102 protein-coding genes, 2 tRNA genes and 3 pseudogenes (1 of these 107 cut by a window edge) are annotated in these 112,474 nt (G+C 71.1%); 48 read left to right on the forward strand and 59 right to left on the reverse strand.

Annotation, left to right across the window (positions count from 1 at the left end; all coding sequences use genetic code 11):
• Window positions 1-106: 106 nt before the first annotated feature.
• Complete coding sequence (locus ABZ910_RS16755) at window positions 107-454, reverse strand: SsgA family sporulation/cell division regulator (RefSeq protein WP_361364852.1); 348 nt, start codon at window positions 452-454, stop codon at window positions 107-109.
• A 194-nt stretch (window positions 455-648) separates the two neighbouring features.
• Between ABZ910_RS16755 and ABZ910_RS16760 the strand changes: the two genes are divergently transcribed.
• From ABZ910_RS16760 to ABZ910_RS16770, 3 genes are all read left to right on the forward strand, one after another.
• Window positions 649-1,119: a MarR family transcriptional regulator gene (locus ABZ910_RS16760; protein WP_361364855.1), complete on the forward strand. Its 471-nt coding sequence runs from the start codon at window positions 649-651 to the stop codon at window positions 1,117-1,119.
• 187 nt (window positions 1,120-1,306) lie between these two features.
• Window positions 1,307-1,711 carry an organic hydroperoxide resistance protein gene (locus ABZ910_RS16765; protein WP_361365312.1) on the forward strand — a complete coding sequence of 135 codons (405 nt, stop codon included), beginning with the start codon at window positions 1,307-1,309 and terminating at the stop codon, window positions 1,709-1,711.
• 74 nt (window positions 1,712-1,785) lie between these two features.
• Entirely contained in the window at window positions 1,786-2,964 is a 1,179-nt protein-coding gene (locus ABZ910_RS16770) for a serine hydrolase domain-containing protein (protein ID WP_361364858.1), read from the forward strand.
• Between the two features lie 47 nt (window positions 2,965-3,011).
• On the opposite strand, the gene ABZ910_RS16775 is transcribed toward ABZ910_RS16770, so the two are convergent.
• The 3 genes from ABZ910_RS16775 to ABZ910_RS16785 form a co-directional block, all read right to left on the reverse strand.
• Window positions 3,012-3,287, reverse strand: a complete 276-nt coding sequence (locus tag ABZ910_RS16775; RefSeq protein WP_361364861.1) for a DUF1876 domain-containing protein — start codon at window positions 3,285-3,287, stop codon at window positions 3,012-3,014.
• A 67-nt stretch (window positions 3,288-3,354) separates the two neighbouring features.
• Window positions 3,355-4,245 (reverse strand): NAD(P)-dependent oxidoreductase, encoded by an 891-nt coding sequence (locus ABZ910_RS16780; protein ID WP_361364864.1) that lies wholly within the window; start codon window positions 4,243-4,245, stop codon window positions 3,355-3,357.
• 73 nt (window positions 4,246-4,318) lie between these two features.
• On the reverse strand, window positions 4,319-5,164 hold the full coding sequence (locus tag ABZ910_RS16785) for an EamA family transporter (RefSeq protein WP_361364866.1): 846 nt from the start codon (window positions 5,162-5,164) through the stop codon (window positions 4,319-4,321).
• Window positions 5,165-5,334: 170 nt separating this feature from the next.
• Here ABZ910_RS16785 and ABZ910_RS16790 point away from each other — a divergent pair, with 170 nt between their 5' ends.
• On the forward strand, window positions 5,335-8,577 hold the full coding sequence (locus ABZ910_RS16790; RefSeq protein ID WP_361364869.1) for a S41 family peptidase: 3,243 nt from the start codon (window positions 5,335-5,337) through the stop codon (window positions 8,575-8,577).
• Window positions 8,578-8,639: 62 nt separating this feature from the next.
• On the opposite strand, the gene ABZ910_RS16795 is transcribed toward ABZ910_RS16790, so the two are convergent.
• The 4 genes from ABZ910_RS16795 to ABZ910_RS16810 all read right to left on the reverse strand — a co-directional run bounded on the left by ABZ910_RS16795 (window position 8,640) and on the right by ABZ910_RS16810 (window position 12,301).
• Entirely contained in the window at window positions 8,640-8,852 is a 213-nt protein-coding gene (locus ABZ910_RS16795) for a hypothetical protein (RefSeq protein WP_361364872.1), read from the reverse strand.
• 109 nt (window positions 8,853-8,961) lie between these two features.
• Window positions 8,962-9,846, reverse strand: a complete 885-nt coding sequence (locus ABZ910_RS16800; protein WP_361364875.1) for an SDR family oxidoreductase — start codon at window positions 9,844-9,846, stop codon at window positions 8,962-8,964.
• A complete protein-coding gene (locus ABZ910_RS16805; protein ID WP_361364878.1) occupies window positions 9,843-10,778 on the reverse strand; it encodes an alpha/beta hydrolase in 936 nt (311 codons plus the stop codon). The genes ABZ910_RS16800 and ABZ910_RS16805 overlap by 4 nt, the downstream gene beginning before the upstream one ends.
• Entirely contained in the window at window positions 10,775-12,301 is a 1,527-nt protein-coding gene (locus ABZ910_RS16810; RefSeq protein ID WP_361364881.1) for an NAD(P)/FAD-dependent oxidoreductase, read from the reverse strand. The genes ABZ910_RS16805 and ABZ910_RS16810 overlap by 4 nt, the downstream gene beginning before the upstream one ends.
• Before the next feature lie 225 nt (window positions 12,302-12,526).
• Between ABZ910_RS16810 and ABZ910_RS16815 the strand changes: the two genes are divergently transcribed.
• Window positions 12,527-13,147, forward strand: coding sequence for a MerR family transcriptional regulator (locus ABZ910_RS16815; protein ID WP_361365315.1), 621 nt, complete (start codon window positions 12,527-12,529; stop codon window positions 13,145-13,147).
• Window positions 13,148-13,172: 25 nt separating this feature from the next.
• Here the strand turns inward: ABZ910_RS16815 and ABZ910_RS16820 are convergent, their stop codons facing one another.
• On the reverse strand, window positions 13,173-13,976 hold the full coding sequence (locus tag ABZ910_RS16820; protein ID WP_361364884.1) for an exodeoxyribonuclease III: 804 nt from the start codon (window positions 13,974-13,976) through the stop codon (window positions 13,173-13,175).
• A 69-nt stretch (window positions 13,977-14,045) separates the two neighbouring features.
• On the opposite strand from ABZ910_RS16820, the gene ABZ910_RS16825 reads away from it, so the two are divergent.
• Window positions 14,046-14,540 carry a GNAT family N-acetyltransferase gene (locus ABZ910_RS16825; RefSeq protein WP_361364887.1) on the forward strand — a complete coding sequence of 165 codons (495 nt, stop codon included), beginning with the start codon at window positions 14,046-14,048 and terminating at the stop codon, window positions 14,538-14,540.
• A gap of 124 nt (window positions 14,541-14,664) precedes the next feature.
• Here the strand turns inward: ABZ910_RS16825 and ABZ910_RS16830 are convergent.
• The 7 genes from ABZ910_RS16830 to galU all read right to left on the reverse strand — a co-directional run bounded on the left by ABZ910_RS16830 (window position 14,665) and on the right by galU (window position 20,442).
• Window positions 14,665-14,738: transfer RNA gene (locus ABZ910_RS16830), tRNA-Ala, on the reverse strand.
• Between the two features lie 108 nt (window positions 14,739-14,846).
• Window positions 14,847-16,067: a gephyrin-like molybdotransferase receptor GlpR gene (glpR, locus tag ABZ910_RS16835; RefSeq protein ID WP_361364890.1), complete on the reverse strand. Its 1,221-nt coding sequence runs from the start codon at window positions 16,065-16,067 to the stop codon at window positions 14,847-14,849.
• A 178-nt stretch (window positions 16,068-16,245) separates the two neighbouring features.
• Window positions 16,246-16,953: a GNAT family protein gene (locus ABZ910_RS16840; protein ID WP_361364893.1), complete on the reverse strand. Its 708-nt coding sequence runs from the start codon at window positions 16,951-16,953 to the stop codon at window positions 16,246-16,248.
• A 20-nt stretch (window positions 16,954-16,973) separates the two neighbouring features.
• Complete coding sequence (locus ABZ910_RS16845; RefSeq protein WP_361364896.1) at window positions 16,974-17,570, reverse strand: MogA/MoaB family molybdenum cofactor biosynthesis protein; 597 nt, start codon at window positions 17,568-17,570, stop codon at window positions 16,974-16,976.
• Window positions 17,567-18,046: a cyclic pyranopterin monophosphate synthase MoaC gene (moaC, locus tag ABZ910_RS16850; RefSeq protein ID WP_361364899.1), complete on the reverse strand. Its 480-nt coding sequence runs from the start codon at window positions 18,044-18,046 to the stop codon at window positions 17,567-17,569. The genes ABZ910_RS16845 and moaC overlap by 4 nt, the downstream gene beginning before the upstream one ends.
• Before the next feature lie 162 nt (window positions 18,047-18,208).
• Window positions 18,209-19,534, reverse strand: a complete 1,326-nt coding sequence (gene glp / locus ABZ910_RS16855; RefSeq protein ID WP_361364902.1) for a gephyrin-like molybdotransferase Glp — start codon at window positions 19,532-19,534, stop codon at window positions 18,209-18,211.
• Window positions 19,535-19,539: 5 nt separating this feature from the next.
• Complete coding sequence (gene galU, locus ABZ910_RS16860) at window positions 19,540-20,442, reverse strand: UTP--glucose-1-phosphate uridylyltransferase GalU (protein ID WP_361364904.1); 903 nt, start codon at window positions 20,440-20,442, stop codon at window positions 19,540-19,542.
• A gap of 132 nt (window positions 20,443-20,574) precedes the next feature.
• Between galU and ABZ910_RS16865 the strand changes: the two genes are divergently transcribed.
• Window positions 20,575-21,156, forward strand: a complete 582-nt coding sequence (locus tag ABZ910_RS16865) for a 5-formyltetrahydrofolate cyclo-ligase (protein WP_361364907.1) — start codon at window positions 20,575-20,577, stop codon at window positions 21,154-21,156.
• A gap of 105 nt (window positions 21,157-21,261) precedes the next feature.
• Here ABZ910_RS16865 and ABZ910_RS16870 read toward each other — a convergent pair whose 3' ends face one another.
• Window positions 21,262-24,066: a penicillin acylase family protein gene (locus tag ABZ910_RS16870; protein WP_361364910.1), complete on the reverse strand. Its 2,805-nt coding sequence runs from the start codon at window positions 24,064-24,066 to the stop codon at window positions 21,262-21,264.
• A 282-nt stretch (window positions 24,067-24,348) separates the two neighbouring features.
• Between ABZ910_RS16870 and ABZ910_RS16875 the strand changes: the two genes are divergently transcribed.
• From ABZ910_RS16875 to mscL, 6 genes are all read left to right on the forward strand, one after another.
• On the forward strand, window positions 24,349-25,857 hold the full coding sequence (locus tag ABZ910_RS16875; RefSeq protein WP_361365318.1) for a potassium/proton antiporter: 1,509 nt from the start codon (window positions 24,349-24,351) through the stop codon (window positions 25,855-25,857).
• Window positions 25,858-26,106: 249 nt separating this feature from the next.
• Entirely contained in the window at window positions 26,107-27,402 is a 1,296-nt protein-coding gene (locus tag ABZ910_RS16880) for an MFS transporter (protein ID WP_361364913.1), read from the forward strand.
• 67 nt (window positions 27,403-27,469) lie between these two features.
• On the forward strand, window positions 27,470-27,790 hold the full coding sequence (locus ABZ910_RS16885; protein WP_361364915.1) for an FmdB family zinc ribbon protein: 321 nt from the start codon (window positions 27,470-27,472) through the stop codon (window positions 27,788-27,790).
• A 100-nt stretch (window positions 27,791-27,890) separates the two neighbouring features.
• Window positions 27,891-28,724, forward strand: a complete 834-nt coding sequence (locus ABZ910_RS16890) for an S-methyl-5'-thioadenosine phosphorylase (protein WP_361364918.1) — start codon at window positions 27,891-27,893, stop codon at window positions 28,722-28,724.
• Between the two features lie 167 nt (window positions 28,725-28,891).
• The gene (locus ABZ910_RS16895; RefSeq protein ID WP_361364921.1) at window positions 28,892-29,509 is read left to right on the forward strand and encodes a hypothetical protein; all 618 of its coding nucleotides are present in this window, start codon (window positions 28,892-28,894) and stop codon (window positions 29,507-29,509) included.
• A 138-nt stretch (window positions 29,510-29,647) separates the two neighbouring features.
• Window positions 29,648-30,115 carry a large conductance mechanosensitive channel protein MscL gene (gene mscL / locus ABZ910_RS16900; RefSeq protein ID WP_361364924.1) on the forward strand — a complete coding sequence of 156 codons (468 nt, stop codon included), beginning with the start codon at window positions 29,648-29,650 and terminating at the stop codon, window positions 30,113-30,115.
• Between the two features lie 112 nt (window positions 30,116-30,227).
• Here the strand turns inward: mscL and ABZ910_RS16905 are convergent, their stop codons facing one another.
• The gene (locus ABZ910_RS16905; protein WP_361364927.1) at window positions 30,228-30,404 is read right to left on the reverse strand and encodes a hypothetical protein; all 177 of its coding nucleotides are present in this window, start codon (window positions 30,402-30,404) and stop codon (window positions 30,228-30,230) included.
• An 88-nt stretch (window positions 30,405-30,492) separates the two neighbouring features.
• Here ABZ910_RS16905 and ABZ910_RS16910 point away from each other — a divergent pair, with 88 nt between their 5' ends.
• The 3 genes from ABZ910_RS16910 (at window position 30,493) to ABZ910_RS16920 (ending at window position 33,762) form a co-directional block, all read left to right on the forward strand.
• Complete coding sequence (locus tag ABZ910_RS16910; protein WP_361364930.1) at window positions 30,493-31,725, forward strand: low temperature requirement protein A; 1,233 nt, start codon at window positions 30,493-30,495, stop codon at window positions 31,723-31,725.
• Between the two features lie 74 nt (window positions 31,726-31,799).
• On the forward strand, window positions 31,800-32,828 hold the full coding sequence (locus ABZ910_RS16915; protein WP_361364933.1) for a P1 family peptidase: 1,029 nt from the start codon (window positions 31,800-31,802) through the stop codon (window positions 32,826-32,828).
• 187 nt (window positions 32,829-33,015) lie between these two features.
• Window positions 33,016-33,762, forward strand: a complete 747-nt coding sequence (locus tag ABZ910_RS16920) for a DUF6227 family protein (RefSeq protein WP_361364936.1) — start codon at window positions 33,016-33,018, stop codon at window positions 33,760-33,762.
• A 106-nt stretch (window positions 33,763-33,868) separates the two neighbouring features.
• Here the strand turns inward: ABZ910_RS16920 and ABZ910_RS16925 are convergent, their stop codons facing one another.
• The 5 genes from ABZ910_RS16925 to ABZ910_RS16945 form a co-directional block, all read right to left on the reverse strand.
• Entirely contained in the window at window positions 33,869-36,037 is a 2,169-nt protein-coding gene (locus tag ABZ910_RS16925; RefSeq protein WP_361364939.1) for a fructose-specific PTS transporter subunit EIIC, read from the reverse strand.
• 94 nt (window positions 36,038-36,131) lie between these two features.
• Window positions 36,132-37,079: a 1-phosphofructokinase gene (gene pfkB / locus ABZ910_RS16930; RefSeq protein ID WP_361364942.1), complete on the reverse strand. Its 948-nt coding sequence runs from the start codon at window positions 37,077-37,079 to the stop codon at window positions 36,132-36,134.
• Window positions 37,076-37,837: a DeoR/GlpR family DNA-binding transcription regulator gene (locus ABZ910_RS16935; protein WP_361364944.1), complete on the reverse strand. Its 762-nt coding sequence runs from the start codon at window positions 37,835-37,837 to the stop codon at window positions 37,076-37,078. Before ABZ910_RS16935 ends, pfkB begins: the two co-directional genes overlap by 4 nt.
• Window positions 37,838-37,949: 112 nt before the next feature.
• Entirely contained in the window at window positions 37,950-38,642 is a 693-nt protein-coding gene (locus ABZ910_RS16940) for a TetR family transcriptional regulator (RefSeq protein WP_361365321.1), read from the reverse strand.
• A gap of 461 nt (window positions 38,643-39,103) precedes the next feature.
• Window positions 39,104-40,132: a sigma-70 family RNA polymerase sigma factor gene (locus ABZ910_RS16945; RefSeq protein WP_361364946.1), complete on the reverse strand. Its 1,029-nt coding sequence runs from the start codon at window positions 40,130-40,132 to the stop codon at window positions 39,104-39,106.
• Between the two features lie 250 nt (window positions 40,133-40,382).
• Between ABZ910_RS16945 and ABZ910_RS16950 the strand changes: the two genes are divergently transcribed.
• Window positions 40,383-40,901 carry an N-acetyltransferase family protein gene (locus ABZ910_RS16950; protein ID WP_361364949.1) on the forward strand — a complete coding sequence of 173 codons (519 nt, stop codon included), beginning with the start codon at window positions 40,383-40,385 and terminating at the stop codon, window positions 40,899-40,901.
• Between the two features lie 99 nt (window positions 40,902-41,000).
• On the opposite strand, the gene ABZ910_RS16955 is transcribed toward ABZ910_RS16950, so the two are convergent.
• Window positions 41,001-41,792: a class III extradiol ring-cleavage dioxygenase gene (locus tag ABZ910_RS16955; RefSeq protein WP_361364952.1), complete on the reverse strand. Its 792-nt coding sequence runs from the start codon at window positions 41,790-41,792 to the stop codon at window positions 41,001-41,003.
• Window positions 41,793-41,995: 203 nt separating this feature from the next.
• Between ABZ910_RS16955 and ABZ910_RS16960 the strand changes: the two genes are divergently transcribed.
• Window positions 41,996-42,508 carry a MarR family transcriptional regulator gene (locus ABZ910_RS16960; protein WP_361364955.1) on the forward strand — a complete coding sequence of 171 codons (513 nt, stop codon included), beginning with the start codon at window positions 41,996-41,998 and terminating at the stop codon, window positions 42,506-42,508.
• Between the two features lie 19 nt (window positions 42,509-42,527).
• On the opposite strand, the gene ABZ910_RS16965 is transcribed toward ABZ910_RS16960, so the two are convergent.
• Complete coding sequence (locus ABZ910_RS16965; protein ID WP_361365324.1) at window positions 42,528-43,988, reverse strand: MFS transporter; 1,461 nt, start codon at window positions 43,986-43,988, stop codon at window positions 42,528-42,530.
• A gap of 244 nt (window positions 43,989-44,232) precedes the next feature.
• Complete coding sequence (locus ABZ910_RS16970) at window positions 44,233-44,874, reverse strand: TetR/AcrR family transcriptional regulator (protein WP_361364958.1); 642 nt, start codon at window positions 44,872-44,874, stop codon at window positions 44,233-44,235.
• A gap of 401 nt (window positions 44,875-45,275) precedes the next feature.
• On the opposite strand from ABZ910_RS16970, the gene ABZ910_RS16975 reads away from it, so the two are divergent.
• Both ABZ910_RS16975 and ABZ910_RS16980 read left to right on the forward strand, forming a co-directional pair.
• Window positions 45,276-46,583, forward strand: a complete 1,308-nt coding sequence (locus tag ABZ910_RS16975; protein ID WP_361364960.1) for a M6 family metalloprotease domain-containing protein — start codon at window positions 45,276-45,278, stop codon at window positions 46,581-46,583.
• 62 nt (window positions 46,584-46,645) lie between these two features.
• A tRNA-Arg gene (locus ABZ910_RS16980) sits at window positions 46,646-46,721 on the forward strand.
• A gap of 68 nt (window positions 46,722-46,789) precedes the next feature.
• Here ABZ910_RS16980 and ABZ910_RS16985 read toward each other — a convergent pair.
• From ABZ910_RS16985 to ABZ910_RS17020, 8 genes are all read right to left on the reverse strand, one after another.
• Window positions 46,790-47,941 carry a tyrosine-type recombinase/integrase gene (locus ABZ910_RS16985; protein WP_361364963.1) on the reverse strand — a complete coding sequence of 384 codons (1,152 nt, stop codon included), beginning with the start codon at window positions 47,939-47,941 and terminating at the stop codon, window positions 46,790-46,792.
• Complete coding sequence (locus tag ABZ910_RS16990) at window positions 47,941-48,123, reverse strand: helix-turn-helix domain-containing protein (RefSeq protein WP_361364966.1); 183 nt, start codon at window positions 48,121-48,123, stop codon at window positions 47,941-47,943. Before ABZ910_RS16990 ends, ABZ910_RS16985 begins: the two co-directional genes overlap by 1 nt.
• On the reverse strand, window positions 48,116-49,417 hold the full coding sequence (locus tag ABZ910_RS16995) for a replication initiator (protein ID WP_361364968.1): 1,302 nt from the start codon (window positions 49,415-49,417) through the stop codon (window positions 48,116-48,118). The genes ABZ910_RS16990 and ABZ910_RS16995 overlap by 8 nt, the downstream gene beginning before the upstream one ends.
• 140 nt (window positions 49,418-49,557) lie before the next feature.
• Complete coding sequence (locus ABZ910_RS17000; protein WP_361364971.1) at window positions 49,558-49,803, reverse strand: SpdD protein; 246 nt, start codon at window positions 49,801-49,803, stop codon at window positions 49,558-49,560.
• A 25-nt stretch (window positions 49,804-49,828) separates the two neighbouring features.
• Window positions 49,829-50,023: a hypothetical protein gene (locus ABZ910_RS17005; RefSeq protein WP_361364974.1), complete on the reverse strand. Its 195-nt coding sequence runs from the start codon at window positions 50,021-50,023 to the stop codon at window positions 49,829-49,831.
• Between the two features lie 15 nt (window positions 50,024-50,038).
• Window positions 50,039-50,230, reverse strand: a complete 192-nt coding sequence (locus ABZ910_RS17010; protein ID WP_361364977.1) for a mobile element transfer protein — start codon at window positions 50,228-50,230, stop codon at window positions 50,039-50,041.
• 12 nt (window positions 50,231-50,242) lie between these two features.
• A complete protein-coding gene (locus tag ABZ910_RS17015) occupies window positions 50,243-50,869 on the reverse strand; it encodes a DUF2637 domain-containing protein (protein WP_361364979.1) in 627 nt (208 codons plus the stop codon).
• Between the two features lie 83 nt (window positions 50,870-50,952).
• Entirely contained in the window at window positions 50,953-52,056 is a 1,104-nt protein-coding gene (locus ABZ910_RS17020; protein ID WP_361364982.1) for an FtsK/SpoIIIE domain-containing protein, read from the reverse strand.
• A 469-nt stretch (window positions 52,057-52,525) separates the two neighbouring features.
• Between ABZ910_RS17020 and ABZ910_RS17025 the strand changes: the two genes are divergently transcribed.
• The 3 genes from ABZ910_RS17025 (at window position 52,526) to ABZ910_RS17035 (ending at window position 55,824) form a co-directional block, all read left to right on the forward strand.
• A complete protein-coding gene (locus tag ABZ910_RS17025; protein ID WP_361364985.1) occupies window positions 52,526-53,719 on the forward strand; it encodes an alcohol dehydrogenase catalytic domain-containing protein in 1,194 nt (397 codons plus the stop codon).
• Window positions 53,720-54,173: 454 nt separating this feature from the next.
• Window positions 54,174-54,896 (forward strand): hypothetical protein, encoded by a 723-nt coding sequence (locus tag ABZ910_RS17030; protein WP_361364988.1) that lies wholly within the window; start codon window positions 54,174-54,176, stop codon window positions 54,894-54,896.
• Window positions 54,897-55,482: 586 nt separating this feature from the next.
• A complete protein-coding gene (locus tag ABZ910_RS17035; protein WP_361364990.1) occupies window positions 55,483-55,824 on the forward strand; it encodes a hypothetical protein in 342 nt (113 codons plus the stop codon).
• Between the two features lie 179 nt (window positions 55,825-56,003).
• Here ABZ910_RS17035 and ABZ910_RS17040 read toward each other — a convergent pair whose 3' ends face one another.
• Window positions 56,004-56,801, reverse strand: coding sequence for a hypothetical protein (locus ABZ910_RS17040; protein ID WP_361364992.1), 798 nt, complete (start codon window positions 56,799-56,801; stop codon window positions 56,004-56,006).
• 463 nt (window positions 56,802-57,264) lie between these two features.
• Between ABZ910_RS17040 and ABZ910_RS17045 the strand changes: the two genes are divergently transcribed.
• Entirely contained in the window at window positions 57,265-57,618 is a 354-nt protein-coding gene (locus ABZ910_RS17045) for a VOC family protein (protein ID WP_361364994.1), read from the forward strand.
• Window positions 57,619-57,738: 120 nt separating this feature from the next.
• Here ABZ910_RS17045 and ABZ910_RS17050 read toward each other — a convergent pair whose 3' ends face one another.
• Window positions 57,739-58,554, reverse strand: a complete 816-nt coding sequence (locus ABZ910_RS17050) for a maleylpyruvate isomerase family mycothiol-dependent enzyme (RefSeq protein WP_361364997.1) — start codon at window positions 58,552-58,554, stop codon at window positions 57,739-57,741.
• Between the two features lie 186 nt (window positions 58,555-58,740).
• Here ABZ910_RS17050 and ABZ910_RS17055 point away from each other — a divergent pair.
• From ABZ910_RS17055 to ABZ910_RS17065, 3 genes and pseudogenes are all read left to right on the forward strand, one after another.
• Window positions 58,741-58,884: pseudogene (locus ABZ910_RS17055) on the forward strand (TetR family transcriptional regulator); the annotation flags it as partial.
• Window positions 58,885-58,951: 67 nt separating this feature from the next.
• Window positions 58,952-59,257 carry a hypothetical protein gene (locus tag ABZ910_RS17060; RefSeq protein ID WP_361365342.1) on the forward strand — a complete coding sequence of 102 codons (306 nt, stop codon included), beginning with the start codon at window positions 58,952-58,954 and terminating at the stop codon, window positions 59,255-59,257.
• Between the two features lie 88 nt (window positions 59,258-59,345).
• The gene (locus ABZ910_RS17065; RefSeq protein WP_361365000.1) at window positions 59,346-59,705 is read left to right on the forward strand and encodes a DoxX family protein; all 360 of its coding nucleotides are present in this window, start codon (window positions 59,346-59,348) and stop codon (window positions 59,703-59,705) included.
• 64 nt (window positions 59,706-59,769) lie between these two features.
• Here the strand turns inward: ABZ910_RS17065 and ABZ910_RS17070 are convergent, their stop codons facing one another.
• Window positions 59,770-60,165 carry a TraR/DksA C4-type zinc finger protein gene (locus ABZ910_RS17070; protein WP_361365003.1) on the reverse strand — a complete coding sequence of 132 codons (396 nt, stop codon included), beginning with the start codon at window positions 60,163-60,165 and terminating at the stop codon, window positions 59,770-59,772.
• Window positions 60,166-60,266: 101 nt separating this feature from the next.
• Between ABZ910_RS17070 and ABZ910_RS17075 the strand changes: the two genes are divergently transcribed.
• The 3 genes from ABZ910_RS17075 (at window position 60,267) to ABZ910_RS17085 (ending at window position 62,337) form a co-directional block, all read left to right on the forward strand.
• Window positions 60,267-60,725, forward strand: a complete 459-nt coding sequence (locus tag ABZ910_RS17075; protein WP_361365006.1) for an SRPBCC family protein — start codon at window positions 60,267-60,269, stop codon at window positions 60,723-60,725.
• Window positions 60,726-60,915: 190 nt separating this feature from the next.
• Entirely contained in the window at window positions 60,916-61,806 is an 891-nt protein-coding gene (locus tag ABZ910_RS17080) for a slipin family protein (RefSeq protein WP_361365008.1), read from the forward strand.
• A gap of 9 nt (window positions 61,807-61,815) precedes the next feature.
• A complete protein-coding gene (locus ABZ910_RS17085) occupies window positions 61,816-62,337 on the forward strand; it encodes a glutathione peroxidase (RefSeq protein WP_361365011.1) in 522 nt (173 codons plus the stop codon).
• A gap of 203 nt (window positions 62,338-62,540) precedes the next feature.
• On the opposite strand, the gene ABZ910_RS17090 is transcribed toward ABZ910_RS17085, so the two are convergent.
• The 3 genes from ABZ910_RS17090 to ABZ910_RS17100 all read right to left on the reverse strand — a co-directional run bounded on the left by ABZ910_RS17090 (window position 62,541) and on the right by ABZ910_RS17100 (window position 64,881).
• Entirely contained in the window at window positions 62,541-62,732 is a 192-nt protein-coding gene (locus ABZ910_RS17090) for a DUF397 domain-containing protein (protein WP_361365013.1), read from the reverse strand.
• A gap of 197 nt (window positions 62,733-62,929) precedes the next feature.
• Entirely contained in the window at window positions 62,930-63,787 is an 858-nt protein-coding gene (locus ABZ910_RS17095; RefSeq protein WP_361365016.1) for a helix-turn-helix transcriptional regulator, read from the reverse strand.
• Window positions 63,788-64,125: 338 nt separating this feature from the next.
• Complete coding sequence (locus ABZ910_RS17100) at window positions 64,126-64,881, reverse strand: GPP34 family phosphoprotein (RefSeq protein WP_361365018.1); 756 nt, start codon at window positions 64,879-64,881, stop codon at window positions 64,126-64,128.
• 249 nt (window positions 64,882-65,130) lie between these two features.
• Here ABZ910_RS17100 and ABZ910_RS17105 point away from each other — a divergent pair, with 249 nt between their 5' ends.
• On the forward strand, window positions 65,131-67,608 hold the full coding sequence (locus tag ABZ910_RS17105; protein WP_361365327.1) for a D-alanyl-D-alanine carboxypeptidase: 2,478 nt from the start codon (window positions 65,131-65,133) through the stop codon (window positions 67,606-67,608).
• A 316-nt stretch (window positions 67,609-67,924) separates the two neighbouring features.
• On the forward strand, window positions 67,925-69,814 hold the full coding sequence (locus ABZ910_RS17110; RefSeq protein ID WP_361365021.1) for an MFS transporter: 1,890 nt from the start codon (window positions 67,925-67,927) through the stop codon (window positions 69,812-69,814).
• Between the two features lie 47 nt (window positions 69,815-69,861).
• Here the strand turns inward: ABZ910_RS17110 and ABZ910_RS17115 are convergent, their stop codons facing one another.
• The 6 genes and pseudogenes from ABZ910_RS17115 to ABZ910_RS17140 form a co-directional block, all read right to left on the reverse strand.
• Window positions 69,862-70,977 carry an ADP-ribosylglycohydrolase family protein gene (locus ABZ910_RS17115; protein WP_361365024.1) on the reverse strand — a complete coding sequence of 372 codons (1,116 nt, stop codon included), beginning with the start codon at window positions 70,975-70,977 and terminating at the stop codon, window positions 69,862-69,864.
• Window positions 70,978-71,204: 227 nt separating this feature from the next.
• Entirely contained in the window at window positions 71,205-71,450 is a 246-nt protein-coding gene (locus ABZ910_RS17120; protein ID WP_361365027.1) for a hypothetical protein, read from the reverse strand.
• Between the two features lie 238 nt (window positions 71,451-71,688).
• A complete protein-coding gene (locus ABZ910_RS17125) occupies window positions 71,689-72,045 on the reverse strand; it encodes a hypothetical protein (protein WP_361365029.1) in 357 nt (118 codons plus the stop codon).
• Between the two features lie 707 nt (window positions 72,046-72,752).
• A pseudogene (locus tag ABZ910_RS17130) lies at window positions 72,753-73,445 on the reverse strand (AAA family ATPase); the annotation flags it as partial.
• Between the two features lie 448 nt (window positions 73,446-73,893).
• Entirely contained in the window at window positions 73,894-74,466 is a 573-nt protein-coding gene (locus ABZ910_RS17135) for a hypothetical protein (RefSeq protein WP_361365032.1), read from the reverse strand.
• Window positions 74,467-74,570: 104 nt separating this feature from the next.
• Window positions 74,571-77,156 carry a bifunctional FO biosynthesis protein CofGH gene (locus tag ABZ910_RS17140; protein WP_361365035.1) on the reverse strand — a complete coding sequence of 862 codons (2,586 nt, stop codon included), beginning with the start codon at window positions 77,154-77,156 and terminating at the stop codon, window positions 74,571-74,573.
• A 191-nt stretch (window positions 77,157-77,347) separates the two neighbouring features.
• Between ABZ910_RS17140 and ABZ910_RS17145 the strand changes: the two are divergent.
• The 4 genes and pseudogenes from ABZ910_RS17145 (at window position 77,348) to ABZ910_RS17160 (ending at window position 82,496) form a co-directional block, all read left to right on the forward strand.
• A pseudogene (locus ABZ910_RS17145) lies at window positions 77,348-78,575 on the forward strand (CehA/McbA family metallohydrolase).
• Between the two features lie 188 nt (window positions 78,576-78,763).
• A complete protein-coding gene (locus ABZ910_RS17150; protein ID WP_361365037.1) occupies window positions 78,764-81,715 on the forward strand; it encodes a BTAD domain-containing putative transcriptional regulator in 2,952 nt (983 codons plus the stop codon).
• Window positions 81,716-81,922: 207 nt separating this feature from the next.
• Entirely contained in the window at window positions 81,923-82,132 is a 210-nt protein-coding gene (locus ABZ910_RS17155) for a hypothetical protein (RefSeq protein WP_361365039.1), read from the forward strand.
• A 184-nt stretch (window positions 82,133-82,316) separates the two neighbouring features.
• Window positions 82,317-82,496: a hypothetical protein gene (locus tag ABZ910_RS17160; RefSeq protein ID WP_361365042.1), complete on the forward strand. Its 180-nt coding sequence runs from the start codon at window positions 82,317-82,319 to the stop codon at window positions 82,494-82,496.
• Window positions 82,497-82,586: 90 nt separating this feature from the next.
• On the opposite strand, the gene ABZ910_RS17165 is transcribed toward ABZ910_RS17160, so the two are convergent.
• Window positions 82,587-84,944, reverse strand: coding sequence for a serine/threonine-protein kinase (locus ABZ910_RS17165; RefSeq protein WP_361365045.1), 2,358 nt, complete (start codon window positions 84,942-84,944; stop codon window positions 82,587-82,589).
• A gap of 179 nt (window positions 84,945-85,123) precedes the next feature.
• Entirely contained in the window at window positions 85,124-85,918 is a 795-nt protein-coding gene (locus ABZ910_RS17170) for a VOC family protein (protein ID WP_361365048.1), read from the reverse strand.
• Between the two features lie 122 nt (window positions 85,919-86,040).
• On the opposite strand from ABZ910_RS17170, the gene ABZ910_RS17175 reads away from it, so the two are divergent.
• The 3 genes from ABZ910_RS17175 (at window position 86,041) to ABZ910_RS17185 (ending at window position 88,961) form a co-directional block, all read left to right on the forward strand.
• Window positions 86,041-86,688: a TetR family transcriptional regulator gene (locus tag ABZ910_RS17175; protein ID WP_361365050.1), complete on the forward strand. Its 648-nt coding sequence runs from the start codon at window positions 86,041-86,043 to the stop codon at window positions 86,686-86,688.
• A gap of 182 nt (window positions 86,689-86,870) precedes the next feature.
• Window positions 86,871-87,545: a pyridoxal 5'-phosphate synthase gene (locus tag ABZ910_RS17180; RefSeq protein ID WP_361365053.1), complete on the forward strand. Its 675-nt coding sequence runs from the start codon at window positions 86,871-86,873 to the stop codon at window positions 87,543-87,545.
• A gap of 204 nt (window positions 87,546-87,749) precedes the next feature.
• Window positions 87,750-88,961, forward strand: a complete 1,212-nt coding sequence (locus tag ABZ910_RS17185; protein WP_361365056.1) for an NAD(P)/FAD-dependent oxidoreductase — start codon at window positions 87,750-87,752, stop codon at window positions 88,959-88,961.
• 15 nt (window positions 88,962-88,976) lie between these two features.
• On the opposite strand, the gene ABZ910_RS17190 is transcribed toward ABZ910_RS17185, so the two are convergent.
• Entirely contained in the window at window positions 88,977-90,296 is a 1,320-nt protein-coding gene (locus ABZ910_RS17190) for an MFS transporter (RefSeq protein ID WP_361365058.1), read from the reverse strand.
• A gap of 71 nt (window positions 90,297-90,367) precedes the next feature.
• On the opposite strand from ABZ910_RS17190, the gene ABZ910_RS17195 reads away from it, so the two are divergent.
• Entirely contained in the window at window positions 90,368-91,372 is a 1,005-nt protein-coding gene (locus ABZ910_RS17195; RefSeq protein ID WP_361365061.1) for a helix-turn-helix domain-containing protein, read from the forward strand.
• A gap of 253 nt (window positions 91,373-91,625) precedes the next feature.
• Here ABZ910_RS17195 and ABZ910_RS17200 read toward each other — a convergent pair whose 3' ends face one another.
• Window positions 91,626-92,090, reverse strand: a complete 465-nt coding sequence (locus ABZ910_RS17200; RefSeq protein ID WP_361365330.1) for an ATP-binding protein — start codon at window positions 92,088-92,090, stop codon at window positions 91,626-91,628.
• Between the two features lie 616 nt (window positions 92,091-92,706).
• Window positions 92,707-93,087 (reverse strand): STAS domain-containing protein, encoded by a 381-nt coding sequence (locus ABZ910_RS17205; RefSeq protein WP_361365064.1) that lies wholly within the window; start codon window positions 93,085-93,087, stop codon window positions 92,707-92,709.
• Between the two features lie 314 nt (window positions 93,088-93,401).
• Here ABZ910_RS17205 and ABZ910_RS17210 point away from each other — a divergent pair, with 314 nt between their 5' ends.
• A complete protein-coding gene (locus ABZ910_RS17210; protein ID WP_361365066.1) occupies window positions 93,402-93,995 on the forward strand; it encodes a sigma-70 family RNA polymerase sigma factor in 594 nt (197 codons plus the stop codon).
• A complete protein-coding gene (locus tag ABZ910_RS17215) occupies window positions 93,992-95,362 on the forward strand; it encodes a zf-HC2 domain-containing protein (RefSeq protein ID WP_361365069.1) in 1,371 nt (456 codons plus the stop codon). Before ABZ910_RS17210 ends, ABZ910_RS17215 begins: the two co-directional genes overlap by 4 nt.
• 265 nt (window positions 95,363-95,627) lie before the next feature.
• On the opposite strand, the gene purU is transcribed toward ABZ910_RS17215, so the two are convergent.
• Window positions 95,628-96,509, reverse strand: coding sequence for a formyltetrahydrofolate deformylase (gene purU / locus ABZ910_RS17220; protein WP_361365072.1), 882 nt, complete (start codon window positions 96,507-96,509; stop codon window positions 95,628-95,630).
• A 47-nt stretch (window positions 96,510-96,556) separates the two neighbouring features.
• Window positions 96,557-97,057, reverse strand: a complete 501-nt coding sequence (locus ABZ910_RS17225; RefSeq protein ID WP_361365074.1) for a hypothetical protein — start codon at window positions 97,055-97,057, stop codon at window positions 96,557-96,559.
• A gap of 117 nt (window positions 97,058-97,174) precedes the next feature.
• Between ABZ910_RS17225 and ABZ910_RS17230 the strand changes: the two genes are divergently transcribed.
• Window positions 97,175-98,485 (forward strand): ABC transporter substrate-binding protein, encoded by a 1,311-nt coding sequence (locus ABZ910_RS17230; RefSeq protein WP_361365077.1) that lies wholly within the window; start codon window positions 97,175-97,177, stop codon window positions 98,483-98,485.
• 36 nt (window positions 98,486-98,521) lie between these two features.
• Here the strand turns inward: ABZ910_RS17230 and ABZ910_RS17235 are convergent, their stop codons facing one another.
• Together ABZ910_RS17235 and ABZ910_RS17240 are read right to left on the reverse strand one after the other, a co-directional pair.
• Window positions 98,522-100,123, reverse strand: coding sequence for a hypothetical protein (locus ABZ910_RS17235; RefSeq protein WP_361365080.1), 1,602 nt, complete (start codon window positions 100,121-100,123; stop codon window positions 98,522-98,524).
• Window positions 100,124-100,358: 235 nt separating this feature from the next.
• Window positions 100,359-101,744, reverse strand: a complete 1,386-nt coding sequence (locus tag ABZ910_RS17240; RefSeq protein WP_361365083.1) for a transcriptional regulator — start codon at window positions 101,742-101,744, stop codon at window positions 100,359-100,361.
• Window positions 101,745-102,086: 342 nt separating this feature from the next.
• Between ABZ910_RS17240 and ABZ910_RS17245 the strand changes: the two genes are divergently transcribed.
• The 3 genes from ABZ910_RS17245 to ABZ910_RS17255 all read left to right on the forward strand — a co-directional run bounded on the left by ABZ910_RS17245 (window position 102,087) and on the right by ABZ910_RS17255 (window position 105,239).
• On the forward strand, window positions 102,087-102,740 hold the full coding sequence (locus ABZ910_RS17245) for a bifunctional DNA primase/polymerase (protein ID WP_361365086.1): 654 nt from the start codon (window positions 102,087-102,089) through the stop codon (window positions 102,738-102,740).
• A gap of 64 nt (window positions 102,741-102,804) precedes the next feature.
• Window positions 102,805-103,596 (forward strand): ABC transporter ATP-binding protein, encoded by a 792-nt coding sequence (locus tag ABZ910_RS17250; RefSeq protein ID WP_361365089.1) that lies wholly within the window; start codon window positions 102,805-102,807, stop codon window positions 103,594-103,596.
• Complete coding sequence (locus tag ABZ910_RS17255) at window positions 103,593-105,239, forward strand: transporter (protein WP_361365092.1); 1,647 nt, start codon at window positions 103,593-103,595, stop codon at window positions 105,237-105,239. The genes ABZ910_RS17250 and ABZ910_RS17255 overlap by 4 nt, the downstream gene beginning before the upstream one ends.
• Window positions 105,240-105,377: 138 nt before the next feature.
• Here ABZ910_RS17255 and ABZ910_RS17260 read toward each other — a convergent pair whose 3' ends face one another.
• Both ABZ910_RS17260 and ABZ910_RS17265 read right to left on the reverse strand, forming a co-directional pair.
• Window positions 105,378-106,226: an alpha/beta hydrolase gene (locus tag ABZ910_RS17260; protein WP_361365094.1), complete on the reverse strand. Its 849-nt coding sequence runs from the start codon at window positions 106,224-106,226 to the stop codon at window positions 105,378-105,380.
• A gap of 606 nt (window positions 106,227-106,832) precedes the next feature.
• The gene (locus ABZ910_RS17265) at window positions 106,833-107,525 is read right to left on the reverse strand and encodes a metal-dependent transcriptional regulator (protein ID WP_361365097.1); all 693 of its coding nucleotides are present in this window, start codon (window positions 107,523-107,525) and stop codon (window positions 106,833-106,835) included.
• Window positions 107,526-107,759: 234 nt separating this feature from the next.
• Here ABZ910_RS17265 and ABZ910_RS17270 point away from each other — a divergent pair, with 234 nt between their 5' ends.
• Window positions 107,760-108,515, forward strand: a complete 756-nt coding sequence (locus tag ABZ910_RS17270) for an SIS domain-containing protein (protein ID WP_361365100.1) — start codon at window positions 107,760-107,762, stop codon at window positions 108,513-108,515.
• Window positions 108,516-108,534: 19 nt separating this feature from the next.
• On the opposite strand, the gene ABZ910_RS17275 is transcribed toward ABZ910_RS17270, so the two are convergent.
• A complete protein-coding gene (locus ABZ910_RS17275) occupies window positions 108,535-109,956 on the reverse strand; it encodes a PAS domain-containing protein (RefSeq protein WP_361365102.1) in 1,422 nt (473 codons plus the stop codon).
• Window positions 109,957-110,493: 537 nt separating this feature from the next.
• On the reverse strand, window positions 110,494-111,180 hold the full coding sequence (gene pdxH / locus ABZ910_RS17280) for a pyridoxamine 5'-phosphate oxidase (protein WP_361365105.1): 687 nt from the start codon (window positions 111,178-111,180) through the stop codon (window positions 110,494-110,496).
• A 233-nt stretch (window positions 111,181-111,413) separates the two neighbouring features.
• On the opposite strand from pdxH, the gene ABZ910_RS17285 reads away from it, so the two are divergent.
• Window positions 111,414-112,474 carry the 5' portion of a citrate synthase 2 gene (locus tag ABZ910_RS17285; protein WP_361365108.1) on the forward strand. The gene runs 40 nt beyond the window's last position, so 1,061 of the gene's 1,101 nt are visible here — the first part of the coding sequence; the start codon lies at window positions 111,414-111,416; its stop codon lies off the right edge, out of view.

The following is a 112,474-nucleotide window of genomic DNA, read 5'->3' on the forward strand; positions in this document are numbered from 1 at the left end:
TAGATAAACACTTCTATGACCACACTCTTCCCCCCCACCACGCTCTCCCGTGGGGGTCCTCGATCGATCGAGGACCCCCACCGGCCGTTGAGCTCGTCCGGTGACCTCAGTGGGTCACCAGCTCCGAGGCCATGTACGTCGTCCTCAGGAACCGCAGCAGCGTCTTCGTGTCGAACTGCACGACGGAGACGCCCTCCGGGGAGTGGAACTCCACGACGGACTGGACCCGGCCACACGGCCACACCCGTACCGCCCCACTCTCCGCGGGCGCCCGCAGCCCCTGTTCCAGCAGCGCGCGAGAGAACGTCCACTCGTCCGCCCCGGGGAGGACGACCTGCACCGACTGCGGATCGGTGTCGGGGTCGTAGCTCAGGATGACGGGCACGGCACCGGGATCCTCCGCGTCCTCGTCCGTGACGATGTGGGCGCGCGCGTACTGCTCGACTACGGACATCGGACCTGCCCCTAACGCTGCGTGACCTGTGCGAGTTTCGTACAACCGCCTTCACCCCAATGTCCCATATTTCCTGAATTGTGCATATTGGTCCGTTTCCGCCGTCCGTGATCCACCGACGCCGGTCCGTAGCAGCGCGTCGCCATGACACGTTTCCGTGACGACCGTCCTGGCGCGTCCGTGACAATGGGCGCGTGACGCGTCAAGACGAGAACGAAGCCGCCGGTGCGCCGCTGCTGGACGACCAGCTGTGCTTCGCGCTGTACGCCGCGCAGCGCGCCGTGACCGCCGCCTACCGTCCGCTCCTCGACGACCTCGGGATCACCTACCCCCAGTACCTCGTCCTCATGGTTCTCTGGGAGCGCGGCGAGACCACGGTGAAGGAGCTGGCCGCCGCCCTGCACCTCGACTACGGCACGGTGTCGCCCCTTCTCAAGCGGCTGGAGTCGGCGGGCCTGGTGCGCCGGGAGCGCTCGGCCCGGGACGAGCGCTCGGTGCTCGTCGCCTGCACCGGACGCGGCGAGGAGCTGCGGGAACGCGCGGCCCGCGTGCCCGGCGCCCTGCTTACGACGACGGGCCTCGACGAGCCGGAGGCCGAGCGCTTGCGCACCGAGCTGTGGCGCCTCGCGGAACGCGCGGAGCGGGCCGCGGCCGACCGGCGCTGACACCACCGCACTCCTCCCCCGGCGTTACCCACAGTTGCGCCCCCCTGACGACATCCCGTCGTTACCGGCCAGTATCTTGTGCACGATGTACTTGCGCACTCCTGTGTTACTCAACGCTGTTTCTCCCCCTGGAGGAGGTCCCGCCGTGATCGAAGACGCCGCCACCGACACCCGTCCGACGAAGATCATGTACGTCGCCGAGGCCACCGCCCACGGCGGCAGGGACGGGTACGTCACCAGTCGTGACGGCCGGGTCGACCTGCAGGTCGCGATGCCGCCGGAGCTGGGCGGCGACGGCAGCGGCACCAACCCGGAGCAGCTGTTCGCCGCCGGCTACAGCTCCTGCTTCCACAACGCGCTGATCCTCGTCGGCAACCGCGCGGGCTACGACCTGACCGGCTCCACCGTCGCCGCGAAGGTCGGCATCGGCCCCAACCGGCACCGCGGCTACGGCCTCGCGGTCGCCCTCAGCGTCTCCCTGCCGGTGCTCGACGCGAACGTCGCAGCACAGCTGGTGGACGACGCCCACGCCATCTGCCCGTACTCGAACGCGACGCGAGGCAACATCGACGTAACGATCGTCCTCGGCTAGCGGCACGAAGGAATCGCAGGCCGACAGCCGCTGTTGCACCCGCTGTCGAAGGCAACGCGGAGGAAAGGGCGAACGTGAACGGCGCTGACGTGCACGGCATTGTGGCCGAGGGCTTCGAACCGGTCAGGGAGGCGTTCGCAGGAAACTTCGCGCTGCTGGGCGAGCGGGGCGCGGCGGTCACCGTGTACCGGCACGGGCACCGGGTCGTCGATCTGTGGGGCGGGACCAAGGACGTCGACGACGCGGCCGGCACGGTTCCCTGGGAGCACGGCACCGCGCAGATCGTGCGCTCCGCGACGAAGGGCGTCGCCGCAGCCGCGCTGCTGCTCCTGCACCAGCGCGGGGAGCTGGACCTGGACGCGCCGGTGGGCACGTACTGGCCGGAGTTCAAGGCCGCGGGCAAGGAGCGGACACTGGTCCGGCATCTGCTCGCGCACCGCGCCGGCGTCCCGGTCCTCGACCGTCCGCTGACCCCCGACCAGGCCGCCGACCCCGACCTCGGTGCCGAGGCCGTCGCCGCCCAGGCACCGGTCTGGGAGCCGGGCACGGCCCACGGCTACCACGCGCAGACGTACGGCTGGCTCACCGGCGAGCTGGTGCGGCGCATCACGGGCCGCCCGGTCGGCGAGTGGATCGCGGCCGAGATGGCGGCGCCGGTGGGTGCGGACCTCTGGCTCGGCCTGCCGGAGTCGGAGCAGGCGCGCGTGGGACGCGTGGGCCCGGTGGACGCCCCCGAAACGGCCGGCCGGCTGAAGACGCGTCCGAAGCGGTCCGTCGCCGAGGCCTACGCCGACCCCGACTCCCTGACCCGCCGCGCCTTCGCCGCGATCAGCCCGGCCCCGGACGAGAACTCCCCCGCCTACCGCGCGGCCGAACTTCCCGCCTCCAACGGCATCGCCACCGCCGACGGCCTGGCCCGCTTCTACGCGTCGCTCATCGGCGAAGTGGACGGCGGCGCCCGCCTGTTCACCCCGCGAACCATGGAACTGGCCCGCACCGAGCAGTCCGCCGGGCCCGACCGCGTACTCGTGGTGGGCACCCGCTTCGGCCTCGGCTACATGCTGCACGGCCCGGCGTCGCCGCTGCTGTCCCCCGCCTCCTTCGGCCACCCGGGCCGCGGTGGCGCGCTCGCCTTCGCCGACCCCGCCGCGGGGATCGCCTTCGGCTATGTGACCAACGGCTTCAGGAAGAGCGTGACGGCGGACCCGCGCGCGCAGGCGCTGGTGAAGGCGGTGCGGACGGCCCTCGCGTAGGGAAGGCCGTCCGCACCGGCACGGCAGAGCGCTCACCCGCCGGGCGCTCACATGTGGATCGGGTGCGAGATCCGCCCGGAGCTCACGTCGATCTCCTCGTGAGCCTTGGTCAGCAGCTCCATCGCGAGTTCGTTGAGGGCACGCGCGCCCGCGATCTCCTCGCCGACGCGCGGCTGGTTGTTGTCGGTGTGATATCTGCTCGCGGTCCCGTGCGCCCGCACCTCCGTGCCGTCGGGCAGGCGGAGCAGGGCCGCGGCACGCGTGTGCTGATCGTCCTCCATGAACTCCATCTCGACATGCCATCCCACTGCGGGGTGCATCATGACGACCACCTCCGGAATCACTGATTCCAGGGTGCTCCTCCCCACCGGAGACGTCACGTCAGCGTTCTCAGGAGGCCGGCGTCTCCTCGAAGCTCGCGAAGTACGCGGCGGCCATGTCCTCGGCGGCGTGGCCCTGCGCGGCGGCCCGGGCGAAGCGTTCGGCGGCGGCCTCGGCGACGTCCAGCCGTACGCCGTGCCGCTCGCCCGCGGCGACGATCAGCCGCGCGTCCTTCTCGGCGGTGCCCACCGCGAACTGGGCGGGCGTCAGCGCGCCGTCGAGGATGAGACCGGCCTTGGCCCGCAGATAGCCCATGTCCAGCGGGCCCTCGTCGATCAGCTCGAAGAAGCCCTGCGGGTCGACGCCGAGGCCCTCGGCCAGGGCCAGCACCTCGCCGGTCGCCGCGGTGACCGCGAGTACCCAGCTGTTGGCGACCAGCTTCAGCCGACTGGCACTGCCCGCGCCGCCGTCCTCACCGGTCCACACGGTACGGGCGCCCACGGCGTCGAAGACGGGCGTGACCTTCTCACGGCCCGCCTCGGGCCCGGCGGCCAGGACCGTGAGCTGCCCGGTCTCGGCGGGCTGCCGGGTGCCGAGCACGGGGGCGTCGTAGAAGACCAGGCCCTGCTCGTCGGCGAAGGCGGCGAGGTCGCCGATCGAATCGACCCCGGCCGTGGTCGACTGCATCCACACCATGCCGGGGCGCAGCGCGGGAGCGGCCTCGCGCATCACCTCCAGGGTGGCCGGACCGTCGTACAGCATGGTCAGGACGACGTCGGCGCCCTGCACGGCCTCGGCCGGGGTGTCGACGACTTCGATTCCGTCGGCGGTCAGCGGCTCGGCCTTGGCGCGGGTGCGGTTCCAGGCGCGGACGGTGTGCCCGGCGCGGGCCAGACTGCGCGCCATCGCGGCGCCCATGATGCCGGTGCCCAGGACGGTCACGGTCGGCTTGTCGCTCATGCGTGAATTCCTGTTCTCGTACGGGTGTTGACCCAGCCTCTCGCACGCCGCGGCCGCCCGGCATCCCGCCGCGCTAACCGGCGTGCAGCATCAGGCCGATCCCGGCGACCAGCAGTCCGGCCGCCGCGATCCTCGGCACGCCGAACCGCTCCTTGAAGAACACCGCCCCGATGGCCGCCCCGACGATGATCGAGGACTCGCGCAAGGCCGCGATCGGCGCGAGGTCGGCCCGGGTCTGCGCCCACAGCACCAGGCCGTACGCGGCGACGGAGAGGGCGGCGCCCAGCAGCCCGAGCGCGGCGACGGGGCGCAACAGGGCGACCGTCTCGCCCCGCCAGCGGTGGACGGCGTACGCCGGGATCGCGACCCCCTGGAGCACCATCAGCCAGGCGGTGTACCCGACCGCGGTGCCGGAGGCGCGCACGCCGATCCCGTCGACCACGGTGTACGAGGCGATGCACAGCCCCGTCGCGCACGCCGCAGCGATCGCCGCCCAGTTCGGCCGGCGCCCGCGCAGCCCCCACAGCGCGACCCCGGTGAGCCCGGCGCAGGACAGCCCGATCCCGGCGGCGGCCCAGCCGTCCGGCGTCTCGTGCGCGAAGAGGGCCGCGAGCAGGGTGACGATCAGCGGGGCGGTGCCGCGCGCGAGCGGGTAGGCCTGCCCGAAGTCGCCGAGCCGGAACGACGTCATCAGCAGCACGACGTATCCGAGGTGGAGGACGGTCGAGGCGATCAGGTACGGCCACGCCCCGGCCGCCGGGAACGCCGTGAAGGGCGCCAGCACCAGCCCGATGAGCACGCCGCCGAGCAGGATCAGCGTGAACCCCACCAGCTTGTCGGTGATCTTGTGGGCGATGGCGTTCCAGCTGGCGTGCATGACCGCGGCGAGCAGAACGGCCGCGGTGACCAGCGGCGTCACGAGGTGTGCTCCGAGGGAGCGCCGAAGGCGGGGGCGGCTGTTGTGCTCATGGTCATGGCGGGCACGCTAGCGGTCCATGTACCGGGCGGGCGACGGGTTTCCGGACCTGCGTGCCCCGGGACGATCCGCCACGAGTTGCCTCGCTCCATCCCCCGGCGAAGCATGAGGAGGTGAGCTATCTGCGCATGCCCCACATCAACGACGACCAGCTGTGCTTCGTCGCGGAGGACGACCTGTGGCTGGCCCCCCTCGACTCCCCGGGCCGCGCCTGGCGGCTCACCGCCGACCGCACCAAGGTCGGCCACCCCCGCTTCTCGCCCGACGGCAGCCAGATCGCCTACACGAGCTGGCACAGCCTCTCGCCCGAGATCCATCTGGCGCCCGTCGACGGCGGCCCCGGCAAGCGCCTCACCTACTGGGGCAACGACGACACCCAGGTCTGCAGCTGGACCCCCGACGGCGACATCCTCGCCGTCGCCTCGCACGGCGAGCCCTTCTCGCACTTCACGTTCCCCTACAAGGTCCCCACCACGGGCGACCCCGGCGGCAAGCTGCCCTGGGGTCCCGCCTCCTCCATCCAGGTCGCCGACATCGACGGCGAACGCAAGACCCTGCTGCTCACCGGCACCCCACCGCACGACCCGGCCGCCTGGAAGCGCTACCGGGGCGGCGCCATGGGCCGGCTGTGGATGCACGGCGAGCGGCTGCTGCCCGACCTCGACGGGCATCTGAGCTCCCCCATGTTCGTCGACGGCCGCATCGCCTTCCTCTCCGACCACGAGGGCATCGGGAACCTGTACTCGTGCGCGTACGACGGCACCGACCTGCACCGCCACACCGACCACGACGCCTTCTACGCCCGCAACGCCTCCACGGACGGCAACCGGGTCGTCTACCAGTGCGCGGGCGACCTGTGGATCGTCGACGACCTCTCCCCCGACTCGATCCCGCGCCGCCTCGACGTACAACTCGGTGGATCGAGCGCGGGACGCCGTCGATACCACATCCCGGCGGCGCAGAACGTGGACGGGATCTCCGTGGACGAGACGGGCCGGGCGAGCGCCGTCGTCGTCCGCGGCAGCCTGTACTGGCTCACGCACCGCGACGGCCCCGCCCGCACCCTCACGGACACTCCGGGCGTACGGGTCCGGCTCCCCGCGATGCTCGGCTCCAGCGGCCAGGTCGCCTACGTCACGGACGAGGGCGGCGCCGACGCCATCGAGATCGACCCCCTGCCGCGCTCCTCCGGCGACCCCGCACCGCGCCGCCTCGCCTCCGGCGAGCTGGGCCATGTCAGGGAGCTGGTGTCCGACCCCGAGGGCGAGCGCCTCGCGATCGCCTCGAACGACGGGCGGCTGCTGCTGCTCGGCACGTCGGCGGAGGCGGGCGGGGAGGTCACCGAGCTGATCCGGTCGGACAACGGGCCGGTGCGCGACCTCGCGTTCTCCCCGGACGGGATGTGGCTGACCTGGTCGCACCCCGGCATCGGCCGCTCGCTGCGCCAGATCAAGCTGGCGCGACTGAAGGACGGCCTGATCGTCGACGTCACCAACGGCCGCTTCGAGGACGAGAACCCGGTGTTCACGAGCGACGGCCGCTATCTCGCCTTCCTGTCCTGGCGCGGCTTCGACCCCGTGTACGACGTGCACACCGGGGACCTGTCCTTCCCGCTGGGCTGCCGCCCGTACCTGGTGCCGCTGTCGTCGGCGACCCCCTCCCCCTTCGCCCTGAACCCGGACGGGCGCCCGGCCGCCGGGGGCCTGGACCCCATCAAGAGCGAGGCCCAGGGCGAGGAGGGCGCCGGCACGGTGACCGTCGAGATCGAGGGGCTGGAGAGCCGGGTGACCCCCTTCCCGGTCACCGCCTCCAAGTACTCCTCGCTGAAACCGGTCGCGGGCGGCGGTCTGGTCTGGCTGCGCTGGCCGATCTCGGGGGCGCTCGGCGAGACCTTCGTCAACCCCAATGACACGAGCGGCCGTCCGGGCCTCGAGCACTTCAACATCGCCAAGGCGAAGAAGTCCGAACTCGTCGGCCATCTCGACGGGTTCGAGGTGAGCGGCGACGGGACCCGGCTGGTGGTCATGGACGAGGGCGACCTGCGTGCCGTACCCGCCACCGAGCCCGGCGACAGCGACACCACGGTCTGGATCGACCTGCGTCGCATCCGGCACGTGGTGGACCCGCCCGCCGAGTGGCGCCAGGCGTACGCGGAGGCGGGCCGCATCACCCGCGCCTACTTCTGGGACCCGAACATGTCCGGCATCGACTGGGACGCGGTGCTGGAGCAGTACCGCCCGCTCGTCGAACGGGTCGCGTCCCCGGACGAGTTCGCGGATCTGCTGCGCGAGGTCCTCGGCGAGCTGGGCACCTCGCACGCGTACGTCGCCGCCGCCCGCCGCAACGAGGGACCGCCCCACTACCAGCGCCGGCAGGGCCTGCTGGGCGCCAACTTCATCCGCCGCGACGACCGTTGGGTCGTCAGGCGCATCCTGCCCGGCGAGTCCTCCGACTCCCGGGCCCGCTCCCCGCTCGCCGGCACGGGCATCCGCGAGGGCGCCGCGCTCACCCACGTCGACGGCCGCCCGGTCGACCCGGTCACCGGCCCGTATCCGCTGCTGGCGGGCTCGGGCGGTACGACGGTGGAGCTGACGTTCGCACCGCCCGAGGGCGACGACGAGCCACCGCGGCGGGTGGCCGTGGTGCCCCTGATCGACGAGCGGCCCCTGCGGTACCAGGACTGGGTGGCCAAACGCCGCGAGGTCGTACGGGAGTTGAGCGGCGGCAAGTGCGGCTATCTGCACATCCCCGACATGGGCGGCTCCGGCTGGGCCCAGTTCAACCGCGATCTGCGCATGGAGGTCTTCCGCCCGGCGCTCATCGTCGACGTGCGCGGCAACGCGGGCGGCCACATCAGCGAACTCGTCGTCGAGAAGCTGACCCGCACCATCCTGGGCTGGGACCTGACCCGCAACGCCCAGCCCATCTCGTACGCCTCGAACGCACCCCGGGGCCCGGTGGTCGCGCTCGCCGACGAGGCGACGGCGTCGGACGGCGACATGATCACGGCCGCCTTCAAACTGCTCGATCTGGGACCGGTGGTGGGCCAGCGCACCTGGGGCGGCGTCGTCGGCATGACCGGCCGCCACCGCCTGGGCGACGGCACGGTGATCACGGTGCCGATGAACGCGGCCTGGTTCGACGAGTACGGCTGGGGCGTCGAGAACCACGGCGTCAGCCCGGACGTGGAGGCCCTGCGCACCCCGCTCGACTGGGCCGAGGGCCGCTACGTCCAGGTGGACGACGCGGTTCGGCTGGCCCTGGACCTGCTCGAAACCCACCCCCCGGCCCGCCCACCGGACTACAGCGACGTACCGGACCGCTCCCGCCCGAAACTGCCCCCGCGGAACACGTGAGGCCCGCCACGGGAGAAGGGGTGCCCCCCGTCGAGGGCACCCCTTCCAGTTGACCGTCAACGTCAGGCGTCGTAGTCCTGGTTGAAGCGGTCCTGCTCGTCGCGGTGCATGCGCTCGGCCTGCTCGTCACGCTGCTTGCGGCCCGGCTGCGCCTGCTGACCCTGTCGACCGGCCTGCTGACCCTGTCGACCGGCCTGCTGACCCTGTCGACCGGCCTGCTGCGCCTTCTCCTTGGCCTGGTGCGCCTTCTGCTGCATCTGGTCCTTCATACCCATGTGGGTTCACTCCCGTAAGGGTGAGGGGAACGGCCCGATCGGGCCTCGACCAGATTCACACGGGCGGACACCCTCCGCATGTCGATCATTGACAGAGCGTAATCCCAGGTCAGTTCGGTCGTACGGCCCGCTCCTGCTCGTCCGCCGCGCCGCCCGCGCCGACCAGACCCGTCCGCATGCCCTGGAGCCGGTCCGCGAACCGCCGCATCTCGCGCTGCCCGACGGTGCCGATGAGCCCCGGCAGGTAGCCGCGCACGCCCTGCATGCCGCGCAGCCACCACTGCCCGTACACATGGCTCGACCGGCTCTCTATCCCGGCCACGATGCGGTCCACCGCCGGACCCAGCGGATAGGTCTTGTTGGACGGCCACGGCAGCCGCTGCCGCAGCTCCCGCATCACGTCGTCCTGGTCCGCGCCGCGCACCATGTCCGTGTCGGTCCACGACAGATACCCGACGCCGACGCGCACGCCCTGGTAGCCGACCTCGGCACGCAGACTGTGCGCGTACGCCTCCACGCCCGACTTGGACGCGCAGTACGCCGTCATCATCGGCGCCGGCGTGATCGCGGCGAGCGAGGCGATCTGGAGCAGGTAACCGCGGCTCTCCGCGAGCACCGGCAGGAAGGCGCGGGCCGTCACCGCCGAGCCGATCAGGTTGACCTCGATCACACGCCGCCAGGCCTCCGGGTCCGAGTCGACGAACGGACCGCCGGTCGCGACACCGGCGTTGGCGACGACGATGTCGACCTTGCCGAACCGCTCCTTGACCTCGCGGGCGACGCGGGCCATCGTCTCGTGATCGGTGACGTCGGCGTACCAGTAGTCGCTGTCGCTGTGCAGCCGCCCGGAGACGTCCTTGAGCGCCTCCTCCTCCAGTCCGACCAGCGCGACCTTGGCGCCGCGCGCGGACAGCTTGCGCGCGAGCAGTTCACCGACGCCCCGCGCGGCCCCCGTGACCACCGCGACCTGCCCCTCGAGGCTGATCCTGCTCATGCGCCCTCCTTGGTGTGTGCGTCCGTCGTGGACGTCAGGTACTTCTCGACGAGTTCCCGGATCTTCCCGGTGACCAGCTCGGGCGCCTCCACCGGAGTCATGTGACCGAGGCCGGGCAGCTCGGTCGTGCCGACGCACTCGGGCAGCGCGCCGGCCAGGGCCCGCGCGTGCACCGGCGGCGTGAGCCGGTCGTCGGTGCCGACGACCACCGCCGTCGGGACCCTCAACTGCCGTACGCCGTGGTCGAGATCGAGCCGATCGAGCACCCGCGACCAGGCGTGGCGCACGGCGCGCGGGCAGGCGTGCACGATCCGTGCGCACGCCTCCACCATGTGCGGGGCCGAACCGGGGCCCATCGTGGCGTACTTGAGGATGCGCTTGGCGATCGGCGTGACCGGACCGAGCGGGGCGCGCGAGCCCAGGATGTGCCCGGTCAGCCAGCTGCGCAGGCGCCCCGCGCGCATCGGCACCACGCGTGCCTCGGCGACGAGCCGCGAACTGCCCGTGCTGCACAGCACAACGGCGGCGGCGTGCTCCCGGAATCCGGGCCGCTCGGCCGCGGCCATGACCGTCATCCCGCCCATCGAGTGGCCCACGATCACGGCCTTCTCGCCGGGCGCGAGCGTGTCGGCGAGCACCGCCTCCAGGTCGTCCGCCAGCGCGTCGGCGGTGCAGGCGGAGCTCGCCGGGCTGCGCCCGTGCCCCCGCTGGTCGTACGCGATGACCCGGTGGTCGACGGCCAGGTCCCGGATCTGCGCCGCCCAGAAGGCGGTCGAGCAGGTCCATCCGTGGGCGAGGACGACGGGGGCCGCGTGCTCGGGGCCGTGCACCTCGACATGCAGCCGCGCGCCGTCGGCGGAGACCGCGGTGAGTTCGTGCGCGGGGGCGGGCGGGGCGTAGGGCCCGGAGGCCATGTGGGTGAGCCGGCTCATGCTGCGACCTCCGCGGTCTCGGTGGGGTCCGCGTCCTGGGGCGTGCCCTGCGCGGGGGGACGGACGACCGCGTACTCCGCGAGGTCGACGTGCCGTGTGGCCTGCCGGAACTCCGTCGTCGTACCGGGCCAGACGGTGGTGTTGCGCCCGCTCGCGTCCAGGTACCAGCTGGTGCAGCCGCCGGTGTTCCACACCGTGCGCTTCATGCGCTCCTGCACCCGGTGGTTCCAGGCCCGTACGGCGCTGGGGCGCGCGTCGAGGGCGGCGCGGCCGCCGAGGACGTCGAGCTGCCGTACGAAGTCGGCCAGGTAGTTCAGCTGGGACTCGATCATCAGGATCATCGAGGAGTTCCCGAGGCCCGTGTTGGGCCCGATGATCGTCATGAAGTTGGGGAAGCCGGCCGCGGAGGTCCCGCGCAGGGCCTGCATCCCGTCCTTCCAGCTCTCGGCGAGGGTCCTGCCCTCCGCCCCCACCACCCGCTCGGCGATCGGCATGTCGGTGACATGGAAGCCGGTGCCGAAGACGATGGCGTCCACCTCGGCCTCGCTGCCGTCGGCGGCGACGACGGTCGAGCCGCGGATCTCGCTGAGGCCACTGGCGACCACGTCCACGTTGGGCCGGGCGAGCGCCGGGTAGTACGAGCTGGACAGCAGGATCCGCTTGCAGCCGATCCGGTAGTCCGGGGTGAGCTTGGCGCGCAGGGCCGGGTCCTTGATGGCGCGGCCCAGGTTGCGCTTGGCGAGCTGCTCGACGAGCCCGAGCTCGTTCGGACGCTTGGTGAAGGCCTGGACCTGCAACTCCCGTATGCCCCACAGCAGTCCGCGCCGGGCCTGGGACGTGAAGGGCAGCCGGCGGTGGATCCACCGCTCGACACCGCTGATGGCCCGGTCGACGCGCGGCATCACCCACGGCGGGGTGCGCTGGAAGAGGGTGAGCTTCGAGACGAGGGGCTGGACGGCCGGCACGATCTGGATGGCGGAGGCCCCCGTGCCGACCATGGCGACCCGCTTGCCGCGCAGGTCGTAGTCGTGGTCCCAGCGGGCCGAGTGGAACACCTTGCCGGGGAAGGTGTCCAGCCCCGGGATCCGCGGGATCTTCGGATCGGACAGCGGCCCGGTGGCGGAGACGACCATGTCCGCGAAGAGCGACCCGCTGCTGGTCTCGATCTCCCAGCGCAGCTCCTTGGCGTCCCAGGTCATCGTCTTCACTTCGGAGCCGAAGCGCAGGTGCGGTCGCAGGTGGAAGACGTCGGCGACGTGCTCCAGGTAGGCGCGGATGTGCTCCTGCCCGGAGAAGGTGCGCGGCCAGTCGGGGTTCGGCGCGAAGGAGAAGGAGTAGAGGTGGGACGGTACGTCGCAGGCGCACCCGGGGTAGCTGTTGTCCCGCCAGGTGCCGCCGACGCTGTCCGCCCGCTCCAGGACGACGAAGTCGGTGACCCCTTCGCGGCGCAGCCGTACGGCGGCCCCCAGACCGCCGAACCCGGACCCGATCACCGCCACCCGTACATGCTCGTGCTCGGTCATCCCGAAGCCTCCAGCCGTTCCCTAGGACCCAACGGACCACGCCAGTGAATACTGGCGCAATGGGAGGAGGGTAGAGCAGCTCCGTACCGATGGGTAGGGGTCGGGAGAGGGAAAGTTACCGGCGGTACGCCATAGGCTGCGAACGTGGCAGACGACGGTGGACGAGGCGACGGACGATCCGGGGAGCGCGGCGAGGACCGACGCAGCGCACCCCGCGAGTACCGCATGGAGGAACTGGCCCGCCTGGCCGGCATCACCGTGCGTACCCTGCGCTTCTACCGCGAACGCAAACTGATACCGCCGCCCCGCCGTGAGGGCCGCATCGCCTGGTACGACGAGCACCACCTGGCCCGCCTGCGCACCATCACGGCACTCCTGGAGCGCGGCCACACCCTGAACGGCATCGCGGAGCTCGCGGAGGCCTTCGACCACGGCCGCGACGTCGCCGAGCTCCTCGGCGTCGACGCCCCCACCGAGGAGGAACCGGTCCGCCTCACCCCTGAGGACCTCGCCGACCACTTCGGAGCCGACGCCACCCCCGAGAACCTCGCCGCCGCCATGGACCTGGGCTACCTGGGCACCGACGGCGACGAGATCGTCCACATCAGCCGCAGCCTGCTGGAGGTCTCGGTCACCCTGGTCCGCGAGGGCATCCCCCTCGCGGAGGTCCTGACGGCAGGCAAACGCGTACGCGAACACGCGGACGCCCTGGCCGACCTCTACGCCGACCTGATCCTGCGCCACTCCCCCGAGGAAGACCTCCAACGCCTCCGCCCCCTGGCCCGCAGCGTGGTCCAGGCGGAACTGTCGCTGGCGCTGGACCGGCGGTTGCGGAAGCGGGACTGAGCCTCCGGACTACGCCGCGGCCGTTCTAGCGGTCGTAGACGACGGTCACCGGCGCATGGTCGGACCAGCGCTCGGCATGCGTGGCCGCCCGCTCCACGAAGCCCTTGACCGCCTTGGCCGCGAGCCCGGGCGTCGAGACGTGGTAGTCGATGCGCCATCCGCTGTCATGGTCGAAAGCCCGTCCCCGGTACGACCACCACGAGTACGGCCCCTCGGTCTGCGGATGCAGAGCCCGCACCACATCGACGTATCCGCCGTCCGCCGGGTCGAGGACCTGGCTCAGCCACTCACGCTCCTCCGGCAGGAAGCCGGAGTTCTTGCGGTTGCCGCGCCAGTTCTTGAGGTCGGCCTCCTGGTGGGCGATGTTCCAGTCGCCGCAGACGACGACCTCCCGGCCGTCGGCGGCGGCCCGCTCGCGCAGGACCTTCAGGTAGGCGAGGAACTCGCCCATGAAGCGGACCTTCTCGTCCTGCCGCTCGGTGCCCACCTCGCCGGAGGGCAGGTAGAGGGAGGCGACCGTGACGCCGGGCAGGTCGGCCTCGACGTACCGTCCGCTCCCGTCGAACTCGGCCGAGCCGAAGCCGACCTGGACGCGGTCGGGCTCGCGCCGGGTGTACAGGGAGACGCCCGCGCGTCCCTTGGCGGCGGCCGGGGCGTGGACGACGTGCCAGCCGTCGGGCTGCCGTACGCCCTCGGGAAGCTGCTGCGGCTCGGCGCGCACCTCCTGCAGGCAGAGCACGTCCGCGGAGGTCTCCGCGAGCCACTCGACGAAGCCCTTCTTCGCGGCGGCCCGCAGCCCGTTCACATTCACCGAGGTCACAGTCAGCATCAGGGCACGATACCGGCACACGGGACAGAGCCCCGCTTCCACCGTCCGCACAGAAGTACGATGCCCGGCGTGAACATACGTCGCGTTCCCTTCGACCACCCCGACGCCGTCAAGCTCAACGACGCGGTCCAGGACGAGTACCACGTGCGCTACGGCGACGGCGGCGACGCCACCGAACTGGACACGTCGGACTTCGAGCCGCCGAGGGGCGTGTACCTGATCGCGTACGACGAGCAGGACCGCCCGGTCGCCACCGGCGGCTGGCGCAGCCAGGACGAGAACGGCGAGGGCAACGAGAACGGCGACGCCGAGCTCAAGCGCATGTACGTGATCGAGGAGATGCGCGGCCGCGGCCTGGCCCGCCGCGTGCTGGCGGCCCTGGAGGACGACGCCCGCGCCGCCGGCCGCATCCGCATGGTCCTGGAGACGGGCGACAAGCAGCCGGAGGCCATCGCCCTCTACGCGTCCAGCGGCTACGAACCGTGCGTCAAGTTCGGCTACTACCGCCATTACGAGTCGAGCCGGTGCCTCGCGAAGCCGCTGAAGAACGGAAGCCCTCTGTAAGAGGGATCACAGTCAGCCCTGTTGGGGTCGGCCGCCGGTGCCGTACGCGTGTCACGCGCGCCGTTCGCGCCGCACATACGATGAAGCCCCTGTCGACTACTGCCGACAGGGGCTTCATGCTGCGTGGACCTGAGGGGATTTGAACCCCTGGCCCCCTCGATGCGAACGAGGTGCGCTACCGGACTGCGCCACAGGCCCTTGCAACGAGTGAAACTCTAGCATCCCCGTCAGGGTGCTTGGAAATCCGTTCCCCGACTGGTCAGGGGCCGGGTTCCGGCGGGTGGGGTTCCGGTCCGCCCGCGTCTGTCACTCGTTCGCCGCGCGCGGGCGGTCGCCGTCCGCGTACTGGTCGAAGAGCGGGGTGCGGCCGCGCTCGCGCGCCCGGCGGGCCGAGGCGGCGCGGCGGGCGTCACTGCGTCCGTCCGCCGCCGGCTTGTCCTCCGCGGCGGGCCCCGGCTCGGCCGCGTCGGCGCCCCGCGCGGCCGCGGCCGCCTCCTGCTCCGGCGCCACGGAGCTGGACCGCGCCGAGCTCCACGCGTCGGGCGCGCCCAGATCCACGTCGGACGTGGCGCGCGGGGCGACCGGAGCGGTGACGTACGTCGGCAGGGGCACCGGCACCGGGTCCCAGCTGTCGCCGTTCCCGGGGCGCCGCTGACGCTCGCGCTGTTGGTCGACCCACTCCGCGTGGTCGGTCTGCTCGACGAGTGCGCGGCGGTCCGCGGCGAGCGTCGCGGACAGGCCGGGGTCGGACTCCGCTTCTCGTCCTTCGTCCGCTTCGTCGGCCGTGGCACCCGCGGTCATGGACGCACGCCGGCGCGGCTGGCGCTCCCGCAGTCGCTGCGCCGCGACTTCGGCCCGGCGCCGGTCCATCTGGTAGGCGAAGCGGCGGCGTTCCTGGGTGCGCAGGTACGCGATGTACACGCTGAGCAGTACGGCGGGCACGCCGGGCGCCCACAGGAACGCGAGGCCGCCGACGGCCGCGACGATCGCGCCGAGCGTGAAGGCGAGGAAGAGCATCACGGTCGTGCGCCGGCGGCGCGCGAGCACCTTCGAGCGTTGGGCGCGTGCCGCGGCCGTCTGCTCCGCGGGCGTACGCCGCGCGTTCGGCACGCGCTTGCGCGCGGGCTCGGACGGCCGACCGGACGGGGGATCCGAAGGGAGTTCGGACGAGGGCTTGGGCGCGGAGCCCGGTACGGAAGCGGGGACGGGTGCCGGCGTCTCCGGCTCTGCCTCCGCGCGCACCTGACGGCGGGTCGGAGGCATGGCGAAGGCACGGACGTCCACCGAATCGGTGACGGCGTCCGGATCACTGGCGTCGGACTCCCCCTCCTCGGTGGAGCGCGCCCGCAGGTCCTTGGCGTACCGGCGCTCCATCCCCGCCCGTCCGGACAGCAGCCGGATGGCGGTGCTGAAGCGTTCCGTCGGACGGGCCTCGTTCAGCTCGTCCTGCCTACGGAGCCACATCGGCACCAAGTAGGCGGCCCAGGCCCCGACAATGACTGCGTAGATGAGGCCGCTGCTGCTCACGCCTCACACGGTAGAGGGGTTTGCATGAGGCCATCCGCCAATTGAGCCGGTGTGTCGCACGATCTGGCTGATATTTCGAGCTTTTTTTGCGACCGATCCGATCAGCAGGGCGTCGGGGGCGGGAATTCATTGCCCTGAGACGGTCACCGGTCGATCAATTTCGAACATATATTCAATTTCACGGGCTAGGCGGGATTCCCGGCGTGTTCTGCGGAGCGTTCCGGGGCGTGGCCTGCGGTGGAGTGCCCTGCGGCGCGCTCTGCGCATTTCGGGGGGTGCTCTCGGTGCCCGCCGACCGGCGAGGACGTGCCCGGCGCCAGCGGTCGAGCAGTCCGTCGAGGGCCTCTTCCGCGGTGAGCGCGTAGACCAGATGATCGCGCCAGGCGCCGTCGATGTGAAGATACCGTGGCCGCAGCCCCTCCTCGCGGAATCCGAGTTTCTCCACGACCCGGCGGCTCGGCTGGTTCTCGGGGCGAATGCAGACCTCGATGCGGTGCAGACCGACGGTGCGGAAACAGTGGTCCACCACGAGCGCGACCGCCGTCGGCATCACCCCGCGGCCGGCCACCGCCTCGTCCACCCAGTAGCCGACGTGCCCCGAGCACATCGATCCCCAGGTGATCCCGGCGACCGTCAACTGCCCGACCAGGCGGCCCTGGTACTCGATGACGAAGGGAAGCATCCGGCCCGCGTGCGCCTCGGAGCGCAGGTACCGCACCATCTGGCGGTAGGTCGGCCGGTGCGTGATCGGCCCGCTGGGCGTGGGCGGCGGGATGGTCGCCTCCCAGGGGCGCAGCCAGTCCCGGTTGCGCCGGTTCACCTCGCGCCAGGCACGCTGGTCGCGCAGCCTTATCGGCCGGAGGACGACATCGCCGTCCGCCAGCACGACGGGCCAGGACGAACTGGTCAGTGCGCACCCCCGGTGCGTCTGTGGTGGCCGCCGCCCGCGTGCTCGCCGCCGGCTGCCGTTGCCTGCGTGTCCGGCCGCGGGTGGTCGCCGCCGCGGATCTGGTCGACCGCGTGGATCAGCAGGGGTTCGAGGACGGCCAGCCCGTCCCGCACTCCGCCGGTGGACCCGGGCAGGTTGACGATGAGCGTCCGGCCCGCGACGCCGGCCAGGCCCCGGGAGAGCACCGCGGTCGGCACCTTCTCCCGTCCGAACGCCCGGATGGCCTCGGCGATGCCCGGCACCTCGTAGTCGATCACCTTGCGGGTCGCCTCGGGCGTGCGGTCGCTGGGCGAGATGCCGGTGCCTCCGGTGGTGACGACGACGTCGTACCCGGCCGCGGCGGCGGCGCGCAGGGCGGCCTCCACCGGGTCCCCGTCGGGGACGACCTGCGGCCCCTCGACGGCGAACCCGAAGCCCGTCAGGCCCTCGGCGACCAGCGGGCCGCCCTTGTCCTCGTACACGCCCGCGGCAGCCCGGTTGGAGGCGGTCACGACCAGCGCGCGGTACCGGGCGGGCGCGCCCGTGGTGTCGGACGGTCCTGCAGCCTCGGTCACGCCCGGCTCCAGTGGCCCGACTTGCCGCCCGCCTTCTCCTCCACCCGTACGTCCGTGATGACCGCTCCCTTGTCGACCGCCTTGATCATGTCGACCACGGTGAGCGCGGCGACCGACACCGCGGTGAGGGCCTCCATCTCGACGCCCGTACGGTCCGTGGTCTTCACGGTGGCCTGGATCTCCACGGCGTCGTCCGCGACCGACAGGTCCAGTTTCACACCGGAGACGGCCAGCGGGTGGCACAGCGGGATGAGGTCCGGGGTGCGCTTGGCACCCATGATGCCCGCGATGCGCGCGGTGGCCAGGGCGTCTCCCTTGGGCACGCCCTCACCGCGCAGCAACTCGATCACGCGGGGTGAGACGAGGACGCGGCCACTCGCGCGGGCGGTGCGCGCGGTCACGTCCTTCTCGGATACGTCCACCATGCGGGCTGCGCCCGCCTCGTCGATGTGCGTCAGTCGGTCGTGCGTACTCATGCTGTGTGGTGCTCCTGGTCCTGGCCCGGCGCAGTGCGGCGCGCGGGCCTGCTGTGCGCGCCACGGTACCGCCAAGTCGGAGCGCGCGCCGGACCAGGACCCCCGCGGGCCTCCGCGAACGGGCGCGGAAGGCGGGCGGGCGCCCGGCCCGGCGGGGCCCGGTCAGCCCCCGAGCAGGACCACTTCGACCTCGGCGCCGGGCTCGACCGAGTCGACGTCCTCGGGGAGGACGATCAGTGCGTCGGCGTGCGCCAGCGCTGCGATCAGGTGGGATCCGGTGCCGCCCACGGGCGTCACCTCGCCGTCGGCGTACGCCCCGCGCAGGAACTGCCTGCGCCCCTTGGGGGAGCCCAGGGCCTCGTCCGTCTTCAGGATCGCCGTGGTCCGGGGCCTGTGCACGTCCTCGAGCCCCATCAGGGTGCGGATCGCGGGGCGGACGAACAGCTCGAAGGACACGTACGACGACACCGGGTTGCCGGGGAGGGCCAGCAGGGGGGTGTGGTCGGGGCCGACGGAGCCGAAGCCCTGCGGCTTGCCGGGCTGCATGGCGAGCTTGCGGAAATCGACGCCGGCGCCGGGCTCGTCCTCGTCGCCGACGTGCGACAGCGCCTCCTTGACGACGTCGTACGCCCCGACGCTCACGCCGCCGGTGGTGACGAGCAGGTCGGCGCGGACGAGCTGGTCCTCGATGGTGGAGCGGAGGGTGTCGGCGTCGTCGTCGACGCCGCCCACCCGGTAGGCGATGGCGCCGGCGGCCCGGGCGGCGGCGGTGAGGGCGAAGCTGTTGGAGTCGTAGATCTGGCCGCTGCCCAACTCCCCCTCGGGCTGGATGAGTTCGCTGCCGGTGGACATGACGACCACGCGCGGGCGCGGGCGCACGCGTACCGTGCCGCGGCCGATCGAGGCGAGCAGGGCGATCTGCGGCGGGCCGAGGATCGTGCCGGCCGCCAGGGCGCGCTCGCCGGCCCGCACGTCGCTGCCCTTCGCGCGCACGTGGGCGCGCTCCTCGACCGGCCGGTACACGCTGACGTGCCCGGTGGCGCCCTCGGGGGCCAGGCTGCGGGCGCGCATGCCGGTGGCCTGCCCCTCGCCCAGGCCGCCGTCGGTCCACTCGACGGGGACGACGGCCTCGGCGCCGGGCGGCAGCGGGGCGCCGGTCATGATGCGGGCCGCCTGACCCGGGCCCACGTGGACCGGGTCGGCGGCGCCCGCCGCGACGTCCCCGACGACCTCCAGGGCGGCCGGGAACTCCTCGCTCGCGCCCGCGACATCCGCGACCCGGACCGCGTACCCGTCCATCGAGCTGTTGTCGAAGGGCGGCAGCGAGACCGGCACCATGACGTCGTCGACCAGGACGCAGCCCTGGGCGTCGAGCAGTTGCAGATCGATGGGGTCGAGCGGGCGGATCGTGGTGAGGATGTCCTCCAGGTGCTCGTCCACCGACCACAGGTGGTCCGGACCGGCGGCCCGGGGCGCGGCGCTACTCAACGTGACTACATCTCCTCGGCTACGTAACTGCGAAGCCAGGTCCGGAAGTCCGGTCCCAGGTCTTCACGTTCGCACGCAAGTCTGACAATGGCACGCAGGTAGTCGCCACGGTCGCCGGTGTCATAGCGACGGCCCTTGAAGACGACGCCGTGCACCGGGCCGCCGACCTTCTCGTCCTGGGCGAGCTGCTGGAGGGCGTCCGTGAGTTGGATCTCGCCGCCGCGGCCCGGCTCGGTCTTGCGCAGTATGTCGAAAATGTGGGGGTCGAGGACATAGCGGCCGATGATCGCGTAGCTGGACGGGGCGTCCGCCGCGTCCGGCTTCTCGACCAGGTCGCTCACCTTGACGACGTCGCCGTCCTCGGTGGCCTCCACGGCCGCGCAGCCGTAGAGGTGGATCTGCTCGGGCTCGACCTCCATGAGCGCGACGACACTGCCGCCGTGCCGCTCCTGGACCTCGATCATGCGGGCGAGGAGGGGGTCGCGCGGGTCGATCAGGTCGTCGCCGAGCAGGACGGCGAAGGGCTCGTGGCCGACGTGCGGGGCCGCGCACAGGACGGCGTGACCGAGGCCCCGGGGGTCGCCCTGGCGCACATAGTGCATGGTCGCGAGGTCGCTGGACTCCTGGACCTTGCCGAGGCGTTCGGCGTCACCCTTCTTCTGCAGCGCCGACTCGAGCTCGTAGTTGCGGTCGAAGTGGTCCTCCAGGGGGCGCTTGTTGCGCCCGGTGATCATGAGGACGTCGTCGAGCCCCGCGGACACGGCCTCTTCGACCACGTACTGGATCGCGGGCTTGTCCACGACCGGCAGCATCTCCTTGGGAGTGGCTTTGGTGGCCGGCAGGAAGCGGGTACCGAGACCTGCTGCGGGAATGACAGCCTTGGTGATCCTGGGTTGCGCCTGAGTCATGCCGCAACCCTATCCGGTGCCTTTGAATGGAATCTCCGGCTCCGGTTAATTCGATCTCAAATGACCGGATTAAGAAGGGTACGAGAAAAACCTGTGAATCACGTAGGACCTGAGGCCGAGCCTGACAAGCGAATGTGGCGGCGAGAGTTCCTCGCGGTGAGGAGCAGATTGACGGCGGGTGTCGTCGAGGAGGCGGGCGCGGCGCTGGCCGAGCGCGCGCTCGAACTGCCCGAACTGACCGGTGCGCACACGGTGGCGGCGTACGTCTCCGTCGGCAGCGAGCCCGGCACGCGCGCGCTGCTGGACGCACTGCGCGCGCGGGGCGTACGCGTCCTGCTGCCCGCGCTTCTGCCGGACAACGACCTGGACTGGGGCTCCTACACCGGGGAGGACTCCCTCGTGCGCGTCCAACACGGCGGAAAGATGGCGCTCTTCGAGCCCGCGGGCGAGCGCCTCGGCCCCGACGCCGTGACCTCCGCCGACGTCGTCCTGCTGCCCGGGCTCGCGGTGGACGCGCACGGTATGCGCCTGGGGCGTGGCGGAGGGTCGTACGACCGTGTGCTGGCCCGTCTGGAGCGCGCGGGCGCCCGCCCCGCCCTGGTGGTGCTCCTGTACGACACGGAGGTCGTCGCGCGCGTTCCCGCCGAGGCGCACGACCGGCCGGTGGACGCGGTGGTGACGCCGTCGGGCGTGCGCCGGTTCGGGGCGGCCTGACACGCGCGCGGGCCGGCCCGAAGCCCGAAAGGGCCCTCCACGCGCGCGTGGAGGGCCCTTTCACAGGTCTGCCGGTCACCGGTTCACCGGTGTGCCGTCAGCGGGTCACGGCTTGAGCACCAGCGTGTCGCTCGTCGCCCCGCCGACCGCCTTCTCGGAGTACGCCCACGGCAGCAGACCGCCGTTGACCCACTTGCCGGTCTGGTCGACGTAGTGCGCGCTGTAGGCGTGCCCGGAGGCTCCGGTGAGGTTGATCCACCGGGACTTGTCGAAGTCGCCGAGGTTGACCACCATCCGCATCGACGGCACCCACACGACGCCGTAGCCGCCGGCGGCGTTCCAGCCGGTCGCGTCGACCGTCGCCTCGCCGCCGCTGAGCTTCCAGGGGCCGCGGTTGAGGACGTACTGGAGCATGCCGGAACCGTCGTTGCCCAGCGTCTGGTTCTTCAGGAACAGGCGGTGCAGCCGGCCCCAGCTCCAGGTGTCGATGTCCTTGCCGAGCTTCGCGGTCAGCTCCCAGCGGGCGTCGATCATGGCGCGGGCGAACAGCTGGTCGCGGTTGTCGGCCTTCGGACGGGTGCCCGACGCCGGCGTCTTCCACCAGTCGCTGTCCGGCTTGTCCATGAGCGTGCGCACGACCTCGAACCAGCGGTCGCCGCCGTCCGGCTGCGCCTGGTCGGCATCGCGCTCGCCGCACTCGCGCACCTTGGCGTCGTCGTCCACCGGTCCGGTGTTGTCGGTCTTGTCGACCCACAGGCACTGGCCCTTGACCCGCAGCTCCTTGGGCAGCTTGTTGCCGAAGCCGAGCTTGAGGATGTTGCGCCAGACCGCGTTGAAGTAGGCGGCCGCCGCGGAGTCGGAGTCCTGGGTGTAGTCCCAGCCCTCGAGCAGCTTCTGCGCCTGACGGACGTCCTTGTCCGCAAGGTTGATCTTCAGCAGCTTGGGCACGAGCAGCTTGGCGATCTCGCTGCTGTCGTCCAGCTGCATCTGGCGCATGTCGTCGGTCGAGATCTTGCCGCCGCCCCTGATCTTCGAGTCGATCAGGTCGGCGATGCGCTGGCTGCGGGTGCCGTAGCCCCAGTCCGTGGTGAGGGTGTAGGGGTACTTGTCCTTGTCGACCACGGCCTGGTTGGCGGTGACGATGTACCCGCGCGCGGGGTTGTACTCGTAGGGCAGCGCGGCCTGCTTGATGAAGCCGGTCCAGGCGTACCGGGAGTCCCAGCCCGGCGCCGGGACGGACCCGTCGTCGCCGTTGGCGCGCATGGGGATGCGGCCGGGCAGCGTGTAGCCGATGTTGTTCTTGGTGTCGGCGTAGATCAGGTTCTGCGAGGGCGCGTCGAGCTGCGCGGCCGCCGAACGGAATTCGCTCCAGTCGGCCGCCTTGTCCACGGCGAAGATGGCATCCATGGAGGTGCCCGGCTGCAGGGCGGTCCACTTCAGGCCGATGCCGTAGCCGTCGCCGCGGTCGGGCGCGGCAGTGTCGACGGCGGCCTTCCTGCCGACCTTGACGAGTTCGCCGTCACGGTCGGACAGCAGGGGCATCCCGTCGCTGGTCTGCCGGACCACGATCTTCTTGGGCGCGCCCCCGGCGACCTTGATGGTCTCCTCGCGGCTGGTGAAGGGCCTGACCTTGCCGTCGTAGAGGTAGCCGTCGCCGCTGATCTTCTCCAGGTAGAGGTCGGTGGCGTCGACACCGGAGTTGGTCATGCCCCAGGCGATGTTCGCGTTGTGGCCGATGACCACGCCGGGCATGCCGGCGAAGGTGTAGCCGGAAACGTCGTACCGGCACGCGGCGGAGATGCTGCGACAGTGCAGGCCCATCTGGTACCAGACGGAGGGCAGCGAGGCCGACAGGTGCGGGTCGTTGGCCAGCAGCGGCTTGCCGGTGATCGTGTGCGCGCCGCCCACGACCCAGGAGTTGGAGCCGATGCCCTGGCCGTTGACGCCGACGGCCGTGGGGACGCCGTCGAGAACTCTGCGGAGGCCGGACAGCTGGCTCGTGAGGGTCGCCCGCGTCGCGGACGACGAGGACGAGGAGGAGCCGGTCGAGGCGGTCGAGGCGTGCGTGCTCGCCGAGCCCGTGGCACCGGTGCCGCCACCCGCCGAGCCCGTCGCGGCGCCCGTCTGCTGGAACGTCTTGCTGAGCGCGTTGTACTGGCCCTGCTGGACGATCGCCTTGTTGCGGCCGTAGGGGTAGTCCGGGTACAGGTCCTTGATCTGCTGCGGACCGAGGCGGCTCGTCATCAGGGCGCGGTCGATCTCGTCGCGCATGTTGCCGCGCAGGTCCCAGGCCATCGCCTTGAGCCAGGAGACCGAGTCGACCGGGGTCCACTTCCGCGGCTTGTAGTCGCTGGTGAAGCCGAGGGCCGCGTACTCCAGGGAGATGTCCTTGCCCTCCTTGCCCTGGAGATAGGAGTTGACTCCCTTGGCGTACGCCTGGAGGTACTTCTTCGTGGCGGGCGACAGCGTCTTGTCGTACTCCTGCTTGGCGACCCGGTCCCAGCCCAGGGTGCGCAGGAACTCGTCGTTCTTGACCTGGTCCTTGCCGAACATCTCCGACAGGCGCCCCGACGTCATGTGCCGGCGGACGTCCATCTCGTAGAACCGGTCCTGCGCCTGGACGTAGCCCTGCGCCATGAACAGGTCCGCGTCGGAGGAGGCGTAGATCTGCGGGATGCCGTGGCCGTCCCGCTTCACGTCGACGGGCCCCGAGAGGCCGTGGAGCGTGATCGAGCCCTTCGTCTGCGGGAAAGAGGAACGGACGGTACTGACCGACCAGTACGCGCCGCCGGTGACGCCTCCGACGATCGCCAGGACCAGTACCAGCACGATCAGACGGGCTCTGCGCCCCTTCTTCCTGCCGGACTTGCCGGGCTTGTCACCCGATGGGGCGGTGGTATTCGGGGGCATCGCTGTCCTTGCTGTCCTAACGCGAGCGGCAGGCGGTCCGGGAGTGCTGGAGCAACCATAGGCGCAGGGGCCCGGACGCCTTGACGCGGAGTCGGGAACCGGCGCGGACGGATGTTCGACCCTGCCCCGGCGAGCATCAAGAAAGCGTCAAGAGTTAGGTAAGGTAACGAAGTACCTGGGTGCGAAACCGCCCCATCCTCGGATCTTGTGTACGTGAGCGTCACGAGATCTCGTGTCCGTGAGCGTCGCGCCGACCGCGCGAGCCAGTGAAGGGAACCGCCGCTGACTGTCCACCACCTCAACCAGCTCCTGCTCGCCTGCTCCGTCGTCCTGCTCGTCGCCGTCGCGGCGGTCCGGATCTCCTCACGCAGCGGACTCCCCAGCCTGCTCATCTACCTGGGGATCGGCATCCTCATGGGCACGGACGGCATCGGTGGTGTCCGCTTCAGCAATGCCGAGCTGACCCAGGTCATCGGCTACGCGGCCCTGGTCGTGATCCTGGCCGAGGGCGGTCTGAGCACGAAGTGGAAGGAGATCGGTCCGGCCCTGCCGGCCGCCTCGACCATGGCACTGCTCGGCGTGGCGGTGAGCGTCGGGGTCACGGCGGCGGGCGCGCACTACCTGATCGGGCTGGAGTGGCGGCAGGCGCTCATCATCGGGGCGGTGGTGTCCTCGACGGACGCGGCGGCGGTGTTCTCCGTCCTGCGCAGAATTCCCCTCCCCGCGCGCGTGATGGGCACGTTGGAGGCGGAGTCGGGCTTCAACGACGCCCCGGTCGTCATCCTGGTCGTCGCCTTCTCGACGGCGGGACCGGTCGAGCACTGGTACGTGCTGCTGGGCGAGATCCTCCTGGAGCTGGCCATCGGCGCCGCCACCGGACTCGCGGTGGGCTGGCTGGGCGCCTGGGGACTACGGCGCGTGGCGCTGCCCGCCTCCGGCCTCTACCCGATCGCCGTGCTGGCGATCGCGGTCACGGCGTACGCGGCCGGCGCGCTGGCACACGGCAGCGGCTTCCTCGCCGTCTACCTCGCCTCCATGGTGCTCGGCAACGCCAAGCTGCCGCACTGGCCCGCCACGCGCGGCTTCGCCGAAGGGCTCGGCTGGATCGCCCAGATCGGCATGTTCGTCCTGCTCGGCCTGCTCGTCACGCCGCACGACATGGGCGCGGACATCTGGCCCGCCCTGGTCATCGGGCTCGTTCTGACCTTGGTGGCGCGGCCGCTGAGCGTGGTGCTCAGCCTGGCGCCGTTCCGGGTGCCGTGGCGCGAGCAGGGGCTGATGTCCTGGGCCGGGCTGCGTGGAGCCGTGCCCATCATCCTGGCGACGATCCCCATGGTGAACCACGTCGCGGGCAGCCGCCACGTCTTCAACATCGTCTTCGTCCTGGTCGTCGTCTTCACCCTCGTCCAGGGCCCGACGCTCCCCTGGCTGGCCGGCAAGCTGCGGCTCGGCCAGGAGGGCGAGGCCGCCGACCTGGGCATCGAGTCGGCGCCCCTGGAGCGGCTGCGCGGGCATCTGCTGTCGGTCGTGATCCCCGAGGACTCGCGCATGCACGGCGTCGAGGTGAACGAGCTGCGCCTGCCGCCCGGGGCCGCCGTCACGCTCGTCGTACGCGACGGAAAATCGTTCGTCCCGCTGCCCACGACCGTCCTGCGCCACGGGGACGAACTGCTCGTGGTCGCCACCGACCCCGTCCGGGACGACGCGGAACGCCGCCTGCGCGCGGTCGGCCGCGGCGGCAAGCTGGCCGACTGGCTGGGCACGGACGGCGGCGGAAGCACAGGGCGTTGAAGGGGGCGAGGGGCGTCGAGCGCGGCTTCCGGTGGCTTCGCGTACGGCTTCCGGAGTGCCCGTACGATGAAGGGACCTGATCGGACCAACTCTGCCTGACGCAGAGCTGGCGCGACCGTATGGCGGCCGGTACGCCCCCTTCCGTGGGCGCCGGTATCTACCGCAGTTCCGCGCAAGAGGACAGCTCTCGGCGCTCCCCGCCAAACAAGAAATGGGGCCGCGCTACCAGGCGGCAGAAAGGCACGGGCCGTGGTAGCCACGGTCACCACCGAGCCGTCGAAGAACACGGCGGCGCCGTCTCGCCCCGGATACGGACAACTGCTGCGCACCCGCGGCGCCTGGACGTTCCTGCTCCCCGGCTTCGCGGCGCGCCAGCCGTTCGCGATGCTCACCCTCTCCATCGTGCTGCTCGTACGGCACACCACCGGCTCGTACGGCGTCGCGGGCGCCGCGGCCGCGGTCACCGGGACCTCCATGGCGCTGTTCGCGCCGTACAGCGGACGTCTCGCCGACCGCTACGGCCAGCGCGCCGTGCTGATCCCCGGCGTCCTCGTCCACACGCTGTCGGCACTGGCCCTGACGGCGCTCGCGCTCTCGCACGCACCCCTGTGGGCGCTGTTCGCGGCGGCCGTGCCGACCGGCGCCTCGGTACCGCAGATCGGCCCCATGGTGCGCGCCCGCTGGGGCGTCAGGCTCCAGGACTCGCCCCTGATGGCCACGGCGGCGGCCTTCGAGTCCGTCACGGACGAACTGACCTTCGTCGTCGGCCCGCTGCTGGCGACGGCCCTGTGCACCACCGTGGCCCCGGCCGCCGGCCTGGTCGCGGAGGCCGCGCTGACGCTCGTCGGCGGTCTGCTGTTCGCCGCGCGGAAGAGCACGCAGCCACCGGTGACCGGCGGCAGCGGGCAGGCGCGCGTGGAGCACGTCTCCGCTCTGCGCGTCCCCGGGGTACGCGTCCTGGTGGTCACCTTCCTGGGCATCGGCTCCGTGTTCGGCGGCATGCAGGTCTCGCTCGCCGCGTTCAGCCAGTCCATCGGCGAACCCGGCATGAACGGCGCCCTGTACGGGACCTTCGCCGCGGGCAACATGCTCTCCGGCGTCGCGTGCGGCGCGATCGCCTGGAAGGCGGCCCCACAGCGGCGCCTCGTCCTCGGGTACGCGGCGCTCGCGCTCGCCGCGTCCGCCCTGTGGACCGCCCACTCGGCACTCGTCCTGGCCGGTCTCGGCCTGCTGGTCGGCATGTGCATCGCGCCCGCCCTGATCACCGGCTACACGCTGGTCGAGGGCCTGGTCCCGGGCGGGGCCCGCACCGAGGCCTTCACCTGGCTGACCGGGGCGGTCGCGCTCGGCCAGGCGGCCGCGGTCACCGTCGCCGGGCAGTTGGAGGACCGCCTGTGGAACGGCGCCGGGTTCCTGGTGCCGATGGCGGGCACCGTGCTCGCCCTCGCCACTCTGCTGGCGCTGCGGTCGATGCTGATCACGCGGGTTCCGACCCGTACCGTCACGCGTGGCGTGGGTCACCGCGTCGTCGTCCCGGTGGACTGATCCACGGGAATACGCCAAGATGGATCGTCGTTAGCACTCATCGAGTAAGAGTGCCAGGAGGAAGACAGTGCCCACCTACCAGTACCAGTGCACCGAGTGCGGCGAGGGCCTCGAGGCGGTGCAGAAGTTCACCGACGACGCCCTGACCGAGTGCCCCAGCTGCGCTGGCCGCCTGAAGAAGGTGTTCTCCGCGGTCGGCATCGTCTTCAAGGGCTCCGGCTTCTACCGCAACGACAGTCGCGGCTCCTCGTCGAGCAGCAGCCCGGCCTCGAAGTCGTCGAGCTCCTCGTCCGGCTCCTCCTCGTCTTCGTCGGACTCGAAGTCGTCGTCTTCGTCGTCTTCGTCTTCTTCGTCGTCGTCGAGCTCGGCCAGCAGCTCCGCCGCCTGAGACACCTCCCGCAGGCCCGGTCGTCGTCCCGACGGTCGGGTCTGCGGCGTTCCCGGGCAACGGCTCCCCCGCGTTTTCGCGGCCAGCTAATGTGCTGGTCATGGCGAACGCAGAGATCGGCGTAATCGGTGGCTCGGGCTTCTACTCGTTCCTCGAGGACGTGACCGAGGTCCAGGTGGACACTCCCTACGGAGCGCCCAGCGACTCACTCTTCCTCGGCGAGATCGCCGGCCGGCGGGTCGCCTTCCTGCCCCGGCACGGGCGCGGCCATCACCTGCCGCCGCACCGCATCAACTACCGGGCCAACCTCTGGGCACTGCGGTCCCTGGGCGCCCGCCAGGTCCTCGGCCCCTGCGCGGTGGGCGGCCTGCGCCCCGAGTACGGGCCCGGCACGCTGCTGGTCCCGGACCAGATGGTGGACCGTACGAAGTCCCGGTCACAGACGTACTTCGACGGGCTGCCGCTGCCCGACGGCACCGTGCCGAACGTGGTGCACGTGTCCCTGGCCGACCCCTACTGCCCCACCGGCCGGGCCGCCGCGCTGAAGGCGGCTCGCGGCCGGAACTGGGAGCCGGTGGACGGCGGCACGCTGGTCGTGGTCGAGGGCCCGCGCTTCTCCACTCGCGCCGAGTCCCTGTGGCACCAGGCGCAGGGCTGGTCGGTGGTGGGCATGACCGGTCACCCCGAGGCGGCTCTCGCCCGTGAACTGGAGCTCTGCTACACGTCGTTGACCCTGGTCACCGATCTCGACGCGGGAGCGGAGACCGGCGAGGGCGTCTCGCACGACGAGGTACTGCAGGTGTTCGCCGCCAACGTGGACCGGCTGCGGGGCGTGCTGTTCGACGCGGTCGCAGCGCTGCCGGACAACGCGGAGCGGGACTGCCTGTGCACGAAGGCGCTCGGCGGGATGGATCCGGGCTTCGAGCTGCCGTAGCGCTTCTGAGCTGCCATAGCGCTTCGGAACTCCTCGTTCCGGTGAGGGAGTTGTCCACAACCGGCCAGTAGCCCACGGGCTCCGGCGGGCTTCGGCGCGATGCCTCATCGTGGCATCGCAAGCCGATTCCTCGTCTCGTGGTCTTCTCGTCGCAGGTGGTGGCCGTGATGTCTCCCTCTCCCCTTGTCTCTCCTTCTTCGTCCCCCTCTTCTTCGTCCTCTCCGCTCCCCTCCCCGCTCCCGCTCGGCACCGACGCTCCCCCCACGCGCGAGGTCCCGCACTTCACGCCGGTACGGGTGCGCGGCGGGCGGTATCCGCTGCAACGGCTCGTACGTCACCGGAGGCGTGCCGTGGCCGCCGGTCTCGCCGTCACCGCTGCCGCGCTCGTCGCGGCCGGTCCGCGCGTCACGACGGACCCGCACCACAGCGAGGGGGGCCGTAGCGAGGGGGTCCGCGGTGAGGGGGCCCGCGGTCATCCCACGGCGGTTCCGGTACGGCGGCACGGAGCGGCCGACATGGTCACGGCACCGGTGCGCATCGCCGACGCCGCCACGGTCCGGCTGCTGCGGCCGGGCGACCGGGTCGACGTCATCGCCGCGGAGGATCCGGCGGCGGGCGGCGATGCCCGTGTGATCGCGCGCGGGGTGCGGGTGACGAAGCTGCCGGAGCCCCTGGACGGCGCCGCGGAGCAGGGTGCGCTGGTCGTGCTCGCGGTGCCCCGCTCCACCGCGGCCCGCCTCGTCGGCGCGAGCGCGACGGCACGGCTGGCGGTGACGCTGTGCTGAACACTCCGTGTCCCAATCTCGGCGAAACGTCGTCAAGTCGCTCGATCCAGCTAGCGAATTGGACAGGATGGCCTAGTGGTGCCGTAGGTTGCGGAGCGTTTTGTTCCACACCCTGTGCGTGCATGGAAAGGCCTCGAGGTGACCGAAGAGAAGGAACCGACTGTCTGGGAAGGCTTCAAAGCCTTCCTGATGCGTGGCAACGTCGTCGACCTGGCAGTCGCCGTGGTCATCGGCGCCGCCTTCACGAACATCGTCAACGCGGTCGTGAAGGGCATCATCAGCCCGGTGGTCGGTGCGATCGGAACGCAGAACCTCGACCACTACAGCTCGTGCCTGAGCTCGTCGTGCAAGGGCGGGGACGGCATCCAGCTGATGTGGGGTTCGGTCCTCGGCGCCGCACTCCAGTTCCTGATCACCGCCGCGGTGGTGTACTTCCTGATGGTCCTGCCGATGGCCAAGTACCTGGCCCGGGTGGAGGCCCGCAAGAAGGCGAAGGAGGGCACGCCCGAGGTCATCCCGATCCCCGAGCAGACCGAGGTCGACGTGCTCAAGGAGATCCGCGACGCACTGGTCGCCCAGCGCGGTTCGGGCCACGACGGAAGGTAGCGGCACTCCGGGCGAGCCCTGACCGGAAGGCACGGCCGGGCCAGAAGGAGCGACCGGCCCAGAAGCGATGGCCGGACCAGAAGGGATGGCCGGACCGGCGGCGGCGCCCGGGTCAGATGTGGTGGGGCGGCTTCTCGTCGAGGAAGCGCTTCAGGTCGGCGGCGCTGTCGCCGTCGCTCCGCTCGCCCCACCCGCGGTCCGTGTCGTCGGAGGACTGCTGGTTCAGCGGATCGTCGAAGATCAGCGCGGCCTTCGGGTCGCGCGGCTCGGGGGCGGGGGCGGTGCTCATGCGACAAGGGTACGGCCCGCCGCACCGAACCCGCCCCGGCCCGTCGCCGCACAGGATTTCGCCGCGGTTATCTGCTGTGCTGAGGGGCATGATGTCGAGTTCCGCCCAGGCCCCCGCCTCTCCTGGCGAGCACCACCCGTCCCGCCCTCTGCGCCGTCTCACCGCACGCGGGCGCAAGGAGGCACACCGGGTCTCCTCACCGCTCGAGCTCTTCTTCGACCTGTGCTTCGTCGTGGCCATCGCGCAGGCGGGCATCGCCCTGGTGCACGCGGTGGCCACGGGCCACGCGGGCGAGGGCGTCCTGAACTACGCGATGCTCTTCTTCGCCGTCTGGTGGGCCTGGATGAACTTCACGTGGTTCGCCTCGGCCTACGACAACGACGACGTGCTCTACCGCGTCGTCACCCTGATCCAGGTCGCCGGCGCCCTCGTTCTGGCCGCCGGTGTCTCCGAGGCGTTCGACCAGCACAACTACGTGGCGATCTGGCTCGGGTACGCGATCATGCGGCTGGCGATGGCCGCGCAGTGGCTGCGGGCCGCGAGATCGGCCGAGGGCACGGAGAGAACGATGGCCCTGCGGTACGCGGGTGGCGTGCTGCTGTGCCAGGTCGGCTGGCTGGGTCTCGTGGTCCTCCCGGAACCCGCCCGCGCCTGGGTGTTCCTGGTGATGGCGATCGCCGAGCTGTGCGTGCCCGCGTACGCGGAGAGGGCGTGCCCCAGCTCCTGGCATCCGCACCACATCGCCGAACGGTACGGGCTGTTCACGATCATCGTGCTCGGCGAGACGGTCGCCGCGGCCACCACCGCCGTGAAATCCGCCATGGCCGCACACGGCGCGCTCGGCGAACTGCTGCCGATCGCGGCGGGCGCCCTGCTGATCGTCTTCTCCGCCTGGTGGATCTACTTCGTGGCGCCCATCCACGGGCATCTGCGCTCCAACAGACAGGCGTTCCTGTGGGGCTACGGCCACTACGTGATCTTCGCGTCGGCCGCCGCGATCGGCGCCGGTCTCGAAGTGGCGGTCGAGCAGGTGGCCGGTCAGGCTCACCTCTCCACCCTGGCGGCCTCGGCGGCCGTGACCATCCCGACGGCGCTCTACCTGGTGACCCTCTGGGCGCTGCACTCGCGGCACTTCAAGGCGGGTGTCGTCCAGCAACTGCTGCAGCCGGTCACGGCGGCGCTCGTGCTCTGCTGCACCTTCCTGGGCGACTCGGCGGTGCTCGCGGCGGGCCTCGTGTCCGCGCTGTCGGTGGCGGCCGGCGTGAAGCTGACGGCACGCAACGCCGCGCGCGAGCACAGAGCGAGAGCGGCCGCCGCCTGACCGACCCCCGCCCGGACACCCCCGCCCGACCGCTCACCGCCCGACTGCCCCGGCGCTGGGACAGACTGACTGCCATGACAGTTGACGCGTTGACGGATGTCGCCGGAGTGCGCGTGGGGCACGCGACCCGCACCGGCGACGGCTGGCTCACCGGTACGACGGTCGTCCTCGCTCCCGAGGGCGGGGCGGTTGCCGCCGTGGACGTGCGTGGCGGCGGCCCCGGCACCAAGGAGACCGACGCACTCGACCCGCGCAACCTCGTGCGGAAGGTCGACGCGATCGTGCTCACCGGCGGTAGTGCGTACGGGCTCGACGCGGCGTCCGGCGTGATGGCGTGGCTGGAGGAACGGGGGCGCGGGGTACGGGTCGGGGCGGACCCCGCGCACGTCGTCCCTGTGGTGCCCGCAGCCTGCGTCTTCGATCTCGGACGCGGCGGCGGCTTCCGGGCCCGCCCCGGCGCGGACACCGGGCGGGCGGCGGTCGAGGCGGCCGCGGCGAGCGCTCCGGGCGCGCCGGTGCGGGAAGGCTGCGTGGGGGCCGGCACCGGCGCCGTGGTGGGCGGTCTCAAGGGCGGGATCGGCACCGCGAGCACGGTCCTCGGCTCGGGGATCACGGTGGCCGCGCTGGTGGTCGCCAACGCCGTGGGATCGGCGTTGGATCACGAAACGGGGGTGCTGTACGGGGAGTTGTTCCAGGGGCGCGTGGAGTACCCGGAGGCGGAGGTCCACCAGGCCGCGCGCGGGCGTCTCGCCGAGGCCGCCGCCCGGAACGCCCCGCCTCCCCTCAACACCACGCTCGCGGTGGTCGCCACCGACGCGGAGCTCTCGAAGGCGCAGGCGCAGAAGCTGGCCGGCACGGCACACGACGGCATCGCACGCGCTGTGCGCCCGGTGCACCTGATGAACGACGGGGACACCGTGTTCGCGCTGGCCACCGGTGCGCGCCCGCTCGACGCCGGGAACCCCCTCGCCCTCAACGACATCCTCGCGGCCGGCGCGGACCTCGTGACGCGCGCGATCGTACGGGCCGTACGCGCGGCCGAGCCGGTGGACGGGCCGGGCGGGAGCTGGCCGTCGTACGAGGAGTTGTACGGGGGGCGCTAGGCAAGAGTCGGGAAGGCAACATCCGGGACGACAAGGGTTTCTGACGGAACGTCGGAGCGTGTGGGAACTCCTGGTGCGGCCCGCGCGTTTTCGCAGCGTACGTTTTCTCGGTTCCCGGACATGATGTCCGACCGAGGGGCTACGGTATGCACCCACAAGGTGACATGCAGCAACGCCGGGAGAAGCCTTGAGCGTTCCGTACGAGACGGCTGCGTACGAACCAGCCGAGTCGCCCGAGTCTCCGGAGGAGCACCTCGCGCGGCTCCTCGGCCGTGCCCTGAACTCCTTCGAGCTGCCCGACGAGGCGATACGACAGCTCGACTGCGCGCTGGCGTACGACAGTTCGCTGCACTCCGCCCACCACAGTGCGGGGCTGCACCGCGAGACGTACCGGCACACCTGGCTGCTCGCCGACGGCTCGGCGATCACGCTCTGGGAGCTCGTCCACAACACGGCGCGCGGCAGCGACCCGCAGCACGAGGTGTACGTCGACGAGGAGGAGCTGCGCGCCGCGACCGCACGCCTGCCGCTGCCGCCGGAGACGCCGGACTTCGAACTGCCGGTGCTGGTCGAGCTGTCGTCCGTCCCCGAGTCGCGGCACGTGTACGTTCCGGACGACTCGGCGGACCACGCGCGCCGGCTGCTGCGCCGCGCGGAGAACCCCGACCGGCCGGACGCGGAGACGGCCGCGCTGCTGACGAAGGCGTTCGCGCACCAGATCACGCAGGCCTTCGGCCGCCCGGGCCGGGCGGGCCGGACGGGACTGCCGTTCTCGCTCTACGAGCACGCGTTCCTGCTGCGCGACGGCAGGGAGGTGTCGCTCTGGGAGGTCGAGCACACGGCGACGCCCGACGGGCGGCACATGTGCGAGGTGTACGTGACGGAGGACGCGGCCCGCGACGCCATGGAGCGGCGGGCCGCACGGCAGGCATGACGCGCGTAAGCCCTGAAGCTCTGAAGCCCTGAGGGGCGAGAGCCTCAGGGCTTCAGAGCTTCAGGACATCGGCACGCGTAGTGACGCGCGTGTCGGCGGGGTGCGCCTACGCCGCAACCGGCTGCTTCGCTCCCGTCCCCGGCGTCGCCTGGCCGGCCGTCGCCTCGGCGGTGGCGGTCTCCGGGGCCGGCTTGCGCATGCCCTTGAGGATGACGACGAGTGCCGTGGTGACGCACACACCGGCCGCGACGGCGAGCAGGTAGAGGAACGGGTTGCCGATCAGCGGGACCACGAAGATGCCGCCGTGCGGGGCGCGCAGGGTGGCGCCGAAGAGCATCGACAGGGCGCCGGTGACCGCGCCGCCGACCATCGAGGCCGGGATGACGCGCAGCGGGTCGGCCGCCGCGAACGGGATCGCACCCTCCGAGATGAAGGAGGCGCCCAGGACCCAGGCGGCCTTGCCGTTCTCGCGCTCGGCGTGCGTGAAGAGCCTGCCGCGCACGGTCGTGGCCAGGGCCATCGCCAGCGGCGGGACCATGCCGGCCGCCATGACCGCGGCCATGATCTTCATCGCCGAGTCACTGGGGCTGGCGACCGCGATGCCCGCCGTGGCGAAGGTGTACGCGACCTTGTTGACCGGGCCGCCGAGGTCGAAGCACATCATCAGGCCGAGCAGGGCGCCGAGCAGGATGGCGTTGCTGCCCGTGAGGCCGTTCAGCCAGTCGGTCATGCCCCGCTGGGCGGCGGCGATGGGCTTGCCGATCACGACGAACATCAGGAACCCGACGATCGCCGAGGAGATCAGCGGGATCACCACCACCGGCATGATGCCGCGCAACACCCCCGGGATGTTCACCTTCTGGATCGCCATCACCACGCCACCGGCGATCAGACCGGCCGCCAGGCCCCCGAGGAAGCCCGCGTTGATGGTGAGCGCGATCGAGCCGCCGACGAAGCCGGGCACGAGACCGGGCCGGTCCGCCATGCCGTACGCGATGTAGCCGGCCAGGACCGGGACGAGGAAGTTGAAGGCGACGAGGCCGATCTGGAAGAACAGCGCGCCCCAGCTGCCGGACTGGGTCCACACGAAGTGGTCCATGACCGACGGCACCTTGTCGACCCGGTAGCCGCCGATCGCGAAGCCGATGGCGATCAGCAGACCGCCCGCCGCGACGAACGGGACCATGTAACTGACGCCCGACATCAGCCACTTGCGCAGCTTGGTGCCGTACCCCTCGGTGGAGTCGCCCGCCCGCTCGACCGGTGTGCCGCCGGGTGCGGCCGGCGCGGTCACCTCGCCGCGTGCCGCCTTCTCCCGGACCTCGGAGATCAGCGCGCCCGCGCGGTTGATGCCCGCCTTCACGCCGACGTCGACGGTGGGCTTCCCGGCGAAGCGGTCCTTGTCGCGCACGGGGACGTCGTGCGCGAAGACCACGCCGTCCGCCGCCGCGATCACGGCCGGGTCCAGCCGGGTGAAGCCGGCGGAGCCCTGCGTCTCGACGGCGACCTCGACGCCCGCGTCACGGCCGGCGTTCTCCAGCGACTCGGCGGCCATGTACGTGTGCGCGATGCCGGTCGGGCAGGAGGTGACGGCGACGATACGGAACGGGCGCTCGCCCGCGTCATCGTGGGTGCCGTCCCGGTCGGACACGGCCGGGGCCGCCGCCGTACCGTCTCCGGCGTTGCCGCTGCTGCCGGCACCACCGCTCCCGGCACTGCCCGTTGCGGCGCCGGCGGAGGCCGCCCCCGGCGCCGCAACGGTGTCTTCGCCTTCGTCCTCGGCGACACCGTCGCCCCCGGCCGCGCTCTCCGCCACGCCCTCGGCCGAAGGCGTCTCGTCGCCGCGGATCAGCGCGGCCGCTGTCCGCCCGTCGGCCGCCGACCGCAGCGCGTCGGTGAACTCGGTGTTCATCAACTGCCGTGCCAGCGACGACAGGATCGCCAGGTGGGCGTCGTCGGCGCCGGCGGGAGCCGCGATCAGGAAGACGAGGTCGGCGGGGCCGTCCGCCGCGCCGAAGTCGATTCCGGCGGCGCTGCGTCCGAAGGCGAGCGTCGGCTCGGTGACATGAGCGCTGCGGCAGTGCGGGATGCCGATGCCGCCGTCGAGGCCGGTCGGCATCTGCGCCTCACGGGCGGCCACGTCGGCGAGGAAACCCTCCAGGTCGGTCACCCGGCCCGAGGTCACCATGCGCGTGGCGAGGGCGCGCGCCGCCGCCTCCTTGGTGTCGGCGGACAGGTCGAGGTCGACCAGGTCCGCGGTGATCATGTCGCTCATCGCGGGCTCCTTCGCACGCGTATCGCCCCGGGGGCGGGGTGGGCGGGAATGGGGACGGAGGTGCTGTGAGTGAGTGGCGGGGCCGGACGCACGTTCATGACACCGGCTCCGTCAGTTCGCGGTTCACCGGGACCGTTGCCGTGATCGTCACCGCGGCCGGGTACAGGTCGGCCGGGGTGGGCATCACGCTGCCGGGCAGCCGCACGGCGGCCGCACCGTGCGCGACGGCGGAGGCGAGCGCCTCCGGGCCGCTGCCGCCGGCGATAAGGAAGCCGGCCAGGGACGCGTCGCCGGCGCCGACATTGCTGCGTACGGCGTCGACGCGCGCGTTGCCGTACCAGGTGCCCTCGCCGTCCACGAGCAGCTGCCCGTCGGAGCCCAGGCTCGCGAGCACGGCGCGCGCGCCCATCTCGCGCAGCTCCTCGGCCGCCTTCACCGCGTCGCCCACCGTCATCAGGGGGCGCCCGACGGCCTCCGCGAGCTCCTCGGCGTTCGGCTTCACCACCTCCGGGCGCTCCCGCAACGCCGCCAGCAGCGCGGGCCCGGAGGTGTCCAGCGCGATGCGCGCACCGGCGGCGTGCGCCCGCGCGACCAGGTCGGCGTACCAGGCGGGCGCGAGCCCCCTCGGCAGGCTCCCGCAGCAGGCGATCCAGTCGGCGTCGCGCGACTGCGTGCGGACCGTCTCGAGGAGCAACTCCTGCTCGGTGTCCGACAGTTCCGGACCCGGCGCGTTGATCTTCGTCAGTACGCCGTTCGCCTCCGCGAGCGCGATGTTCGAGCGGGTGGCACCGGCGACCGGCACCGGCGCGACCTCGATGCCCTGCGCGTCGAGCAGCTCCGCGACGAGCGCTCCCGGCGCGCCGCCCAGGGGCAGGACGGCGACCGTGCGCCGACCGGCGGCCGCGACGGCGCGCGAGACGTTGACTCCCTTGCCGCCCGGGTCCATGCGCTCGGCGGTGGCACGGTTGACCTCTCCGTGCTCCAGCGACGGAACCTCGTACGTGCGGTCGAGGGACGGGTTGGGGGTGACGGTGAGGATCATGCGCGTACTACTTCCGTGCCGCCCCGCTCGATGGCGGCGGCGTCTTCGGGGCTCAACCCGCTGTCGGTGATCAGCAGGTCCACGTCGCCCAGGTCGGCGAAGCGGGCGAAGTGCTCCTGGCCGTGCTTGGCGGAGTCGGCGAGGAGGACCACGCGGCGGGCCGCGGCGACCGCCGCCCGCTTGACCGCCGCCTCGGCGAGGTCGGGGGTGGTCAGACCGTGCTCGGCGGAGAAACCGTTGGCGGCGACGAACAGCACGTCGGCCCGGATCTCGCCGTACGCGCGCAGGGCCCAGGCGTCCACGGCGGCGCGCGTACGGTGCCGTACCCGACCGCCGACCAGGTGGAGCTGGATGCCCGGATGGTCGGCGAGGCGGGCCGCGATCGGGAGGCTGTGCGTGACGACGGTGAGCGACGCCTCCAGCGGGACGGCCCCGGCGAGGCGGGCGACCGTCGTACCGGCGTCGAGGATCATCGTGCCGTCGGTGGGCACCTCGGCGAGGGCCGCCTTGGCGATGCGGTCCTTCTCGTCGGCGGCCGTGGACTCGCGTTCGGTGAGGTCCGGCTCGAAGTCGAGGCGGCCGGCCGGTATGGCACCGCCGTGCACCCGGCGGACGAGGCCGGCGCGGTCGAGGGCCTTCAGATCCCGGCGGATCGTCTCCGCCGTGACCTGGAACTCCTCGGCCAGCGAGAGCACGTCCACCCGGCCTCCGTCACGGGCGAGCCGGAGGATCTCCTGCTGCCGCTCGGGTGCGTACATGTCCGTTTGCCTCCGACTGATGCCCGAACCTGTGGTTTCACTCAGAGGCTACGCCTGGATTTCCGCGAAGTAAACAGGTTCGGACTCACTTCGGGCATGAACAGACTTCGGGCTAAGGCTGATGCACCTCCCGTCCCTCTTGCGCCTCTCGCGCCTTGCCCGCCCCTGCCACCCCTTCGGCATCTCCGGCGTCCCCCACCTCTCCCGCAGCGCCCCAGGAGAACCCTTGCAGCGCCCCGAGGTTGCGCAACGCCAGTGCCGTAGGCCCCTCCGGGCCGCAGGCTGCGGCGTCGGTCATGGACCAGGATTCGACGGCGACCCGTACCGCGGCGCCGGCCACCGCGGCGGTGAAGCGGAGTTCCGGGGTGACCCCCTGATCCCGCGCCGGGTCCATGGCAACGTTGTCGCGAGCGCGAGCCGCCAGGATCTCCGCCAGGTCCTGTTCCGACGCCTGGCACACCTCGGCCCACACCTTGCGCAGTCCGGGACTCGTGTGGGCCAGGCGTACGAGGGTGCGGACCCACTCCCACAAGGAGGCTGAGACGCCGACGGACGGCGTGAGGGTGTGACGGACGGCGTACTCCAGGGCCTCCGGCGGCGAGAAGGTCGCGGGAGCCTCGCGGAGCGCCTCCGCCCAGCGCCGGGCTCCCGCCGCGTAGAGCGGGGCCACCGCCTCCTCCTTCGTGGCGAAGTAGCGGTAGAAGGTACGCGGTGCGACGCCGGCGGCCCGGGCGATGTCCTCGGCCCGGGTGGCCTTCAGGCCCTGGCCGGCGAAGAGGCCGGCCGCGGCCCGGGCGATCTCCATCCGGGTCTCGGACTTGCGCCGCTCGGTCAGTGACACGGCGGGAAGTTGCTGGTCGGAGGCATGGCCGGGGGGTTGGGCGGCAGGCTATGCAAATGTGACAGAATCTGCCATCCGGTGGGCCACCCCGGAGTTCAGGTACGGGGTGGCCCACCGTCCCTTTCCTTCGCGTCTCGCGTTCCCTCGCGAAAAGGACGCCGGGCGCAAAGAAGCCGGGCTCCGGCGCCCGGGGGGGGTGAGGCGCCGGAACCCGGCTCTGGGAAGGTCCCGGCGCCGGGGGGGAGTGCGACGGGACGTGGCTCAGGGGTGTGGCGGGGCCGGTAGGAGTGCCGTCCCGGACCCCGAACTCCTGGGCCCTGAAGGGTTGTTCCCGGGGGCCCACGAGTTGAAGCGGCGGTACCGCGCCATGTTTGCGCCGTCTTCCGCCACCCGGCGTACGCGGGAGACGGAAGACGTGGACCGCCTTACGCCGCCGCGTCGAATCCGGTGTCGCGCGCGAGCTTCTTCAGTTCGAGCAGCGCGTGCTTCTCGATCTGGCGGATGCGCTCGCGCGTCAGGCCGTGCTCCTTGCCGACCTCGGTCAGCGTGCGCTCGCGGCCGTCCTCGATGCCGTACCGCATCTTGATGATGGAGGCCGTGCGCTCGTCGAGGCGCCCGATCAGGTCGTCGAGTTCCTCGCTGCGCAGCAGCGTCAGCACCGACTGCTCCGGAGAGACCGCGGAGGTGTCTTCCAGCAGGTCGCCGAACTGGGTCTCGCCCTCGTCGTCCACCGACATGTTCAGCGAGACCGGGTCACGCGCCCAGTCGAGCACGTCGACGACGCGCTCCGGCGTGGAGCCGAGCTCGGTCGCGATCTCCGCGGGCTCCGGCTCACGGCCGTGCTCCCGGTTGAACTCGCGCTGCACGCGCCGGATCCGGCCGAGCTCCTCGACCAGGTGGACGGGCAGCCGGATCGTGCGGGACTGGTCCGCGATCGACCGCGTGATCGCCTGACGGATCCACCAGGTGGCGTACGTCGAGAACTTGAAGCCCTTGCGGTAGTCGAACTTCTCGACCGCGCGCACCAGGCCGGCGTTGCCCTCCTGGATCAGGTCGAGCAGGGGCAGGCCGCTACGGGGGTAACGCCGCGCCACCGCCACGACCAGGCGGAGGTTGGAGCGGATGAAGACGTCCTTGGCCCGCTCACCCTCGGCGACCAGGGCCTCCAGCTCGGCGTGAGTGGCGTCCGTCCCGGACTCCACCTCGCCGTCGAGGACCTGCCGCGCGAACACACCCGCCTCGATGGTCTGGGACAGCTCGACTTCCTTGGCGGCGTCGAGCAGCGGCGTACGCGCGATCTCGTCGAGGTACATGCCGACCAGGTCGCGGTCCGCGATCTCGCCGGCATGGGCGCGAACGGTGCTTGCCGAGTCGGCCGTCTCTCGCCCAGAACCGAGAGCCTGGGAGGTTCCCCCACGGGCGGACTTACGACGGGCGACGGCACGGGTTGCCATGCGTACTCCCTTGCAATGGTGGACTAGCGGGTGGCTCCAGCGGACGCTCAGCACTCCGGGAACTCACATCGAGTACCCCGTTCGGAGAACTCACGTCGAGAACTCCGGAACCACTCCGAGAACCCTCGAAACGCTCCACGGGTGCCCTGCATCCGATGGAAACAACGACTGGAATCCGGACAGAATTCCCAACCCGCCCCCCGTTTTTTCTGATCATGCAGTACCCTGTCGGACCACTTGGGGAGGCGCGATGCCGTCGGAACATGCAGAGGTGCAGGTCAGGCCGGGGGTCGAGGACGACCTCGAAGCCCTCACGAACATCTACAACCACTACGTGCGTGAGACGCCGATCACGTTCGACACCGCCGTCTTCACGCCGGAAGAGCGCCGCCCTTGGCTGCTCTCCCACCCGGAAGACGGACCGTACCGCCTGATGGTTGCCTCGGACACGGCCTCCGGGGAGATCCTGGGCTACGCCACGTCCAGCCCGCACCGCCCGAAGGCCGCATACGGCACCTCCGTGGAGACGACGGTGTACGTCGCCCCGCACGCCGGCCGGCGCGGCATCGGCACGCTCCTGTACAAGGCGCTCTTCGAGGCCCTGTCGGGCGAGGACCTGCATCGCGCCTTCGCGGGCATCACCCAGCCCAACGAGGCGTCGACGCGGCTGCACGCAGGGTTCGGCTTCCGGTACGTCGGCACGTACAGCGAGATCGGCCGCAAGTTCGGCCGGTACTGGGACGTGGCCTGGTACGAGAAGGAGCTCTGACCCTCGGGAAGGGCATCGCCTGAACTACAGCGACGCCAACCGACCGATCAGTGCCGACGTCAGCCGAACTGCACCGACGTCAGCTGAAGCGCACCGGCATCAGCCGAACTGCACCGATCGCTTCGCGAGGCCCATCCAGAACCCGTCGATCATCGACCTCTGCGCATCCAGCTCGCCGCCGGCCTCCGCCGCGCCCATGGCCACGAAGAGCGGGGCGAAATGCTCGGTGCGCGGGTGGGCGTACCGGCCGGCCGGGGACTTGTCGAGGAAGTCCAGCAGGGCGTCCCAGTCGCGGTTCTCGAGCGCGCGCCGCCCCCAGTCATCGAACTCGGCCGACCAGCCCGGCACACCGGGGCCCGTGTATCGCAGCGCGGCCAGGTTGTGCGTGAAGAAGCCCGAGCCCATGATCAGCACTCCCTCGTCGCGCAGCGGGGCGAGCTTTCGGCCGATCTCCATCAGCCGGACCGGGTCGAGGGTCGGCAGGGAGATCTGCAGGACGGGGATGTCGGCGCCGGGGAACATCTCGACGAGCGGGACGTACGCGCCGTGGTCGAGGCCGCGGTCCGGGATGTCCTGCACGGGCATGCCGGGGGCGCGCAGCAACTTGCGGACGGATTCGGCGAGTTCGGGGGCGCCGGGAGCCTCGTACGTCACCTGGCGGTAGCGCTCGGGGAAGCCCCAGAAGTCGTACACCAGGGGGACGGTCCGGGTGGCGCCGAGGGCGAGCGGAGCCTCCTCCCAGTGGGCGGAGACGACGAGGATCGCCGTGGGGCGGTGCAGACCGGCGGACCAGGCGGCGAGCTGGCCGGGCCAGACCGGATCGTCGGCCAGTGGCGGGGCGCCGTGGCTGAGATAGAGGGCGGGCATGCGCTCCTGAGCGGTGGCGGACATGGCGGTGACTCCCTCCGGCGGGTCTGGCCGAGCGGTCGATGCGAGCGGCTGGTGCCGGCGGCCCACGCAAGCGGCCGATGCGAGCGTGTGACGCGAACCGCCACTGCTTCAACCTCATGCTTTAACTCTCAAGCGTATTGCTATCGCAGACCCTACGCCCTACTTGTTCAACTTTCAAGGAGCACACTCGTAGAGTGGGACACATGAACCCGGCATCCGACTCGGCCGCGCAGCCGCACCGCTGGCTCAGCGCCGAGGAGCAGCGCGTCTGGCGCTCGTATCTGCACGCCACCACCCTGCTCGAGGACCACCTCGACCGTCAGCTGCAGCGCGACGCGGGTATGCCGCACATCTACTACGGCCTTCTCGTCCAGCTCGCCGAGGCCCCGGGCCGCAGGCTGCGCATGACCGAGCTGGCCATGAAGGCGAAGATCACCCGCTCCCGCCTCTCGCACGCCATCGCGCGCCTGGAGAAGAACGGCTGGGTACGCCGCGAGGAGTGCCCCTCCGACAAGCGGGGCCAGTTCGCCGTGCTGACCGACGAGGGCGTCGAGGTGCTGCGGCACACCGCTCCGGGCCATGTGAACGCCGTACGCCAGGCACTGTTCGAGCGCCTGACCCCCGAACAGCAGAGGACCCTCGGCGAGATCATGGAGATCGTCGCCGAGGGCCTTCAGCCGAACGAAGCGGGTGCGGATCTGCCCTGGCTGCGCTGAGCCGGGGCAGCGCGTCGGGTCAGTGGGCGACGACCGGCACCGCCACCTCGTCCTCGGCACCCTCGGTCTTCTCGGCGCCGCCGCCGGAGGCCACGGTGCTGCCGCCCGGGCGCCCGGCGTTGACGAGGGTGAACACCACACCCGCGGCGACGACCAGCATGCCCACGGCGAACCAGATCGCGTTGCTGTAGCCGTGCACCATGCCTTGGAGCTGGACGAGTCGCTGCTGCGGCACGGTGGTCGCGGTCGCGATGTGGTCCTTGATGTACGCGGCGGTCGCGGAGGCGGCGATCGTGTTCAGCAGGGCCGTGCCGATCGCGCCGCCCACCTGCTGCGAGGTGTTGACCATCGCGGAGGCGACACCGGCGTCCCGGGGCTGCACGCCCTGGGTGGCCAGGGACATGGCCGGCATGAACGCCGTACCCATCCCGAGGCCGAGCATCACCATCGCGGGCAGCACCAGCGAGGCGTACGCCGAGGTGACCTCCAGCCGGGCCAGCAGGAACATGCCGACCGCGGCGGTCAGGAAGCCGGGGCCCATCAGCAGCCGGGGCGCGACCCGGGTCATCAGGCGCGCGCCGATCTGCGTCGAGCCGGTGATCATGCCGGCGACCATCGGGAGGAAGGCGAAGCCGGTCTGGATCGGCGAGAAGCCCTTCACGACCTGGAGGTAGTAGGTCAGGAACAGGAACGTGCCGAACATCGCGATGATCGCGAGACCGAGCGAGAGGTAGACGCCGCCGCGGTTGCGGTCGGTGACCACGCGCAGGGGCAGCAGCGGGGCCTTGACCTTGGCCTCGGTGACCACGAAGGCGAGCAGCAGGACCGCCGACGCGACGAACAGCGAGACGGTCACGGTGTCGCCCCAACTGGTGGACGCGGCATGCGTGAAGCCGTAGACGAGGGAGACCAGTCCGAGGGTGGACAGGATCACGCCCGGGATGTCGAGCGGGGAACGGTTGCGGCCGCCCTCCGGCTCACGGATGACGAGGAACGCGCCCGTGGCCGCGACGATCGCGAACGGGATGTTGACGAAGAAGGTCCAGCGCCAGTCCAGGTACTCGGTCAGCACACCGCCGAGGATGAAGCCCACGGCGCCACCGCCACCGGCGATCGCACCGTAGATGCCGAACGCCTTGGCGCGCTCCTTGGCGTCCGTGAACATCACGGCGAGCAGCGACAGCGCGGCCGGGGCGAGAAGGGCACCGAAGACGCCCTGGAGCGCACGGGCGCCGAACATCATGGCGCCGCTGGTGGCCACGCCGCCGAGCGCGGAGGCGACGGCGAAACCGATCAGGCCGATGACGAAGGCCCGCTTACGGCCCCACAGGTCGGCGATCCGGCCGCCGAACAGGAGCAGACCGCCGAAGGCGAGGGCGTAGGCCGTGACGACCCACTGCCGGTTGCCGTCGGTGATGCCCAGGTCGTGCTGGGCGGAGGGCAGGGCGATGTTCACGATGGTCGAGTCGAGGACGACCATCAGCTGGGCCAGCGCGATGAAGACGAGCGCCTTCCAGCGGCTGGCGTGAGCGTCGGGCACGCTTCGGGCTGTTTCGGACATGGGGGTACCCACTTCGGGACTCCGTTACGGAAAAAGGGCGTGAAAAGGACGGGGAGGGGGCGAGGGGAGAGGGGCCGACCACGGAAGTCAGCGGGGAAACGACGGGAGATGACGGCTCGTCAACGTCGACGGCCGGACTACGGTCCTGAACTGATCGGTCGGGTCAGCCTTGGCGCAGATCCTCCATGGTCACGGCCGTCCCCGGCAGGGCGGATCGGGCCGGGGCCCGCAGTCCGTCCAGGAACAGCTGCAGATGACGGTGTACGAAGCGGTCGACATCGCAGGCCGTACCGGCCGGGGGCCGGCTGAGCTGGGCCACGGCGACCAGCAGATCGCCGACACCGACGTCGGCACGGAGCAGCCCCGCCTCCTTGGCGCGGCACATGAGCTCCCCGACGAGCCGCTCCACACGTTCGCGGGCGGCCTCCAGGTCGGGATGGTGCTCGTCGAAGGTGCTGGAGATCATCGGACACAGGGCGCTGATCCGCTCGTCGGCGGCGACGTGCGCGAAGTGCTCCAGCGCCTCGAAGGCGTCGCCGCTCTCCGCCAGCGCCCGCTCGGCCGCCCGCACCGTACGGTCCATGACCGAGCAGACGACCTCACGGATGAGGGCGTCGCGGTCCGGGAAGTTCCGGTACAGCGTGGCATTGCCGACGCCGGCCCGACGGGCGATCTCGTCGAGCGGCCCGTCGGTGCCGTGCTCGACGAACATCTCCCGGGCGGCGGTGACGATCCGCTCCCGGTTGCGCAGGGCGTCGGCACGGGGCCGGGGCGCCTTGCGCTGCACGGGTCGGGGGGACGTCACGGTGGACACGGTGCACTCCTCAAGATGCTGATGCCTGCTGCCTGATGACTGCCGGCGGACGACGAACGACGGGAGGGACGACAGACGGCTATTGACTGATGACGACCGCCTGGCGACGGAGCGCGATCCGGGGAACGACTCCCCGTTTCGCGCGAACACAGGCATAAACGGGGAAGCAATCCCCGGTTATTTCCCACCGCCAGAAAGATTCCTCGTGACCTGAGTCACACACCTGAGCCGCGCCACCCCGCTCACACCTCTACCGGCCGGAAACCCACGCCCCACCTACGCAAACACCACGATCGGCCTCCTCCAGCGCGCGCCCCGCGCCCCGTCGACACAGGGTGATCGCAAGGGTGCAGTCGGAGACCGGCGGCTGCCATGGAGCGAGAGGTTCCCGCATGCAGCCGCAGCCGACCAGCTGCCGCCATGCGCCGGGCGCGCGGCGGATACGCCCGCGCCGCGTGGCAGCCCTCGCGTCCGTGACCGCCCTGACCTTCGCGGTCAGCACCTCGGCCGGAACGGGGCACCTCGCGGCCGGCCCCAGCAGCGCCGGAGCGGGTTCCGTCGCCCTGGCCCGCATCCCCGCCCTCAGCCCGTGCCTGATCAGCGGCGGCCACGAGGTCCAGATGACGGAGGGCATCCCCACCCCCCACGGCTACTCCCGCTCCACCGGCACCGTCCACGCCCTGACCCTGATGGTCGACTTCTCCGACGCGCCGGGCGACGGCAAAGCCCTCGACCGCTTCCGCGAGTTCTTCCCGAAGACCCGGAACTGGTTCCGCACCGCCTCCTACGGTCACCTCGACTACCGCCCCGAGACCCCGATCGACGGCTGGCTGCGGATGCCGAAACCGTTCAAGGAGTACGGCATAGAACGCGGCGCTCCCTTCGACCCCGGCTACCGCCGCCTCGTCCAGGACATAGTGGCCGCCGCCGACCCGAAGGTGGACTTCCGCGACTACGACCTCCTGAACGTGCTGATCACCCCGAACGCCGGCCCCTCCGCCCTCGACACGGTCCTCTCCGTGACCTTCGCCGGCAACGCCGAGGCACCCGTCGCCGACGGTGTCTCCGTCGCGAACGCTTCATTCATCTACTCCCGCCAGGACGACGGCTCCGGCTCCTACGACCAGACCGGCTACCGCGTCCTCCCCCACGAGAACGGCCACGTCTTCGGGCTGCCCGACCTCTACACCCAGGACGGCGGGGGCACCGTCGGCCACTGGGACATCATGAGCGAGGACTGGGGCGCCAACAACGACCTGCTCGCCTGGCACAAGTGGAAGCTGGGCTGGCTGGAGCCGTCCCAGGTGAGCTGCGCGGCGGCCCGGGGCAGCAAGGAGTACTCGCTGACGCCGATGTCCCGGGCCGGCGGCCGCAAACTCGTCTTCGTCCCGATCGACGACCGCACCGGCTACGCCCTCGAACTGCGCGCCCAGGGCGGCAACGACGAGACCGTGTGCCAACCCGGCGTACTGATCTACAAGGTGGACGCGAACATCGACACCGGCCGCGGCCCCATCACGGTGTACGACTCCCACCGCAACTCGGGCGGCTGCACCCGCAGCCCCAACGTCCAGGCAGAACTCTCCGACGCCCCCTTCGCCCCGGGCGCGACCTTCAAAGACCCGCACAAGGGCATCACGATCAAGGTGGCGAAGGCGGACCGGGCTGGGAACTACAAGGTACGGATCACACGCAAGTGACCCCCACACCCCCGCCGACAGATCCGGTACGCTGACGCCTGTGACCCACGCGGCCACGCTCCGCCTTCGTAGCTCAGGGGATAGAGCACCGCTCTCCTAAAGCGGGTGTCGCAGGTTCGAATCCTGCCGGGGGCACCAGCCAAAAGGCCCCGGACCGATCATGGTCCGGGGCCTTTGACATCCAGTTCTGACATCAACGAGGACGGTCACCGACGACCGGGACGCCTCCGCAGCAGGCGGTCCATGTGGCTCATGGCCTCTCGCTGGGTGTCCTGGACGACGTGGGTGTAGACGTCCATGGTGATGCTGATCTGAGAGTGCCCGAGGATCTCCATCACGACGCGAGGCGCAACTCCAGCCGCCGTGAGGAGAGTCGCGGTGCCGTGGCGGGCGTCGTGCAGCCGGATGACGCGGAGGCCGGCCGACTGGGCGATGCGGGTGAAGGAGCGGTAGACGTTCCGCGGCTCGACCGGGCGGCCGGTGCGGGTGGTGAAGACGTACTCGGACTCCCGCCACCTCTCCCCCGCCTTCGCGCGGGCAGCTGCCTGCCGCAGGCGGTGCCAGCGCAGGGGCGCGATGCAGAGGGCAGGGAGCGGGACGGCACGGCGACGGCGGCTCTTCGGGTCGTCGTCGTAGAGGACGCCACGGCGCCGCTGGGTCTGCTGACGGACGTAGAGGACACGGTTGTCGAGATCAAGGTCAGACCAGCGAAGGCCAACGATCTCTCCCCGGCGTAGGCCCATGGCGATGGCGAGCACGAAAGCCGCGTAGAGCGGGTCCTTACGGGAGGCGGCGAGGAAGTCGAGCGTCTCGTCGAGGGTCCAGGGCTTCAGCTCCTTGGTGTCGGTGCGGGGCGGCTCAACGAGCTTGGCGACGTTGCGCGTGATCAGTTCCTCACGGCAGGCAGAGGACAGCGCGGAGCGCAGAACTCGGTGCGATTCCTTGGCGGTTGCAGCGGTGGTCTCCTTCTCCAGGCGGACGAGAAAGCGGCGAACGTCGGCGACGCCGAGAGACTCCAGCCGCTTCGCGCCGAGCATGGGCACCAGGTAGAGCCGGACGTGCGCGTCGTACTTGTCGTAAGTGCTCAGCTTCCGTCGGGGCTTGATGACGTTGTCCAGCCAATACGGCAGCCACTCAGAGAGCTTGGCCGAGCGGGTGGGCACGGGTACGCCCTGATCCACCTTGTCGAGCAACTCGCGGCGTTTGGCGTCGCACTCGGCCCAGGTCTTGCCGTAGGCGAACTTGCGGGCGCGAGTGCCGTCCGGCTGGAGCACGTACACAGCACAGTGGAAGCGGCCGTCTTTGCGCTTCGTGATGGTGCCAGCGCCATTGGGGTTCCGCTTGCGTTGCTGGGCCATCAGGCAGCCGCCTCCAGTTCGTTGGTGATGTAGTCGCGGATGGCCCGTGCCGGGATACGGCGGCACCGGCCGATGGTGATCGAGGGCAGCCGACGGGAGCGGATCAGGTCGTAGACCGTGGAGCGACCGAGCTTGAGCCGCCGCATCACGTCCGGCACCGTCAGCAGCTCGTCGTCATGCATGAGTGGGTTCTCCTTCCGTTCCGGGGGCTGGCTCGAGGGATGCGGCTAGCCAGGCTTCGGTGTCGGAGAGGCCAGTTCCGGCGAAGACCCAGTGCGCGAGGACGTACGTCGTCTCGGGCTCGGGCCCGTTCGCTGGCGTGGCTTGGGCTCGGCGCCATTCGACGCGGGCGTTGCGGAGGGCGCCGAGGGTGGTGGAGTAGCGGCGGGACTTGGTGGAGAAGTGGCCGCGGAATCCGAGCATGTGGGCCCAGGCGCGGAGCCGGAGGTGTTCGAGGTCCTTGCGGGCGCCGAGGGTCCAAGCGGTGCGGATGAGTCGGCGGGCGTGGTCGCTGATGTCGAGCTGGGCCAGTTCGGCAGCGAACTTGAGCGGGCGGTCGAGGGCGCCTGTCGCAGTTTCGGCGCCCTTGGTGGCGTACTTGGCGATGTACGCGGCGACGGCTCGTTCGGTGAGCTCCTGGCCGTCGTTGAAGTCGGCGGATCGGATGGTGCGGACGTCGAGTTGGCGGCCGAAGGTGAAGGTGTGGCCGCGGCCGTCGATGACCGGGCCGTCCACGCGAACCCTGCTCGCGGCGGCACTGATGGCGTCGGTGAGCAGCTCGGCAGTGGCCCAGGCCGGGGGCGAGGTGTCTCCGCCGCCGGGGCCGTCCAGGCGGATGACCGCGTGGAAGTGGACGGCACCCCGCTTCTGGTACTCGGCGACCTTGGCGAAGGAGACGCGGGCGTGCTCGCGGAGGCGGCGCTGTGACAGTCCTGCCCGCTTGGCGACCTCACGGCGCAGGTACGTCGAGAAGCGCCGCCAGAGCTGACCGGCGTGGGCATTCCAGAGGACGGCCGCTTCGTAGTCGTAGGTGTCCGGGTTGAGCGGGGTGCCGAGTGCGTCGTCGTCCTGGTCGTGGAGGGCGCCGCACCGGCAGGGGCGTCCGTCCGTGCGGCGGTTATGGACCGGACCGAAGCCGGGGGCGGTGAAGGTGGCGAAGACGCGCGGGTGCGCGGCGACTTGCTCCGGGGTGCCCTTGCCGCCGCGTAGTCCGGCAGTGATCAGGTGGAAGGTGTCTCGGCGGTAGACCTCAGCGCAGGCCGGGCAACGGGTCGTACGGCGGTTGTTGCAGCGGACGAGGAGTTGGCCGGCCGGAAGGTCCGACGAGTCGAGATGGCGGAGGACGCGGCCGATCTCTCCGGTCGTGGTGTCGAGGTTGTACTCGGTGCGGTGGCCGTCGAGGCGGATCGGGTGGGTGCAGCCGCCCAGGCCGGAGAGCTGGCGGAGGATACCGGGCAGGGTTCCGCCCATCGCCATGTTCGCGAGTTCCGGCAGCGGGGGCGGGGTGGTGCGCGTGAAGATGGCGTTCTCCTTCTGGCTGGCTTGGTCAGGGAGGACAGGCCCCGGGGCGGCGGATGCTTGGTGGTGTCGCGCCGCCCCGGAGGTCAGGTGCCGTGTCAGCGCCGGGTCTGTTCGCGGAACAGGGAGCGCAGGACCAGGGCGGCGATGGCGACGGAGATGGCCGTGACGGCGACGGTTGCCAGGAGCGAGGTGAGGACTACGCCGCCGACGAGCACGGTCACGACGGCTTTTTTGTCGATGGAGATCGACGGGAGCGGGCGCCGTACGGGCGCCTGGTCGGTCGGGGTGTGGGTGTGCGCGGGCGGCGGGGTGGGGTTGTCGGGGTACTTGGGCAGGAACACGGCGAACCCTCTCTCATCTACTCGTCTAGTTGTGTGAGCCGTTTATGACGCCCACGCCGGAACGCGTGCCGGATTCGATGGCCGGGGCCATGAAGGTGTGGGAGAGCCAGAAGCCGAAGAGGGCGATCAGGACGACGATCCATGTCCGGACGCCGAGGAACTTGACCGCTCCCCAGGCGAAGAAGCCGAGGACGACGACGAGCGGCAGGCTGACAGTCACGGTGTGCGGGTCCTTTCAGCGGACGGGGCAACGGTGTGTGCGGGCAGCCAGCTCGGCGGCGGCGCGGCTGTCGTAGTCGGCGGAGAAGCCGCAGCGCGGGGCGGTGCAGGCGGCGGTGTGCTTCTCCTGGCCCCGGTTGTCGTAGGCGGTGCCGATCTGAACGGGGCCGATGCGGGTGACGTCTCGGAAGCGTCGGTTCGCGGTCACGCGGTTCTCCTCTCAGAGGCGGGTGACGATCGCCTCGGCCATGGGCGCGGGAACGCCCAGGCGAGCGCGGAGAGTTGGGGTGTCGATGGGGGCGCCGGTGCGGGTGTGGTGTTCGGCGGCGACCTTGCGGGCGTGGTCGACCAGGGCGGCCGGGACGGGAACAGCGGGGCGTTCGGGCGGGGCCTTGATGGCGGGTTGTGCAGGCGCCGGGGGTGAAGGTTCGGGCGCGTCCTCCTGGTCCTCGATGACCTCGACGGCGCTGTCTGCGTGCGGCTTCGGCGCTGTGTGGGCCAGGAGCGTTCCGCCGAGGAAGGCGACCGCGGGCCAGCCCGCGACGAGGATGCGCAGCCATGCCGGCACCTGGTGGATGTCGAGGAGTCCGGCGGTGGCGACGTTGGCGCCGAGAGATGCGGTGAGTGCGATGACGAACCAGCACCACCCGGCTGCCTTGTCGGTACCGGAGCGCAGTCGACGCCAGGCGGCGACGAGCAGCAGGTCGACGCTGATCGGGTAGGCCCAGGCTTTCCAGCCGTCCTGTCCGGCCGCAGAGGCGATGTCGTGCAGGTGGGCGAAGGACAGCGCGGCGGCGATGACCGCTTGGACGAGTACCGCGTCGACGCGGGCCAGGTGGGCGCGCATGATGCGGCTCCTTCCGGATTCGGGCATGGGAGGGGTAGGGGCGTGGCGCGAGGCGGTCACGCCAACCGGGTTGCGGGGAAAGATCAGTCGGTCACGGGGTGCGGCTTCACGACGGAGACGGGTGCCTCGACCGGTCGTGCAGGCACGTCGGGACGGAAGGGCTTGAGCGAGGGCAGCTCGGGGACCAGGTGCGCCGACTCGCGGCAGATCTCGGCGGCGTCACCGAGGGAGAGGTACGGCGTGCGGATGCGGGACCAGCCGCCGGAGGTGTCACCGGCCACGGCAAGGCCGGGCTGTTCCGGGGCGATGGCGCAGGCGGCGGAGACCGCTTCGGGGGCGATGTCGCCGAGCGCCATCTTGGCGGAGGCTTCGTCGTTGACACGGTGGCAGACACGGCCGGTGAGCTGGGCCCGGAGCATGGTCGCGCCTTTGCCGAGTTCGGCGCCGAAGCGCTGGCCGCAGACCTCCAGGTAGATGCCGGCGGCGCGGCCGAGCTGGGCGAGGCGGATGAGCTGGGTGACCATCTCGTCGCGGCGTTCCTCGTCCTTGCGCGTGGCGACGAGGAAGAGTTCGGCCACCTCGTCGACGAACAGCACGATGGGGACAGGACGTTCGTGTTCAGGCAGGCCCCAGATGTCGGAGGTGATCTCCTCGTCGGGGGTGTCCGGAGCGATGCCCTGGCGGCCCTTGATCAGGTCGTAGCGGTCCTCCATTTCCTTGACCAGGACGGGCAGCAGCTCGGCCGCCTGCTCCGGATCCGTGGCCAGCGCCGACAGCCGGGAGGCGAAGGGTGCCAGCTCCACGCCCCGCTTGCAGTCGATGCCGACCAGGGCGACCGGCTGAGGGGCGAGTCCGGCGATCAGGTGGCGCAGGTACATGGACTTGCCGGACAGCGTGGCACCGAGGGTGAGTTGGTGCGGGATGGTGCGGTAGTCGCGTATGAAGGGAGTGGCGTCCTCCCGCAGCGCGACCGGCACTTTCAGGAAGCCCTCGGCGACCTTGCGAGGCATCCGCACCCGCCTCAGCACGTCGAAGCCGACCAGCCGCAGCTCAACCACGCCCGGCTTGACGGTCGAGACGTACACGGCGTGAACGCCCCAGGCGTGCCGCAGCCGTTCGGCCGAGGCGGCGACGTCGGCGGGCTCCTGCCCCGGAGCGAGCCGGAGACGGAGCCGCAGTCCAGTCAAGCCCCGGCTGCGCCTCCGCGCGCCCACAGGTGGATAGGGCCGATGGCCATGAGTCGATCACCGCATAGGGCAGGCCGCGGTCAAGGCGGTGCCTCCGGCGGGGGATCGGCCGGCACCGGGATGGAGGGGGCGCCGTTCCCGACTGCGGGACCGTAGTGGCGTGCGCGGAGAGCTCCCATCACCCGGACGTCGGCCTGGACGGGCGAGGGCTCCTGGGGCGCGGGCGCTGCTGCATCGGTCATCCCTCAAAGCTAACAACGCGCGGACCTGCCCGGATGGAGATGACGTGCTTGGCCGGGAGCGTGGCACGCAGCGTTAGTGCGATGGCACGCGGGCATAGAGGGTCCGATTCCGGCGTGCATACGTTGGGTGGCAGCCCTACGTTGGGAAAGCCGAGGTCGCAAAGCCACCGAAATGACTGCCGGCACTTCCACGGCCGAGTCGCCCTCGATCAGCAGAGGAGATCGTCATGGCAAGCAGCAACCGCGCCGTCGTCTTCCAGAACCCGAGAGACATGCGCGTTGAGTCCCTCGACTTCCCGAAGCTTCAGATGCCGAACGGGAAAAAGGCCCCGCATGGCGTCATCCTCAGACTCGTCGCCACCAACATCTGCGGTAGCGACCTGCACATCTACCGCGGGTCCTTCCCGGTGCCCCAAGGCATGGTGATGGGGCACGAGATGACCGGGGAGGTCATCGAGGTCGGCCCCGACGTCGAGTTCCTCAGTGAGGGCGACCTCGTCTCCGTCCCGTTCAACGTCGCCTGCGGCCGATGCCGCAACTGCAGGGCGCGCCGGACCGACGTCTGCGAGACCACGAACCCCAAGGTGGCCTGCGGAGCGTACGGCTTCAACCTGGGCGACTGGGCCGGCGGCCAGGCCGAGTACCTGTTCGTCCCGTACGCCGACTTCCAGCTCCTGCGCTTCCCGGACAGGGACCAGGCCATGGCGAAGATCCGTGACCTGGCGCTGCTCTCGGACATCCTGCCCACCGCGTTCCACGGTCTCATGGAGGCCGGTGCCAAGCCGGGCTCGACCGTGTACATCGCCGGCGCCGGCCCGGTCGGCCGCTGCGGCGCAGCAGCGGCGCGCCTCCTCGGGGCGTCCTGCATCATCGTCGGCGACTACAACAAGGACCGCCTGGAGCTGGTGAAGAAGAACGGCTGCGAGACGATCGACCTGAGCCAGGACGCAGCGCTGACCGACCAGATCGAGGCCATCCTGGGCGAACCCATGGTCGACTGCGCAGTCGACTACGTCGGCACCGAGGCACACGGCATCGGCCGCGAGGCCGAGGACATGGACCCGGCCTACGCCATCAACCAGGTGATCGACGCCACCCGCGCGGGCGGAGCCACCGGAGTCATCGGCGTCTACGGCCCCGACCCGCTCGCGAAGTCGAAGGCCGAGCAAGAGGGAACGTACCCGATCGACTTCGGCAAGGCCTGGATCAAGTCGCCGCGGATCTCCGCCGGGCAGGCACCGATCATGCACTACAACCGCGAGCTGATGATGGCGATCCTGTGGGACCGCATGCCCTACTTGAGCGCCATGCTCAACACGAAGGTGATCAGCCTCGACGACGCCCCCGACGCCTACGCGACCTTCGACACGGGAGTGGCCGAGAAGTTCATCATCGACCCCCACGGCCTCATTCCCGCCTGAGGCCCGCCCTCCCCGACCCGCAGTCCCCGTTCGGGGAGGCTGCGGGCCGTGCCGGGCTGCTCAGCGACAACCAACGCTGACAAACGTCGACTGCTCCGCCGTTGGTCAGAAGGTTGACCAATGACGGAGCCGCAGATCACCGGCCTGCGGTTTCAGAATTTTGACTACTGATGCCGGCGGACGAGGTGCTCGGTGTACCGGCGCCCGAAGGCCCGGGCTAGTCCGTCTCAGTTTCCGTCTCATTCAGCGACGGACGCCGCCGTTCAGGAGGGTTCGACCGTCGGTTCTCGTTGAACGGGCGACCGAACATGAACCCAGGTGAACGTCCCATCAGGCCCGCTGGACCACCAAGAGACTTGGAAAGCGGGGATGCACCCGTCCGGCCCAGGGCAGGCGGGGACAGTCCCCGGGCACTCGAGGATGGGGAAGCTATGCCGGCGAGTACGCTCCGCGCATGGCTCTCACGGTGCACATCCCCGAATATCTGGAGGGCTGCGAGCTGATAGCAGGCGAGGATCTCGCACGCGAGCCCGCCTTCTGGCTCGCACATCTCATGTTGACCGTGGGAGATCCGGATCCAGAGCGCTACGGGGTGGACGCGTCGGTCTACGAAGAGATGGTGGAGCGCCTCAGCAACCCTGAGGAGCCCTGGCCGGTGCTGCGTGTCCCCTTCCAGGGCGGCCATACCGCTTACGTCGTGTACGCCAACTTCGACGACGCGAACAACGTCGACTTCTTCGTACGCCACCACGAGTGGGGACGACTCGGTTACCTCGGTCAGTGCGGCGCCGATGAGGCCGGACCCGGCCTGGCATGGACGGAGCTCGCCACACTCGCCGAGGCCGCACAGAACAGCAGTGAAGGTTTGACCGACAGCTCACAACGCCTTCTGCTCCTGCTTCCGATGCTCGGCGACGCCGAGATGCCCCGCGAGGCGCGTCACATGGTGGCGCAAGCGCTGGCCCACTGCGGCATACGTTCCGAGGCAGCAGACGAGTTGGCTACCGTACTGGTCGGCGAGCAGGAGTCCGATAGCGAACCCCACTGGACCGTGACTGCTGACAGTCCTGTCGCCGTGTGCTCGTCGTCCTACAGCCCCCGCCAGATACCGCTCGCCCTCGGCATCGCACCGCATCAGGCCCAGGACCTCGCGGACGCCCTCAACGGACGCGGGTGACATCCACGAGTGACATCAACGACAGTGGACGGCGGCGACAACCAGCAGCCGCGCGCGGCACCGACGCACGAGGCGGACCCTAGCCCGACCGGGTGGAGAACGAACTCCTAAAGCGGGTGTCGCAGGTTCGAATCCTGCCGGGGGCACCGGGCGAAAGACCCCGGACCGATCATGGTCCGGGGCCTTTGACATCTACTTCTGCCATCGACGGACGCCGTCACTGACGACCGCGACGCCTCCGCGGCAGCCGGCCCATGTGGCTCATGACCTCGCGCCGGGTGTCCCGACCGGTGCGCTTCCTGCCACTCCCCACCGCCAGGGCGTTGAACTTCCAGCCTGCGCGTACGACTTCAAGTTTGGGACGGTGTCCGGAAGATTGGGGTGGCTTCCCACCCGTGAGGGCGCGGGTACCGCTGTCGGGGTGAACCTTTCCCCTACGGGAGCATGTCTCGAAGGGCTGTCCGTAGATCCGTTGTGCTGCTGAGGTAGAAGTTTTGCGAATCGCAGCAAATGCGATGTCTCTCCCTCGAATCTGAGCGAAAGCAGAGCCCCCGTGCTTAAGAGATCTCTCGTAGCGGCCGCGGCCGTGGCGATGGTGGTTGGGACAGCCAGCCTGGCGGAAGCCGACGATGTGGTGCGCGTCGTGCAGAGCGAGCCGGTGACGATTCCCGCGGCCTCCGGCGGATTCCCCGGCAGGGCCGCAGCCGCGGCCCAGTGCCCGGCCGGCGAAACCCGAACGGGCGGCGGAGCCATCGTGACCGCCGGCAACTCCTACGCCGACAGGTACCAGCTCGGCGCGAGTGCACCGATCGGCGGCGAAAGCTGGTGGGCCTTCGCGACGAACTCGGACCCCTCCAGCCCGGGAACCCTTCAGGTCTACGCCCTTTGCGCGAAGGTGGTCAGCGCCCCGGTCCTCACTACTCCGTGAAACCGGTCCCGGATTAGCAGGCGAGAAGCGCGCCTCATGCACCAGACAAAAGGCCCCGGACCGATCATGGTCCGGGGCCTTTGACGGCGACGTTTGACGGCAATCGACTCCGCCCTCGTCCCCGGCTACCGCTGCAGTTCCAGCGACTGGCGCAGGGTCTTGCACGCCACCCTGATCACTTACGGCAAGAGAACGATCAGGGCGACTGTGTAAAGAGTGACGGCCGCGGTCGTGCCGTAAGCCTCAGAACGCCTGACACTTTTTTGATCTTCATTCGAGAACGCGTGGGCCGTGCGTTGGACGCCCAGGAAAACTCCCACCATGGCGAGCAGGAGCCCAACGCCGACCAACGTGTTGACGCTTGCGGCCGTCGGCGTGAAGTGTCCGATGAAGGCTCGCGCAGCCATTGCGACCAGGATGGGGATCGCTCCGACAGAGGCGATGAACTGCGCCTGTCTATACGCATATTCCTGATCTTGGATCCACTGCTTCTTCAGCCAGCCAGGACGCACCTGCGGATCACGGGGGCCCGTGCGGTAACTGTCGCCTATCGCGAAGGATGTGAAGTAGCCGCCGGCTAACCCTCCCACCCCGGTGATGAGCGAGAACAGTGTCCGCGCCGTCGGCAGGTAGAGCGCCGCCAAGACTTCGAAGGCGGCGAGGACGGAAACGATGGACACCACGACAGCCACCGCTATACACATCACCGCCGGCGGGAGGTTGGCGGTCTCGTCCTGCTCGGCTCCGATCGCCGCCAAGCCGATCGACCCGGTGAGGCTGGCGATGATCGCGACTACCAGTAACCCCGTTGCCAGCGTGACCAAGATTCCCTTGCCATGATGGGCGCTGGTGAAAAGCACCGTGACAGTAGGAACTGCAAGGGCTCCGAACGCTCCCACGATCGGGGCGTAGGCTGCCGCTCCTTTCCTGACGTCATAGTGGCCTTCAGCTTCTACAGCACCTGAGTTGTCTGCCATGGAAGATAATTGCCTCACGGTGGCCCCGCACACAACTCAGTTGCTCAACTGAGGTGAAATTGCTTGCCGTTCACCGGTCGGGGCTGCGAGTGGTTCAGTGAACGGCTGCACTTTCCAGCCGCTTCCACTCTCAAGCTTTGCAGCATCGAGTCTGAATCGGTTCATGCGTCAGGCAGGCGGCGTTTGAGCAGCCGGTCCATGTGACTGATCGCCTCACGCTGGGTGTTGTGCCCGACGTATGTGTAGACGTCCATCGTGTCCAGCACTGAGGTTCGATAGGCTCCCGCGGTCTTCGTACCCGGGGAGGGAGCACCTCACCGCGAGGCACGGACGACGTGGTTCACAGCCGGTACGGCTACGACGACGGACGCCGCCCATGGTCCAAAACAAGCCCTGGCCGGCCGGCCAGGGCCACACGGAAAAGTGCGTGTTGTCCAAGCCCTGGCAGGTCTAAGCTCGGCCGGTGACCTTGAAATGGCAACATGTGATTGTTCATTCGGCAGATCCGGAGGCCCTCGGGCAATGGTGGGCCGAGGCTCTTGGTTGGGTTGTGGTCCACACCTCCGATGTGGAGTTCGCGATCCGCCCGGAGCCGGATCGCCTGCCGGGGTTGGAGTTCGTCCTCCTTGATGAGCCCAAGAAGGGCAAGAGCCGACTGCATCTCGACTTCGTTCCAGATGATCAGGACGCCGAGGTGGCTCGCCTCGAGGCACTTGGCGCACAGCGAGTTGATATCGGTCAGGGCGATCAATCGTGGGTTGTCATGGCAGACCCCGAAGGTAACGAGTTCTGCGTTCTTGGCCGGCGGAGCCAGTAAGCGACTCCCTGAGACACCGGCACGGCCAAAGGCCGAAAGCTCGTGGCAGCCGCTCGCCGTTGGGCCCGGCCGGACCGGGCACTCCGGTGCGGCCGGGCCCCGCCAGCCCCTCGTCGCGTCCTACTCCTCCGGCTCCCAGGCCTGGAGCAGGTCGAAGAGGCGTCGGTCGCCGTCGACTTTCAGGGAGTCCACCGGAATACGGCCGTACAGGACCAGGACCAGCTCACTGGCCGTGCCTCGGGCGGAGGCGTCGGCCGGGCCCGGGCCCTCGCCGGCGGCGGTGGCGGTGGCGGTGGCGGTGGCGGGCATGGTGCCGGGCGCGGGGAGACGGCTGGCCCGCGCGCCGTCGGCGGAGAGCGAGAGGCGCCACGAGCGGCCCTCTATGGCGTGGAAGTCGACGGCAGCGGGCTCGTGCGGCCAGGGCTCCGTCGTTGCGCAGCAGGTGGACAGAAACTCGTCGACACCGTCGAGTGCCGCCTCGTCCGGCAGCGGCTGCGGGGCGCCCAGGGTGACCTGAGCGTCGTAGGTGTGCACCGCGATCTCCTGCAGCTGGTGTCGGGCGACGGCACCGCAGGTCTGCGGCGACTGCGACGCACCCCACCACGTCCAGCAACCGCGATCCGGGCCGGCCTCCCGCAGTGCGTCCAGCAGCTGCTGCGTCGATGCGGCCGACCAGGCCAGCAGGGCCTCGCGCTCCCAGGGCGCAGCCGGGCCCTCCGATGCGGACTTGGCCGGGGCGGCGGGCCCTGCGGTGATGGTGGCGGCCCAGGAGCGGCGCCCTTCGCCCAGGTGCTGCGCCAGATCGAACAACGTCCACTCGGGGCAGGTCGGCACCCGCACGTCGAGGCTGGGCGCGGAGGCGACCGCGGCGCGGAAGGCGGTCGACCGTTCGTCGATCAGCCGCAGCAGAACGGGGAACTCCAGAGTCTCGTCCACGTCGGCTGTCTATCACCGTGCTCCGCCAACCGGCACGCGATTTTCACCAGCCGCCGCAGCGGGCGCGCGGCACGGGCCACGCGTCCCCGGATGACCCGGTGTCCTGCTCGCCGCGCCACAAGCCCCTGTCTGCGCCCACTCGTCGAACCGTTGCGGTCCCGTCCAGTCCACGCTGGGTTCCTGAACATGTTCAGTGAACGTGTTCAGTCTCGGGCTGAACGGCGAGAGCTCTCGCGGGGGAAGGTGCTCGCGGCCGCGGAACGGCTGTTCCGCGAGCAGGTCTTCGACGCGACGACCGTCCGGCAGATCGCCGCCGAGGCCGGGCTCAGCCCGGGCAGCGTGATGGCGGTGGGTGACAAGCAGGGGCTGCTCGTGGCGATCTTCGACGGCTGGGTCGATGCCGTGCACCGAGAACGCGACCGAACTCGGCCATCCGCCGAACAGCCGTCGGCAGCCGCCGGTCGACGACGTCATCGCGCTGGTCCAGCCGTTCGTCGACTACTTCGCGCTCGATCGCGAGCTGTCGCGCGAATACGCGTCGACCATCGTGCGCGGCCGGCACGACTCCGCGATCTTCCAGAACCTCGGGCTGACCCTGATCGGCGAGATCCAGCAGGTGCTCTCCCGAGCGTGGGGTACGACGAGGAGCATGCGGGCAGGGCAGCCCGATCGATCTACTTCGCCTACCTCGGCATCCTCATGACGATGTCGAACGGGGCACTTCCCGATGACGTAGGGCGCGAGCAGCTTCGCGACGTCGTCAGCCTCATCGTGAACCGACCGGAGGATTGATGTTCCACGCCCCGAATCTGTGGTGGCCCACGGCACTGCTCGCCCTCACCCTGCTCGGTGACGCACTGCTGTCGATCCGCCCACCGGCCTTCATCCGGGGCTGCCTCGACGGGGTGGGCCTGCCTCGCGAATGGTGGTGGATACTCATCGTCGTCAAGCTGCTCGCCGCGGCAGGCCTGGTCGCCGGACTGACGTACGACGGGATCGGCCTCGCGGCGAACATCGGGGTCGTCGCCTACTTCCTGTGCGCCGTCTACGCCCACATCCGGGCGCGGTTCCTCCGGCAGGAGTTCTGGCTGAACTGCCTGGGGATGCTCTCCTTCGCGGTCGCCGTCCTGGCCGTCTCGTACGTCGCGTGAGAGTCGCATCAGACAGACTCGTACGAGAGCAGCCGCCCACCTCGGCTGAGAGCAGCCGCCCACGTCAGCGGCGGCGGATCCCGGCGCACTGGACGCAGGTAGTCGCGGCCGGGCGGATCTCCAGACGTTCCGCCGGGATCGGTCGACCGCAGTGCTCGCAGCGGCCGTAGTCGCCCTGCTCCAGCCGTCGCAGCGCCTCGTCCAGGGCGTCCAGGTGCTCGCGCGCCTGGGCCCGTAGGGAGGCGACATGGGCCCGCTCGAAGGCGGTGCTCGAGCCCTCGGGGTCGTGTTCGTCGTCCACCGCCACCAGGGCCCTCGCCTCGACGATCGCGTCGAAATCGCGGCCCAGTGCGGCGATCTGCGCGTGCGTGGCGGCGCGCTCGGCCGCCAGCCGGTCGCGGATGGCGTCCTGGTCGACGGGCGGGAGAGCGGTCTCGGCGGGACGGGATGCATCGCTCACTTACGTGACAACAACGGCTTCCGACTTCACATTCCGGTTGATACCGGGCGCACACTGGCGACAGAGGGCCATGCGCCATGAGCCGAACGTGGAGGTGAGCCATGAGCACCCTCGAAGAGCACGTCGACGTCGAGGTGTCGATCGACGAGGCCTGGGACAGCCTGCACCGGATGGAGCGCTATCCGCGCTTCGTGGACGGGATACGCGACGCCCGGACCGAGGACGACGGACGCGCACATCTGGACGTCAGCGCCGGCGGCCGCGACCGCGAACTCGAGGCCGAGGTCTCCGACCGCCTGATGGGACGCGTGAAGGATCACGTGGAGGAACGCGTGATGGAGTGGCGTACGACGGCCGCCCCCGAGCTGTCCGGCTCCTTCTCGCTGCAGCCGATCGACGAGGACCACACACGGGTCCAGATACGGGTCGAGTACGACCCCGACACGGTCCGGGAGAGCTTCGGCGGCCCGAAGGGGTTCGCCCAGGCGAGCGCGATCGAACGGCTGGTCCGCAGCGATCTGGAGCACTTCAAGGAGCACGTGGAGCAGGAACGGCGGTGACCGCGGCCGGACCGGAGATTTTCTTTACACACCCCTGACGCGCCGCATCGCATCCATACGGCCGCGCACGAAGTCCTCATCGGTGTCTCAATCCATCAGATCCATCCGATCCATTCGATCCATCCGTCCGGATCCATCGGGGATCTGGGTCCGGGCGGATGGATCGGAATCCGTCGGAGAATGGAGTGCCATGGAAGGCACCGTCGTCGCGGTCGTGGTCGTGGCCGCGCTCGCCCTGCTCGTGCTGCGCAGCGGGATGAAGGTGGTCAACCAGGTCGAGCGCGGGGTCGTGTTCCGCTGGGGCAAGGCGCTTCCGGGGTACCGGCAGCCGGGCATCACCTTCCTGATCCCGTTCGCCGACCGCATGCGGAAGGTGAACGTCCAGGTGGTGACCATGCCGGTGCCCACCCAGGAGGGCATCACCAAGGACAACGTGTCGGTCAAGGTCGACGCCGTCGTCTACTTCCGGGTGACCGACCCCGTACGGGCCTCCATCGAGGTCCAGGACTACATCTTCGCCGTCGGGCAGGTCGCCCAGTCCTCGCTGCGGTCCATCATCGGCAAGAGCGACCTCGACGACCTGCTCACCGACCGGGAGCGGCTGCACGAGGGACTGGCGCTGATGATCGACAGCCCGGCCGCCGAGTGGGGCGTCCACATCGACCGCGTCGAGATCAAGGACGTACAGCTGCCGGAGTCCCTGAAGCGGTCCATGTCGCGGCAGGCCGAGGCGGAGCGCGAGCGGCGTGCCCGGGTCATCACCGCGGACGGCGAGTTCCAGGCGGCGCAGCAGCTCGCCAACGCGTCCCGGATCATGTCCGACACCCCCGAGGCCATGCAACTGCGTCTGCTGCAGACGGTGGTGGAGGTCGCGGCCGAGAAGAACTCGACCCTCGTGATGCCCTTCCCGGTGGAGATGCTGCGGTACTTCGACCGGGCGGCCCAGAAGATCGGCGCCGGTATGGCCGCACCCGACGCGGTCCCGGCCATACCGGACGCGGGCCCGACCGCACCCGACACGGGCCGGTCCGAAGGCAACGTGCCCGCACCGGCCGAGGCTCCCGATGGCGACCGGAGCTAGCATCCGCCCATGACGACTACTGACAACACCGGCGACAACACCGGATCCGTGCTCGACGTCGAGATCGATGCTCTCCAGGGCGGTTCCGCGGACCTCTCGCGGTACGCGGGCCAGGCGGTCCTCGTCGTGAACGTGGCCTCCAAGTGCGGGCTCACGCCGCAGTACAGCGGCCTGGAGCGGCTGCAGGAGCGGTACGCCGCGCAGGGCTTCACCGTGCTCGGGGTGCCGTGCAACCAGTTCCTCGGGCAGGAGCCGGGGAGCGCCGAGGAGATCGCCGAGTTCTGCTCCGCGACGTACGGCGTGACCTTCCCGCTGACCGAGAAGATCGAGGTGAACGGGGAGGGCCGGCACGCGCTGTACGAGCGTCTGGTCGGCTTCGTCGATGCCGAGGGCCACAGCGGCGACATCCGCTGGAACTTCGAGAAGTTCCTGATCGGCCGGGACGGCACCGTCGTCGCCCGCTTCTCGCCGCAGACCGAGCCGGAGGCGGCGGAGGTCGTGACGGCGGTGGAGGCGCAGCTCGCGGGCTGACCTCCACCCGGAGCGAGCGCCTCGGGAACAGGCCCCAACATCCTTGTCACCGGGCGGTCTTGATGGTCCGGTGACAAGGGGCGAGCCCTCTCGGCAAGGACGGCGGGCTGGACGAGAGGGCTCTTGAGGTGGTGCTGTCTGTGCAGTTGTGGTTGTCGAGGGTCAGGGAAGCCCTCCTAACGCCTTGATCTGCGCCTGCACCCCTACGCCTTGACCGACGTCACGAAGGTGTTCCACGCGTCGGCGGGGAAGGCCAGGATCGGGCCCTCCGGGACCTTGGAGTCACGTACGGCGAGTTCCGCGGTCGCGGGCGACCTGACCTCGACGCATGCCCCGTTCCCGGCGGAATAGGAGGACTTCGTCCACGTCTCCGTGACGCCCTGAAGCAGTGCCATGTCCACTCCTGTTACGAGTTGCTGTCGTGCGATTCGCGCCAGCCCTGTCGACCGGCTGGCGTGATCGACGCTACTCGGCAACTCCTCCTGACGGAGCGGTCGTTCACTCATGTGGATGGCATATTCCGGCGTGGCTTCCACCTGAACGAGACGCCGGTGTACGATCCCGCGCTTCTGCCGTCACGCCCCTCCCACCCTCAACGGGCGTACTCCTTGGCCACATCCGAGATGTACTGGCGGGACTGCTCCACGTTCAGGGACTGAGCGCGCAGATGCTCGTACATCACCGCGTACTTCTGCACGTCGTGCGTCTTCTCCAGGTACAGGTCGCTGGTGACGCCCTCCAGGTAGACCACGCTCGAGTCGGCGGCGTCCGCGAACTCCAGGATCGCGTACTGGCCGTTGAGCCCCGGATGCGCTCCCACCTCGAACGGCAGCACCTGGACGGTGACATGGGGCAGCTGCGACATCTCGATCAGATGCTCCAGCTGCTCGCGCATCACCAGCCTGCTGCCCACCACCCGGCGCAGCGCGGCCTCGTCCAGCACGACCCACAGCCGGAGCGGGGCGTTCTGGGCGGTGATACGTTCCTGTCGCCGCATCCGCACCTGGACGCGCTTGTCGATGTCGCCCGTCGAGGTCTCGGGCAACGCCCCGCGCACGAGGGCCTCCGCGTACGCCCGCGTCTGCAACAGCCCGGTGACGAGCTGGGGTTCGTACACGCGCAGCGACTCGGCGTCGGTCTCCAGACCGATGTAGACGCTGTACGGGATGTCGCCGAACGCGTGCCACCAGCCCTGCTGGCGCGAGTCACGCGCCATCTCCATCAAGGAGTCGACGACCCGTTGGTCCTCGACCTCGTACACCCCGCACAGGTCACGGACGTCACGCTGGCTGATGCTGCGCCGGCCGTTCTCCAGGCGGCTGATCTTCGACTGCGACACCAGCAGTCGTTCCGCCACTTCCTCGGCCGTCATGCCCTTGAGCTCCCGGAGCCTGCGCAGCTCCTGGCCGAGCCGGCGCCGCCTGACGGTGGGATTGACATTGGACGCCACGGGACGTGCACCTCCGGCTGCGTGCCTGCCTGTATCCATGCATCTGACTTTGCGTATCTGCTGTTGAGCAGACTGCCACCAAGGTGCGCACCACCGCTGGGAAACGGTGGATATGCAGCGCGTACGCGTCAGTTCAGGCGATAGTTCAGGCGATCCGGTGCACGGCCGAGCGGGTTGGTGAGACCGGACGTTCTCACCAACCCGCTCGGATCAGCGGCTCCCGTAGGGACTGGGGTGCGACTGGTGCGACACGAGTGGTGCAACTCGAGCGGTGTGTGCTGTGCGTGCCGTGCAGTGCCGTGCTCGGTGTGCGTGCCGTGCGTGCTGTGCGTTGCGGTTCAGTGGGCCACGGCGCGTGCCATGGAACCGTGGTGCGGCTGCATCGGAACACCGCGTGCGGGTTCCGTCGCGGGCCGGGATCCCGGCCCCGGCTGCCGGCCGGGCGCGGCCGGGCCGCGGCGCGGCTGGGCCCCCGCACCGTTCTGGACGTCCATCACGGCGTGCGCCACGAGGCCGCCCATGGGGTCATGCCTGATCAGATCCCGCAGCCGGGAACGGGACGAGCGCCCCTCGTTGCCCGGATACAGGTGCTTGCCGAGGCCGACCGCGTGCGCCAGAGCGGCGAGCGCCGCGGTCCGCGGGTCCGGCGGTACGCCGGTACGGATCGCGGAATCCAGCCGGGCCCTGATCTCCCGGCTGATGGCGGTTTCCGTCGCTTGGTAGCGAGTCGTCGGCAGCACCCCGCACATCTGACCCGGTACGGCATGCACCATGCCGCACCGCTCCAGATGCGAGAGGTAGGTCTGACGGAGCCCGAGACGGGGCCCGCCAATCCAATGGACCGCCCGCACGGGAGCGCCGCGCCTGCGCAGCAACTCCAGTGCGGAGTCCAGAGTTGGATCTCCGGTCGGCCGTGGTGCCACCACGGCGATACGATCCCCGTCTGGGGCTATCCGTCCGGCCAGCGCCAGCTCCACTAGCTGTGCTCCGGCCAGACCAAGGTCGAGCGACTGCGGCTGCGCAGTGGTACCCGTGGCCGGGTCCAGTGCCAGCAGCAGAAGCTCTTCCGGAAGTGTTCTGCGGCTCCTGCCCATCCATGCCTCCCCGCGTGGATGAATGACAGGGTGACCCCTCTCACATTGGTCTGTCGAGAGTGCGTGACCGCTTCGTAAGGGAACCGGTAGGTATGTCGTTCTCGTCTACCGCAGGGGCCAAGCCCGCACACAGGACACTGGTACATCGTTCGGACAACGCCAACAAGGCGCGGTCCGGGCGGCGGTAGGCATTGGCCCCGAGTGGGCAGCGGTCGGTTCAACAAACGCACGGAGGTCGTGCGTCGGCATATGGAGGAGGCATCGGTGGCGGGCGAGTCCCCCGACAGGTCGAAGCAGCGCGAGTCGTCGGCAGAACCGACGTCGGGGAGTGCGGGTGCGGTTCCTGAGGCCCGCGATCCGCGTGCCGCGATGGCACGCGAATCCGGGTCGCGGGGCGGCACGGGTACGGCGACCAAGGCGCGTTCGTCGGTACGGGATGGGGCGGAGGACGCCGCCGACGACGCCGAGTCGACCGACGGCCCGGTCGATGACGCGAGCGATGCCTCGGTGGACGAGCCGGCGGACGAGACGACGGGCGACGCGGCGGAGGACCCCGCGGACGAGCCAGCCGAGGAGCCGGGTGACTCCACGGACGACGACGCCGCCGAGAGCCCGGCCGAGGACGACTCCGGGCCCGAGGAGGACGAGGCCACGGCCCAGGGCAACTCCCAGGCCGAGGCGGACGACGAGGACGGCGAGGACAGCGAGGACGGCGAGGGCACCGCGCAGGCCGTCTCCGGCGACGAGGACGACGAGAGCCGCGAGGACGACGCCACCGGCAAGGCCGACGCCGCTGACGACGCCGACACCGAGGACGACGACTCGGACGAGCACACGGCTGCCTCTGCCGATGACGACGCCGCTGACGATGCCGTTGACGACGGCTCCGATGACGACGCCACCGACGTCGACACGACCGTGCCCGACGCGACCAAGGAATCCGAGGCCGACGAGCCCGACTCCGAGTCCGAGGAGCCGGAAGGCGACAGCCCCGAGAAGTCCGAGGACGAAGCCAAGGGCGAAGCGGAAGGCAAGGACGAGAGCAAGAACGAGTCCGAAGACGAAGCCGAGGACGAGGACGAGGACGAGGGCGAGGGCAAGAGCGAGGGGAAAGCCGAACCCCCCGTCGATCACCCCACCACCGCCTTCAGGGCCGTACGCCCGCCCAAGCCCAAGGCGCCGCAGGTCGACCAGCCGACGACCGCGCTCAGGCTCGGCGGCACGAAGGCCGATCCGAGGGTGCCCGACGCCGAGCGCACCGGCAAGGACGCCGAACGCACCAGCAGGTTCGTCGCGCTCAAGCCCCTTGACGACCCGTCGACCCGCAAGCCGGCCAGGCCTCCGGCCGACGCTCCCGCCGAGCCGCCGGCGCAGCCGCCCGCCAGCGCCACCGCCACCACCGCCATCCCCCAGATCGGCCCCGAGCGCACCACCCAGCAGCCGCTTCCGCCCAAGCCCCCGCTGGACCTGCTCGCCGAGCTGACCAACACGCCCCCGCCGCCGCAGACCCCGGTCCGCACGATCATCCGCCGGGTCAAGATCTGGACCCCGCTGGCGATCCTGCTGGCGATCGTGTTCGCGGTCGTACAGGCCGTACGCCCGCTGCCCACCTCCACCCTCGCGCTGACCGCCTCCGACTCCTACCGGTTCGACGGCGGCCCGACGCCCCTCCCCTGGCCCAGCGAGGGCCAGGGCTGGCTGGACGTCAACGGCATCGGCACGATGGACCACTTCGGCAAGCAGACGCCGGTCGCCATCGGCTCGGTGGCCAAGACGATGACCGCGTACATCGTGCTGAAGGACCACCCGCTCAAGGTCGGCAAGGAGGGCCCCGCCATCCGCGTCGACGCCACCGCCGAGAAGGAGGGCGGTTACGACAAGGCCGGGGAGTCCACGCTCAGCACCGTCAAGGAGAACGACAAGCTCTCCGAGAAGCAGGCGCTCTCGGCCATCATGATTCCGTCTGCGAACAACATCGCGCGCCTGCTGGCCCGTTGGGACGCGGGCTCCGAGGCGGCGTTCGTGAAGAAGATGAACGCCACCGCCAAGAAGCTCGGGATGAAGAACACCACGTACACCGACCCCTCCGGTCTGAGGGAGTCCACCGTCTCCACCGCCGAGGACCAGGTGAAGCTCGGCAACGCGGTCGTGGAGATCCCGGCCCTCACGGCCATCACCAAGCTGGGCCAGTGGACCGACCCCTCCGGTCACAAGTGGTACAACTTCAACTATCTCGTCCCCTACAACGGCGCCATCGGCATCAAGACGGGCACCACGACCGCGGCCGGCGGCAACCTCCTCTTCGCCGCCACGAAGCGGGTCGACGGCGAGACCGTCACCGTCGTCGGCGCGGTCCTCGGCCAGCACAAGCCGTCGATCATCCAGACCGTCAACGACGTCAGCAAGACCGCGATGGTCGCCGCCCAGTCCGCGCTGACCTCGGCGAAGATCATGAAGAAGGGCGACGTGGTCGGGTACGTGGACGACACCCTCGGCGGTCACACCCCGGTCGTGGTCACCGAGGACGTGACGGCGGTCGGCTGGGCGGGCCTGAAGGTGAAGCTGTCCTTCGCCCAGGACGACGTACCGCACTCCGCGAAGGCCGGCACCAAGGTGGGCACGCTCACCGTGGGCGACGGCTCCGGCGGCGCGGTGAAGGTCCCGGTCGCCTTGCAGAAGGACCTCGTCGAGCCGGACTTCAGCCACAAACTGACGCGCATCCTCTGACGTACGGCACGAGCACCCGACACACGGTGCGCCGCCTCCGTACGACCGACCACCGCACCCCGTCGACCGATCCCCGCCCGGGGCTTGGTCGGCGGGGTGCGTGCTAGCGTCCCGGACCGAGCGGGTCGCCGATCAAGGGCCGCAGCCGCAAACTGGACGGGAAGCAGCCGAGAAAACCGGGGAAGACCGGTGAAGTCCGGGGGAAGACCCGGGGGAGAGACCGGGGGAAGTCCGCGCGAAGACCACGGACGACCCCACCGGGCGACCACGGGACGCGGCCGAGAACTGAAAGACGGGACACGGGGAGTGCCTTCAGGTGGCCACAGCGGAGCCGACACGCGCCGACGACGCCGAACCAGGCCCGGGAGCCGGCGCCCGAATACGCCGACCGGCCCCTGACACAGGCCGACCGGCCCCTGGCGACGCGGACGGTCACGCCCCCCGTCCGGACGGGAGACGCCCCGGCCGCCGCCTCCGGCCGTTCACCACCCCCGAGCCCCTCCGGAAGCGGCTGCTCGAACATCCGGCCCTGTCCATGACCTTGCTCGCGGCCGTGCTGCACGTCATCTGGTTCTTCACGTTCGCCAACAGTGGCGGTGACCTCGCGGCGCAGGACGCGTGGGCCGAGTTCGTCGGCCGGCACCCGGACTCGGCGTACAACCTCGCCTGGTACGGCGGCATGCACCCGGTGTCGTACAGCATGGTGTCGCCGTATCTGATGTCGGTCCTCGGTGTCCGTACGACGATGATGATCGCGGGGACGGTGTCGGCGGGCCTGCTGACGCTGGTCCTGGTGCGCAGCCGGTCGGTGACGAACCCGCTGTGGGCGGCGCTGGCCGGGGTCTTCGCGCTGCTCTGCAACGCCGTGTCCGGGCGGGTGACCTTCGGGCTCGGCACGATGTTCGCGCTGGGCGCGGTCACGGCGGTCTTCTGCTGGCCCTACCGCTGGCGCTTCAAACGGTGGGCGAAGGCGCTGGTCGCCGCCCCGCTCGCCGCGCTCGCCACCATGTCGTCGCCGGTCGCGGGCCTGTTCGTGGGCCTGGTCGCGGTGGCGCTGTTCCTGCAGAAGCGCCGCCCTGGCGCCTGGGCCCTGGGCCTGGCGCCGTCGGCGGTCGTCGCCCTGTCGGCGTGGCTGTTCCCCTTCTCCGGCACGCAGCCGATGACGATCGGCTCGGTGTTCATGCCGCTGCTGTACGGGCTGTTCTGTGTCTTCCTCGTCCCCAGGGACTGGCGGACGGTCCGGCTGACGGCCGGGGTCTACAGCCTCGCGGTCGTCCTGGTCTGGCTGGTCAGCTCGCAGATCGGGTCGAACATCTCGCGGCTGCCGATGCTGTTCGCGGGAGTGACGCTGGCCGCGGCGCTGCCGTTCGCGGTGCCGCGCTCGCGCAAGTGGTACGCGCTCGTCCTGGCGTGCGTCGGCTTCGTCGGCTGGCTCGGCTTCAAGTCGGTCGACGACATCGTCCATACGACCCCGGCCGCGTCCTGGGCCAGGGAGCTCGCCCCGCTCGTCCACCAGCTCCAGAAGGCCGGCGCCGAGAAGGGCCGCGTCGAGGTCGTCCCGGCCCGCTCCCACCGCGAGGCCTCCGCTCTCGCTCCGTACGTCAACCTGGCGCGCGGCTGGAACCGCCAGGCCGACATGGAGCGCAACCCGCTCTTCTACGACGAGACCCTCAACTCGGCGAACTACCACGAGTGGCTGCAGCGGTGGGCGGTGCACTACGTCGTGCTCCCCACCGACGAGCCCGACGGGAACGGCGGCGAGCGGGAGCGGACCCTGGTGAAGCGCGGCATGCCGTACCTGAAGCAGGTGTGGGGCGACGCCAACTGGCAGCTGTTCCGGGTGACCGATCCGGTGCCGCTCGCCGAGCCCGACGCGGTCGTGGACCGGGCGGAGCAGGGCGAGCTGACGATCGAGGTCCGCAGGGCGGGACGCGTCCTCATCCGCATCCCGTACTCGCCCTGGCTGAGCATCGTCGACGCCCACGGCAGGAGCGTGAGGCCGCCGCAGGAGACGGCGGACTCCAGGCGCCGGGTCGAGGGGGCGCCGAGGACGTTCGCCAACGTCAACGGGTGTCTGACGGAGTCGGTGGAGGACGCGAAGGGCGACAAGTGGACGGTGCTGCTCGCTCCGCGGGCGGGGACGTATCGGCTGGCGGCGCCGTACCAGCTGCCCCGGGGCACGCCCTGCCCGGACGAGCTGAGGTAGTCGAGGCGGTCACCCGGGCCGAAGCAGCGGCGTTTTTTGGGGGCTGGCTAAGCGCGCGGGTACCGCGCCAGCCACCCGGGCGAGGCCCCGGCAGGCCCGTGCAGCGCGGGCCCCTGGGTCATCTCCATCGCGAAGTCGTCGGCCAGCTCCAGGATGGTGGGGCGCCCCTCCAGCTCGGCCAGCCACGCCGGGGGAAGGGCCGTTTCGCCGTGCAGGGCGCCGAGCAGTCCCCCGGTGAGCGCGGCCGCCGCGCCGGAGGGCCCGCCCTGGTTCACGGCCAGGCACAGTCCGTGCCGTACGTCCTCGCCCACCAGGGCGCAGTACACGGCGGCCGCCAGCAGCCCGTCCGCCGCGCCGTCGCCGGCGAGCTCCTCCACCCGGGCCGGGGTGGGCATGCCCTGCCGCACCGCGCCCAGCGCGTGCTGGAGCCCGTCCGAGACGGGCTGGTGGCCGGGGCGACCGGCGAGCAGGGCGAGCGAGCGTTGTACGCCACCGTCCAGGCCGTCGCCGCGGGCCAGCGCGTGCACGATCACGGCGTATGCGCCCGCCGCCAGGCCCGCGACGGGGTGGCCGTGGGTCTGGGCCGCGCACTCGATGGCGAGCTGGGCCACCAGCTGGGGTTCCCAGCCGACCAGGAGCCCGAAGGGCGCGGAGCGGGCGACGGCCTCCGGGCCGAGCTCGCCGGGGTTCTTGGGTGCATCCGGCGTGCCCATCGTCTCGTCGCCGAAGCCGATCAGCAGCGACCGGGCCGGATCGCGCCGGGCGTACAGCCACTCCTCGCGGGCCAGCCAGCCGTCGTCCTTGCGGCGCTCGTCGGGACCCCAGTCCCGCTGGGTGGCGACCCAGCGCCGATACGCCCGGTTCAGATCGGTCGGCGGATGCCAGGCGCCGGTGTCGCGGCGGACGTGGGCGCGTATCAGCCCGTCCAGGGAGAACAGGGTGAGCTGCGTGTGATGGCTGACGGCACCGCGCCTGCCGTACGCGGACGCCAGGTCGGCAAGCCCCTCGGCGCCGTGGGCCGCGCGGATCTCGTCCACCGTGAGCCCGTCGACCGGCGTACCGAGCGCGTCCCCGACGGCCGCACCGAGCAGCGTGCCGCGCACCCGGCTGCGGAAGTCCTGCTGTTCGGCGCGGCCCCAGACGGCACCGGATGTCGGACCCACCAAGACCTCCTCACGGCAGCGTCCACCCGTACGAATGACAGCTCAGCACTGTAATCGACCAGGAAGGGTCGATTCGGGGCATTGATCGGAACGCGGAGTGTAGGTGAGGTGAGGGTCGAGTGATCCCGCTTGGCCGGATTCCGGCCACCCCCTGACCAGGCCCGCGTGCCGAGCGGACGCCATGCGGCACACGGCGCCCACCCAACGGTGCTTCGGGCTGTATTGCCTCAGGACTCGCGCTTGTCGTCCCGCCTGCGGGTCTGGGACAGGTCGCTTCCGGCGACGGACCGGTCGTCCTCGGAGATCTTCTTGTCGTCCAGCAGCTGGCCGGCCTCGGATGCGACCCGCTCGCTCGTGCGGTGGCCCTTCTCGGCGTCGGACAGGGTGCTGGCGGCCACCGAGCGCTCTTCCGCCGTGGCATTCGGATCGCGCATGATGCGCGCGGCCTCTGATGCGTCCATCTTGCCCGTCATGATTGCTCACCTTCTGTGTCGGGATGCGACCTGCCCGCACCCCTCGGTCAGCGGCCGTGCGTATCTCCCGCGGGATGAGTGAGATTCAGGCGCTTCAGGGGTGTTGAGCGACCACATCCACCGCGCGGCTCCGGCCACCCCCATGCTATCGACCATTTGCCCGATATGAAGATAAATGTCCTGATCAACTGGGCACCACCGCCTCAGGAGCGTCCAGCTACGACCGAGGCCGGCCGGGCTACGGGGACACCTCAGCCGTACCACCCTCCGCGGCTTCCCGGATCGCACGGATCTCGGCGATGGCCTCAGCGGGGTCCAGTTCACCGGCGTCCACGATCCGCTCCAATTCCCGCAGCCGTGCGGCCCGAGCGGGGTGGCGTTCGATCGCGACGAACACGGCCCAGGAGTGCACAAAGGCACGCAACGGTGCCAGGCTCTGCGTCTGCTGGGCGTTGGTCGTGGCTTCGAAAAGGTGCTGAGTGAGCACCGGAAGCCGACTGGGGGCAATCCGCGCCACCGCATTCCGAAGCGCGTCCGGAGTGAACTCGGGCATGGGGATCAGCGGTCCGTACGGGCCATCGCTCTGAGCGCTCACGGTGACCTCCGGTGCTGGTGGTTCGCTCCTCGTACGGTACCGGCGGAGGCTACGGCATGTTGTCGGGACGGCGCGGCTCACATGATTCGTCCCCGCCACGACTAGGCCGCCTTCCGTTCGGTCGACCGGCAGTCGCGGCAACGGCCCGGACACGGCGCGCGGAACGCTCGTTCGCAGCCGTCGCAGTTCTGGAGGGGGTCGGGGCGGGACACCTCCGAGAAGGGGGCGATGGGATCGAAGGGGGGCGGGAGGAGGGCAGCGAGGCGGTGGGCCACGAAGCCTGCGGGATGCCGCACCCCTTCCGCAGGAAGCCCCGCACAGAGAGTGCGCTGTACGTCGTCGGGGGCGACGCCCCGCTCCAGCCAGGCGGCCACGGCGGGAGTCAGACGTCGTACGTCACGCTCGGCGAGGTGGAGGCGGGGATCGCGGACGCGCAGACCTGCCAGTACGTTGCGTGCGGTGCGGTGGGCGGACAGGTCAGGCGCAGCCGGTACGGGCACCGTCGCTGACACCGGTTGTTCCGACTCATTGGGGTCCGGGACCGGTTCGCGGCGAGGTGCGGGGGCCGCATGGGCCGTACGCGTCCGGGGCTTGTTGTACGACGTCGTGCGCGTCACGATCTGCCCCGACGGCAGGCGCTCCTTGGTGCGCGACAGATAGCCGCACCTCTCCAACTCCCGCAGGGCCGCGGCGATTCGCGTCTCCCCGTCCAGGAACGGCCACATCCGCTCATACGTGTCGAAGATCAGGACGATCCACGGTGCGGCGGGCACGGCATCCGAGAGCTCACTCAGCAGCACAGGCGTCAGTACACGCTCCGGCGAGAGCACCAGTTGCACATCCTCATGGTTACGAAGGCGTGCACTGAGATTCGCCCGCAACCGATCTGCCCCCTCGGCAAGTTGAGCCGCATCCAAGGCTCCGGCGAAGGCGCCGACACCTGGGAGCATCCCCAGTCCGATCAGGCCTGCTCGCGCCGCCGCGACACTACCCATCGACGGCCCGTCCGGCTCGGGGCCAAGGGTGACGATCGCTGCCTCAGCCTCGTGCCGCCGCTGCCGATGGGTGGCCAGCAGCCGTTCGAGATCCTTGAATCGATGCCCTTGACTGGCGAACTGCCGGGCGATCACCGCCATCGCCTCCGCCACGCTGCCGGCGCTCTCGTCCACATACGCAGTGAGCGCGCACCGCTCGCGGGCGATGTGTTCCAACTCTCTCACCAGGAAGGTCTTTCCAACCCCGGCGATGCCGTGCACATGGAACAGAAACCGGTGTCGCTCGTCTTCCGGCGGGATGTCAAAGTTCGCTCGGAACAAGGCCCGTTCGTTATTCCGGCCCACGAATCCGGCCCGTCGGCGCTGCCGGATCAGATCCTGCATCGATGGCCGCGCCTGCGCCATGCTTACGCCCCTTCGTCCGTCCGCACCGGATCCAGACCGTCACCAGTGTGACAGGGCCGAACCCAACGGTCAGGGGGCTTGACCTCCCCGCCCGCCCGGAAGGGGGGAGAGACACACAGGGGCTGCGACTCGAAACCGGTCTGGCGACTGTACGGCCGATGGCAGCCCTCAATGGCATTCTTGTCGTCCCTCGAGACCGACTGCATGCTCATGCAACCAACCGCCCATTGACTTCGGAAAACGTTCCGAAGTATCAGGGGATCACGCTTACTCCCACGGTCGTCTTCTCCGAACTCTCGAAGAATTCGAAGCGTGTCGCCGAAACACTCGCCCGAGCTCGACGTGCACGTCACGCGCCGGTACGGCGAGGACCTCTACCTGACGACAGCGCGCCATGACGAGCAGCGCGAGGAGACGGCGGACATCACTGCCCGCCTCCTTGCCGCCGCTAAGGGACGACCGCAACCTTCGTCCCCGTAGCCCCGAACCCCCACAGCGCCGTACCGGCGGCCTTGGGCATGCGGATGCCGCTGGTCTGGGTGCCGGCGGCCGCCGGGGGTGGGGAGGCGCCGTCCACCGCGTTGGAGAAGGCGACGTTCAGGCCCGACTTCACGGCGAAGTACAGGACGTGCTCGATCTGGACGCCGTCCGAGCCGGTGATGGCACCCTTGCGGATCGAGATCGCGTAGGCGCCGGGGTCGGGGCTCACCGTGCCCGGCCAGACCCTGAAGGTGCCGGACGCCTTGCCGGCCGCGTCGATCAGCCACACGCGCTTCTGGCTCAGCGAGTACACGACACGGCGGCCCACACCCGAGGCCGCCGGTATCGCGGGCGTGCTCGGCGCCGACGGCTTCGGCCGCGCGGACGCGTGGGCTCTCGCCGACGCCGAGGCACCCGGCCGGGCGGACGCGGCTGTGGGATGCGGACCGTTCTCCGCCTGCAGGGCGAGGGCGACCATAGCTGCGGTCGCCCCCACGGTCAGGCCGGTGACCCAGGCCCACGAGGGCAGTCGGGCAGGCACGGGCACGCATCTCCTCAGCTCCGGGTCACCCATCGAATGTGGGTCGGGTCATCGTACTTAGCGCTCTGCCCTGCGAGGACCCCGGGATGTACCGCGGCAGCCCCTCAGTCCAGCACCGGCAACAACTCCGGCAGATGCCCGTCCGACATCGCCGCCGCCCGCTGCCGTTCCTTCGGTACCTCGCCGTACAGCGTCGTGCGCGGCCTTGCCGCGCGGCCCGCCGCGTCCGCCACCGCCACCAAGTCCTTCACCGACTTGTACGAGCCGTACGACGAGCCCGCCATGCGGGAGATGGTCTCCTCCATCAGCGTGCCGCCGAGGTCGTTCGCGCCGGAGCGGAGCATCTCCGCCGCGCCGTCCTCGCCCAGCTTCACCCAGCTCGTCTGGATGTTGGGGATGTGCGGGTGCAGGAGCAGCCTCGCCATCGCCGTCACCGCCCGGTTGTCGCGGGTCGTCGGGCCGGGCCTCGCGATGCCCGCCAAGTACACCGGCGCGTTGGTGTGGATGAAGGGGAGGGTGACGAACTCCGTGAAGCCTCCCGTTTGTTGCTGGATGCGGGACAAAGTCCTCAGGTGGCCCAGCCAGTGGCGTGGTTGGTCCACGTGGCCGTACATCATCGTCGACGACGACCGGATGCCGAGCTCGTGGGCCGTCGTGATCACCTCGATCCATGTGGCCGTCGGCAGCTTGCCCTTCGTCAGGACCCAGCGCACCTCGTCGTCGAGGATCTCCGCCGCCGTGCCGGGGATGGAGTCGAGGCCCGCCTCCTTGGCCGCCGTCAGCCACTCGCGGATGGACATGCCCGTGCGCGTCGCGCCGTTCACCACCTCCATGGGGGAGAAGGCGTGTACGTGCATACCGGGGACCCGCTGCTTCACCGCGCGCGCGATGTCGAAGTACGCCGTTCCCGGCAGGTCCGGATGGATGCCGCCCTGCATGCAGACCTCCACCGCGCCCACGTCCCACGCCTGTTGGGCGCGGTCCGCCACCTGCTCCAGGGAGAGGGTGTAGGCGTCGGCGTCCGTGCGGCGTTGCGCGAACGCGCAGAAACGGCAGCCCGTGTAGCAGACGTTGGTGAAGTTGATGTTGCGCGTGACGATGTACGTCACGTCGTCGCCGACCGCCGCGCGGCGCACGTCGTCCGCGATGCGCGTCAGCGCGTCCAGCGCCGGGCCGTCCGCGTGCAGCAGCGCCAGCGCCTCGGCGTCCGTCAGGCGCGTCGGGTCGTCCGCCGCGGTCGCCAGCGCCGCGCGTACGTCCGTGTCGATCCGCTCCGGCGCCATCCCGGGCGCCGCCGCCTCGCGCAGGGCGCCCCAGTCGCCGTACACCTCGTCGAAGTCGTCGCGCCGGTCGGACGTACGGCCCTCGGTGTCGATCGTCGCGTGGAGATCCGTACGGCCCGTCGGCCGGAACGCCTCCTCCGGCTCCTGCCACGGGTGGCCTTCCACCACGGCCCCGGCCCGCGCCAGGCCGGTCTCCTCGTCCGCCAGTGCACGGACGTGCGGCAGCAGGCGCGGGTCCAGCCAGGGTTCGCCCCGCGTCACGAACTCCGGGTAGACACAGAGGCGTTCGCGGAGTTCGAAGCCTGCCTCCTGCGACCTTCGCGCCAGCTCCTCGATCTGCGGCCAGGGGCGCTCCGGGTTGACGTGGTCGATCGTCAGCGGCGATACGCCGCCCCAGTCGTCGATGCCCGCGCCGATCAGGCGCTCGTACTCCGCGTCCACCAGGTTGGGAGGGGCCTGCAGGCACGCCGACGGCCCCATGATGTGCCTCGCCACCGCCACCGTCGCGACCAGCTCGTCCAGTTCCGCGTCCGGCATGCCGCGCATCGCCGTGTCCGGCTTGGCGCGGAAGTTCTGGATGATCAGTTCCTGGATGCCGTGGTACGCCCTCGACACCTTCCGGAGGGCGAAGAGGGACTCCGCCCGCTCCTCGTACGTCTCGCCGATGCCGATCAGGATCCCCGACGTGAAGGGGACCGAGGAGCGGCCCGCGTCCTCCAACACCCGCAGGCGTACGGCGGGTTCCTTGTCCGGGGAGCCGTGGTGCGGGCCGCCCGGCTCGGACCAGAGCCTTTCGGCCGTCGTCTCCAGCATCATGCCCATCGACGGAGCCACCGGCTTCAGGCGCTGGAAGTCCGTCCACGTCATCACCCCGGGGTTGAGGTGCGGGAGCAGGCCCGTCTCCTCCAGGATGCGGATGGAGATGGCGCGTACGTAGGCGATCGTGTCGTCGTAGCCGTGCGCGTCGAGCCATTCGCGCGCCTCGGGCCAGCGGTCCTCGGGCTTGTCGCCGAGGGTGATCAGCGCTTCCTTGCAGCCGAGCGCGGCGCCCTTGCGGGCGATGTCGAGGACCTCGTCCGGGGACATGAACATCCCGTGCCCGGCGCGGCGCAGCTTGCCGGGCACGGTGACGAAGGTGCAGTAGTGGCACTTGTCCCGGCACAGCCGGGTGAGGGGGATGAAGACGCTCTTCGAGTACGTGATGACGCCGGGGCGGCCCGATGCCTCCAGGCCGGCGTCACGCACCCGGGCGGCCGACGCGGTGAGGTCCTCCAGCGCCTCGCCGCGCGCCTGGAGCAGGACCGCCGCCTCGGCGACGTCGAGGGCCACGCCGTCCCGGGCGCGTTTGAGGGCGCGACGCATGGAGTTCTCGGTCGGGCCGGTTCCTGAGGTCGCGGGAGTCGTCATTCTTTGAGCATACGTATGGCTTGATCAGCACATAGAGGAGCGGCTGACCGGCAGTGGCCGTTCCCTGGCCGATTCCCGTCCCTTGTCCCGTGGTTCACGGCGGTGTACGAGAGTGACGCACCTCCCCCCACACCATCCCTGCACCACCCATGCCATGGCACCGACACCGCGATCGCGATGGGAGCAGCAGCATGTGCGAGGACGACCACGGCAGCAGACCCGGACTGGGGCGACGCGCCCTGTTCGTGACGGGAGCGGCGGCCGCGCTTACGTTGGGAAGCGTGAGCTTCGCGGCGGCGGACGACCGGAGCGGGCAGCCCGGGTCGGGTGAGGAGACCCGGACGGTGCGCGGCACGCTGCCGCCCGGCTCCCCCGACTTCGTGTACCTGCCCGTCGAAGTCCCCGGCGGCGTACGGGAGATCAAGGTCTCCTACACCTACGAGAGGCCGTCCGTCCCGGCCGGCACCCGGGGCAACGCGCTCGACATCGGCATCTTCGACCAGCACGGCACCGAACTGGGCGGCCAGGGCTTCCGGGGCTGGTCGGGCGGCGCCCGCACGGAGTTCTTCGTGCGGGCGGACGACGCGACACCGGGCTACATTCCCGGCCGAGGCCGGCGACGACCTGCTGATCATGCTGGGCGAGGAGGTGACGACGAGGAACGGCCACGTGGTCGCCCTGGGCACCGACCCCGGCACCTTCGTGGACTGGCGCTACCGGGCCCGGGACAACCGCTTCGGCCGGTTCGCCCGCGAGATCCGCCGCTCGCAAGGCCTGGTCGTGCCCGCCCATCCGCACGCCACCTGTGTCGGCTGCGCCTGGAAGTTCGGCTTCGGGGAGGCGGACGCGGTGGAGGTGTGGAACGGCCCGTACACACCCGACGACGAGGTGGCGCTCGCGGCCTGGGACGCCCAGCTCGTGGCGTCCGTACGGCAGAACCGGGCGTGGCTCCCGGCGATGGGCAACAGCGACGCCCACCGCGACCCGGACGCGGTCGGACTCCCCCAGACCGTGGTCCTCGCCGACGACCTGACCCGGGAGGCCATCCAGGACGGCATCCGCGCGGGCCGCTCGTACATCGCCGAGTCGCGGCACGTCACCCTCGACTTCACGGCGACCGGGGGCCGCGGCCAACAGGCCGGGATCGGCGAACGGTTGACGGTGGACGCCGACACCCCGGTGACGGTCCGCCTGGAGGTGTCGGGCGCCCCGCGCTGCACGGTCAACTTCGTGACGGATCAAGGCGTGCTGCTGACCAGTGAGCCGTTGCCGGTGTCGGGCTCGGGCGTGGTCGAGTGGCGTACGACACCGTCGTACGCGGCGTACGTACGCGCGGAGCTCCGCCACGAGACCGCGGCGGGCCCGCTGCCCGGAGCGCCGGCGGCCTTCACGAACCCGATCTTCCTCGGCCGGGTGTGACACAGCGACCCCGGCCGGTGTGAAGCGGTGGTCCCGAAATGGGGGTGAAGCGATGGTTCCGGGCCTGGTGTGAGGGCCTTGTGGACTCCCGTGAGGCGGCTTGTGATCGGCGTCTCGCACGGCTGACGCAGATGCCCTGAACAAGGCAAACTGACGTAGTTGTTCGGGATGCCTAGGGGGACGAGCGCATGGACGGTGGGCCGCGAGGGCCGAAGCGGAAGCGGTTTCCCGGCTCCACCGCGCAGCCGGCCGCGCTGCGGTTCGGTGTGCTCGGCCCGGTGCGCGCCTGGCGCGGCGAGGAGGCCCTCAACACCGGCTCGCCCCAGCAGCGGGCCCTGCTCGCCGCCCTGCTGCTGCGCGAGGGCAGGACGGCGACCGCGGGCGAGCTGATCGACGCCCTGTGGGGCGGCGAGCCGCCGTCGCGGGCGCTGGCCGCGATACGGACGTACGCCTCCCGTCTGCGCAAGGTCCTGGACCCCGGGGTCCTGGTCAGCGAGTCGGGGGGCTACGCGGTACGGGGCCTCGGCGACGGCGCCCTGGATCTGGCCGACGCGCAGACCCTGGCGACGGAGGCGGAGAAGGCCCGGGGCGCCGGGGAGTTGCGGCATGCACGGGAGGTGCTGAACCGGGCCCTGGCGCTGTGGGACGGGGAGGTGCTGGCCGGGGTGCCGGGGCCGTACGCGGACGCGCAGCGAGTGCGCCTGGAGGAGTGGCGGCTGCAACTCCTCGAATCCCGCCTGGAGATGGACTTGGAGCAGGGCGGCCACGCGGAGGCCGTCTCGGAGTTGACGGCCCTGACGGCGGCACAGCCGCTGCGGGAGCGCCTGCGTGAGCTGCTGATGCTGGCGCTGTACCGCAGTGGCCGTCAGGCGGAGGCGCTCGCCGTGTACGCCGACACGCGGCGCCTGCTGGCCGACGAGCTGGGGGTGGATCCGCGCCAGGAGCTGCGGGAGCTGCAGGAGCGTGTCCTGCGGGCGGACCCCTCCCTCGCGGAAGCACCGGCACCGGCCGGTGAGCCGGCGGCGATGCCCGTGCGGCCCGCACAACTTCCCGCCACGATCCCGGACTTCACCGGCCGGACGCCCTTCGTCGCCGAGCTGAGCGGCGTGCTGGCGACCGCGGAGGGCCGGGTGATGGCCGTGTCGGCGGTCGCCGGGATCGGCGGCGTGGGCAAGACGACGCTCGCGGTGCACGTCGCGCACCGGGCGCGGTGCGCCTTTCCGGACGGCCAGTTGTACGTCGACCTGCAGGCGGCCGGGCCTAGGCCGGCGAAGCCGGATATGGTGCTGGGCTCGTTCCTGCGCGCCCTCGGCATCGCGGATTCGGCGATCCCCGACTCCCTGGAGGAACGGGCGGCGCTGTACCGGTCGGTCCTGGACGGGCGGCGCGTGCTGGTCCTGCTGGACAACGCGCGCGACGCCGCGCAGGTACGACCGCTGCTGCCCGGGACGGAGGGGTGCGCGGCGCTGATCACCTCCCGGGTGCGGATGGTGGACCTGGCCGGGGCGCACCTGGTGGACCTGGACGTGATGTCGCCGGACGAGGCGCTGTCCCTGTTCACGAAGATCGTGGGCGAGGAGCGGGTGGAGAGCGAGCGGGAGGCCGCGCTGGACGTGGTTGCCGCCTGCGGCTTCCTGCCACTGGCGATCAGGATCGCGGCCTCGCGGCTCGCCTCCCGGCGGACGTGGGCGATGTCCGTCCTGGCGGCCAAGCTCGCGGACGAGCGAAGTCGGCTGGACGAGCTGCAAGCCGGCGACCTGGCGGTCAAGGCGACCTTCGAGCTCGGCTACGGCCAGCTGGAGCCGGCCCAGGCACGAGCTTTCCGGCTCATGGGGCTGGCGGACAGCCCGGACATCTCGCTGGCAGCGGCCGCCGCGATGCTGGATCTCCCCGAGGCGGACACCGAGGACCTGCTGGAGTCCTTGGTGGACACGTCCCTGCTGGAGTCGGCGGCGCCGGGGCGCTACCGCTTCCATGACCTGGTGCGGCTCTACGCGCGCGCTTGTGCGGAGCGGGACGAGCTGCCGCCCGACGAGAGGCAGGAGGCGCTGTCGCGGTTGCTGGACTTCTATCTGGCGACCGCGGCCGAGGTATATGCCATCGAGCGGCCTGGCGATCGCCTCGTCCATCATCTGGAGGCCACTCGGCGACCGGGCTTGACGTTCGCCGACTCCAAGAGCGCGATCGACTGGCTGTACGCAGAGGCAGACTGCCTCCTGGCCTGTGTCCGGCAGAGCGCCGGAAACGGCATGCTGCGAAGGGCGGTCGATCTGTTGTGGGTCGCCAAGGACCTCACCGAGTCCGGCGCCAACTCACATCAGTACGAGGCGACTGCGCTGACCGTGCGCGACCTCGCCCACGCGATGGGCGACGGACGGGCCGAGGGCCGGGCGCGCACCGCACTGACCAACGCCCTTCTGGTCTCCGATCGGTTCACACAGGCTGACGAGGAGGCTCGACTCGCCATCGAACTCGCGCGGGCAGCCGGGGATCTCGCACCGTGCTGCTGGGCGCCGAACGACCGTGGAATCATCGCCCTCTACCAAGGGCGCAACGACGACGGCGCGAAGCACCTTCAAGTGGCGATCGCCAACTACCGAGCAGACGGAAATCTGCCGGGCGAGGCCAGCGCGCTGTGCAACCTCTCGCGTATCGAGGTCAAGCTGGGCCGTCTGACGAGCGCGGTCGAACTCGCCAGACGCGGAGTCGCCATCTACGACCAACTCGGACTGACCGTGCGCCTGGCCAACAGCCGGCTTGCCCTCGGTATCGCGCTCAGCGCCGCCGATCGGGTCCCCGAAGCCCTGGACCACCTCCACGAGGCACTCTGGCTCTTCCGGGAGAATCGGCAGCGCCTTTGGGAAGGAACCGCCAACTTCCGTATATCCGAGGCACACCTCGCAAGTGGGCAGCATGCCCTGGCGGCCCGCCATGCGGAACAAGCACTCGCCCTACGGGTCATCGGAGGAGATTGGATGCGGGCCAACGTGTTGACCGTGCTGGGGCAAGCGCTCAACCGACTGGGCCAGATCGACCGGGCAAAGGCCTGTTGGAACGAGGCCCTCGACATCCACGAGCAGTCGGGCGCTGTCGAGGTCGAACGGGTGAGGGCCCTTCTCAGGCCCATCGCCACGGCCTGACGGACGCACCCGCACTCAGTGTGTTCATCGTTCGTTTATCGCCACTTGCCATCTTTACGAGCACCAGCCTGTCGCGTCGGGGGCCGACGGCTCGGTGTCTGGCCTCACCGATAAGGTGACCGGCCTCGAAGTGCCCGTCCGGCGGCCCTCGGGGGAGTCGCGGGGCGGGCACTTCCTTCCAGAACGTTCAACAGGAAGTTGCCGACGATGAGCGAGACCTCGAAGAAGCAGAAGACGACCACGCTGGAGAACCACGCCGGCAACCCTGACGACGACTCGACGCTCAAACCGCTGGAGAACCACGCCGGGAGCACCACGGGCAGCGAGACCATCAAGCCGCTGGAGAACCACGCAGGCAGCGTGAAGGAGGACGTCCTGAAGCCTCTGGAGAACCACGCGGGGTCGGAAACGGCATAGGGCTCTCGCTCGCGACGGGGCCGATCGACCACAGCGGCACCGGAAGGGACCCGCCATGGCCGACATGCGTCGGGGAGATTTCAAGCCACCCTTTGGCGGGATCCATTCGAACTGCTCGAAGAAGAGCTCCTCTGACACTAGCGTCACTCGCGCCTTAGCCGTCCCCTCTCCCACAGGAGCCGAAATGACGCGTCCCAGGAAGTTCCTCGCCGCCGCCGCCTTGGTACTCGGTGCCACGTCGGTCGCAGCGAGCCCTGCGTTGGCTGACAACCACGCACCCGTCCCGCCGGGCGCCGAGGCCGTCGCCCCCGCGGACAACCACGCGCCCGTCCCGCCTGGCGCGGAGGCCGTCGACGGTAAGTAGTTCTTTCTCCAGCGGGGACCGGCCGCGGCGGCGTGAGGGGGGGCCGCCGCGGCCGACGCATGCCCGCAGCAGCCCCCTCGGCCCGGCCCGTCACGAGGTGCGGGCGGTTCCGGTCCCCTTCTCCGCGTCCAGGGCGTAGACGCAGCGGTCCTTGCTGCACGCGTACACCACGCCGTCCTTGACCACGGGTGAACCGGTGATCTCGCCGCCGGTCGCCAGCTTCCACCTCAGCCGTCCGTCGTCGGCCTTCAGGGTGTACAGCAGGTGGTCCGTGGAGCCGAAGTGGATACGGCCCTCGGCGACCGCGGGGGCGCCCACGATGTCGCCGCCCGCCTGGAAGCGCCACTTGGGGGTGCCGGTGACGGCGTCCAGGGTGTAGAGGCCCTTGCCGCTGCCGACGTGGACGTGGCCGCCGGCCACCAGCACCGGCTCGATGGAGGAACGGGCCTCCGTCGCGATGCGCCAGCGGTCGCGGCCGTCGGTGGCGTCGAGGGCGTACACCGTGCCGAGGTAGTCGGCCAGGTAGAGGCCACCGCCGGTCACCGCGGCGCCGGGGACGAAGGCCGGCGGGCTGAGGAAGACCGCCGGGGCCTCGAAGTGCCAGCGCACCATGCCGCTCGCCGCGTCGACGGCGAGGACCCGGGTGCCGGCCGAGATGTAGACATGGCCGTCGGGGGCATGCGTCAGGCGGATCGGTACGCCGCCGCAGGACGCCGCGTCGCCGATGGGGTACGACCAGCGCTCCTCGCCCGTACGGGCCTCGAAGGCGCGCAGCCGGCCGTCCTGCCACACATAGACCGTGCCGTCGTGGACGGAGGGGCCGGCCTCGGGGGACTCGAAGTCGGTCTGGCAGCCGCTGGTCTCCCACAGTTTCCGGCCACTGGCGGCCTCCCACGCCTGGACGCCGCCGCCGCGGGTGCCGGTGACGAGCGTGCCGTGGTCGGCCTTCAGGGAGTACACCCACGCGTCCGTGGACAGCCGCCATAGGTCCGTGCCCTCGCGGGCCTCCAGCGCGAACAGCGTGGGGCCGTCGGAGGCGTGGATACGGCCGTCCTCGACCGCCATCGACCAGGCCACGTCCCGGGTCTTGAAGCGGCGGCGGCCGGTGGCCACGTCCAGGGCGTGCACCTCGAAGGAGGTGACGTACACGAGGTCGTCGGCGACGGCCGGGGTGCCCCAGACGTCGTTGGACATGCGGAACCGCCAGGGACGCCAGACGCCCGGCGTCTCCGGGGGAACCGGCGGGGCCGCCGGCATGGCCGGGTCGGCGCCGTTCACGCCGGGGCGGGGCCGGGACCAGTTGGCGACCAGGCCCGCCTCCGGCGGGGGCGCCTTCACGGCGGCGGCGCGGGCGTCGGCGACGCGCGGGCCGGGCCCGATTGGCACCTGGGCGCCGACCAGCCGCACCGGGCCGATGTCGGCACCGGTGGGAACGGGCGCGGGGGCCGGCGCGGGGGCCGGGACCGCGGGGTCGTACGACGGCGGCGGAGGGACGGCCGGGCGGGCCGCGCCACGGCCGCCCGACGGGGACGCGGACGGCTTGGCGGGCGGGCGGCCGCCGCGCCGGGCCTCGATGAGGCTCACCGCCTTCTCCGGCAGCCACGCCGACGCCGTACCGCTGTCGTCGGAGCCGGCGCCGAAGAGGTGCGGGGCCAGCTGAGCCTGGAGGTCGGCCGGGTTGGGGCGGCTCGGGGCCTCCATCTGCATGCAGGAGTCGATGAGCGGACGCAGCTCGTCCGGGAGTCCCTCCAGGTCGGGGCCCTCGCGCAGCAGCATGAAGACCGTCTCGACGGGGTTGGCGCCATGGAAGGGCGGGTGCCCGGTGGCCGCGAAGACCAGCATCGAGCCGAGCGAGAAGACATCGCTCGCGCCCGTCACGCTCCGCGAGTCCTTGGCCTGCTCCGGGGACATGTACGCGGGCGTGCCCACGGCGACGTTGGTCATCGTCAGCCGCGTGTTGGAGACCCCGGAGGCGATGCCGAAGTCGATGACCCGGGGGCCGTCCTCCACCACGAGCACGTTGGACGGCTTGAGGTCCCGGTGAACCAGACCGGCGCCGTGGATGGACTGCAGCGCCTCCGCCACGCCCGCCGCGAGCCAGCGCACCGCCTGGGCCGGAAGCGGCCCGCACTCGTTCACTATCTCCTCGAGCGAGGGCGCGGGAACGTACGCCGTCGCCAGCCACGGCACCGCGGCCCGCGGGTCGGCGTCGACCACGGCCGCCGTGTAGAAGCCGGAGACCGCCCGGGCCGCCTCCACCTCGCGCGTGAAGCGGACGCGGAAGAGCTGGTCCTCCGCGAGCTCCGTGCGGACTGTCTTGATCGCCACGCGCCGTCCGGACGCCGAGCGCGCGAGATAGACCAGCCCCATGCCGCCGGCACCCAGTCGCCCCAGCACCTCGAACGGCCCGATCCGCCGCGGATCGTGCTGCGTCAGCTGATCCACCACTTGCCTGCCACCTCCCCGTACGAGCCGCGTCACCCACATATGTACGCGACCCCGTGCAGCGTCTCACCACCGCACCGCCGTGGCGGTACGCACCCCGATTCTTCCTGGCCGGGCCACTGGTTGCGAACCCGGGGCGACATCGGGATGTCCCATGACAAGCAAGACATTTCGCTGACTGTTCAGCGCTGGAGCAGCGCGAAGGACGCCCCTTGATTGTCGGTCACGATCGCCACGCGTCCGTACGACGTGCGGAAGGCCGGGGTCAGCACCCGGCCGCCGAGGCGCCGCACCGCCTCGACGGCCGCGTCGCAGTCGTCGACCCGGAAGTGGACCAGGAAGTGGGGCGGCATCTCGGCCGGGAAGACGTCGGTGACGGGGGCGCGGCCGAAGTCGGGCACGGCGGAGGGACCGAACAGGGCGTCGTGGAAGAGGCCGCCGTAGAAACGGTCGGCCGTCTCGGTGTCACGGGTGTACAACTGGGCCCAGACGAAGGTCCCGGCCTCGTGGAGCCGGCCGAACCCCGGGTGGCTCCCGGCCTGCCACAGCCCGAAGACGGCGCCCTCGGGGTCGGCGACGAGGGCGCCCGTGCCCAGGCCGCCGACGGGAAGCGGCGCCGTCACGACCTGGCCGCCGCCGGCGAGGATCCGCCGGGACAGCGCCTCGGCGTCCGGCGTCGCGAAGTACACCGTCCAGACCGTGGGCATACGGCCGTCGGTCTTGCGCGACAGCGCGGCGACGGGCGCACCGTCCTTGCTGGCCCAGACCGAGGTGCCGTACGTCACCGGGCCCGCGTCACGCTCGTCACTGCCGCCCCTTCCGCCGCTCTCGGCGTACCCGCCGCTCTCGTCACTTCCGCCGAATGTCCACCCGAAAAGCTCACCGTAGAAACGCTTTCCCGCCTCCACGTCGGGAAGCTGCGCGTCCGCCCAGCACAGGACGCCCTCCCCGTACCGCGAAGCGCTGATTTCGGCCATACCGACAAAGTAACCGCGTCACACGCACCCCGCAGAGCAGGAAAAGCACTTCCCGCACGGCCGTGCACCCCATTTGCAGTCGGCCAAATCGCGCTCCGATCACCCCTCGGTAAGCTGACGGCATGACAGGACAAGTGCGTACCGTCGACGGCCGCGTGGCCGGTCGACGTGGGCAGGCGACCCGGCAGAAGCTGCTCGACTGCCTCAGCGAGATGCTCAGCTCCTCCCCCTACCGGGACGTCAAGGTCATCGATGTCGCGAGGAAGGCGGGCACGTCGCCCGCGACCTTCTACCAGTACTTCCCGGACGTCGAAGGTGCCGTCCTGGAGATCGCCGACCATATGGCCACCGAGAGCGCCGGATTGACCGAGCTGCTCGAGGGACGGACCTGGGTCGGCAAGGCGGGTTGGCAGACCGCGCAGGAACTCGTGGCCGGATTCCTGGACTTCTGGCGCAAGCACGATGCCATCCTGCGCGTCATCGACCTCGGTGCCGCCGAAGGGGATAAACGGTTCTACAAGATCCGAATGAAGATCCTCGGCGCGGTGAACAACTCCCTGTCGGAGTCCATCGCCGAGCTCCAGGCCAAGGGCAGGATCGACAAGGACGTGAACCCGGCGGCGATCGCGGGCTCGCTCGTCGCGATGCTCGCGGCGGTGGCCTCGCACCAGAAGGGTTTCCAGACCTGGGGCGTCAAGCAGGCCGAACTCAAGCCGAATCTGGCGCTGTTGGTGTATCTGGGCGTCACCGGCAAGAAGCCCACGAAGTAAGCGGCTTTCCCCGCCCGCTGTTTGTTTCCCGACCCCGCGTTTCCCGGCTTCGGCTTTTCCCGGCCGCAACTCCGGCCTTCTTCACAGCTCAAGCTTTCTCTCCGGCCCCGGCTTCTCTTCCGCCGCCGGCCTTCCTCCCGGCTCCAAGCCCCGTCTGACACGCGTGGAGTGATACTCGCCCCATGTCAGCAACGGATCTTCACGAACTCCTGAGGTCGCTCCGCGTCTGGGCACCCGAGATCACCGAACTCCCTCCTTTCGACCCGACGGCCGCGCCGCCGACTCCCGTCGCCCTCTTCACGACGTGGTTCGCGCAGACGGTGGAGGCGGGCCAACCCGAGCCGCACACCATGTCCTTGGCGACGTCCGACGCGGACGGCAACCCGGACGTACGGATCGTGATGCTGCACGGCGCGGACGAAAACGGCTGGTCCTTCGCCACGCACGCCACCAGCCGCAAGGGCCGCCAGCTGAGCGCCCGCCCCTACGCGGCCCTCGCCTTCTACTGGCCGGTCCTGGGGCGCCAGGTCCGGGTGCGGGGCCCGGTCACGTCGGCACCGTCCGAGGAGAGCCAGGCGGATCTCCACGCGCGCTCGACGGGGGCGCTGGCCGCGGCGCTGACCGGTCGCCAGAGCGACGTCCTGCCGTCGGTGGAGGAGTTGCGGCGCGCCTCCCAGGCCGCGTGGCAGCAGGCCCGGCTCGATCCCTCGGCGCCGTCGCCGACCTGGACGCTGTACCGGCTCCGGCCGGACGAGGTCGAGTTCTTCCAGGGAGACCCGGAGCGCCGGCACGTGCGCCTCGTCTACCGGCGCACCGGCGAGAGCGAGATCTGGACCAGGGAACTTCTCTGGCCGTGAGCCCCGAGGGGTGGACGCGGGCCTGAACACCGGTCGCCGCCACGGGACTTGATCACCCGATGTCCCTCCCCGTGCCGGATTCCGCACAGCCGGGTGCCCTGCGCCACAGGCCCCGCCCACTCTCCCTACACGCGTGATCGATTCGCAACCGATTCCCTTCTTGACCGAGACCCATCAACCTGCAGGCTGATTACGCTCCCGCTCATGACCGACTCCCGCGCGCTCCCGCACTCCTCCGCGCCCGCCGCCACCGACGGCCCCGTCTACGTCATCGGCGCGGGTCCCGGCGGCCTGGCGGCCGCGTACGCGCTGCGTGCCCAGGGCATACGGGCCGTCGTACTGGAGAAGTCGGATCGCGTGGGAGCATCCTGGCGGCGGCACTACGACCGGCTCCACCTGCACACCACCCGGCGGCTGTCGGCGCTGCCCGGGCTGCCGATGCCGCGGCGGTTCGGGCGGTGGGTGGCACGGGACGACGTGGTGCGGTACCTGGAGAAGTACGCGGAGCAGCACGAGCTGGAGATCACCACCGGCGTCGAGGTGTCGCGCGTGGAGCGTGCGGACGACGGCGAGGGCTGGCTGCTGCGCGCCTCCGGCGGGCGCGAGCTGACCGGCCGTGCGGTGGTCGTCGCCACCGGCTACAACCACACGCCGCGCGTGCCCGACTGGCCGGGCCGCGACGCGTACACCGGCACGTTCCTGCACGCCGGCGAGTACCGCAACGCCGAGCCCTACGCCGGGCGGGACGTCCTGGTCGTCGGCGTGGGCAACACGGGCGCCGAGATCGCCGTGGACCTGGTGGAGGGGGGAGCCGCGCGGGTGCGGCTCGCGGTGCGCACCGTGCCGCACATCGTGCGGCGGTCGACGGCCGGGTGGGCCGCCCAGTACACCGGCGTCCTGGTACGGCGCCTGCCCGTCGGGCTGGTCGACCGGCTCGCCGGGCCGATGGCCAGGCTGAGCGTGCCCGACCTGTCCGAGCAGGGTCTGCCCCGGCCCGACACCGGGCTGTACAGCCGGGTCAGGGCCGGGTCGATCCCGGTCCAGGACGTCGGCCTCATCGACGCCGTGCGCGCGGGACGGGTCGAGATCACGGCCGCCGTCGAGGGCTTCGAGGACGGGAAGGTCGTCCTGGCCGACGGCGACCGCGTCTCGCCCGACGTCGTGATCGCGGCCACCGGGTACGCCCGCGCGCTGGAGGGTCTCGTCGGCCACCTCGATGTGCTCGACGCCCGCGGCAGGCCGGTCGTCCACGGCGCCCGCTCGCCGAAGAACGCCCCCGGCCTGTACTTCACCGGGTTCACCAACCCCATCAGCGGCATGTTCCGCGAGCTGGCGATCGACGCGCGGAAGATCGCGAAGGCGGTCGCGAAGGCCGCCGCCAAGCGCGCGGGGGCCGCCGCCAGGCAGTCGGCGTAGCGGGCCCCGTCCGTCCTACGCCGCCGCGGGAGCGGCCGTCGCCGGGTGCCGCCGGATCACCAGCGCCATCAGGGCCGCCGCCGCGCACAGCGTGCCCGAGGCGTACCAGACCATGTCGTACGCGCCGAAGACGTCGCGGGCGACGCCGCCGAGGTAGGCGACGAGGGCCGCGCCGACCTGGTGGGAGGCCAGCACCCAGCCGAAGACGATGGCGCTGTCCTCGCCGTACTGCTCGCGGCACAGGGCCATGGTGGGCGGGACGGTGGCGACCCAGTCGAGGCCGTAGAAGACGATGAAGAAGATCATCGACGGGTGCACGCTGGGCGCCAGCAGCATGGGGAGGAAGAGCAGCGAGACGCCCCTGAGCGCGTAGTACACGGCGAGCAGCCGGCGCGCGTCGAAGCGGTCGGTGAGCCAGCCGGAGGCCACCGTGCCGCCCACGTCGAACACCCCGATCACGGCGAGCAGCGAGGCCGCCGCGGTGACCGGCATGCCGTGGTCGTGGGCGGCGGGCACGAAGTGGGTCTGGATCAGCCCGTTGGTGGAGGCGCCGCAGATCGCGAAGGTGCCGGCCAGCAGCCAGAAGGGGCGCGTGCGCGCGGCGGAGCCGAGGACGGTGAGCGCCCGGCGGGCGGCGCCGGTGGCCGGGGCCGGCTTGGACACGAACTCCCGCGCGCCGTACGGCTTCAGGCCCACGTCGGCCGGGTGGTCGCGCAGCAGCAGCCAGACGAACGGGACGACCGCGAGGGCGGCCAGGGCGATCGTCACGGCGGCCGGGCGCCAGCTGTACGCCTGGATCATCCAGGACAGCACCGGCAGGAAGATCAGCTGGCCGGTCGCCGACGCGGCGGTGAGGATGCCGCTGACCAGGCCGCGGCGCTCCACGAACCAGCGGTTGGTGACCGTCGCGGCGAAGGCGAGGGCCATCGATCCCGCGCCCAGGCCGACCAGCACGCCCCAGCACAGCATGAGCTGCCAGGGCGCCGTCATCCACACCGTGAGGCCCGAGCCGAGCGCGATCGCGGTCAGGGCGACCGCGACCACCCGGCGGATGCCGAAGCGGTCCATCAGCGCGGCGGCGAAGGGCGCGGTGAGCCCGTACAGCGCGAGGTTGACGGAGACCGCGGCGCCGATCGTGCCGTGCGACCAGCCGAACTCCTGGTGCAGCGGGTCGATGAGCAGGCCGGGGAGCGAGCGGAAGGCCGCCGCACCGATGATCGTGACGAAGGTGACGACGGCGACGAACCACGCGCGGTGGATGCGCCGAGGTGAGCGGGACGGGTTCGGCGGCTGCGGTACGGCGGCTGCCGCCGCGGCTTCGGTTGTCTGGGTCACGTCCTAGAGCTTCCGGTGCGGAGCCGCCCGCATCGAGTGGCCCGAAGGACAGCGTTCGTTAGAATCAGGCCATGAGTGCCGTGGCCGCCTCCGAGTTCCGCCCGCACCGGGTCGTCGTCCTCGCCCTGGACGGTCTGCTCCCGTTCGAACTGGGCATTCCTCACCGGATCTTCGGCCGCCCGAAGGACGCCGAGGGGCGGCTTCTGTACGAGGTCGTGACCTGCTCGGTGCGACCACCGGGCCCGGTCAGGACGGACGCCGACTTCACCATCCATGTCGAGCACGGCCCCGAGGTCCTCGCCACCGCCGACACGATCGTCGTCCCGGCGTCGTACGAGCTCGGCCCGCTCTTCGACGAGGGCGTGCTGACCGAGGAGCTGGCGGCGGCGCTCGCGCTCGTGCGCCCCGGCACCCGGCTCGCCTCCATCTGCACCGGCGTGTACGTCCTGGCCGCCGCCGGCTACCTCGACGGCCGCCCGGCGACGACGCACTGGGCGGACGCGGAGCGCTTCCAGCGGATGTTCCCGCGGATCAAGGTGGACGCGGACGTGCTGTTCATCGACGACGGCGACGTGCTGACCTCGGCCGGTGTCGCCGCCGGGATCGATCTGTGCCTGCACATGGTGCGCCGCGACCACGGCACCGCGGTGGCCAACGAGGTCGCCCGCCGCACCGTCGTACCGCCCCACCGCGACGGGGGCCAGGCACAGTACATCCACCGCCCGGTGCCGGATCCACAGCTGGCCACCACGACCGCCGCCCGCGCCTGGGCCCTCGGACGCCTCCACGAGCCGATCCAACTGCGCGACCTGGCCGAGCAGGAGGCCATGTCCGTACGTACCTTCACCCGCCGCTTCCGCGAGGAGGCCGGTGTCAGCCCGGGGCAGTGGCTCACCCAGCAGCGCGTCGAACGCGCCCGGCATCTGCTGGAGTCCACCGATCTCTCGGTCGACCAGGTGGCACGGGACGCGGGCTTCGGCACGGCCCAGTCGATGCGTCAGCATCTGCAGCAGGCGCTCGGGGTCACCCCCACCGCGTACCGGCGGACCTTCCGGTCCGGGAGCTGCCGCCCGTAGCGAAGAAGCTCCGGCTGGCGACGCCACCCGCCCCGGGCCACCACGGCCCGGTGCGCCGCCATCCGGCTCGACCCACACTCGGCGAGGGCCATCGTCATCCGGTCCCTCGCCGTCCCCTCGCGGCGAATCGCTGACCACAAGCGTCACCAATCGGTCACGAGGCGTCAACACCCGTACGAGGATTTGTTATTTACGCCCTGTATGCCATGGGTGCACGCCGACGCATCACCCGGCGCACCACCACGCCGCCGGACTACACGGCCTCGAACGCCAGCCCCTCGTACGCGGACAGACCGCGCCCGTACGCCACCGCCGCGCCCTCCCGGGGCTGTTCACAGCGGTCGAGTTCGCACCAGATGCGCTTGCCCGCCCCCTCGGGGCTCCATCCCCAGCGGTCCGCGAGGCCGTCGACCAGCGCGAGCCCCCGGCCGCCGGTCGCGTCGCCGCCCGCGCAGCGCGGGACCGGCGCACGGGTACTGGCGTCGGCCACTTCCAGACGCACGGTGACCGCCTCCGCCCCCGTGCCGGGCAGGGACAGCCGCAGCACGGCCGGACAGCCGGTGTGGACCACGGCGTTGGTGACCAGTTCGGAGACGAGCAGGACCAGCGTCTCGGCCAGCGGCTCGTCCGCCGCTATGCCCGACCCTGCGATCCGGGAGCGGGCCCATCGCCTCGCCCTCCCCACCTCCGCGGGGTCGGGCCGGACCTCCAGCTGCACTTGAAGCACCTGCACCGTTCACACCATCCGAACCGGCGGACACATGAACCCGCGCCGTGCGCACGCAGCGACCGGAGTCGCGACGAGCCCCACGGCGAGGGCCACGATCGTAGCCATTTTCTGCATGGCCAGAACAACGGCCAGAACCAAGGCCAGAGCAAGGGTCACCGAACGTGACTCCCTTACGAGACAGCATGGTTGACGTACAGTCACCCCAACAAGCGCTTCGGGCATATTCCAGCGCGAAGGAGTACGCGTACGGCATACTGTGCGACGCTCGCGTCGGGGAGCCGAAGGAGTGGGTGCACAAACCCCAACCGCCCTGCGAGGACTGGGGCGCACCGTCGGACGCGGGGCCGCCTCAAGGGCAGCACCGGCATGGTGCGTGTTCGGAACCACTCGCATCCCACACAAGGTACCGGAGGGGGCGGCCGACTCCGGGCTGTGACGAGTCACGCATGGGACACAACCCGGTATCAACGCTCTGTGACTTCGGAGCGCCACGATCCGTGACATCGGACGGCCGGGCGTCGAGAAGCGTCGGCAGAGGGTCAATCGCCGCGGCCTATCAGCACGTTGGACCGGGGAGCGCCACCGCGCCGCCCCGTGGCGTGCGTCACGCGGAGAGCGGGTCCTGTTCGTCGGCGAGCGCGGTGTCGAGGTCGGCGTAGACGTCGAACAGCCGCCGTACGCCGAGGGCTCCGAGGACCCGGTTCACGTGCGAACCGTCGACCGCTCCCCGGGCGGGCAATATGAGTCGCAGTCTGCCCTGGCAGGAACGAAGCAGCCGGCGGGCGGCGATGAGCACGCCGACACCGCTGGAGTCGCAGAAGAAGACGTCGGCGAGATCGAGGACGAGGCTGTGGTGGCCCTCGGCCACCGCGTCGTGCACCCGCTGGCGCAGCACCGGCGAGGTCATCAGGTCCAGTTCGCCCGACACGCAGAGCACGGCCCACGCCCCCTGTTCTCCACTGGTCACCTCGAATGCCACGGCCATGCCCTCCGCTCGCCGGATCTCCCGGAACCGCCCGGAAACGGAACCAGCTCATACGTTTCTTTCCGCGCGGCTGCCCAGCGGCCGTTCCCTGAAACCCCGGGGGACAAACAGAATACGGTCGACAAGAGACTTGTTTCGGTCATGCCCAGTCACGCTCGATCGATCCCGCTCCACTATCACCTGGGGCCTGCCCCCGCGCGCACATTGCCGCAAAGGGGCTGCACCGTCGTAGGTGCCCACTACATTCGAGGTGACGGTGGACACGCCGGACAGACCCGACACGGGGCTGAGGACGAGGTGGGGGAGGGGGCCGCATGGCGAAGCAGGAGGCACCGCCCCCGTGGGACCGCAAGATGCAGCAGCGGCTCGCACGCGGTGAGGCGGCCGCCCTCGGCGAGTTCTACGACCGGTTCGCTTCGCTCGTGCACAACCTCGCCCAGCGCGTGCTCGGGGACGAACACGCCGCCGACGGCGTCACCCGCGAGGTCTTCGCGCACGTATGGGAGCACCCGGACGCCTACGACCCCCGGCAGGGCCCCCTGCGCACCTGGGTCGCCATGCTGACGAACCGGCTCGCCGTGCAGCGCCTGCGCGACACCGAGACCGCCGCCCTCGCCCACGGCGGGTCCTCGGCGGGGACGCCCGGTCAAGCGCCCGTGGAGGAACTGGAGCGCAAGGTGCGCCACGCCTCGATCGCCGCCCGCGCCGACTGGATCGTCCACTCCATGCCCGCCCCGCTGCGCGCCGCCCTGGAGCTGGCCTACTTCCAGCGCCGCGACTACCGCCAGACCGCGACCGACCTCGGCGTCACCGAGGACGAGGCCCGCCGCCGGCTCCGCCTGGGACTGCAGCTGCTGTCCACCGCCCACGACGTCGGCACGCCCCCGGACACCGGGGGTGCGGTGTGAGCGGAGCGGAGCGGTTCGAGGCGCACGACGATCACGAGGGGTACGACGGGCCGCCGTACGAGGACGGCGGCCACGGGAACGAGGGCGGCGGCGCAGGACCGGGCGGGCCGAAAGGGCCGGACGGCACCGGCGGCGACGGGCGGGCCCCGGGCCCGCCGCCGCGCATACCGCCGCCCCGCGCCGCCGTCGAGGACAGCGGACTGCCGCTGCCGGAACTGGAACCGGAGGCGGACGGCGTCGCCCTCGCACCGCTCGTGCTGTCGCACGACGTCCTGCGGTCGCTGCTCGGCGCCTGGGCGCTCGCCGCCTGCTCGGCCGCCGAGACGGCCGCCGTCGAGGAGCACCTCGGCCGCTGCGGCGCCTGCGCGGACGAGGCGCTGCGACTGCGCGGGGCCGTCGGCCTGCTGCAGCGGCCCGAGAACCTCGACCTCGACCCGGGGCTGCGCACCCGCGTCCTGGAGAACTGCCTCGACCGGCGCCCGCCGCGCATCCCGGTGCCCGAGTGGGCGGCGCCGTACGACGCCGAGAGCGCGCGCCTCGACGCGCTGCTGCAGGACATCGGGGACTCCGAGTGGCACGCGCCGGTGCGGCTGCGGTGGTTCGAGGACGGCGCGGCGAGAAACCGCCGTACGACCGTCGCCGGAGTGATCGCGCACCTGCTGTCGGTCGACGGGCTGGTCGCCGTGGCGCTGGGGCTGGACGATCCGCTGGGCCTGACGGGCGGCGAGAGCGTGGTGGGTCCGGCCGCGCGCACCGAGGCCTACTGGCGGGCCTCGCACTTCCCACCGACCCGCACCGTGCGGCGGCCGTGGCGGGAGCAGAGCCACCACCTCGTCCGCACGGCGTCCTTCACGGGCAGCGGCGCGGGCAGACTCGCGGTCTCCTACGGCGACTTCGAGCTGCCGTTGCACGACGCGATGCTGGATCGCGCCTTCGAGATCTGGGTGCACGCGGAGGACATCGCGGAAGCCGTGGACTACCCGTACGAGCCGCCCTCGCCGCGCCATCTGCACGGCATGATCGACCTGGCGGCCCGCATGCTCCCGAGCGCGCTCGCGGCCCGGCGGCAGGCGGGACTGGCCTCGCCCCTGCCGCCCCGGCATCTCGTCCCCGCGGGCGGACCCGGGCGCAGCCTGCGCCTGGAGATCGAGGGCTCGGGCGGCGGCGAGTGGCTGATCCCGCTCGATTCACCGGGAGCGATGGGCTCCGCCGCGCGCGAGGTGGCCCATGTCGCCCTGGACGACGTGGAGTTCTGCCGGCTGGCCGCAGGCCATGTGTCCCCGCAGGAGGCCGCGGCCGGGCAGGACGGCGACCGGGAGGCGATCAGGGACGTGCTGTTCGCCGCGGCCGCGCTGAGCCGGATGTAGGGGCCTGAGCCGGATGCGGGGATCGTCCGAGAGACCTCGTCCCGGACACGTCGTCCCCGACGACTTAGGGTCTTTCGTTTGGATCAGGCCGGATCAGGGAGCGGGGTCTGGTGCGTGCAGCTGCAAGGCGGAGGAGGGCGTCGACGCGATGGGGGTCCCCCCTGCTCGAGCGCAGCCGAGAGCTTGGGGGAGTCGGCAACCGACGACAACGCCGCAGATGTGCGCGCCAGACCCCGCGAGCCCGGCCTGATCCAAACGAGAGGCCCTAGGCGAACACCACCGTCCGCCGCCCGTTCAGCAGGATCCGGCGTTCCGCGTGCCACTTCACCGCGCGCGCCAGCGCCTGGCACTCCACGTCGCGGCCGACGGCGACCAACTGGTCCGGAGTCGCCTCGTGGCCGACGCGCTCGACCTCCTGCTCGATGATCGGGCCCTCGTCGAGGTCGGCGGTGACGTAGTGCGCGGTGGCGCCGATCAGCTTCACGCCCCGGGCGTGCGCCTGGTGGTAGGGCTTGGCGCCCTTGAAGCTCGGCAGGAAGGAGTGGTGGATATTGATGATCTTGCCGCTGAGCTGCTTGCACAGGTCGTCCGAGAGGACCTGCATGTAGCGGGCCAGGACGACCAGCTCGACGTTCTCCTCCCGGACGATCTCCAGTAGTCGCGCCTCGGCCTGCGCCTTGGTCTCCCTCGTCACCGGGATGTGGTGGAAGGGGACGTTGTACGAGCCCACCAGCTCGGCGAAGTCGGTGTGGTTGGAGACCACGGCCGCGATCTCCACCGGGAGCGCGCCGATGCGGGCACGGAAGAGCAGGTCGTTCAGGCAGTGCCCGTACTTGCTGACCATCAGGACGACGCGCATCTTCTGGTCGGCCCGGTTGATCTGCCAGTCCATCTGGAAGGAGTCGCCGATCGCCGCGAAGCTCGCGCGCAGCTTGTCCACCGTCACGGGCGCCTCGGCCGAGAAGTGGACACGCATGAAGAACAGCCCGGTGTCGTGGTCGCCGAACTGCTGGCTGTCCTCGATGTTGCAACCGGTCATGAACAGGTAGCTCGACACGGCGTGCACGATCCCCTTCTTGTCCGGGCAGGACAGCGTGAGGACGTACTGGTCGGCCGGCGCCTCGGCTCGGGTGGACTGCTCGTTCATGCAGCACAGGTTCCCACACCGGCCCCGGCGTGCGGGGCGCCCGTCCGCTACGCGGACCGCGTCATGATCCGCAGCACCTCGAGGGTCCGCGGCGGCGCCTCGGGGTCATCCCCGTCACTGACCGACATCCGCACGTGCGCGTCGCGCGCCGCGCGCACCGCCTCGGGCCAGGCGTGGTGCTCGACATACGCCGAGACCGGCGCGTCCGGGCCCACCTGGTGCACGATCCGCAGCACCCGGAGCACGGCGGTGTCGACGAGCGCCGCCTCCTGCGAGTCCCGGAAGATCGTGCCGACGTACTTCTCGGCGGACCAGTTGTCCAGCCAGGTGTCCTCCACCAGTCGGTAGACGGCGTCGGTGACGTCGCCGTACCCGTCGACGCCTGCCAGCCAGACGTCCCGCTGGAACACCGGGTCGGAGAGCATGTGCAGCGCGGAGCGCACATTGCTGCGCCAGCGCCACCACGGCATGTCGTTGAGTGGCATGACGCCCATGGTGGATGAGCGACGGCCGCGACGGGAAGAGTTCTCCGAACCTTGCACGGTCACCGATCGTACGTTCCTCGTCCCACGCGTCTCACCGGCCCCCGCAATTCACCTGGACGTCACCCTTCGTTGACCGTGAGTCACTCGCGGATTAGCGATGTGGCGGAATGGTGGGGGGCCATGACCGGCAGGCGACGCACCCGCAGCACCTCCCTCCCCATCCTCACCCGGCCCGTCAAGGCCGTCGCGCTGTCGGCGGGCGCGCTGGCGGCGTGTGCGTCGCTCGCCGTCGGATGCGGCATCGTCCCAGGAGTCACGGGGGGCCCGGGGGACGATCCGATCAAGGTCATGACGTGGGCCCCGGAGGGCACCGCCGCCACCAACAAGCCGGGCATGCCCGCCATGGCCCGGGCCTACGCCCGCTGGGTCAACGCCCAGGGCGGCATCCACGGCCGCGAACTCAAGGTCCTGACCTGCAACGACCACAACAACAGCGTGGGCGCCGCGAAGTGCGCCCAGCGCGCGGTGGACGACGACGTGGTCGCGGTCGTCGGCTCCTACAGCCAGTTCGGCGACTCCTTCCTCCCCCCGCTGGAAAGCGCGGGTATCCCGTACATCGGCGGCTACGGCGTGACGAACGAGGAGTTCACCAGCGCCATGTCCTACCCGGTCAACGGCGGCCAGCCCACGCTCCTGGCCGGCCTCGGCAAGGCGCTCTCCACGGGCTGCGGCCCGGTCGCCCTGGTACGACCCGACAGCATCGCCGGCGACCAGCTGCCCGCGCTGCTCGACTCCGGCCTGAACTCGGGCGGCCACCCGGCGGCGCGCGACCAGCTCGCGGCCGAGGACGCCACCGAGTACGGCAGGCAGGCCGAGGTGGCGCTGCAGCGGGCGAACAAGGACCCGTACCGGAAGGGCTGTGTGGTGCCCGCGCTCGGGGACCGCACGGACACCTTCATGGACTCTTTCCGGCGCGCCCGCGACACCTATCCGGCGGTGCGCACCGGCACCGTGCTCGGCAGCGTCGACCAGACGGTGATCGACGCGACGGGCGGCGCGGAGGGGCCGTACGAGGGGGCGTACATCACGGGCTGGTACCCGGTCGCCTCCGACGCGCGCTGGGACCCGATGAAGAACGTGATCAACAAGGAGGCGTTCGGCGACAACCGCATCGACCCCGCGGACGCCGGAGTGCAGACCACGTGGATCGCGTACACCGTCCTGAAGGCCGTCCTGGACAAGATCGGCACGGGTGACGTGAGCTCCCTGGGCGTACGGCGGACCCTCGACGACGGGTTCAAGGCCACCACGGGCGGCCTCACCCCGCCGCTCCAGTGGCCCTACCAGGGCAAGCTCGCCTCCGTCGGATTCGCCCGCCTGGTCAACACCGACGTGACCCTCCAGGTCGTACGGCAGGGCCGTCTCGTGTCGGCCCGGCGCAGCGGGGCCGTGGACGTGACGAAGACGCTGGAGAACGCGAACATCGGCTGAACCGGCCGAGGCCGGCTCAGCCGCGCCCGCGCCGGCTCACAGCTGGGTCGGCCCGCGCTGGGTCAGGCCGTACTGCTTCGCGATCGAGTTCCACAGCCGGGCCGCCTCGACCTTCTGGGAGCTGGCGATGCCGCTCTCCCGGTCGCCGGCCTGGCGCTGCGGGGTGCTGCGGGCCTGGCCCTTCTTGCAGCCGTGCTTGCCGCCGATCTGGCCGGCCCAGGCCGCGTAGTGGTTGTCGGCCGCGGCCGACGCCTGCCACGCCTTGGCGAGGGCACCGGTCAGCGCCGCGTGGTCCGGCAGCTTGTCGACGGTCAGCTTGGACAGATCGTTGACCAGGCCGCTGCGCTGCTGGGCCGCATCGTGCAGGGCCGCCGCGGCCCCTTGGAGGTTCTGGCAGCTCTTCACGTCGGCGACCGACTTGATCACCGAGGCGCGGCTGCTGCCGCTGTCGGCGAGCAGCTTGTCCAGGGCGACGGCCTGCTCGCGGGCGGGATCGGCGGCCGCCGAGGCGGACGGGTCGGCCGCGGGGCCCGAGGCGGCGACGGTCTTGTTGCCGTGGTCCTTGCCCTCGTCGCCGCCGTCGCTCAGCAGGGCACCGACGCCGATGCCGAGGACGACGATGCCGACGCCGACGGCGGCGATGAGCGGCACGCGCGAGCCGGTGCCGCCGCCGCCCCGCGAGGCAGCGCGCCCGCCGCCCGCCGGGCTGTACGACGGCTGCGCCGGGGCGTACGAGGGCTGCGACTGCGCGCCGTACCCGTGCTGCGGCTGGACGTGCGGCATCTGCTGCGTGGCGCCCGCCGAGCCCTGGCCTTCGCCGCCGCCGCGGAAGAGGTTGTCGAACTCGGCGGGCGGCTGCCGCTCCCCGCCGTACGGATCGGACACCGGCGGCATGTACTGCGTGGCCTCGGCGTCGGAGTGGGCGGCGGGCTGCGGTGGGGCCGCGTGCCCCAGGAACTGGGTCGCCTCGGCCGAGGTCTCGGGCGGCAGCGCTCCCGGCCCCACGGGCGGTATGTACTGCGTCGCCCCGTCGTCGCCGGCCGCGGCCGTGGACACGGGCGGCAGGTACTGGGTGGCGCCGTCGGGCGCGGCGGCGCCCTGCGGCAGGTACTGGGTGGCGCCGTCGGGTGCGGCGGCGGGCAGCGGGGCGCCCGGCGCGGCGGGCGGCAGGGGTGCCGCGGCCGGCGTGCCATCGGCGCCGTACGGCTGGCGCGGGTCGACGGCGCCCTGGCCGTAGGACGCCTGCCCGGCATCGGCGCCGGCGCCGTAGCCCGGAAGCTGCGGGGCCTGGCCGCCGTACGGCACGGCGGGCGGGGGGCCCTCGGGCGGCAGGGGGGCCGCGGCGGGCGCGCCCGCGTCCTGGTGCTGCCATGCCGCGGGCTGCTCCGGAGTGCCCCATCCCTGCGCGGCCGCCGGAGGCCAGCCCTCACCGGGCTGGGACTGCGGCTGCTGCTGGTCGGGACCCCACGGCTGACCCCAGGCCTGGCCGCCGGACGGGGCCGCCGCCGGGGGCTGGCCGACCGGGGCGGCCGGGTGGGCGGGAGGACCACCCGTCATACCCGGCAGCAGGGGCTCGCCACCGTCGGAGGGCAGCACGATGCCTTCGCGTGCGGGCTCGCCCTGTCCACTCTGCGTCACCGGGACTCCTACGAATGGGGGACTACTACGGAATGTCGGCTCACGCTACCGGGTCCCCCGAGCAGGAAGCCATGCAGCTCTGGGCGCGATCTTTTTCCCTGTGACGCCTGCAACAAACTCGGCTGTGACAGGTCTGACAAAACCGCCTCGCCGCCGCCTGCTTATGTCACCCCTCATCCAGTAACGGGTGTTTTTCGGCCCGTTCACGCAGGGACACCGCACTTTGTGTGCCGACTCACGCCGCCTGCCGCAGATCCAGCCGCGCCCCGAACTCCCGCACCACCGGCTCGTCCCGGTACGGCTCCAGCCGCTGCTGGAAGTCCTCCAGGTACTCGGCGCCGCGGTTGGAGCGGAGCTTCTCCAGCAGTTCGACCGCCTTCAGGCCGGTGTGGCAGGCCTGTTCGACCTCGCGCTGCTGGACCTGCGCCGCGGCGAGCAGCACATAGCCGATGGCGCGCCGGCGCGCGCGGGTCTCGGGGTGCCCGTCCAGCGACTCCTGCGCGTACCGGGCCGCCGCCTCGGCCTGCCCCAGGTCGCGGTGGCAGTGCGCCAACTCGTCGGCCAGATAGGCCTCGTCGAAGTGCGCGATCCACACCGGGTCGTCCCCCGTGGCCGGATCGGCCGCCTCCATGGCGGTGACCGCGCGCCCGGACGCCGTCTCCGCCGCCCGTACGTCGCCCATGAGCGCGTGCCCGCGCGCCTCGGCCGCGAGGAACATCGCCTGCGCACGCGGGGTCACGCGTCCGCGCGCACCCTCCTGGGCCGCGCGCGCCAACTGCGCGATCTCCCGCGGGTTTCCGAGCTGCGCGGCGAGATGGCTCATGGACGCGGCGAGCACATAGCCGCCGTACCCGCGGTCGCCCGCCGCCTGCGCCAGGCGCAGCGACTGGATGTAGTAGCGCTGGGCCAGCCCCGGTTGCCCGGTGTCGACGGCCATGTACCCGGCGAGCTCGGTCAGCCGGGCCACCGCGGCGAACAGGTCGCGGCCGACCGCCTCCCGGTAGGAGCCGGCGAGCAGACCGGAGACGACGCTGTTGAGGTAGTGCACGACGACGGGGCGCACATGCCCGCTGCCGTACTGGTGGTCGAGGTCCGTCAGCGCCTGGGTCATCGCGCGCACGGCCGACACGTCGGACTGCCCCACGCGCGGCCCCGCCTGGCGGGCCACCTGCGGGTCGGGCGCCGTGATCAGCCAGTCGCGGCTGGGCTCGACCAGCGCGGAGGCGGCCACGGAGGAGCCGGACAGGAAGTCCCTGCGGCCCACGTCGCTGCGCCACAGCTCGCAGACCTGCTCGATGGCCCCGAGGACCGTCGGCGAGAACTGCAGGCCGACGCCCGAGGCCAGGTTCTTGCCGTTGGCCATCCCGATCTCGTCGATCGTGACCGTACGGCCCAGCTTGCGGCCCAGCGCCTCGGCGATGACCGCCGGTGCCCGGCCGCGCGGCTGCTGCCCGCGCAGCCAGCGCGCCACGGACGTCTTGTCGTAGCGCAGATCGAGACCGTGCTCGGCGCCGCACATGTTGACCCGGCGGGCCAGCCCGGCGTTCGAGCACCCCGCCTCCTGGATGAGCGCCTGCAGCCGTTCGTTCGGCTGCCGTGCGACGAGAGGCCTTGCGGCCATGACGTACCCCCTGCTTCCCGCGGCTCGCGGTGCCTGCCCACGCACCGAGTTCTGTTGGCCTTCCGCGGCCGCCCCCTCTCCCCTCCCGCCGTGGAGACGAAAAGATCCGGCCTTGAAGATCGATGCCCCGTGGACATACCGACAATGCGAGGCATGGGCGAATTGCCGGGGTAAAGACCCATGCCACCCCGTGACTCCCCCACACGTGGCTACCCGGCCGACACCCCGCATCCCCCCGCGCGCCCCTGTCCGTGCATCCATGCGCCCCGGGTGCGGAATCGGTGCCCCACCCCTCGCACGCGCGAGCCGTAACCCCGCATCGGCAAGGGAGTTGAGCGGACCGTGGAGAAGACGATCCCGGGGACCGAGTCCGTATCGATTCCGCAGCAGCGTGGGCAATCGCTGCTGGAGACCGCTGTTCGCTACGCCGAGGAGCGCCACTGGGACGTGGTCCCCGGCACCTGGCTGGAAGCCGTCGGCGGGGTGCAGCGCTGCTCCTGCGGCGACCCCGCGTGTGCCGCGCCCGGCGCACACCCCGCGCGCCCGGGCTGGGCGACCCTGGCGACCGGCAGCGCGAGCGCCGCGCGGCGGTTGTGGCAGAAGCAGCCGAGGGCCTCGATCCTGCTGCCGACCGGGCGCGCCTTCGACGCGCTGTCCGTCCCCGAGAGCGCGGGGTTCCTCGCGCTGGCCCGGATGGAGCGGATGGAGCTGACGCTGGGTCCGGTGACGCGCACACCGGACCGGCGGATGCACTTCTTCGTGCTGCCCGGCGCCTCGGTGAAGGTGCCGGAGTCGGTCCGCCGACTCGGCTGGTCCCCAGCCTCGCTGGACCTGGTGGCGCTCGGCAAGGGCGGTTACGTCGCCGCACCCCCCACCCGCTACGGCTCCGACGGCGCCGTGCAGTGGGCCTGCCGCCCCACCCCCGCCAACCGCTGGCTGCCCGACGCCGACGAGCTGGTCTCTCCCCTGGCGTACGCCTGCGGACGCGACCGCTGACCGGCCGCCACCCGTCCGTTCCACAGGCGCGCCGTTCCACAGACGCGCCCCTTAGGGTTTCCGCATGACGCAGGGAGCAGAGGTCGGCGCAGCCGCCGTACGTGTGCAAGGGCTCTGGAAGCGGTTCGGTCAGCAGGTGGCGGTCGCCGGGATCGATCTGGAGCTGCCCGCGGGGAAGTTCATCGGCCTGGTCGGGCCCAACGGAGCCGGGAAGACCACCACGCTCTCCATGGTGACCGGGCTGCTCAGACCGGATCAGGGCACCGTCGAGGTCGTCGGCCACGACGTGTGGCGCGACCCGGTGGCGGTCAAGGCCCGCATCGGCGTCCTGCCCGAGGGGCTACGGCTCTTCGAGCGGCTGTCGGGACGCGAACTGCTCGGCTATTCCGGGCGGTTGCGGGGGCTGCCCGGCGCCGAGGTGGACAAGCGGGTCACCCAGCTGCTGGACATACTCGACCTGGCCGGGGCCCAGCACAAACTCGTCGTCGACTACTCGACCGGCATGCGCAAGAAGATCGGGCTCGCCGCCGCCCTCCTGCACAATCCCGAAGTCCTGTTCCTGGACGAGCCGTTCGAGGGCGTCGACCCGGTGTCCGCGCAGACCATCCGGGGCGTCCTGGAGCGCTACACGGCCTCCGGCGCCACCGTCGTCTTCTCCTCCCACGTGATGGAGCTCGTCGAGTCGCTGTGCGACTGGGTGGCCGTGCTGGCCGCGGGCCGCATCCGCGCCACCGGCCCCCTGGCCGACGTGCGTGGTGAACACCCCACGCTGCAGGGCGCGTTCCTGGAGCTGGTCGGCGCGCGGGGACGCGACGCCGGGTCGGACCTGGACTGGCTGGGCGGCGGGGCCCGATGACGAGCGTCGACTCCACCTCCGGCCTCACCACCGCCGCGGGCACCCCTTCCCCCACCGGCGTCACCGCCACCGTCGTACGGCTGAAGCGGTCGCTGCTGCGCAACGGGCTGCGCCAGTCCGGGGGCCGACGGGCCGCGTTCGTCGTCTCGGCCGTCCTGGCGCTCCTGTTCGCCGCGCTGCAACTGCTCGGCCTGATCTTCCTGCGCGGGAACGCCCACGCCGACGCGGTGGCCGTCCTGGGCACGGCCGTCCTCGGACTCGGCTGGGCCGTCATGCCGCTGTTCTTCCCGGGCGGCGACGAGACCCTGGACCCCACCCGCCTGGTGATGCTGCCCCTGCGGCCGCGCCCGCTGGCCCGGGCCCTGCTGGCCGCGTCCCTGGTCGGCATCGGCCCGCCGTTCACCCTGCTCCTGCTGACCGGCTGTGCGCTGTCGGTGGCGCACGGGGCGGCGGCCTGGGCCACGCTCGTCGCCGCGGTGCCCCTGGCGCTGCTGGTCTGCGTGGCGTTCGCGCGCGCGGTCGCCGCGGCGAACGTACGGCTGCTGTCCAGCCGCAAGGGTCGCGACCTGGCCGTGCTCAGCGGGCTGGTCATCGCGGTCGGGGCGCAGCTGGTCAACTTCGCCGCGCGGCAGCTCGGTTCGGCCGGCCTCGGCCAGCTCGCGCCGGTGACCGACGTACTGCGCTGGCTGCCGCCGGCGTCCGCCGTGGGCGCGGTGCACTCGGTGAGCGAGGGGGCGTACGGCACGGCGGCCGTACAACTGCTGCTGACCGGGGCCGCGTTGATCCTGATCATCGCGGTGTGGGCGCGCAGCCTGACGCGGCTGATGACGTCGCCCGACGGGTCGACGCTCCAGGCCGCGGACCCCGGCGTGCGCGGGCGCACGTCGACGTCGACCGGTCTCCGGAGCCTGCTGCCCGCGGGCCGCACCGGCACGGTCATGGAGCGCTCCCTGCGCTACATCTGGCGCGACCCGAAGACCAAGGCCGCATGGGTCACGTCGCTCGCCATCGGCCTGATCGTGCCGGTGTTCAACGCGCTGCAGGGCACCGGCTCGATCTACTTCGCGTGCTTCGCCGCCGGGATGCTCGGCATCCAGATGTACAACCAGTTCGGGCAGGACACGTCCGCGTTCTGGATGGTGGCCATGACCATCTCCTCCGGCCGGGACGCGTACCTGGAGCTGCGCGGGCGGGCGCTGGCCCTGCTGGTGATCACCCTGCCGTACGCCACGCTCGTGACCGTCGTGACGACGGCCCTGCTCGGCGACTGGCCCCGGCTGCCCGAGGTCCTCGGCCTGTCCCTCGCGCTGCTCGGCGCGATGCTGGCGACCGGCGCCTGGACCTCGGCCCGCTTCCCCTACTCGATCCCGCAGGAGGGCTACAAGAACGTGGCCCCCGGCCAGGCGGGCCTCGCCTGGATCTCGATCTTCGGCGGCATGGTCGCGGCGGCCCTCCTGTGCTCCCCCGTCATCGCCCTCACGATCTGGCTGAACGTGAGCGACGGCGGCGCGTCATGGACCTGGCTGCTCCTCCCGATCGGCACCGCTTACGGGGCGACGGTCACCTTGCTGGGCCTGCGCCTGGCGGCCCCGCGAGCGGCAGCACACCTGCCGGAGATACTCACGGCGGTCAGCAAGGGGTAGGGGCAGGCCGGGGCCGACGGGATCTGTTGGCACCGGTCCCCGGCAACGCTCTGGGGGCGCGGGGAACTGCGCGACCAGCCACAGACAACCCGCACCCGCCACTCAACATGCCCAGGCACTCGCACAGCCACCCGGAACTCACCGCGAGAGCAGAAACGGTTCGATCGCCGCCCGCCAAGCCTCCGGCTGGTCGTAGGGAACAAGATGCCCCGCATCGGCGATCTCCGCATACTCCCCCCGTGGCAGAACGCGCACCATCTCCTGCGCCTCCGCACGCCCCAGTTCGCCGTCGAGCCCGCGGACGACGAGCGTCGGGCAGCGGACCTGGGCCAGCTCCTCCCAGTGCGCGTCGTACACCCACGTCTCACGCGACCTGAGCATCTGGTCGGGCTCGAAGACGGGCCGCCAGCCGTCGGGTGACTCGTGCATGACCTCGGCGTAGTACTCGCCGCGGGCCGGAGTCGGCCGCTCCACCCAGGGATCGTCCTCGCCGAACCACTTGCGTACGTCGGCGAGCGTGGCGAAGGGGACGGGCCAGGACTTGAACCAGTCGGCCCACTCGCGCTGCGAGGCCGCGCCGAGCGCGGAGGCCCGCATGTCGCAGATGACCAGTCCGCGCACCAGGTCGGGCCGCTTCGCGGCGAGCTGCCAGGCGGTCAGCGCGCCCATGGCGTGGCCGATGACGACGGTCGGGCCGAGGCCGAGCTGCTCGATCGCCGCCTCGGCGTCGTCGACGTACGCCTCACGCGTGAAGGCCGCCTGCGGCGGCTTGTCGCTCTGGCCGTGGCCGCGCTGGTCGAGCGCCACGGCACGATGGCGTTCGGAGAGCCAGCGGGCGGTGGACGCCCAGTGCGAGGCGCGGCCCATCAGGCCGTGCAGTAACAACACCCCGGGGTAGTTCTCCGGGTCCGCCTTGGGAGGATCGGCGAACTCCCAGGCGGCGAGGCGTACGCCGCTTGTTCCTGTCACGTCGATGCGCCGTGCCATGGGTCTTGGCACCCCCCTTGCTCCGCTCGGACCGCGCGCTGCTCGAACGCGGCGGTCCTGCTCCGGGTCCTGCCTGCCTCGTACCGGTCCTCGTGGATCCGTCTACTCGCACATTAGCGAACACCTATTCGGAAATTCTGTCCCTGTGGGCAACACCCCTCATTCGAGTGACCCCTTTCCAGGAATGATCGCGACTGAGGAGGGGAGTTCTTCAGCGGGAGGTGGACCGCTCGGGGAAACCGGTCCGCGGGGAATGACCCTGAGAGCTCGGGGCTCCGGGTCAGCACAGGGGAGGACAGGCCCCGGCGCCAAGTGGCGCCGGGGCCCTCCGTTTGTGTACATCCTTGTGCACCGCCTTGCGGTGCACCGCATTGTGTACGACCCGCTTGTGTACGACCCGCTTGTGTACGGCGCAACCCGACCGCCCCCTCGCGCCATATGCCTATCGCGCCAGCCTCGCACGTGAAAGGCCCGGGCGCTGCGATTCGGCGCACTGAATCTCGGCGAACCGAATCATGGAGCACTGAATCATGCAGCACCGAGCCTTGAATTCGGCACCGTTCGGCGGAAAGTAGGGATGCCGCGCCCGAAAACCGCTCTCAGCGCTCAGCGCTTGGCGACGAACACATGTGAGGCGATGTCGGCCGCCAGCTCCGCCGCCTCGCCGCCGCTGCCCACCAGCACACCACCGGCAGCCTCGGTCACGCTCACCACCGAGCCCGGCTGCACGCCGGCCCGGCGCAGCGTGTGCATCAGCTGCGCGTCGGTCTGGATGGGCTCACCGATGCGCCGTACGACGACCGTCTTGCCGTCGGTGCCCGCCTCCAGGTCGGCCAGCGACACCATGCCCTCGTCGAGGAACGGGTCGGCGCCGTCCTTCTCGCCCAGCTCCTCCAGGCCCGGGATCGGGTTGCCGTACGGCGACTCGGTCGGGTGGCGCAGCAGCTCGAGGACCCGGCGCTCGACGGCCTCGCTCATCACGTGCTCCCAGCGGCAGGCCTCCGCGTGCACCTGCTCCCACTCCAGGCCGATCACGTCGACGAGCAGGCACTCCGCGAGACGGTGCTTGCGCATCACGCGCGTGGCCAGTCGGCGGCCCTCGTCGGTGAGCTCCAGATGCCGGTCGCTGGCCACGGACACCAGTCCGTCGCGCTCCATCCGGGCCACCGTCTGGCTCACCGTCGGCCCGCTCTGATCGAGCCGCTCGGCGATACGGGCGCGCATGGGGACCACGCCTTCCTCTTCGAGCTCGAGGATGGTGCGGAGATACATCTCCGTGGTGTCGATCAATCCGGACATACGTGCCCCTCGATTACCTCTGCCGGAAGCTCACCGCTCTCCGGCGCGTGCGCTGGCCCTGAACTCAATTCTGACGCATACCACTGACAACCGTGCCGCGCCGCCGACACCCTCGGCGAAACCCGCCCCGTGCCGGGCGCCCGCGGGGGCGGACGGCCGCGAACCCCGTATTGACAGCACACTGGTCCAGACCGCACCGTGAGCCGCGACACTGACGCTGCGAAGGGGCAACGCATGAGCGACGGCACGTCGGCCGACCGGTTCTTCGACGCGGCCATCGGCCTGCTGCAACGGGTCCGTCACGAGGAGTCCGAGGCCGTCGCGTCGGCCGGCGCCCTGCTCGCCGACACCGTCGAGGCCGGCGGCCGGCTGTTCGCCTTCGGTGCCGGCCATTCCTCCCTCGCCGCCCAGGACGTCGTCTACCGCGCCGGCGGCCTCGCCCTGATGAACCTGCTCGCGGTCCCGGGTGCCGTGGGCGTCGACGTCACGCCCGCCACGCTCGGCTCCGCCCTCGAACGCGTCGACGGCCTCGCGAGCGCCGTCCTGGACACCTCACCGCTGCGCGCCGACGACGCCCTCGTGATCATCTCACTCTCCGGCCGCAACGCCCTCCCCGTGGAGATGGCCATGAACGCCCGCGCGCGGGGCGTCAAGGTCATCGGCGTGACATCGGTGGCGTACGCCTCGGAGACGACGTCCCGGCACGACTCGGGGACGTATCTGAAGGACCACTGCGACATCGTCCTCGACTCGAAGATCGCGGTCGGCGACGCGGAGCTCACCCTCGACACCATCCCGGCCCCCTTCGCCCCCGCCTCCACGGTCGTCACCGCCGCCCTCCTCCAGGCGGCCGTGGCCACCGCGGCCGAGGCCCTCGCCGACCGCGGCATCGAGCCCCCGCTCCTGCGCTCCGGGAACGTCGACGGCGGACACGAGTGGAACGGCCGGATCCTCGACCGGTATCGCGACCGGATCTTCTACCAGCGCTGAGAGACACACGGGGGGACGCTCAGCGGTTCTCCCCCACCGCCCGCGCCAGATCCAGCGTCACCCCGATCCGTGCCGCCACATCCTCCGCGTACGTCACGTCGGACCGCCCGAACCGGCTGCGCCCGGCCCCGCGCAGGAAGGTCACGACACCCAGCGTCCGCCCCCGGCTGCGCAGCACGGCGCACAGGGCGTGCACGGCGTCGCCGGGCCACTGCCGCTCCAGGGCCCACTGGCGGGCCTGCTCCGGCGGTACGCCGTCGGCGTCCGCGCGCACCGTCCCGGCCCGCTCGACGCACTGCAGCGCCGGATGGCCCTCCTCGTAGCAGACGGGCAGCCCGGCCCGCCCGGTGAGCACACTGGGCCCGGGCGCCCCGGAGGGCGTGGCCGCCATCCGCACCAGCCGCACGGGACCCGCCGCCGGGCCGTCGGCCGGCGCACCGCCCACCACACGGTCGATCAGCGCGTGGTCGGCGAAGCCGGCGAGCGCGAAGTCCAGGTGGACGGTGGCCGCCTCCGCCGGGTCCTCGCACTCGGCGGCCGCGCGGGCCGCCCGGTGCAGCTGGTTGGTGCGGAAGCGCAGCTGCGCCGCCTCCTGCTCGCCCTGCTTGGCCTCGGTCACGTCCTCGAACAGCCAGCCGACCCCGAGCGGCACCGGCTCCTCCGCGAGCGGCGAGGCCAGCCGCACGAACCCACTGCGCCAGCAGCGCCGCTGCTCGCCCTCGGGCGCGCGCACGCTCACCCACATCTCGGCGGGCGCGGGCGGCGCGCCCTCGGCCAGCACATGCGTGAGCGCGCTCTCCAGCTCCTCGACGCCCTGGGCGAGCAGCTCCCCCAGCGGCCGTCCCAGCACCGACGTACGCCCGGTGCCCAGCGCCCGGGCCGCGTGCGTGTTCACGACGGCAGGCCGCAGATCGGCATCGACCAGCACGACACCCCACGACGCGTCCTCGAACAGCGCCTCGCTCAGCGCGATGGACCGCTCCAGGTCCATCTGCGCGTGCACCTCGCTGAACGCGCAGTACACGCCCGCCGACTTCCCGTCCGGCCCGCGCACGGCGGCCGACTGGGTCCGCACGAGGACCCGCCCCCCGTCCTTCGTCACGAGCGCGAACTCGTGCACCTGCCGCCCGGGAGCGTGCATGGCGGACAGCAGCCGCTCCTCGACCTCCTCGGCGTCGGCGCTGCGCACCGCCCACCCGGTGAACCCGCGCCGTCCCACGGCCTCGGCGGCGCTCCAGCCCAGGATCCGCTCCGCCTCCCGGTTCCAGTGCGTCACGACACCGTCCGCGTCGAAGGCGCACAGGGCCGCGTCCATGCCGTCCAGCAGGGCGGCGAGCAGATCGGCCCCGCCGACATCCTCGGCGGACGCCGGGTCTCCGTCCCCCTCGGGCTCGTCCGGCCCCAGCTCGTCGGTGGTCCCACTACGCCGGGAAGCACTCACCTGGACCCCCTGCAGGCTGCGTCCGCGGATACAGCGCGTCGGTGCGCTCGCTCACTGCCCTTCATTCAACTCGAACGTGACGCAACGCACACTTGGTTCCCACAAGATTGAAGGAATCGTTGCAAGAGCCCGCCGACGCCACGACCGCCATCGCGTGTACGCCTCGATCTCGATCTTCATGTGGGGATCCGCGAGCCGCGGCACGCCGGAAGATCGACACGGACGCAGCAACGCGGGCGGAAAAACCGGTTGAACGAGCCCAGCCCGCTTCCTAAGGTGTGGGGCACACGAGAAGGGAGGTGGTTCGGCAGATGTATGGAAACCGGACGCGTGAGGTGGCTGCGGGCTAGCGGCCCGTCACCACACCCAGTGCGGTGCCGGACCAGCGTGTGCGAGAAACACGCAGCCGGCCCAATCCCAGTCAGTCACCCGACCCGCGAGTTCGCCGGTACGTCCGGCCGGCTCCCCGCCGCGAGGCGAGGGACCCGAGCTCGCGGGTCGTCTGCGTTCCCGGCCCGCCCGACGGGCGTCAGGAGCTCAGGGGCTCAGGCGCTCCACCCGCCATGTCCCGTCCGGTTCCGCCACGTAGCACAGGCGGTCGTGGAGGCGGTTCTCGCGGCCCTGCCAGAACTCGACCGTCTGGGGAGCGATGCGGAAGCCGCCCCAGTTCGGGGGCACCGGGACCTGTTCGTCCTCGGGATATCGGGCGCTCAACTCCTCGTACGACGCCTCGAGTTCGGCCCGGGAGGGGATCACCGAGGACTGTGCGCTGGCCCAGGCGCCCAGCTGGGAGCCGTGCGGCCGGGTGCGGAAGTACGCGGCGGTCTCGTCGCGGCCGGTGCGGCGGGCGGTGCCGGTGACGATGACCTGGCGGGCGAGGGGGTGCCAGGGGAAGAGCAGGGAGACGTACGGGTTCTCCGCCAGGTCGCGGGCCTTGCGGGAGTCGTAGTTGGTGTAGAAGACGAAGCCCTGGTCGTCGTACTGCTTCATCAGCACCGTGCGGGAGCTGGGGCGGCCCTGGACGTCCGCCGTCGAGACGACCATCGCGTTCGGTTCGTAGAGCGTCCCGTGGGCCGCGGCCAGCGCGGCCTGCTCGAACCAGTGCCGGAACTGGTCCATGGGGTTCGCGGCCAGGTCGGTCTCGTCGACGCCCTCGACCCGGTAGTGCTTGCGCATGGACGCGGGATCGAGGATCGGGTCGAGCATGGGATCACGGTCGGTCACTCGGTCATCTTGCCGTATGCGCATACGGCTATGTGTGGCACTGAGTGCCGCAGACTCTCCCGCAAAGTGGCACTCGGAGATATGGTGCTGATGGCCTTCCGGCCGGGTGACCACCGGCCGACGGGGGCATCACCGGGGTGACCGCCGTGGACCGCGAGTCCCGAGAGCGACCGTGGAACCACGACGACGCCCGCGTCCCGGCATTCGCCGCACTCAACCTGAGGAGCCGCCTGATGTCCGACTTCGTACCCGGGCTCGAAGGAGTCGTCGCGTTCGAGACGGAGATCGCCGAACCGGACAAGGAGGGCGGCGCCCTGCGGTACCGAGGCGTCGACATCGACGATCTGGTGGGCCACGTCTCCTTCGGCAACGTGTGGGGGCTGCTCGTCGACGGCGCCTTCAACCCCGGTCTGCCGGCCGCCGAGCCGTTCCCGATTCCCGTGCACTCGGGTGACATCCGGGTGGACGTGCAGTCGGCGCTCGCCATGCTCGCCCCGGTGTGGGGCCTGAAACCGCTGCTCGACATCGACGAGGAGCAGGCCCGCGACGACCTCGCGCGCGCGGCCGTGATGGCGCTGTCGTACGTCGCCCAGTCCGCGCGCGGGCAGGGGCTGCCGATGGTGCCGCAGCGGGAGATCGACAAGGCGCAGACGATCGTCGAGCGGTTCATGATCCGGTGGAGGGGGGAGCCCGACCCCAAGCACGTCGCAGCCGTCGACGCCTACTGGACCTCCGCCGCCGAGCACGGCATGAACGCCTCCACCTTCACCGCCCGCGTCATCGCCTCGACCGGCGCGGACGTGGCCGCCGCCCTCTCCGGCGCCGTCGGCGCCATGTCCGGCCCGCTGCACGGCGGAGCGCCCTCGCGCGTCCTCGGGATGATCGAGGAGATCGAGCGGACGGGCGACGCGCAGGGCTACGTCAGGAAGGCCCTGGACCGGGGCGAGCGGCTGATGGGCTTCGGCCACCGGGTGTACCGGGCCGAGGACCCGCGCGCGCGGGTGCTGCGCCGCACCGCCCGTGAACTGGGCGCGCCGCGCTTCGAGATCGCGGAGGCGCTGGAGAAGGCCGCGCTGGAGGAGCTGCACAACCGCCGCCCGGACCGCGTCCTCGCGACGAACGTGGAGTTCTGGGCGGCGATCATGCTCGACTTCGCCGAGGTCCCGGCGCACATGTTCACGTCGATGTTCACGTGTGCCCGCACGGCCGGCTGGTCGGCGCACATCCTGGAGCAGAAGCGCACGGGACGGCTCGTCCGGCCGTCCGCGCGCTATGTCGGCCCGGGGCCGCGCGG

Source organism: Streptomyces sp. NPDC046805 (assembly GCF_040645355.1).
Classification (GTDB): domain Bacteria; phylum Actinomycetota; class Actinomycetes; order Streptomycetales; family Streptomycetaceae; genus Streptomyces.

What these genes read in the sequence shown, in the direction of transcription:
- ABZ910_RS16755 (WP_361364852.1), bottom strand. Translation starts at nt 454, where the DNA reads ATGTCCGTAGTCGAGCAGTACGCGCGCGCCCACATCGTCACGGACGAG.
- ABZ910_RS16765 (WP_361365312.1), top strand. Translation starts at nt 1,307, where the DNA reads ATGTACGTCGCCGAGGCCACCGCCCACGGCGGCAGGGACGGGTACGTC.
- ABZ910_RS16775 (WP_361364861.1), bottom strand. Translation starts at nt 3,287, where the DNA reads ATGATGCACCCCGCAGTGGGATGGCATGTCGAGATGGAGTTCATGGAG.
- ABZ910_RS16780 (WP_361364864.1), bottom strand. Translation starts at nt 4,245, where the DNA reads ATGAGCGACAAGCCGACCGTGACCGTCCTGGGCACCGGCATCATGGGC.
- ABZ910_RS16795 (WP_361364872.1), bottom strand. Translation starts at nt 8,852, where the DNA reads ATGGGTATGAAGGACCAGATGCAGCAGAAGGCGCACCAGGCCAAGGAG.
- ABZ910_RS16800 (WP_361364875.1), bottom strand. Translation starts at nt 9,846, where the DNA reads ATGAGCAGGATCAGCCTCGAGGGGCAGGTCGCGGTGGTCACGGGGGCC.
- ABZ910_RS16805 (WP_361364878.1), bottom strand. Translation starts at nt 10,778, where the DNA reads ATGAGCCGGCTCACCCACATGGCCTCCGGGCCCTACGCCCCGCCCGCC.
- ABZ910_RS16810 (WP_361364881.1), bottom strand. Translation starts at nt 12,301, where the DNA reads ATGACCGAGCACGAGCATGTACGGGTGGCGGTGATCGGGTCCGGGTTC.
- ABZ910_RS16815 (WP_361365315.1), top strand. Translation starts at nt 12,527, where the DNA reads ATGGAGGAACTGGCCCGCCTGGCCGGCATCACCGTGCGTACCCTGCGC.
- ABZ910_RS16820 (WP_361364884.1), bottom strand. Translation starts at nt 13,976, where the DNA reads ATGCTGACTGTGACCTCGGTGAATGTGAACGGGCTGCGGGCCGCCGCG.
- moaC (WP_361364899.1), bottom strand. Translation starts at nt 18,046, where the DNA reads ATGAGTACGCACGACCGACTGACGCACATCGACGAGGCGGGCGCAGCC.
- galU (WP_361364904.1), bottom strand. Translation starts at nt 20,442, where the DNA reads ATGACTCAGGCGCAACCCAGGATCACCAAGGCTGTCATTCCCGCAGCA.
- ABZ910_RS16865 (WP_361364907.1), top strand. Translation starts at nt 20,575, where the DNA reads ATGTGGCGGCGAGAGTTCCTCGCGGTGAGGAGCAGATTGACGGCGGGT.
- ABZ910_RS16870 (WP_361364910.1), bottom strand. Translation starts at nt 24,066, where the DNA reads ATGCCCCCGAATACCACCGCCCCATCGGGTGACAAGCCCGGCAAGTCC.
- ABZ910_RS16890 (WP_361364918.1), top strand. Translation starts at nt 27,891, where the DNA reads ATGGCGAACGCAGAGATCGGCGTAATCGGTGGCTCGGGCTTCTACTCG.
- ABZ910_RS16895 (WP_361364921.1), top strand. Translation starts at nt 28,892, where the DNA reads ATGTCTCCCTCTCCCCTTGTCTCTCCTTCTTCGTCCCCCTCTTCTTCG.
- ABZ910_RS16905 (WP_361364927.1), bottom strand. Translation starts at nt 30,404, where the DNA reads ATGAGCACCGCCCCCGCCCCCGAGCCGCGCGACCCGAAGGCCGCGCTG.
- ABZ910_RS16910 (WP_361364930.1), top strand. Translation starts at nt 30,493, where the DNA reads ATGATGTCGAGTTCCGCCCAGGCCCCCGCCTCTCCTGGCGAGCACCAC.
- ABZ910_RS16915 (WP_361364933.1), top strand. Translation starts at nt 31,800, where the DNA reads ATGACAGTTGACGCGTTGACGGATGTCGCCGGAGTGCGCGTGGGGCAC.
- ABZ910_RS16925 (WP_361364939.1), bottom strand. Translation starts at nt 36,037, where the DNA reads ATGAGCGACATGATCACCGCGGACCTGGTCGACCTCGACCTGTCCGCC.
- pfkB (WP_361364942.1), bottom strand. Translation starts at nt 37,079, where the DNA reads ATGATCCTCACCGTCACCCCCAACCCGTCCCTCGACCGCACGTACGAG.
- ABZ910_RS16935 (WP_361364944.1), bottom strand. Translation starts at nt 37,837, where the DNA reads ATGTACGCACCCGAGCGGCAGCAGGAGATCCTCCGGCTCGCCCGTGAC.
- ABZ910_RS16940 (WP_361365321.1), bottom strand. Translation starts at nt 38,642, where the DNA reads ATGGAGATCGCCCGGGCCGCGGCCGGCCTCTTCGCCGGCCAGGGCCTG.
- ABZ910_RS16945 (WP_361364946.1), bottom strand. Translation starts at nt 40,132, where the DNA reads ATGGCAACCCGTGCCGTCGCCCGTCGTAAGTCCGCCCGTGGGGGAACC.
- ABZ910_RS16950 (WP_361364949.1), top strand. Translation starts at nt 40,383, where the DNA reads ATGCCGTCGGAACATGCAGAGGTGCAGGTCAGGCCGGGGGTCGAGGAC.
- ABZ910_RS16955 (WP_361364952.1), bottom strand. Translation starts at nt 41,792, where the DNA reads ATGTCCGCCACCGCTCAGGAGCGCATGCCCGCCCTCTATCTCAGCCAC.
- ABZ910_RS16960 (WP_361364955.1), top strand. Translation starts at nt 41,996, where the DNA reads ATGAACCCGGCATCCGACTCGGCCGCGCAGCCGCACCGCTGGCTCAGC.
- ABZ910_RS16965 (WP_361365324.1), bottom strand. Translation starts at nt 43,988, where the DNA reads ATGGTCGTCCTCGACTCGACCATCGTGAACATCGCCCTGCCCTCCGCC.
- ABZ910_RS16975 (WP_361364960.1), top strand. Translation starts at nt 45,276, where the DNA reads ATGCAGCCGCAGCCGACCAGCTGCCGCCATGCGCCGGGCGCGCGGCGG.
- ABZ910_RS16985 (WP_361364963.1), bottom strand. Translation starts at nt 47,941, where the DNA reads ATGGCCCAGCAACGCAAGCGGAACCCCAATGGCGCTGGCACCATCACG.
- ABZ910_RS16990 (WP_361364966.1), bottom strand. Translation starts at nt 48,123, where the DNA reads ATGCATGACGACGAGCTGCTGACGGTGCCGGACGTGATGCGGCGGCTC.
- ABZ910_RS16995 (WP_361364968.1), bottom strand. Translation starts at nt 49,417, where the DNA reads ATGGCGATGGGCGGAACCCTGCCCGGTATCCTCCGCCAGCTCTCCGGC.
- ABZ910_RS17015 (WP_361364979.1), bottom strand. Translation starts at nt 50,869, where the DNA reads ATGCGCGCCCACCTGGCCCGCGTCGACGCGGTACTCGTCCAAGCGGTC.
- ABZ910_RS17025 (WP_361364985.1), top strand. Translation starts at nt 52,526, where the DNA reads ATGGCAAGCAGCAACCGCGCCGTCGTCTTCCAGAACCCGAGAGACATG.
- ABZ910_RS17030 (WP_361364988.1), top strand. Translation starts at nt 54,174, where the DNA reads ATGGCTCTCACGGTGCACATCCCCGAATATCTGGAGGGCTGCGAGCTG.
- ABZ910_RS17040 (WP_361364992.1), bottom strand. Translation starts at nt 56,801, where the DNA reads ATGGCAGACAACTCAGGTGCTGTAGAAGCTGAAGGCCACTATGACGTC.
- ABZ910_RS17060 (WP_361365342.1), top strand. Translation starts at nt 58,952, where the DNA reads ATGCCGTGCACCGAGAACGCGACCGAACTCGGCCATCCGCCGAACAGC.
- ABZ910_RS17065 (WP_361365000.1), top strand. Translation starts at nt 59,346, where the DNA reads ATGTTCCACGCCCCGAATCTGTGGTGGCCCACGGCACTGCTCGCCCTC.
- ABZ910_RS17075 (WP_361365006.1), top strand. Translation starts at nt 60,267, where the DNA reads ATGAGCACCCTCGAAGAGCACGTCGACGTCGAGGTGTCGATCGACGAG.
- ABZ910_RS17080 (WP_361365008.1), top strand. Translation starts at nt 60,916, where the DNA reads ATGGAAGGCACCGTCGTCGCGGTCGTGGTCGTGGCCGCGCTCGCCCTG.
- ABZ910_RS17085 (WP_361365011.1), top strand. Translation starts at nt 61,816, where the DNA reads ATGACGACTACTGACAACACCGGCGACAACACCGGATCCGTGCTCGAC.
- ABZ910_RS17090 (WP_361365013.1), bottom strand. Translation starts at nt 62,732, where the DNA reads ATGGCACTGCTTCAGGGCGTCACGGAGACGTGGACGAAGTCCTCCTAT.
- ABZ910_RS17100 (WP_361365018.1), bottom strand. Translation starts at nt 64,881, where the DNA reads ATGGGCAGGAGCCGCAGAACACTTCCGGAAGAGCTTCTGCTGCTGGCA.
- ABZ910_RS17105 (WP_361365327.1), top strand. Translation starts at nt 65,131, where the DNA reads ATGGAGGAGGCATCGGTGGCGGGCGAGTCCCCCGACAGGTCGAAGCAG.
- ABZ910_RS17120 (WP_361365027.1), bottom strand. Translation starts at nt 71,450, where the DNA reads ATGACGGGCAAGATGGACGCATCAGAGGCCGCGCGCATCATGCGCGAT.
- ABZ910_RS17140 (WP_361365035.1), bottom strand. Translation starts at nt 77,156, where the DNA reads ATGACGACTCCCGCGACCTCAGGAACCGGCCCGACCGAGAACTCCATG.
- ABZ910_RS17150 (WP_361365037.1), top strand. Translation starts at nt 78,764, where the DNA reads ATGGACGGTGGGCCGCGAGGGCCGAAGCGGAAGCGGTTTCCCGGCTCC.
- ABZ910_RS17155 (WP_361365039.1), top strand. Translation starts at nt 81,923, where the DNA reads ATGAGCGAGACCTCGAAGAAGCAGAAGACGACCACGCTGGAGAACCAC.
- ABZ910_RS17160 (WP_361365042.1), top strand. Translation starts at nt 82,317, where the DNA reads ATGACGCGTCCCAGGAAGTTCCTCGCCGCCGCCGCCTTGGTACTCGGT.
- ABZ910_RS17170 (WP_361365048.1), bottom strand. Translation starts at nt 85,918, where the DNA reads ATGGCCGAAATCAGCGCTTCGCGGTACGGGGAGGGCGTCCTGTGCTGG.
- ABZ910_RS17175 (WP_361365050.1), top strand. Translation starts at nt 86,041, where the DNA reads ATGACAGGACAAGTGCGTACCGTCGACGGCCGCGTGGCCGGTCGACGT.
- ABZ910_RS17180 (WP_361365053.1), top strand. Translation starts at nt 86,871, where the DNA reads ATGTCAGCAACGGATCTTCACGAACTCCTGAGGTCGCTCCGCGTCTGG.
- ABZ910_RS17185 (WP_361365056.1), top strand. Translation starts at nt 87,750, where the DNA reads ATGACCGACTCCCGCGCGCTCCCGCACTCCTCCGCGCCCGCCGCCACC.
- ABZ910_RS17195 (WP_361365061.1), top strand. Translation starts at nt 90,368, where the DNA reads ATGAGTGCCGTGGCCGCCTCCGAGTTCCGCCCGCACCGGGTCGTCGTC.
- ABZ910_RS17205 (WP_361365064.1), bottom strand. Translation starts at nt 93,087, where the DNA reads ATGGCCGTGGCATTCGAGGTGACCAGTGGAGAACAGGGGGCGTGGGCC.
- ABZ910_RS17210 (WP_361365066.1), top strand. Translation starts at nt 93,402, where the DNA reads ATGGCGAAGCAGGAGGCACCGCCCCCGTGGGACCGCAAGATGCAGCAG.
- purU (WP_361365072.1), bottom strand. Translation starts at nt 96,509, where the DNA reads ATGAACGAGCAGTCCACCCGAGCCGAGGCGCCGGCCGACCAGTACGTC.
- ABZ910_RS17230 (WP_361365077.1), top strand. Translation starts at nt 97,175, where the DNA reads ATGACCGGCAGGCGACGCACCCGCAGCACCTCCCTCCCCATCCTCACC.
- ABZ910_RS17240 (WP_361365083.1), bottom strand. Translation starts at nt 101,744, where the DNA reads ATGGCCGCAAGGCCTCTCGTCGCACGGCAGCCGAACGAACGGCTGCAG.
- ABZ910_RS17250 (WP_361365089.1), top strand. Translation starts at nt 102,805, where the DNA reads ATGACGCAGGGAGCAGAGGTCGGCGCAGCCGCCGTACGTGTGCAAGGG.
- ABZ910_RS17255 (WP_361365092.1), top strand. Translation starts at nt 103,593, where the DNA reads ATGACGAGCGTCGACTCCACCTCCGGCCTCACCACCGCCGCGGGCACC.
- ABZ910_RS17260 (WP_361365094.1), bottom strand. Translation starts at nt 106,226, where the DNA reads ATGGCACGGCGCATCGACGTGACAGGAACAAGCGGCGTACGCCTCGCC.
- ABZ910_RS17265 (WP_361365097.1), bottom strand. Translation starts at nt 107,525, where the DNA reads ATGTCCGGATTGATCGACACCACGGAGATGTATCTCCGCACCATCCTC.
- ABZ910_RS17270 (WP_361365100.1), top strand. Translation starts at nt 107,760, where the DNA reads ATGAGCGACGGCACGTCGGCCGACCGGTTCTTCGACGCGGCCATCGGC.